Consider the following 107,646-nt stretch of genomic DNA (forward strand, 5'->3'; position numbering starts at 1 on the left):
GTATGCACGCGAAGAATTGCACCGCGCAAGAATCCCGCAGTCAAAGCCGAATGACCTCGAACGGGCGCGACGCTTTTTGGTTTCTTCCATGATGGCTATCAACGGGGTTTTTGGAGAGGAACGCGGCGGATTTTCGTATTCTGATTCTTACGCCCGCGATGGACGCGAGGCGCGGGTAAATCGCTGGTATAATTTGCCGGAGAGAATTTCCAAAGCTGCCGAGCGGTTGCGCAACGTCCGCGTGGAGAACAAGGACGCCAAAGAGTTGCTAAAACAATATCTCAACCGCCCAGCGACACTGGTTTATTTAGACCCGCCGTATCTGGCGGACCGAACGAACGGCTACAATCACGATGAAAATAATCCTGAATTTCACCGCGCGCTTCTGAAGCTGGCGACTCGCGCCCGTTGCATGATTTTTATCAGCGGATACGCGAACGATTTATACGAGAGCTTCCTGACTCGGAAAGCCGGTTGGAGTCGCAGAACCATTGAAGCGACGACCAGAGATTCATCCGGGCAAATTCACAAACGAACTGAAGTCATCTGGATGAACAAACATTTTCAGAAGGCGCAAATGTCCAGCCAGATTCCGATTGTTCTCACCAGGAAGGAATCAAAACAGAAGAAGTTGAATCCTTCACGAACGAGAGCATGAAAGTAGATGTTGTGTCCTTCAGTTTATCCAACGCGGCATTTTTATGGCGTAGTGAGCCAAAAGTAAGTGTTAACCGATGGAGGGCGAACGTGGTAATTCCTTTAGCCGCTTTCAGTTTGCTTATGCCGCGGGAAACTCGTAAGCTTTTTCAGAACAATTGAAATCTTAACCCGAAAAACTATGGCCGACAAAAACAGCAAACAGCCCGAAACCGTCCCCGGCAAATGGTATGTCGATCAGACCTGCGTCCCGTGCAGCGTCTGTCTGGAAGAGGCACCGACGCTGCTCAAGTTCAACGACGACCAGACGCACGTTTTTTTCATGAAGCAGCCGACCAGCCCGGAAGAGGAAGCCGCCGCGCAAAAGGCCTTGGAGATTTGCCCAACGGGCTCCATTGGAAACGACGGGGAGTAAATTGTTCGACATTGGCTGATTCATTTTCTGTCTGCTCGTGAAACAGACTGTTACTTCCTCGGTTTTGATCGTCGAAACGCTGCTCTTGGCGCTTCTGTCCGGCGGTTGCGCTTTCAGTCGCGCTTGGAACGCGGCGGCAACCACAGCCACTCCCACCGCCGACATTCAAGGGCGCTGGCGGGGCACGTGGGCCAGTGAGGTGAGCGCTCACACCGGCAAGCTGCGTTGCATCATTACCAAGCAGGATGATGGGAAATACCAGGCGCGTTATCACGCCAACTACCGCAAGATTTTGAGCTTCAGCTACACGGTCACGCTGGATGCAACCTACACCAACGGCATTTACAAATTCAGCGGCGACGCCGACCTCGGCTGGGCGGGCGGCGTTTATCATTACGCGGGACAGGCCAACACCACCAACTTTTACTCCACCTACCAGTCAAGGAACGACCACGGCATTTTTCAAATGCGCCGGCCGGAATAACCACGGCTTGATTGCACACCCCGGTTTGCCAAAAGTAATATCCGGTTAGAAAGACGCCCACCACCCCAGTGCCTGACCGGTTTTGGGATTGTTCCCCAAGGAGGGACGCTGGCACACAAGTCGCCGCAGCCGGGCGAGAACGTCTGCGCCTGTCCAGCGTGTGATCTTTCGGGTAAAGGGGCTTTGGTTCACTCCATCGCGACCGGCCGGCGGGAGGCCTTTTTGTCGGCGTGATGCGATTTGTCGGCGAGCAACCGGTTTTTCGCGCGGCGCGAGCGTTTGCGTTTCTGGCGGCGGATCTTTTCGATGCGGAAACGCTCGGCAGCCACGAAGCCGCGTTGCAGTGCTTCAATCTTGTCGAGCAACAGGCGACGGGCGATGAAGCGGTTGAGTCCCTGCTGGCGCGTGGCCTGACATTTGACCTGCACACAGGTCGGACGGTGGAGCAGCATCACGCAGGTGGAGGTCTTGTTGACGTTCTGCCCGCCGTGGCCGCCGGAGCGGACGAAGGTTTCTTCGATGTCGGCTTCGCGCACGCCCAACGCAACCATGCGTTGTGCAAGTTGGGCTTGCTTCTCCTGACTTACAGCGAACGCGCTCATGGCGCGACCGTAGCAGGTGGAGTGTCTTGGTTGCAACGTGAATGGCGATTAATCGAAGGAGCGCGGACAGTTTCGTCCGCGCGAAAACATTTGTGTGACTGGAACTCGCGGACAAGGCTGGCCGCGCTCCCCAAAAATCCTCGCGCGCCGAATTACTTGCTCTCCGGCTTAGGCTCGTCGGTCTTGGTGTCGTCCTTCTTCGGCTCTTCCTTCTTTTCAACCATCAGCGCCGAGCGATCTTTCAACAACGGTTCGACCGTCCAACTGGAAACCTGATAAGTCCATTTCTCGAATTGCTTTTCCTGCTTCAATTTGTCTTCCAGCTTCTTTTGGTTGTCTTTGAATTCCTTGTCGAGTTTTTCCTTGGCTTCCGGTTTTTCATCCTTGCCGGGCGTTCGTTCCTTGGGGAGGTTGGCGTTCACGGTCATGGCCAGGTGATAATTCTCGTCGCCCGGCTTTTTGCCAACCTTGAGCGTATAGGTGAAGTTGTTGAACGTGTCGACGGTCACCACGAATGGTTTGTCCATGCCGAGGTCTTCAGGCTTGGCGCCGGGCAGGGCGACGTCGTTGAAACTCGGCGAATAAAGCGGGCTGGGCACGGCGGAAACCTTGGAGGAATCGAGCTTTTCGTCCGGCTTCGCGTCGGCCAGTTTCCATTCGTTGGTTTCGGACTCCCGCGAGATGGTCCAGGAATTGGTGGCATTGGTTGAAACGAGTGAAATGGACCCGATCTTCTCCACTTTGAAGAAATCCTTGTTCAACCATTGCTCCGGCTTGGCTTCGACATTCGAAAGCGGTTCGCGGACCAGCGCGACGCTTTGCGGGTTGTTGGCAAGCATCACGAAGCGGCCATCCGGCCAGCCCCCGCCGCCAAATCCCGAGGTGTCCGAGCTTTCCTTCATCGACTTCTTGCCCAGCAACAACGCGTTGAGCGTTTTGTCATCCTTGTCCTTAAACTCCACGAGTGTGCCGGTGTTGGTGCCCTGGCCAGGCGGGACCAGCTCCAACCGCGCGAGTTGGGCCACCGCAGCCTTGACGGGCCGCGTCACTTTCAGTTCCCAGATTTTCTTGAGCAGATCGCTGATGTCGTTGAAATTGGCGGGGTAGTCGCCCCGTTCGCGCACCGTCCACTGATCGTTTTTCTTGACCAGGTTCAACTCGGCATTCGGCTGCTTGATGACAACGTGGGCCACATCGTTCAATGGAAAATTCTGGATGACCTTCTGGCCCATGCGTTGATCGCCGGCTTCCCACGATTGCTTGTTTCGTTTCAGCAACAGCAGGCTGGCGCCGCCGATGACCACGAATAGAATGATGATCAGTTGAAGTTGTTTCCGGTTCATTTTGCCTTGGCGCGTTGTCGCTTGAAAAATGCCGAAGTCAGGCCCGCCAGGATCACCACAGCCGGCATGGCGCCGATGTTGAGCACCTTGGTCCAGAATTCCAGCGAGTCGATGTCGCGGCGCAAATTCTTCCGCACTTCCTTCAATTCCTTTTTGGTGTTGGCTTCCTCGTGTTTGAACTTCTCCAATTCCTGCTGTTGCTCCGGCGACAGAATGAAACGCTGGCCGCCCTCCTTCTTGCTTTGCAATTCATTGAGGCGCTTCTGCGTGTCGGCCAGTTTGGCTTCGATCTCCTTGAGCTTGCTTTGATACGCCTCCTGCGCGCTGGCCTGCATCTCGGCGACGACGGTGAAGGGGCGGTTTATGGCCGCGCGGCTGCGAACGCCAATGAGGTTGCTGTCACCGGTCATTTGCTCGACGAGGTTCTGCACAAAATTCAAATTGCCGTTGCGCGGAATGACGATGCGCTGTCCGAGGATGTCTTGCACCTGAACACTGAACTGGTCATAAAGCAGGTCGGTGTCGCCCACGAGGACAACGACATTTTCGCTCTTTGTTTCCTTCAACGTGTCCGCTGGTTTTGTCTCCGGCTTTTTCTCGGCTTCGGTTTTGTCGTCTTTTTTCTCTTCATCTTTTGGCGGGCCATCGGGAAAAGCAGTCTTGAATTTTCCCTTGAGCCGGATCGCCAGTGGATAGGCGGTGCCGGACGGCTTGAATTCTTTGGCGATGGTTTCACCTGAGAATGAAGCGGTCATGCCATCGACGAGTTGCGATTGCGTCGTCGTTTTCAAGAGCACCGTCTCCGTCAATCCCGCCATCGGCGTGCCACTGAACGTGCCGGCGAAGGGCAGCAACAGGTTGTCGATCTGACTGGTCACGACATCGTCGGCGTTGATGCCCTGCGAGTTCATGAACAAGAACGCCGGCATCAGTTGCGGCGCGCCGCCGCGCTGCATGCTCAATTCGCGGGCGTAATTCATGTCCGCCACCACCTTGCTCGTATCAAACTGAATCCCCCACGCTTTCAAAAGTTTGTCCAGCGACGACGGCCCGCCCGGCATGTTCGCCATCATCGGATTGGAAGGATTCGCCGGGCGATCCACCAGCGACATCGCATCCAGAAACGCGATGAGCTTGCCGCCGCGCATGATAAACTGATCGATGGCGTACTGTGCTTTGTCGGAAATGCTTTTGGGATGAACGACCACCAGCAACTTGACCTCGTCAGGAATCTTTTCGCCGTCCATCGACACTTGTTTAATATCAAAATCGCTCTGCAGTTCGGAGATGAACACCCACGGCTGCTGACCCTGCTGCCCCATGCGCATCATCATCGGGTTCATGGGCTGACCGAACACCGGCAGCGAAGCCATGACGCCGACGACGGGTTTCTCCGTGGTGATCACTCGTGAAATGGCGCGGGCGATGTCGTATTCCATCAACTTTTCGCGCTCTGGCGCAAAGAAGGGAATGGCCACTTTTTGGTCGAGGTAACTGACGGCCAGGCCGAGATAAACTGATTCACCGGTCGGCAGCATTTGACCCTCCACGCCGTCGAGCCGGGCCGAATCCTCGGCGTCGGAATCCGGTTCCGGATTGAGTTTCTTGATCTCGATTTTGCCCTTGCCGTTTTGCTGGAATTCGCTGAGCAAATCCTCCACGCGTTGGGCATAAGTTTTCAGATTTTCCGGCATCTCCTTGGCACCTTGGGTGACGTAGAGACGGACTTCCACCGGGCCGTCGAGCCGATTCAGAATCGCCTTCGTGCCCGGTGACAACGTGTAAACCTTGTCGTGGGTCAGGTCGATGCGCTGCTTGAATGCGCTGGCGACATAATTAAATGCCACCACAACCACAAGCATGATTCCGACACCGGCAACCGAATATAAAAGTGTTTCGACTTGTTTCTTTTTCATCAGCCTTCGAGAAATTGTTTCAATGTCCGGAGCGCAAATTGCGCAGAATCACGCCGGTGGCAAAGAGCGAGAACCCGATGATCGACAAGAAGAAGAGTAGGTCTCGCGAATCCAGCACCCCGCGTTGAAACCCTTCAAAATGCGGAATGACGCTCAACGCCGCCACCGTTTCGACCAGCCGGGCGGGCGCCCAACGCACGAGCAAATCCGTCACCGGCGGCCAGCCCGCCAGGATGAGGAATAAACAAATCACCACCGAGAGAATGAAGCTGATGACCTGGTTGCGCGTCATCGCCGAGGTCATGGAACTCACGGCCAGGTACGAGCCTGCCAAAAGCAGACTGCCGACGTAACCGCAAAAGATGACGCCGTTGTCGGCGTGGCCGAGATAATTGACCGTGATGATCACCGGAAAGGTCAGCACCATCGCCAGCGTCAGAAACAGCCATGAGGCAAGGAACTTTCCGACAATCGCCTGCCATGCCGTCACGGGCATCGTCAACAGAAGTTCCATCGTGCCTTGCCGCCGTTCCTCCGACCACAAACGCATTCCCACGGCTGGCACGAGGAAGAGACTCAGCCACGGTTGCCACATAAAAAATGAAATCAGCGACGCTTCGCGCCGCTCAAAAAATCCACCCAGCATGAACGTGAAAAAACCGGCCAGCAGCAGAAAGATGACGATGAAAACGTAAGCCACCGGCGAGGCGAAGTAGCCGGCCAGTTCGCGCTTGGCGATGGTTTTGATGTTGCTACACGCGTTCATGGCTGCGCCTCCTTCGCGGTTTCCGGCAGCGTGATGCTGCGGAACACTTCATCCAATCGTCCCTCTTCGGTGTGCAATTCTTCGATCCTCCAATTCTCCCGCGCGGCCAGGTCGCCGATGCTGCGCGCCAGTTCGCCATTGCGGCTATCCTTCCGCGGCAATACTCGCGCCGAGACCCCCGAAGCATCTTCCTTGAGGACAGTCGTTTTTCGAGCGCCAGAAATTTGGGCAAGTTTTTGACTCAGTGTCGGTCCATTCAGCCCGCTAACACGCAAGGTCACCGCGCCGGCTGACTCCGCGCGTTGCATCAGTTCCGTCGGTGTGCCGTTGGCAACGATTTTTCCGCGATCGATAATGATGACCCGCGAGCAAACCGCTTCGACTTCCTCCAAAATGTGCGTGGAAAAAACAATCGCCTTCTTCTCGCCCATCCGCCGGATGATGTTCCGTACCTCCTGCTTTTGATTAGGGTCCAAGCCATCGGTTGGCTCGTCCATGATCAAAACATCCGGGTCGTGAATGATCGATTGAGCGAAACAAGTGCGATGACGGTAACCTTTGGAAAGCGTATCGACGCTCTGGTGCAGCACCGAATCCAGGAAACACATTTCCACGACCCGATCAACCGCCTTACCTTTTTCTCCGCCGCGCAGACCGCGGATTTCAGCACAAAAACCCAAGAATCCGTGCACCGTCATGTCTGTATAGGCCGGGGCATTCTCGGGGAGATAGCCGATAAGGCGCTTGGCCGGTATCGGATTCTCCACCATGTTAAAATTACCCACGGTGATCGAGCCCGCCGAAGGCGGAATGAACCCGGTGACCATTCTCATGGTGGTGGATTTTCCCGCGCCGTTCGGCCCTAGAAAGCCGAGCACTTCGCCGCGTTCCACCGAAAACGAAACGCCATCCACTGCCTTTTTGAGTCCGAACGACTTCGCCAAATCCTGAACTTTAATCATGCTGCTTGCCCAATTCTGCTTTGAAATGAGGTGTCGAAATACTCATTTCCGGCGCAAATGTAAACTAATTTTTCACAATATTGTCTTTATCAGCGGTGTCCCTTACACTGCTCACAAGCTATCGACCACTTTGACAGTTTTAAGGCAAGATGTTCAAAAATAATCGCGCCGCCCAGCTCCGGATTCGCAACGACCGAGGTAACGCGGCCCACTCCGCGCAGCCGCCGACGCGAGGAGGTGGATTCCTGTCTGTCCGCCTCCCCACCCCGGCTACAAACAGACCGGCATGGACGAACCGATGATCGATTTGCAGAGCGACCATTACTTCATGGGCGAGGCGTTGCGTCAGGCGGCGCGCGCGTACGAAGCGGAGGAAGTTCCCGTTGGCGCGGTGGTCGTGCGGGAGGGACGCATCATCGCCCGGGCCTTCAACCAGGTAGAGTTGTTGAAAGACGCGACCGCCCACGCGGAGATGCTGGTTTTGACGCAGGCTGAACAATCCTTGGGTGACTGGCGGTTGACCGATTGCACACTTTACGTCACCAAAGAACCTTGCCCCATGTGCGCCGGAGCCATCGTTCACGTCCGCCTGGCGCGCGTGGTCTTCGGCGCGAGTGATCCCAAAGGCGGTGCGGCGGGTGGGGTGTTGAACCTGTTGCAATACCCTTCGCTGAACCATCAATGCGCTATCACCTCAGGGGTGCGCGAAGCCGAATGCCGTTCGCTTCTGCAAACATTTTTCGCCGAGCAACGAGAAAAGCAGAAAGCCCCAAACCCCTCATCTGGAGCGGGACTCAACTGACCGCCAGCAACGAGACTTTCTCATTCTTCTCGTTGCGGGCGATGCCTTGAGCGCGCGGGTCGAGAGTCGGTTTCCCGTCCACGTAAAACTGGTAATGATGGTGTCCATGACTCATCGGGATCTGGACCAGCCAGGCCCCGTCTGGCTGGCGCTTCATCGGATGGGCAGTGGTATCCCACTCGTTAAAATCACCGACCAACGATACGTGCCTGGCTTCCGGAGCGACACAGATGAAATTGATTGGCTTGGCCATTTTCTTCGCCGAATAGCGATGCAACGACCCGACGGAGTACGTGTTTGAACGATGCATTTTACAACATTTTCCTTTTCTTAAGCTAACTCAACTTGCGAAAACCTTACGTTATTTTTTTCGCGCCCGCAGAAAAAAGCAAAAGGCCCAGGTACAAGCAAGCGCAAAGGATGCAAAAGTTGAATTCCCACGAGTCGGTCACATTTGCTTTCTGACAAAACCGGCCCCGGATGAAATTGGGTTGGACAAACTTCACGGCGGCCGACTAATTTCGCCGCGCATGGTGAAGATCGTGACAACGCCGGAGTGGGACACGCTCCTGAGTGCCCACCACCTCAACACCGTGGCCGGCGTTTATGCGTTGAACGACGACGCGCAGGTCATCAAGCGCAGCGACAGCAGCGAAGTGCGGCGGGCAGCGTTGCCGCACGGCACCCAGGTTCACACCCTCATCATCAAAAAGTATTGGGTCACGAAAACCTCGCAACTTTGGAGCGGCTTCTGGCGCGGCACTTTTCTGGGCCGTTCGAAGGTGCGGCGGGAGTTTGAAAATCTTGAGCGACTGCGCGTCTGGGGATTGGACGCGCCCGCGCCGGTGGCTTACGGAGAAGAGCGCCGCGCCCGGTGGCTGCGGCGCGCGTTTCTTATCAGCGAATGTGTCGCCGAGCCGCTCCCGCTGGACTTGTTCATCCGGGACCATCTGCCTTCCTTGCCGGATGCGGAGCGGGGAAGGATGCGTCGTGAATTGATCCAACGGCTGGCTGACTATACCAAGCGGCTACACACCCACCACTTTGTGCACCACGATTATTTCTGGCGAAACATCATTCTGTCGGGTAAACGCCTCACGCGCTTTTTCCTGATCGACGCGCACAAAGGCCGCGTCTGGCCATCGTGGGCAGCGCAGGCCAGTCGCGCCAAAGACCTCGCCACGTTGGACACCCCGGCGACGCACTTTTTCCGGCGGACGGAACGGTTGCGCTTCTTTCTCCGGTACGTTGGGCACGATTCATTGACGAAGGAGGACAAGAAACTGCTTCGCCGCGCCTTAAGAATCGCGTCCCCGCTGCGGGAGCGTCAATACCGCCGCGTTGAACGGGCGCAACGTCTCACCGCACGAGAACGCGGATGAACAGGCTCGCTTTGCCGGAAAGGCTCAACGACCCTCAAAACGTAAAGGACTGGCCGAGCACTTTTCCGGCAACGGCATCAAGCACCGCCGCGCTGCCGCCGGTGAGCAAGCCGAGTTTGGAACCCGTGGCGTCATCCGCGCCGTTGACGGTGCCCTTGAGTTTGATCTTGGACATGTCGGTGGTGCCTGAGTAGCTGCCGTTCAAATCAAACGGGAGCATTCTGCCATTGGAAAGCGTTATGGACGCCGTGCCGTCAAGCTTGGTGCCGGTGGGCATGATGTCGAGTGCGAGCGTCCAGCTCCCATCCATTCCGGCAGGCACGGGGAACGCAATATCCTCATCAATGGGGGCGCTGCCAAGTCCGGAAGCACTGGCCTTGCCCTTGGCGTGGCCAACAAGCATCTTGGTGCTCGCATCAATCACCAGTGCATACTTGATGCTGGCGGAATAAGAGCGCGGCGCGCCTTCAATAGTGCCTGTCCCCCTTACGCTGACGGTAGCCGAGACGACGCCGACACCGTTTAACGTCTTCACTGAGCCTTTCACCGTATAAGTACCGGTCACCATGTCCGTGCCAATCGTGACGGTGGTCGATCCCGTACCGGACAGCTTTCCTTTTGCGTCTTGCGCAATGTTGATGTCAAACTCCAGATCAATCGAACCGCTGCCACCGGTGTCAATGTCTTGCCGCACATGATAGGGTCCGGCGATATCCCACAACTTCGGAGTGGTGAAGGTCGGGTAGGAATACATGCCCGAAGGGCCGGCAGCAACGCCGCACCAGACCGATGCAAGACTGAAGCAAATCGCGACAAGCAGAACCGGATGTCTTGGGTAGATAGATGTTTTCATAGTAACTTCCACTGGTTGGTTTTTGTTTTTTGACTCACTTAAGCATGACCGCGGAGATAAGATTGTCAATTCAATAGACCCGTTTACCAACAAACGTCCAGTATTTGCCAAGAAACGTGGGGCCACACTCCGCTGCCCCACTAGATTGAGCGCAGCTATGCGACCACTATCCTTGAAGGAATGAGGGAACAGATGCTCGCATTTGTGTTATTGCCACCAGCCATCAGGAAACGTTGGGTGAGTACGGGACTGGTTTCCTGAAGGATGGCGCAAGTTTCAAACACATGGCTCGGACTGTTTGCGACTGAGATGCAACCGTATGGAAAGCGCCGCGTTGGTAAGCGTGGGCAACTGCATGAGTGAGGACTCTCCGAACTCCGATGGCTCCTCACCATTTCGTTTCATCGGCCTGGATGCCGGTGCGGAGACGCTCAAACTAGTCGAGCTCCATCAAACCCCGCAGGGCTTCAAAGTCGTGCGCCGCCGCGTTATCGAGCACGGTAAGAGACCGGGGCCTGTCCTCGTGGAAGAATTGAAATCCTGGGACTGGCCGTCGGTCAAAGGCGCGGCGGTTAGCGGACGATTCGCGCAGCAGTTCCGCCTGCCACAAGTGCCGGTCAAGCAGGCGCAATTGCGTGGCTTCCGATTCAATCGCGGCGATTGTCCCGCAACCATCATTTCCATCGGCAGCCACGGCTTTTCAGTCCTGGAATTGCGCGAAAACGGCCTCATTATGTTTCGCGAAAACAGCCGTTGCTCGCAAGGCACGGGGAATTTTCTCCGCCAGCTCATCGAGCGCTTTTCGCTGACCGTGGAAGAGGCCAGCCGGCTTTGCGCGGACGTTGCCAACCCCGCGCCGCTTTCCGGTCGCTGCCCGGTGATTCTGAAAACGGACATGACGCACCTTGCCAACAAGGGTGAGGACCGCGCGCGGATCCTTGCGGGATTGTTCGACGCGGTATGCGAAAACGTGCTCGTGCTCGTGAAGCCTGGTGTCAGCCCGGCGGACGTGCTGCTCATCGGTGGCGTGAGCCGCGCGCCGCGGGTCCGTCGCGTCTTTGGTGATTCTCTTGCCCGGAACGGCATGAACCTCCTGACGCTGGAGGGTGACGAGGCACTTTGCCTTGAAGCGCTGGGAAGCGCGCTCGTGGCAACGGAGTCATCCACGCCTCTGGCATCGCTCGACCAATTGCTCTTGCCGCCGCGCGAAATGAAGCTCGAACCGTTGGCCGGACTCGGCGAATCGCTCAGTTCTGTCCGACGCATGGCTGCCCGGCCTTGGGCGTGTGTAACCGGTGACACGCAGCGCGTGATTCTAGGATTCGACATCGGCTCAACCGGCTCGAAAGTGGTGGCCATGGACGCAGACTCAAGCGAGACCCTTTGGGAAGCCTATCGCCAGACACTTGGCGATCCCGTGGGCGCGGCGCAAGGGTTGATGCACAGTTATGTCGCCGGGCCGGTTGGCCACAAGCATCCCATCGCGTTTGGCGTTACCGGAAGCGGACGCGAAATTGCCGGGTCGCTGCTCACCTCGTGTTACGGCAAGAACACCGTGTTCGTCCTCAACGAAATCGTGGCGCATGCAACGGGCGCGCTGCATTTCGATCCGCGAGTGGACACAATCTTTGAGATTGGTGGACAGGATGCGAAATACATCCGGCTCAACGCGGGACGGATCGTGGACTGTGCGATGAACGAAGCGTGCAGCGCGGGCACGGGTTCATTCATCGAGGAACAGGGCCGGAAATTTGCCGGCATGAGTGAGGTGCGCGAACTCGGCCGCGCCGGAGTGGAAGCTGCCCGCGGCGTGTCTCTGGGCCAGCATTGCTCCGTGTTCATGGCCGAGGTGATCGACGAAGCAGTGGGCGCGGGCATCGAACAATCGGCCATCATTTCGGGTCTGTACGATTCGATCATCAAGAACTACCTCAACCGCGTGAAGGGCAACCGCTCCGTGGGCCAGGTGATTTTCTGCCAGGGCATGCCGTTCGCGGCGGACGCGCTGGCGGCTGCAGTTGCACGGCAGACCGGGAGCGAAGTCATCATCCCGCCGAACCCGGGAACCGTTGGTGCGTTGGGCATTGCGTTGCTGGCGGCGCGGGAATTGCCGCTGGCAAAACTTGCGCCGCTGACTCCCGAACGGTTCCTTGGTGCGAGCGTCGAGGCGAAGACAACATTTGTTTGTGGCGCAAGCCGCGGCTGTGGCGGCGCCGGGAACAAGTGCCGCATCGATAATCTTTGCACCGTGGTCGCCGGCGAGCGGCAGCGTTTTACATGGGGCGGCGGCTGTTCGTTGCACGACCAAGGCACGCGAAAGAGGAAACTGCCCGATCTCGCGCCCGATCCGTTCCGCGAACGTGAGGAACTTCTGCGCAAACTCACTGCGCCGTTCGCCGAATCGCGCGGGCAACAGCGGATCGCGCTGACGGATGAATTCATGTTGAAGGGATTATTCCCGTTCTTCTCCGCGTTTCTCCATGCGGCGGGGTTTGATTTGCTGATCTTTCACGACGGCGATCACACCGCGCTCAAACGCGGCATCCAATCGGGCAATGTGCCGTTCTGCGCGCCGATGCAGTTGTTCAACGGTGTCACGGAGCGCATGGCGGCGACTGGCGCGGACCTGCTGTTTGTGCCGATGCTGCGCAGCGTTCCCCGGGCGGACGGACAGCGCTTTTCAGTGGTATGCCCGGTGGTGCAATCCTCGCCGGACATTGTGCGGTGGGGCGTGAATCACACTAAACCCGCGCCCCGTATCATCTCGCCGGTCGTCAATCTTGCGCAAGGCAACTTTGAATCGGAACCGTTTCTCGAAAGCTGTCGGCGGATGGGACAAGAACTGGGGTTGCGGGGGCATGAGTGGAAAGGGGCTTGGCTGGCTGGCGTCCAATTACAAAAGCAGTTCGACGAGGAATGTGGAGCGATCGGACGTCGCACTCTGGAGTTTTGCCAGGCGCACGATATTGTGCCGGTGGTCGTGTTGGGTCGCGCCTATACGATTTACAACAAGGTGCTCAACTCGAACGTGCCCGCGATTCTCCGCGAACAGGGCGCCATCGGCGTTCCGGTGGATTGCTATCCGCTCGAAGCCGATACGCCGGTGTTTACGGACATGTATTGGGGTTACGGCCAAAACATTCTGCGCGCGGCGCATCAGGTGCGGCGCACGCCGGGCGTGTATTCACTTTATTGTAGCAATTATTCCTGCGGGCCGGACAGCTTCAACCTGCACTTCGCCGCCTATATCATGGAGGGAAAGCCGTTTGCGATCATCGAAACGGATGGACATTCGGGTGACGCCGGCACGAAAACGCGCGTGGAAGCGTTTCTGCACTGCGTGGACGAAGGTCGGCGTAGCCCGGGCATGGGGACGCGCCTGAACGATTTCACCCGGATGCAATTCAGCGGGGCGCAGTTGAAGCATCTCCGCGCACGAACCGGTGATGCCGAAAACACACTCGTGCCTTACTTTGGAATCTCCTCGGAAATTGCGGCTGCCGTGCTTCGTGGGCTCGGTCTCAAAGCTGAGCCGCTGCCGGCGCCCGACAATACCGCGTTGCTCCTTGGCCGCCGCTACACCTCCGGCAAGGAATGCCTGCCCATGGCGCTGACCCTGGGCTCCTTGTTGAAACGGATTGAACAAGGTGGCGCGGAGGAAAAGTTCATCTACCTGATGCCCAGCGCGAACGGCCCGTGCCGATTCGGTATCTACAATCTCCTGAACCGAATTGTGTTCGAGCGGCTGGGTTTGCAGGATCGCGTCCGCATTTGGTCGCCGAACGACGCCGGCTACTTCGATGATTTCCCACCCGGGACGGAGATGCTTCTCCTCGCGGGTATCACCGCAAGCGACTTGCTTTACCAAGCGTTGCTTGACACGCGACCTACTGAGCGCGTGCCGGGCGCAACCGAAAAGATTTTTGCGCAATACAAGGCGCAGTTGTGCCAGGTTCTTGAAGGCGCGGCGCGGTCTGATCTTGCGCTGGCGCCGGCACTCTGGGAGGTGGTGAGCGGAAACTTATTTGGCCTCCGACGATTGTTAAGGAACGCCGCCGCTGAATTCGTTGCAGTGCGCGGGCCGGGCGAAAAGCCGCTCATCGAACTGGCCGGTGAGATTTACCTTCGCTCCGTCGAATACAGCAATGACTTCCTCATCGACAAGCTTGAGGCGCGCGGTTTGCGGGTGTGGCTTTCGCCCAAAGCGGAGTGGTTGGATTACTGCGGGCACGTCGCGCGACGGCAGGAAGGGCGGAATCGTTTCGCCGACCGCTTCAGTCACCTCGTGCAAAAACGCATTGAAGCAACCCTCTTCGCGGCGTTGGGTCCGCGTCTCGCCTGGCCCAAGCCTCCGACCACTGAGGACGTGTTGCATGCCGTGCGTCCGTACATCAACGACGCACTGGAAGGCGAAGCCGTGCTGACCGTCGGCGCGCCGCTTTGCGAGTGGCGACACCGGCACATCGATGCCGTGGTGAGCGTTGGCCCGCTGGAGTGCATGCCCACGAAGATTGCCGAAGCCCAGTTCCACCACGTGGCGGAACACGAAGGATTGTTGAGCCTGACGCTCTCATTCAACGGCGACCCGATCAATACCGAGCCACTGGACAACTTCGCCTTCGAGGTCCACGCCCGCTTTCAGCAACGCAAAGTCCTTCAACCTTGCCAGGTGTGATCGTCGGTTTACCCGGCGATGCCCCTGCACCGGGAGCGGTCCGCCAGATTGTTGCTGGATTCCCGCACAAGGGAATGTGACCTCAAGAATCCGGTGGACAGAAACCACCCCGCCCCAAATAATCGGCCCGGCTTCACGAGAAGCTTCCGGCCCGATGATCCAACATCACACGATTCCGCTCGACGACGGCAAGGTGCTGGCGTTCGAGTCCTTCGTGCCGGTGCTGCGGGCCAACGGACTCGACACGTTTGAAAGAGTCATGGCGGAGCAATCCGGAGCGGTCGTCCGCGCCGTGCCGGGACGCTCCACCGTGCAGCTTCAACTCGCCGAGGGTCACGGACCCCCACTCGTCTGTTATCTAAAACGTTACGAAACCGGCTACCTCTCGCGCTGGAAGTTTTTCTGGCGCGCCATCCACTGGCCCGGCGCCGACGATGAAGCCGCGCGCGAATGTCAAAAAATCCTGTTACTCCGCCAGCACGGGTTTCTTACGGCCGCGCCCGTGGCCCTGGGACAACGCCGATGTTGTGGTGTAGTGACCGCCAGTTTCTTGTTGCAACAGGAAATTGTCGGCGGCGCGCCGGCTGATGAATTTATCTTGCAACGGCTGCGCGGCGCTCCGCCGCGACGCAAGTGGCAATTGCTGGAGCGCATCGGCAAACTGGCCGCGGCATTTCATGGCGCGGGCTTCATTCACAAGGACCTTTATCTGAAACATATTTTCGTCGTGGAGCGCGGTGACACGATGGACTTGTTCTTGATCGATTTGCAGCGCGTGGTTGGTCCGCGACGGCATCGTTGGCGTTGGTATTTGAAAGACCTTGGCGCGCTGGCTCACTCAGCGTTGTTCCAAACCCGGCTTTCCCGGACTAACCTGCTGCGGCTTTACATTGCTTACACCGGCGTAAAGAAACTGCGGCGCGAAGATCGGGAAATGATTTCAAAAATTTTGCGGCGAGTGCGCCAGTTTCAGAAACGCCTGCCGAAATATCGTCGCATCTGGAATGCGCCGCCGCCATCGCTGCTCAGTTAGAACTCGAAGCCGCGATGGAATGCCCCACTTGTCCTTTATTAGCGCTCGCCAAGGAGCACGGGCAATAATTTTTCAAAGGATCCATCGCCGCCAGTTGTCGAATCAGGTAAAAGGGCGCCGGATGGCCGCGACGAACGATGAGAAGGACTGGATTTTGCGAAGCCAGAACGGCGATCACGAAGCTTTTGAAGCATTGGTTAGAAGTTATCAGCGCATGATACACGCGCTCACATTTCGTATGACCGGTTCGATGGCGGACGCCGAAGATCTGGCGCAAGAGACTTTTTGCCAGGCCTACTCGCAGCTCGCCTCCTATCGGGCCGAAGCGAGATTTTCCTCATGGCTGTATCGAATTGCGGTAAATCGTTGTTTGAACTGGAAAAAACGCCAGGCACGACGCGCGCAGTTGCATGAGGACTGGAGCAGCCGCCAGGAAACCGTGATCAACCCAAAAACGGTCCTGGCACAGCGGGTGCAAGAGGCGCTGCTGACGCTGAATGTGAAGCAACGCGCTGCGATCGTGCTTACGATTTACGACGGGATGAGTCATGCGGAAGCGGCACGTGTTTTGGGCTGCTCGGAAACCACGGTTTCGTGGCGGGTTTTTGCGGCGCGTAATAAATTGAAACGCTGGTTGAAGACGAATGCTCATGAATAACTCGGATCTCGAACGCGTGCTGAAAAGTGCGGAGGTGTCCGCGCGCTCCGATGAATATTGGGAGCAGTTTCCCAAGAGGGTGACGGCCAACACCCATTGGCAATCTCAAACGGCCGGAAAATTTACGACGGAGAAACCGCGCAGGCTTACTCTTGCGACTTCGTTGAAGAGACTCGCTTTGGCAAGCGCCTGCGTTGCTGTTGGACTCGTCATCGGTTTTTGGAGAGGACAGGCTCCGGATGAAACCGTTTTGTCTTTAACTCAGGCCAAAAAATACTTTCGTGAAATAGAAATTCTGTTTCCGAATCAACTTCAGGCCATTGTTTTCGACGAACAAGGCGCGCGATTGATTCTAGGAGAAAAGGCGGATGTGCCCAACTCTCCACCTGTCTATCTCAGGATTTGCGGGCCGCATGGCTGTCAAACTTTCGTAACGTTCAGCGGCCAGCAGATTCGCGTCAACAGAGATGAATTCGACGTTTTGCTTGACGCGAAGGGAAATGTGATGCTGGTGGGCAGACGATTTGTCTGGTCGAGCGCATCGCTCGGAAGCAAAACCAGTCCATATCGAATCGAAGCCCGAACTCTGGAGACTCCGTCGTGAGTATTTCTTGGTCATATTATCTCTGGTTGGCAGTAGTGACAGGTCGTGTGTTTGGCGCATGCACCCAATTGCACGTTTTGCCGGACGCCGGCCCCCAGTGCGTCTTCGGAAACGCAACTCAAACCATCACCGTATTCTTTCACAATGCTGGCCAGGAACAATTCGAGGCCGACCTTACGATACGGCGGCTTCAGACGACTTCCGCCACGCTGACACGCTTGAGCGAAATTCCGTGGAAAACACTCCAAGTATTGCCGGGCCAAACGATTGTCGAGTCGGCGGAGATTTCTTTCCCCAATGTGCGGGCGGAAACCCGATTTCTGATTCAATGGCTTGATGGCACAAACCGGGTACTCGGCACAACCGAGGTGTTCGTGTACCCGACAAATCTGCTCGGCCAGCTCAAGTTGTTGGCGGGTGAGGAGCGGCTCGGCGTTTTCGATCCGGCCAATCAGTTCAAGCCGTTGCTCAAACAATTCCGCGTTCCGCACCAGGACTTGGTAGAAGACGGCACCGATAAATTCCACGGCAAACTCGCCATCTTCGGCCCGTTCGACTCAAAGCTACAGATGCGCGTAAACCTCGCGGATGACATCCGAGCACTGGCGAAACGCGGCGTGATGGTTGTATGGTTGCAACCGCCGCCGGCGAAGCATGCCCCGCTACAACCGTCCTTCTATACCGTGCGCATCGGCAATGGCGCCATCGTCGTGGCGCAAGCAGTTTTGGTTTTGCGCCTAGGTGAAAGCCCGCAAGCCCAATTGAATTTGATTCATCTCGCGGAAGCAGCGATTCATCCCGCGCCGCTGGATTTGCCCCAAGTTGAAACTTCACACTGACCTCGAAACATGAAAACTATCCGAGCTATTCTTCTCACTGCACTGCTCGTATCTGCTGCCCTTGCACGTGCTGCCGAGCCGCAAGTTCTCACCGTCGCCGTCTTCGACTTCGAGTCGAAGGACGAAGTTGTGCGCGACCTTGGCCCCAAAGTCGCCGCACTCATCAACGCGAACCTGTCGGCCGAATCGCAAATTATCACTGTGGAACGGGCGGAGTTGGAGAAGGTGTTGGGCGAACAGGAACTGGGTCTGTCCGGAACCGTCAGTGCCGAGAGCGCAGCGAAAGTCGGCCATTTGACCGGCGCCAAAGTGCTCGTCACCGGGCGCGTGTTCAAGGCGGACAAGGAATTGATTGTCGTTGCCAAGGTCATCGGCACGGAAACCAGCCGCGTTTATGGCGAGTTGGTCAAAGGTGCGGCGAGCGCATCGATGACTGACCTGTCGGCGGAACTGGCGAAGAAAATTGCAGCGACGGTTTCTGCGAAGGGCGACACGCTCGTGGCCAAGGTCGAAACGCGTGAGGAACGCATCGCCAAAATCAAGAAGGCGTTGAAGTCCGACAAGCGGCCTGCAGTTTCGGTGAAAATCGCCGAGCAGCATCATGCCGGGCAGGTTCGGCAGATCATTGATCCGGCCGCCGAGACGGAATTCGGGAAGATACTTCAAGAGTGTGGCTTCAACCTCGTGGACGACAAATCGCCGCAGAAAGCGGACATCGAAATAATCGGCGAGGCGTTCAGCGCATTCGGTCTGCGCAAAGGGAATTTGATTTCGTGCAAAGCCCGCGTTGAGATCAAGGCCCGAAGAAGAACGGGCGAAATCCTGGTGGTGGACCGCCAAACCTCCGTGGCCGTGGACGTGACGGAGCAAACCGCGGCGAAGACCGCGCTGCAAAACGCAGCAATAGAGGTGGCAGAGCGTGTTGTTCCAAATCTGACGCGCTAGGCAACGAATAGTTCCAATCCTATTTCGATATGAACAAACGATTCTTACTTTTCGCGACTGCGTTGTTGGCTATCGGCGGTCTGGCGGCGTGGATGATCCTCAGATACGCAAACTCGGACACGAAGTTTTCCGCGATCTCTGATGATGAAATGACACGGCACATGGCGAAAATGCTTGGACCTGCTCCAGGGGCGCAGCCAGCCCCGGCTGTGCTGGATATGAAACGTCCGGTTCGCTTGGCGATTGGCAGCCTCGGCTTTGCTGACGAAGAGACGAACCGGAAGACCGCTGATCTGACGCTGGCAGAACTGACCGGAGCAAAGGGGCTGGAACTGGTCGAGAGACAATCCCTCGATAGGGCGCTGCAGGAAATGAATCTGAGTCTGTCGGGTCTCATCCGCGCGCGGGATGCTGTTCGCGTCGGGAAACTCGTCCGCGCCGATTGGTTTCTGCTGGGCAGCAGCTTCAACTTCAACGGAACCAACTCAATTGTTGTGCGGGCCGTGGATGCGCGCACGGGTATACTCCGCGAGGGGGGTGTTTTCGCTAGTGGGCAGTCCCCGATGCGTCTGGCATCCGATCTGGCGGGTTTCATACGTCGGTGTCGCCAGAATGCCGCTGAGGCGAAATCCCCGGTGTATCTGGCTGTGGGAAGTTTTGACGACCTAAGTGTAAACAATCGCCAGGCGACATTTCCGACGCAATTACGCTCTTACCTCACTGCTGCCTACCAGAAGACCAGCATCACGCTGCTGGAGCGTGAGTTCGCTAGCACCTTGCTTCAGGAGGTGCGACTCGACCTGGCGGGGTTGACCGATGTGGCGGACACAAATGCCCCAGCGATGCAGTCTGCCTATTGGATGGTGGATGGATATTACCAATCGTACGAGACTTCTCAATTCGAGGTAGAGTTGGTTCTCAATGTGCGGCGCATGTTCGGGCGAAATCAACAAATCGCTTTGCGGAACAAGCCGGGCGAGCTTTTGTTTCAGCAGGTCAGAGCGTTCATCGATGGCGTGATGAAACGGGACCAGGCGGCATTGTCGCCGACCCGCGTGACCGAGCTGCGCGCACAGTTGGCCGTTGGCCGGGATATTCTCATGTCTGTCAAATTGAGCAATCGGGGGCAATTCTCTGACTGGATTGGATATACCGGCAACTTGTCGGCCAGTGATCTGGCTCGCAACCGTCGGAACATTGAGGAGGCAATCCGGGCATTTGAAACCGTGATGCTCCTCGACCCGAGAAATCGCGAAGCCAAAATGGGTCTCGCCGGTTGCTATAAATCGGCGTTTATCAACCGTGTGGATGAAGCACGTGATCTATACCGGGAGATCATTGAAGGCTCAGTGAGTGACAAATGGACTCGAGATGCGGAGGAAGAGTTGGTGTGGGGATTCAGGCGCTTCTACAGCCCCGAAGAGAAGCGTCGCTGGTTTGAATCTGCTGCCCAACGCGCTTCCAACGTGGCCTCTCTGGAATTCTACCAAAATCAGCTTAAGGCCGCGAACGAAGAGGTTATCCTTGAAAAGCGTGGCACATCGGAAGCAGAAAGGGTGGCCGAGGAACGTTTGTTTCGGGACATGCAGGCTTGGGAAAAACAGGTGCGGGGGCACATGTTTGGCGTGGACTTCTACAACACGGGTTTGGGGAAGTACGTCGAAGCTTTTGGAACTAACCACGCGGCTGCCGCCAAACGACTGGTGGAACTACTGCCGAAACTTCAGGCGGCATCATCCAATCTGGCCCCACATATCCTGGCGGGCGTCGTCACGTTTCAGTTGGATACCAACGCGCCGATCATCTCGGAATTTGAACGATCGCTCGACAGGGATTCAGAAAATCCGCGAGAGATGTTTGAGTCCCGTTACTATATTCAACTGCTCGCCAGCCCGGTCTATCGCTGGGCTGCGGAGAAAAAGCTTTATTCTATTGCGGCGAAAACAAAGGCCCTCTTGATACATGCGGCGGGCAAAAACCCCGGCCTCTCGGTCGGTAACGAGGACAAGATGGGGTTGGCCTTCAGCTATCTCGGTGCGCAAGAGTGGCAGAAGGCATTGGAAGTTTTTCAAGGCTACTCCAACCGGCCAGTTCTGATGGGAAACGGCGGTCTTTGGGGCAAAGCTTTTACTCCCGTACTCACTCGTAAAGAGGTCGCGTATTGCCAGAAAAAATTGGGACTGCCGGTCGCGTCTGACCCGCGTGAGTTTGAGATGGGTGACGCCTGTTTCTGTCTGCACGAGCCTTCCGTGTTCGCGACTACACCGGATGGGCTGTGGATCTGCATCGGTGATCAATTGATGCAGCTCGATTTTGACCTAAAGACCAATTTCACCATCCGCCTGCCGATCGAAGGTTCGACGGCGATCACCCGGCTGTGCCCCGGCTCAACCAACATCTGGATTGGAACAGCGGGTGAAGGGTTGATCGAGATAGATAAAGCCACTCGCCAGTGCCGCCGGCTGACCGTGAAGGATGGCTTGATGATGGATTACATCACGGAACTTCACCTCGCCAAAGACACGCTGTGGATTGGTTACGGTCATGGACCCAGTGGCGGACTCGGACGCCTCGATGTATCCACGCGACGAATCGTTTCCTATACGCGTTCGCTTCTGGACAAGCCGAATCTTCAAGGGCGCTCTGACAATGGCCACCTGATCGGATCACGCGAGCTACCACCGGGCAAATTGGTTTTCGGAATCACGACCAGCCCGAATGGGGAGATATGGGTGCTGGGGCACGGCGCAGGCTTGCGGCGGTACAAACCGCAGGATGAAACTTGGGAAACGATTGAGAAAGTGGGTGGTGGTTGCCTGGTGGCAGACTCAGAGCGAATATTTCTCGGCCAGGATCGATCGCAACTAGATTACGATGGGCGGCTAAACGCCACTTGTGAATTGGGTGTGCATGTCATGGACTTAATGAATGGTCAGTTGCGGAAGTTTGGGGAGGTAGAGGGTTTGCCGTGCTCGGCAGTAACCACCATGACGCTGGATGGCCAGAATTTGTGGATTGGTGGCACTGGTTTCATCGCTTGCGTGGATGCTGGCGAAGGGAAAGTTCGCAATCTAGCGTATGTCAACACTCGGGGCGCTGTACTCAACGGCGTGCAACAGATTCAAATCGGCGGTGGCTACGTCTGGGCCAATTTCGACAAACATCTTCATCGCGCCTCGTTGAAAGATGTACGATGAAGAAGGAGCAACGGGCCGGCAGAACAGTGAACTGTCAAACTGGGGACGCGGTTGGAGCGCGTGCTCCGGAAGCTGGTCAAATGAACGTTTCAACCATGCACTGTGATCTTCGCCAACGCCATCGTCCATTTTTCAATTGAATTTCTTTCGGACACGTCAATCCGGCTTCTTCAGTTCCGGCAGACGGCGCGGAGCGTAGTAGGGTTTCCCGTTGAGCTTTTGTACTTCCTTGGAAAAGCTGGTGCCGTAATCGCGTTGCGCGTCCGAGAGTGTCCAGGCTTGCCGTTTGTAATTCCAACTTTCCGGATTCAATCGCTGCGCTTCTTTGTAATGCCGGATGGAGGCCGCGGTCTGGCCCGTGCGATAAAGGTGCTCGGCCAGACCGAACTCTGCCGCCGCCAGCGCCCATTCGGGTGGCGGCGGTGTCAGGCGCGCTCTTAATTCCGGTTCACTCAACACGAACGCGCTTTGTTCGCCCTTGGCCACCCAATCGCGAATCGCGTCGAGGTAGGGCGCGGCGTCCAATCCGTGCAGCGCCTGATAACGATTGTCGGCGTAGGCGACCTCATTGGGGCGAACGATCCGACCCTGTTCGTTGATCCAGACGGCGGTGGGCACATTCACCATGTTGTAGAGCCGGGTGACGACGTGCTGCGTGTCGATGAGAACCGTGTAATCCAGTTTCGCCTTCTCAATCCACGGCCCCGCATCCTTCGCGCCTCCGGTGTCCTGCGCGACGGAAACAATCTCGAAATTCCGATCCTTCAACTCCTGGTAAAATATCTGCCAAACTGGCAGATCGAAGCGGCACCCTCACCACGATGCCCAGGTGATGAGCAGCACCTTCTTGCCGCGAAAATCCGAGAGTGAGTGCGCCTTGCCTTTCAAGTCCGGCAGCGTGAAGTCGGGTGCCATGAGCGAGGTCAGATAGCCGTTCTGTTCGGCGGCGCGCGGACCGAAATACCAAATCGCGGCTTCTGCGTCGTAAGCCGCGGGCTGGTGCAAAAGCCGGGCAAACTCGTTCAGATTGAACCAGGTGACCGCCGCGTTTGTTGTCAGGAACGACTGTTTCCGGTCCGCTGGAATGGGAAAACAAAGTTCATCGCGGCACACTCCCTCCGGCTTGAGTTCGAACCGGCTGGCGCGCTTGAGGTCGGCGAGTTTCACCCAGAGGTCAGCAGCGTTGGTGGCAGGGAAAGACGTGGGTGGCGCAACGATCTCGGTTGCAATTCCCTCATAAATGACCACGCGAGAACCGTCGTTGGCAGCCGAAGCATTCATTGCCATCACACCGAACAATGCCGCCCGGAAACAGAGCGTTCGCATGGCGGCATCAACTCATCTATCAGAATGGATTTCAAGCCGATAACAGCGTTAGCTCAATTTTACTTTTCCCCCGGGTGGTATGTCCTCGTCGCCTGAGCCACGACGTCTTTCCAGTAGAACGGAGATTCCTTGAACTTGCGTTGCGAGAGCAGTTGCGCCTGGTCGAAGAAGTGTGGCGACGCCGGGTCGCTGCTGGCGCCGTACTGCAGAAGAGTTTTGGCGCGCACCGTCTTCTTCCCGAATTCGAACACACCCATAAAACTGTTGCCCACCACCGCGTACTGCTTGCTACGGTCAACGTGCCCCGGGATTGGCGGGGTGTAATACTGCGTGAACGCGACTCCCAAGGTGCCGGGAATGCCAGCCGTAGGCACACTCGGCAATTTGTCGCTGAACGGAACCTTGGCGAGGTCTGCCACGTTGGCTTGTCGTTGCAGTCGGTGGATGTCGCCCCAGGCAATTTTCCAATTGCCGTAAATGTGTTGCAGCTTTTCCGCCGCCGTCACGAGCGCTTGAAACTGCGCTTTGGGGTTGTTGATCATTTCCGGTTTCAGGCTCTCTTTCGTGGCAAAACCTGGCCCGACCAGTTCCTCATACCATTGAACGCAGAGGCTTGCCTGCGTGGACTTCACGCCGCCGCGGCAATCCCAGTTCAACAGATGAGTGAAATACGGTTCGGCTTTGCGGGCAAGTTCCGGGTCGGTCTGCTTCAACTCTTCAAACTGAATTTTGTATTTTGGCAACTCCGTCAGCGCCCAGTAAATGGTCGTGTCCAGACACAGCGTCTCCCATTTTTCGAAGGTGATGTCGTGGACATTGCGCAAGAGGTAACGCGCCATTCTCGCCCGGCGCTTATCGTCGTTCTGCTCCTTCTTCTGGATCATGTAGGCAGGATAATTTCCGGGGAACGGATTGCCATCGTCCGTGGTGGTGAACGGAGTCTGGTTGCAGTTCTGAACAAAACCCGAGATCGGATTTAACACGCGCGGCAATTCGTTGAAGGCGTGATAACCCTGCCATTCGGTGCGCGGATTGGCGCCATCCAGTGGTTTCTCGGCTTCGAAGGCCGGGTCGCGCTTGGGCACGATACCGTTGTAAAGATACAGGATGTTTCCATCGCGGTCGGCATACACGACATTGTAAATGTGCTGCTCCAGGCGGGACATGGCATTGAGAAACTCGGACAAGTTTTTCGCCTTGAGCATCTGGAGCGATTGGCGCGGGTAGAAGGCTTCGCGAAATTTGGCGATGTTCACCGCGATTTGTCTGGTGTCGTTGATCTTTTCGGCAATCGGGCCGTGGTGTGTTTTCCGAAAGGTCACCTCACGCTCGGTCATGCCATTGGTCGTTTTGACTTTGATGGTGTCATGCCATTCGGTCGCGGTGCGATAACCATCGCCATACTTGTAATTCAGCGGGTGGCCGGGATCGTCAAACGTTTCCTGCCAGGCATCGCCGGTGTTGGGCTTGTTCACCGTGAAAGTCCACCCCATGTTTTCATTGTGTCCAATGGTGGTAAGCGGACTGCCGAAAAAAGTGGCCCCGGAAAAATTCAGACCCTCGCCGCTGTGAAGGTGCGCTTCGTAAAACTGACCAAAGCCGTAATACGGCTGGTGCGGATTGGAAAAAAGCATCGTGGAATGGTTCTTCGTCCGGCCGGGAGCGATGGCGTAAGCGTTGCTCCCGATGAATTCTGCTTCGGTTGCATCGCTGTTCTTGGCGAAGTCGGATTTGGCAGTGTGCGTTCCCTGGTAAATGGTTTGCAACAGGACGTTCCGACCAAAGGCCATCAAATACCACGGCTCAAAGCGTTCCAGCAGGCGCAATTTCACGCCGGGATTTTTCTCGATGTAATAGTTGATGCCCGCGACGAACGCGGCACACACGGCGCGGTCCTTGGGTGGAAGTTTCTCGAAATCTTCCCGCGCCAGACGCGGCACCTCGAACAGTCGATTCAACCAATCGCCGGAATAGGCCGCCTCCCCGTTCAATTCGCTGGCCCGTCCCAATCCGGCAACATACGACTCTTCAAGCTGCCACAAATAATCCTCCGCCTGACAATACGCGAAACCGAAGATCACGGATTCATCCGTCGGCCCGTCGATGTGCGGCATTCCGTATTGATCGCGATAAATGGTGACGCTGCGGGCGAAGGCCGCCGCGTCGATGCTGGGCGACGCTGACTCGCTCGCGTGAACCGGATTCAGGAGTCCGGCCACCACGGCAAACCAGACCGTCAAGAGCCATTGAGTGCGAAATGTTCTGCCAACCGATTGCCTGGCGCCGTAATGAGCGTGCTTGGATTTCATTTTTTTTGTTTGGCAGCGGCGAATCACTATCACAAAACTCAGCCTGCCTTCAAGGACGGTCGGTTGATGGGTTGGGGTGTTTCGGTTTGCGGCAGGATTCACCGGTGATGCGGGCGTTCCTCGCGCAACCAACAGCATCGACTAAGCCACGGTGCCCTTCGGCTTGACCGCGATGACGCCGTTGATTTTCCAGCCCGCGTCTTCCTTTCGCAAAAAATATTGGTAGTGCACGACGTTGCCGGATTCACCTTCCACCTCCACGTTCACAACCGCTTCCTCGCCGTTGTCGCGCACCACGCCGAACTCCGCCGACTTGAACCGCGCGATGACCGGATAGCCGCCCTTGACCATCCGCTCAAACGCCGCCAGTGGATACTGCGTCTTGACGCCGGCGGCGGCGAAAGTATATGCCGTCACGTAATCATCGTCGCGGAAGGCGGCGAGTTGGGACTTGATGATCTGGGTCAATTCCCGGCGCCGCGAGTCCGCGCTGATCTGCAACGACGGTGCTTCGGCCGGTGGTTTTCCGCGCGCTTCCGAGTAGGTCAGTTCGTCGTCTGGATTCACGACGACATGAAACCAGCGGTACAAAAAGAACAGGCCGACACAGGCGATCAAGAGTGCCGCCAGGCGGATCGTGGTGTTCAGGCGTGGTTTCATTCCAAAGTGCGTTTGGCTTTGAGATGGAAGTTGATGATAAACATGCGTTGCGTTGCTTGATCGCTGGCGGGAAAGGGTTGGCCAATGGCTTTGACCCGGTCAAGCACGGCCGCGATTGAGGTGTCCAACGCGAAAACTCCCGATAGTCTGAGAACCTGGTAGGAGGAGACAGCGCCATTGCGCGAAACGGTGACCGATACCCTGACGGCCACACTGTCATCCGCGAGTCCGTCTGGGGGGAGCCAGGCATTTTCATAAACGGCTTCCACCAAGTTCTGGTAATCAACAACAGGTCTTCCTTCGGGAATTATTGGCGAGCTCCGGCCTTGGGTGGAAGATTGTTTGCGAATGGTTTCCAAAACCTCGTTCACTTGTGCCGCACGATTAGCCATCCCTTCGGAGCTTTCTCCGTCTTGGATTGATTTTCGGTATTCAGAGCGACTGCGGATCAAGGGATTCGAAATATCAACTTTCGGCCACCGGTTAGCCGTCCGTGCTGACGGCTTTCTTGCAGTTTGACCAGGTGGCTGCGGTGATTCTGAACTCTCTGAATGGGGGGTGTCAGCATTGTGCAAAGTTCTTTCGACCCGCTGGTTTGGCAAGACTGTTATTGTCGTTTCGGGTGGTTTGTTTTTTGACGCTCCGCCCGGTTCATACTTGACCACCAGGAACGCCGGGCCGACGAACAACAGCGCCAGCAAAAGGATATGCCCCGTCACCGAGGCGACAACGCTCTTTTTTTGAAGTCGGCTCATGGTCTGGTTTTACCAGGATTGGGCGGACGACGACACGTTATCAAGCGGTAAATCCAAAAGCAAGGCATCGGCGCAGGCAGGTTTCCCGAGCTGCAATCTGGCGGCCATCCGCATGGCCGGCCAGCAAAGAATAGCCGCGCTGGTTCGCAGGGATCACCGCCAGCGGACACCCAGTTTAGGCAGATTGCCGGCGCCTTGAATTCGTTGCGCGCTTCCTTTGTGGCGCCAGTAATGGCTGGAAGCAACTGCGCGATGCCCGCGGCGAATTTGCCGAACAGAAAGAGGAAGAGGAATAAGAAGGCGCATAATCCCAGCGCAACCAGCAGTTTGATTGAGCGGCTGACGTTGACGAATGTCATGCGTTCGCAGTCGCCCATGACAATCTCCGACCCGGACTTTCTCGAGACGCTGCAACGGTTTCACGGTGCGGTGCTGAATTGAGGGCCGATCAACGCGCTACAATCACGGTTTATCGTTGGATCCTCGGCTTGATGAAATCAATAGCGCCTATACCTCAAGGCGCAGCGCCCCAGGGCCGCAACCAAAGATACGCCGCCTTCAGGTTGCAGACGGTGGTGTTTCCCAAGGCGGTCCAACATTGAGGTTGCCCCATCCATTCGCCTTAGCGCCGGAACAATCTGAAGCTTGAACGCCAACTTTGTTTGTTTGCACGGCTATTTCAAAATTGTTTCAGGAACTGCACCATCTTCTCATAAGTCCTGGCGGCAATCTCCGCATCGTTCCGCCCAAAACCGTGGCCGCCGTCGGGGATGGTGATGAACTCGTGCTTCACGCCCTTGGCGGTGAGTTCCTTGTCCATCATCACGGAAAGTTCGTAGGGCACGTCCGTGTCTTTGGTGCCATGAATCAGCAAGGTGGGCGGGTAATCCCTGGTGACGTTGCGCACAGGACAAAACGGGTCAAACGCCTTGGATTGTGTGACGGGGTCGAGGCCGGCTACGATTTTTGGCCAAAGGCCGTTCTGGCGGCAATAGAGGTAAAGATTCCCGCCGGGCTTCCACGCATCTTCCTTTGATACGAGTGGTTTCGTGCGGTAGAACGCGTCCGGTTCGCCGTACCATTTGCCGGTGATGTCGCCGTAACCCCAGAACGAAACGAGCGCCTTGGGCCGGGGCTTGACGCGATAACCCGCGACCTGAGTCAGATAACCTCCCGCCGATTGTCCCATCACCACAATCTCCTTCGGGTCGATATGAAACAGCGCAGATCCTTTCTCATGCACCCAGTTGCAAGCGTCTTCCAGGTCTTCGAGGATCGCCGGCAACTTCACTTGCGGCGCGAGACGATAGTCGATGGAGACGACAGCATAACCGGCCTTGAGCAACACGTCGAAGAGCGAGCCGGGTCTTGTGGATGCCCCACGACCGCCCATCATCAACGCGCCGCCGTGAATGAAAATCACGACTGGTTTCACCTTCTCGTCGGCAGAACGATATACATCGGCCTGAAGCGAGTTGGTTGAGTTGGCGAAGGATTTGTACGTGTAGGTCTTCTTGATTATGCTCACCTCGTCAGCAAGTGCGGTGAGCGGCAAGGTAGTCGCGCCAAGGAGGCAGCCAATCCACAACAGATTGCGCGAGAATCGGGCGGCGCTTGAGGTCGATTGTTTCACCAGGCGACAGGCAATTGAATTTTGTTGAACAATATCTGGACGCTTTGTCATGTGCTAAGGAGCAAAGTGGTTTATCTGTTCCGGCTCGCCAAAAGCGCCCTTCTGGCCAAAGGCAACCACACGGACGATCAAATCGTGAAGGCCATCGAGTCTGATAGTGCCGCCATTCTGTCCGCTTAAACGCGAGACGCCACTGATGGGCGAGTCACCTCTGGCCTTCGGATGAATGGTGCCGACCAGACGCCCATTGTCCATGTGCCGCAGTCCGTTCGGGATTCGAAACAACACCCAGTTCCATTTCTGGTTTTTGGCTGCCGCGGGGATCGAGCCGCCATCCACCGCAATCGGCTCCGGCAATGTGCCCGTTAAAAAGTTGAAGTAGCGCGGATCGCCCTTGGCGTCGAGGAATGCGCCATCGCCATAAACCTGCATCAAGATGTCGATGACGTGTTCGCTGGCCCAGGTCGGATACAATTCATCCGCCGTGTTGAATTTAATGCCCGCAACTTTCACGGCGGCGTGACCGGCGATGGTGATCGGCTCCGTGGGATGGTCGCCACCCGTCAGGATTTTCAGAGAGGCGACCCAATTCGTGCTCACCGGTTTCAACGCGTCGTCGGTGCTGATGAAATGGACTTTCTTGCCGGCGTTGGCGGTGGGCGGCCATTGCTCCGGATTAAACGGTCCGGTTTGTCCACACAGCTTACCAGTGATCACCAGCAATAGCAGAAAACTGAATGATAACCCCAGCCGATGAAGCCGCGCGCGAGAAGACTGAAGGCTCATGCTCAGAGGGATTTTCATAGCGCGAAAATTATTGGACGGAATCCTTACGGGCAAACAAAAAAGGTCACGGTCCGAGCGTTCTGACGGTGTCCACGTGCGTGATGCGCCAGGTGCCGTCGATTTTCTTGAGCTGGATCTTCAACTCCTGCACGCCGAAATCGCGCTGACCAGATTGGGTGACTTTGGCGGTCAGTTCGGCGGTGGCGGATTGCCTCTCCGCATCCAGACCCACATTGATGTCGAGGAACTCGACGCGCAAGCCGCTGATCTGGGAACGGACTGCCAGGGCGATCTGCAGGATTTCGTCGCGTCCGTGGATTGAGCGTCCGCCCTCAGCGGGTACCTGGACATTGATTTCAGCGTCCGTGCTGAAAAGGCCGGCCAATTTGTTGGCGCTGGCGAGGCGGCTGAGCGGTTTTTCGTTCGCCGGGAACGAAGTGACTTCGGCGAGGTCCGCGAGCAGAAGGCGGACTCTTTTTTCCTCGCTGGGGAAGAATTTCTGATAGCCGAGAAAACCGAGCCATCCGGCAAGGATGATCAGGACAACATAAAAAATCTTTTTTACCACAATATCTTTCCCGCAATTCTGTGTGCCTTGACGACCCCGTGGGCATGAGTGAACTGGTCGGTGGCGCGATTGTCGCCGATGGCCAGGTATTCGTCGTCGGCCAGATGGCGGGGCGGCTCTTCCCACGGTTCTCTTTTCACGACATACGGTTCGTCCAGCGGCCGGCTGTTTATCATTACCATACCCCGCTCGATGGAATAAGTTTCGCCGGGCAAACCGATGATGCGTTTCAAGTACACGATGTGCATGCCGGTGGTCTTGATGGCGACAACATCGCCGCGTTTGGGTTTGCTCCAGACGTAGGCCAGCCGGTTGATGAAGTTGATTCTGCCGTCGCGATAAGTCGGCTCCATGCTGATGCCCTCGATGCGTGCCGGCACGAGCACAAACCCGAAGATGACCACCGAACCCACGATCACGATGATCAGACGAACCAGCGTGCGTTTCGGGCGCCGGCCAATGACGATCCGCATCCACCAGGGTGGCGATTCCGAGGTTGGTTTCTCCGCGTGCATGATTGTTACGGTTCCCCGCAGTGCTCGTGCAAGTCTGTTTACGAGATAGCGGAGCAACAGGCAATCGGAAAGGCGAATCAGACGAGAGACATCGCTCTCGAGAAGGCAAATCAAAACTCAATGAATTCTTTAGATTATCCTGCCTGCTTCAAATCACCACGCCCGCTTGTGGGGCGACGGCTAATGTGTAGCGGCCCTTCAGCCTCCTCAATCGAACCGGTGCTCCGAACGCCCGGGAAAGTTGTCGGGAGCTTAAAACCATCGGCCTCTTACCTACGGCCAGCAGACGGCCATTCTTCAGAATGAGGACATGGAAAAAGACCGGCATGATTTCTTCCACGTGATGGGTCACTTGCACCAGCGCCGGCGCCGCTTTCCGGCGACCCAGGCGCTGGAGAAATTGCAGGAAGTGTTCGCGGGCGACGGGGTCGAGACCGGCGCACGGTTCATCGAGAATCAAGAGCCGCGGATTGGCCATGAGCGCGCGACCGATGAGCACGCGTTGTCGTTCGCCCTGCGAGAGATAAAGCCAGGGACGTTCGGCAAGGTGCGCGCACTCGATTTGTTTCAAAATGCGCATCCCGCGCACGCGGTCGGCGGCCGTGACGCGCCCCCACAGATCTATCATGGCGTATTTGCCGCTGACGACGGTTTCCAGCGCTGGCTCGGCAGCCGCCATCATTTGGCGAATGCTTGAACTGACGAGGCCGATTTGCTTTCGCAACTCGCGCCAGTCTGTGTGCCCATAACGGTGGCCAAGGACTTCAATTTCTCCAGCGGTCGGCATCAGATAGCCCGCCAGCGCGCTCAATAATGAAGTCTTGCCAGAACCATTTGCGCCGAGGATGACCCAGTGCTGACCGCGTTCGACTCGCCAGGAGAGATCGTCCAGGATCAGCGTGTCGCCGCGTTGGATGCGCAAGCGAGCGACGGCCAACGTCGGTGGTTGACGGTTTCGTTTCATGAAGGAGAAATTGTCCAAGGCGCTACATGACGCCACCAATTTTCATGGCGCCGACCACGACCGCGCCGCTCTCGACGACCAGCCCGCGCGCTGCTATGTCGCCGAAGAATCGCGCCGTGGATTTGAGCAACACCGTGCCTTCAGCCATAAGTTTGCCCACGAGTTCGCCGCCGATCTCCGCGCCGCCACACTTGATTTCCGGCCAGCGAAAATAGTTGCCTTCGGGAATGATCAATCGTCCGGTGGTGAAACTGCCTTTGATGTTCGCCGTGGAATAAATGGTCAGCGAATTGACGGCATTGAGCTTGCCGAGGAATTTGCCCTTGATGATGGCGGTGCCGACCATCGCCTCGGTGTTGAAGAGATAGCCTTTCTCCTCGATGACGAACCGGCCGTGCGTGCGGAAATTCTTGGACTCGGCGTGGGCGATGGTGTAGTCGCGCAAATCGACGTGCGCACTGCAACGCTTGCACATGGTGGATTCGGCGGTGGCCGGCGCTTCCAGCGTGGTGCCGCATTGGAAACAGATGACCTGCTTTTGTTCGATGACGGGCAGGCGTGTCTTGGCGGCCGGTTTGGCTTTGGTCACCGGTGCGCGGACTTCCTGGACCAGGAAATGCGCGTGGCACTTTTTGCAGATGGTGGAATAGGCGCTGGCGGGCTCCAGTTGCAGGTTACCGCACTGGGGGCAGGCCACGCGGACCTTGTCCTGTTTCTTCGCCGGCATTCAATGTCCACCCCGTGGGTGAATTCCCGGCGGCTTAACGCGCACCCAGTTTGTGAAGCTCAGGGGACTTGGGCGCTTCGGCTGCACGCGGGGCGGCTGCCGGCGTGGGCACGGCCTTGTTGGGGTTCACCTCGGTCTTGCCGACATACGTCACCCCTTCCTCAATGGTCAGCTTGGAGGCGCGAATGTCCCCGAACAATTCCGTCTTGGCTTTGATTTCAATTTTGTCCTTGGCGGTGATGTTGCCGGTGACTTTGCCGCGCACCGTGACAGTGTTGACGTTGATGTTGCCGTTGATGACGGCATTTTCGCCGAGGCTCAGCGTGCCGTCGGAGTGGATTTCACCGTCCAGTTTGCCGTCGAAATTCATTTCACCGGTAAATTTGAGGTTGCCCTTGATCTCCACGTCGGAGGCCAGCACGTTTTTTGAAGAATTGCCTGTTGTATTCATGTTGTTGTCCATTTTTTGATTGATGATTTGTTTGTGGTACTCCAACGGCAACGCGACTGTCAACGGGTTTGTGCCAGGAATTCCCTTGGTGCGGCGTTCGCGCTTTTTTCAAAGTTTGCGGATCGCCTCCCAGAGTGGCTGCAGATCGGGATCGTTGAGGGCCATCTCTTTGATTCTCTCTTTCCTGCCAATTCTCAGGGCGCGCTTGAGCCAGGTCAGCGCCTCCTCAAACTGGTTCAACTGACAGGCGTAGCAGGCGAGGTTGTATGGAATGATCATCTCTTTAGGGAACTTTTCATGGGCCGGGAGTAACGCCTCCCACGCCGCATGCAGTCCGCCGTCTGGCGCGCGACGCAAGGCGTAAGCTTGATGTACCCAGCCGGAAGAGCGCTTTGGCGCACGGCGGACCAGCAGGCGGGCAGCTTCCAAAGCCGCCCCCCAGCTTTTTTCTTCGGCGCAAATCAGCCAGCGAACTTCCAGCACGTCCGGATGGTTCTGTTGCGCCATCGTTATCTTCCCAAGCTCCGTCCGGGCTTCGACGTTATTGCCCAGTTCCAACCAGCCAATCGCGGCCCTCAAATAATGGATGTCGGGTGGTTCAAGTGATTGCATCACGCAAATGTTAATGTGCTGGCTCGCTTCGTGGAATAGCAATCGCAGCGGCCGGAGTTCGCCAGGCATTTATTCCACGAGGCAAGCGGCTGACAACGACGGTGCACAGTCCTCGGGAAGTTGGCCGTTGGCTTTTTGCCATGTTCCGAGCTAACCTTGCTCCCGTATGAAAACTTCAATCCTCGTTCTGCTGGCTTTGGCATGGACGCTGGCCGCCAAAGCGCAACTGCACACTGAACCCGTGGAATACAAACAGGGCAACACCAAGTTGGAAGGCTGGCTCGCCTACGACTCGTCGGTCAAGGGCAAGCGTCCCGGCGTGCTCATCGTTCATCAATGGAAAGGACTCACCGACTATGAAAAGAAACGCGCGGAGATGCTGGCGAAACTCGGCTACAACGTTTTTGCGTTGGATATTTACGGCAAAGGAGTGCGCCCAACAAATCCCAAAGACGCCGGCGCCGAGGCCGGCAAATACAAAAGCGACCGCGCTCTGTTGCGGGCGCGTGCCCAAGCCGGGTTGGCCATTCTGAAGCAACACGAACTAACCGATTCGAAACGCGTTGCCGCCATCGGGTATTGTTTTGGTGGCACGACGGTGATCGAACTGGCACGCAGCGGCGCTGACATCGCGGGCGTGGTGAGTTTTCACGGTGGACTGGATTCGCCGAAGCCGGAGGATGGCAAGAACATCAGATGCAAAGTGCTCGCGCTGCACGGCGCGGATGATCCATTTGTTCCGGCCAAAGACCTCGACGCGTTTGAAGCTGAAATGAAGCAGTCAGGCGTTGATTACCAGTTGGTAAAATACAAAGGCGCCGTCCATAGCTTCACGGACTGGAACGCCGGCAGCGACAATTCCAAGGGAGCGGCCTACAACAAGCGGGCCGACGAACAATCGTGGGAAGCGATGAAGCAGTTCTTTGCGAAGATTTTCAAATAGCTCAAGCACCCAATTACCCAAGCACCTAAGCACCCAAACACCCAACTTGGGTCGTTGGGTATTTGGGTGTTTTCACCATGCGCATCACAGGCGGCCAAGCCGGCGGACGGATATTGAAAGTGCCCAAGGGATTCGACGTGCGCCCCACGCCGGACCTCGTCAAACAAGCTGTTTTCAACAGCCTCGGCGGGCGCGTCGTTGGCGCGTACGTGCTGGAACTGTTTGCGGGCACTGGCGCGTTGAGTCTGGAATGTCTCAGTCGCGGCGCGGCACGGGCCGTTTGCGTGGAAAAGGCCCATCGTCACGCGCAGGCCATCCGACAAAATCTGCAAACCGCATCGCTGTCCGCGGAGAAGCTGGATGTGCGCGTTCAGGATGTGTTTGTCGCCATCGCGCAATTGACCGCCGCCGAGCGCCGGTTTGATCTGATCCTTGCCGACCCGCCTTACGGCGAAAAAAACGTTGGCCGCCGGTCCACTTCATTTGCGCAACGGCTGCTGGATGACACAAACCTTCCCAGACTGCTCGCTACCGGCGGGCTATTCGTGCTTGGCCACACCAAACGCGATACGTTGAGCATTCCCGATGATTGGCACGAAGTGAAAGCACTGAAGCACGGTGACAGCCTGATGCGTTTTTTTCATTTACCGGAGCTGCATGAAAAGCCGAAAACTGAAATGGTGAAAATCTGAAATGTCAGGGTTTCAACTTTCAGAATTTCTGCTTTTTCCCAAGTGTGCATCCAAACGCACAGTTCCCAAACTCGCCAGCTTTGACTAACTTCCGGCGCGATTCAGATGGCATTGGACAAATCTGAAATTCTGAAAGCTGAAAAGCTGAAATTGATTTCTGTTTTCTCCTTTCTGAGTTTGGCTTTGTGGTTTTAGCTTTTCCCGGCTTGGGAATAGCATTGCAATCAGCCATCGGTTTCGTAAAATCCGTGGCATAATCGACCGACATGCGACAAGTCATTACCATCGCGAGCAACGCGTTCATGGAACTGGTTCGGCAACCGGTGTTCCTGTTATTAATGACCAGTTCGGCGGTATTCGAGATATTTTTGTCCACGCCCTACTATTTTGCGTTCGGGGACGAGCCGAAACTGGTCAAGAACAGTGTGCTGGCGGTCATGTTGCTGGCGGGTCTGCTGGGGGCGGTGTTGAGCGCTTCTGCCTCGCTGGCGCGTGAAATTCGGACGGGAACGGCCCTCGCCGTGCTGTCCAAACCCATTGGCCGCGCACAATTCTTACTGGCCAAATACCTCGGCCTCGCGGTGGCGCTGACGTTGCTGACCTACGTGAATCTGGTCGCGGCGCTGCTGACCAGTCGGATGGCGTTTGACGCTTACGGCTCGACGGACTTGTTCGCGTTGGGGATTTTTGCCGGCGCGCTGGTGGTGGCTTATTCGCTTGGCGGTTTCAGTAATTTTTTTCTGCGCCGGCCATTTGTCGCGGATGCGGTCTTCAGTGTTGTGGCCATGGTCACCGTAGCGTTTGTAATCATCAATTTCTTTAACAAGGAGGGGCATTCGCAGGCATTTGCCACTGGGGTCGATTGGCGGTTGGTGCCGGCGGCCTTGTTGATCTTGTTCGCGCTGTGGATACTGGCGGGGCTGGCGCTGGCCTGCTCGACGCGGCTGGACATGATTCCCACGCTGGCGATTTGTTCGGGGCTGTTCTTGCTGGGTTTAATGTCAGACTATCTTTTTGGACGCAAGGCGGAGGCCGGCTCGTGGTGGGCTTCCGTGCTTTACACGCTCACGCCGAATTGGCAACTTTTCTGGCTCGCCGATGTGCTTGCCACGGGCAAGAGCGCGTTCCACTGGAACTACGTGGCCATGGCATTTGCCTATGTGGTTGGTTATGTGGGCGCAGCGCTGGCGGTGGCGACAATGTTATTTGAGGATCGGGAATTGAGTTGAGGGTGACATGGATCAAAAAATTCAAAAGAAAGGGCTGATCAATTTTCTGCTGCTGTTGGTGGCGGCGTTGTCCAGTTTCGCGGTCGGCCGTTACGGACATTTGCTCGCCGGACAGGTCAGCGTAATCTTCTTGGGACTGGGCGTGCTCGTGGCCGCGGTGAGTTGGTTCCAGATGCGGTTGGAAGAAAGCGAACGGCTGGAGAAGCTGGAGTTTGACGAACTCGCGAAGTCCGCCTCTCGTTCGGCGCTGTTCAACGCTGCGGACGCTGAAGTCTTTCCGGCGCAACGGGCGCGTCAACAGTTCGAACGGATTGTCGTGCCGGGGTTCACGGTGATTTTGTTCCTGGCCCAGGCTGGTGGCGCGTACTGGGCCTGGCGCTGGTTGGAAAAAATCACTGTGCTGCCGCTCAAACAGCCGCTGGTCGCACTGGGATTGTACGCCTTCTTTTTCCTCTTCCTCTTTCTGTTCGGCAAATTCTCGGCTGGCATTGCGCGTTTGGAAGGTCAGCGGCTGTTGCGGCCGGGTGCGGGGCATTTGTTGTTGAACGCTTACTTGTGTTTCGTCGTCGCGGGCAGCATCGCCGCCGTGGAAGCCGGATTTCCGAAAGTTGATTTGTATGTCGCGCGGGTGCTGTGTGGCCTGTTGACGTTGATCGCCGTGGAGACGGCGATTAACCTGGTCCTGGAAATCTATCGCCCGCGGGTCAAGGGGAAGGTCGAGCGCCCACTTTACGAAAGTCGCTTGGTTGGCTTGCTCAGTCAGCCGGAGGGATTGATCACCACGGCGGCGCAGGCGCTGGATTATCAATTCGGCTTCAAAGTTTCGGAGACGTGGTTTTACAAGACGCTGGCGGAAAAACTGCCGGCCTTTGTGCTCGGACTCGTCGGCGTGCTGCTGTTCTCCACCTGCATCATTTTTCTGGAACCAGGCGAACAAGGTTTGCTCGAGCGATTCGGAAAACCGGTCACCAACCGGCCGGTGCTGAATTCAGGTCCGCATCTGAAATTTCCCTGGCCGATTGACAGCGTCTATCGCTTTCGCACGCGTGAAATCCATAGTCTGAATGTCGGCTTCGTGCCCGATCCACAACGGGAGAAGGAGCGGACGGTTTTGTGGACGGTGCCGCATTACAAAACCGAATTCAATCTCCTGGTCGCCAGCCGCGAGCCGCTTGCGGGCACGTCCACCAATCAAGCTGCCGGTGAACGCGCCGTGCCGGTCAATCTCCTCACCGTCAGCATTCCCGTGCAATACCAGATCGCCGACGTGCGCGCCTGGGCTTACAACCACGAAGACCCCACCAATTTGCTGGAGGAACTGGCCACGCGCGAAGTCGTCCTGTACCTCGTCGGCGTGGACTTGATTGACATCATGTCCACCGGACGGGAGAAGGCTGCGGCGGAATTGCGCGACCGCATCCAGGCCCGCGCCGAAGAACTGAAACTGGGCGTGAATATTTTGCTCGTGGGATTGCAGGACGTTCATCCGCCCGTGAAAGTGGCGGACGCTTATCAGGCGGTGGTGGGCGCGCTGCAACAAGTTCAAACGAACATTCTGGCTGCGGAGGGTTACCGGGCTAAAACTCTCCCGCTGGCCCGGGCCGAGGCGCAGAAAATGGTTCGCGAAGCTGAAGCGGACGCGTTACGCCGGACGATCGGCGCTACTGCGCAGGCCGCGCAGTTCACCAACCAGATGGCGGCTTATGCGGCCTCGCCCGACGTTTACCCGCAGCGGCTTTATCTACAAACACTGGCCAGGGCCAGCGGCACCACCCGCAAATACATCATCGCCCCTACCAACACGACCGAAGTCATCCAACTCGATTTACAAGACAAGTTGCGGCCGGATCTGCTGGACGTGACCGTGCCGCCGGCCGGCAAATGATATGAAGACAAACGGAGTATTGGAGTGTTGGAGCAGTGGAGTGTTGAAACTCCGCCGCTCCAGTCTGTCCACTGCTCCATTACTCCATCACTCCATTACTCCATTCCTCCCATGAAACGAAATTATCTGAACCTGACCATCGGCTTGATTCTCCTGCTGGTATTCGTCGCGCTGCTGTTTTGCTTCCAGGTGCGGCAGACGGAAATCGCGCTCGTCACCACGTTCGGCAAACCCACCCGAACCATCACTGAACCGAGGGCATTTCCATATTTCAAATGGCCCTGGCCAATTCAAAAAGTTCAGAAGTTCGACAAGCGCATCCAGAACTTCGAGGAAAAATTCGAGGAGACGCTCACCAAGGACAGTTACAACATTACCATCACCGTTTATGCCGGCTGGAGCATCAGCGACCCGACCATTTTCCGCGAGCGTTTCAACGATTCGGTTGCCCGGGCCGAGAGCGAACTGACCACACTCTTGCGCAGCGCCAAGAGCGCCGTGGTCGGCCAGCATCCGTTCTCGCATTTCATTTCCACCGACGAAAAGGAACTTAAGTTTAGGGAGATCGAGAGCGAAATGCTAGACAGGGTCAAAGGCGTTGCCAAAGACAACTACGGCATCGACATTCGTTTTCTCGGCATCAAACAACTCGGTTTGCCGGAGAGCATCACGCAAAAAGTTTTCGACCGCATGAAGGAAGAACGCCAACGCTTCGTGCAGAAACTTCAGGCCGAAGGCGACGCGAAGGCGAGCGACATCCGCAGCGCCGCCAACCGTGAACGCGCCGAGATCATCACCAAGGCCGAGGCCGAGGTTACGGAACTGCGCGGGAAAGCGGAAGCCGAAGCGGCCAAATCGCTGGCCGTGTTCAAGGAAAATCCGGAACTCGCGGTTTTTCTGCTCAAGATCAACGCGCTCGAACAAAGTCTGAAAGAACGTTCCACGCTGGTTTTGGACCAGCGCACCCCGCCGTTTGATTTGTTGGATTCCGGCGCGCAGGGCGCCACGAAACCACCCGGCAAGAAATAATTTTTCGATGAGCGACGAACGCAATCATCTTCACGACGATCCGGCTCATAAACCTGAGCGCGGTCAACCGTCCGCATCGACGGAGCCGCCCGTCACGGCGGAAGACGCCGGTTCGCAGGCACTGGCGGACGCGTTGCGCAGCAGCTTCTTCTTTGTCAAAGCAATCATGGTCGTGCTGGTGGTCATCTTTTTCGGGTCGGGCGTCTTCTCCGTACCGCCACAGGAAAAGGCGATCATCCTGCGTTTCGGCAAACCGGTCGGGACGACGGAGGAACAGTTGCTGGGACCGGGATTGCACTGGGCGTTTCCCAAGCCGATTGACGAAGTTGTCAAGATTCCCATCGGCCAGATTCAAACTGTTACTTCCACTGTGGGCTGGTACGCCACCACGCCGGAAGCGGAACTGGCCGGCACCGAAGCTCCCGCCGGCCCATCGCTGAATCCCGCCATCGATGGCTACACGTTGACCGCCGATGGCAACATCATTCATGTGCGCGCCACGTTAGGGTATCGGATCAAAGACCCGCTGGCTTACGCATTCGATTTCTTTAGCCTCTCGAATGTCGTGCAGAACGTTTTGAACAACGCGCTGCTTTACGTCTCGGCGCGCACGACCGTGGACTCGGCGCTGTTAAACAACGCCGGATTCAAGGAGAAGATCCTGGCGCGCGTCACGGAACAAATCGCCGCGCTGAAACTCGGCATCACGCTCCAACCTGGCGAAGTCAAGGTCATCCCGCCGCGTTATGTGAAACCAGCCTTCGACGAAGTTTTGGCTGCCAACGTGAACTACAACACCGTGGTGAACAAGGCGCAAGGCGAGGCCGGCGCCGTGCTCAGCAAGGCGCGCGGTGAGGCCAACGCGATCCTCAACACCGGGCAATCCGACCGCACGCGCCTGTTGCAATCGGTCGCCGCCGATGCCAAGGCGTTCACCGAGCAACTGCCCCAGTACGAAAAAAATCCCGAACTGTTTCGCCAGCGTATTCTGACCGAAACGTGGCAGAAGATTTTAGTGGCTTCAAAGGACAAGTTCTTTCTGCCCGAACGCGCCGATGGAAAACCGCGCGAATTGCGGTTATTGTTAAACCGTGAGCCGGCCAAAGAAAAAACCGAAACCCCGGCCAAACCCTGACGTCGTATGCAAGTCACTTCATTATTGAGCCAGCAAGAACACACGCATGACGCCGAATGCGCCTCGTGCGATCACGACCACGAGCACGCTCCCGTCCGTCTGCAATGGACACTCGTCGGGCTGATCTTTGTCATTAATGCCTTTGTCGTGGACTGGCTGTTTGAACAGGGCCACATCGTCGCCAGCGCCAGCGGCATGATCGGCGCCCTCGTGCTTGGTTATCCCATCGTCGTTACTGGCATCAAAGATCTTCGTCGCGGTATTCTCAGCATCAACGAACTCGTTTCCATCGCCGTGCTCGCCGCCTTTGCTTCCGGCGATTACAAGACCGCCGGCGTCGTCGCATTCTTCATGTTGATGGGCGAAATCATCGAAACCCGCACCGCTGAAGGCGCGCGCGCGTCCATCGAATCGCTCATCAAACTCACACCCACCAAGGCGCGCCGCATCAAGGGCAGCCACGAAGAAGAAGTCGCCGCGAGCGAATTGGTGGTGGGCGACGTCATCCGCATCCGGCCCGGCGACAATGTCGCGGCGGACGGCGTGATTGTGAACGGTCAAGGCTCGTTTAACCAGGCCACCATCACCGGTGAATCACTGCCCGTGGATAAAAAACCGGGCGACGACGTTTTTGCCGGCACGCAAAACCTGACCGGCGTTCTGGAAATCCGCGTCACGCGCGCCGGACAGGACACCACCCTGGGTCGTGTGCGCGAACTGATTCTGGCAGCGGAAAAAACCAAGCTGCCGATCATGAAGATCGTGGACCAATACATGAGCTTCTACACGCCGCTCGTGCTGGTCATCGGCGCGCTGGTATGGGCCTTCACCAATGATTTGAACCGCGTCATCGCCGTGCTCGTCGTCTCCTGCCCGTGCGCGTTCATTCTGGCGACTCCTACTGCGATGGTCGCTGCGTTGTCGGCTGCAGCGCGTCTCGGCATTTTGATCAAGAACGTCAGCGACATCGAGGCAGCCGCCAAGATCAATGCTTTCGTCATCGACAAGACCGGCACCCTCACCACCGGCAAGCTCGCCGTCAGCCGGCTGGCCCCGCTCGGCGATACTCCACCCGCCGAATTGCTGCGACTCGCGGCCACGGCGGAAAAGTACAGCAACCATCCCACCGCCAAGGCGCTGGCGGAATTGGCGCAAGAAGCCGGTGTGCCGCTCGTCGAGCCGAAGAATTTTTCCGAAACCGCCGGTCGGGGCATCAAAGCGGATGTCGATGGCGCCAACGTCATCGTTGGCCGCGCTCAATGGCTCAAGGACAACGGCGTGACCGAGGACTTCATGAAGTCGGTCGATCTGAACGAGACGGAAGGGTTCAGCCTGATTTTCGTCGCGCGCAACGGCAAGTGCGTCGGTTGGATTGGCCTGCAAGATCAGACCCGAAGCGAAGCCCGCGAAGCGCTGGTCGAACTCAAGGAAAGCGGCGTGCGGCGCATCGCCATGATTTCCGGCGACCGCCAGCCAGTAGCTGCCCGCGTGGCGCGCGAAATCGGTTGCGAAGAAGTGGTGGGCGATTGTCTCCCGCAGAACAAAGTGGAATTCGTCCGCGCGACGAAGGCCAAGGGTTATCGCGTCGCCGTCGTCGGCGATGGCGTGAACGACGCTCCGGCGCTGGCGGCGGGCGACATCGGCATCGCGATGGGCGCCGCCGGCAGTGAAGTGGCGATTCATAGCGCCACGATTGCGCTCATGAACAATGACCTTCGACGGCTGCCATTTTTGATCAAGCTGTCGCGCAGCACTCGAGCGGTCATCAACCAGAACTTTTTGTTCGGCGTGTTCTTTATCATCGGCGGTTTGACGCTGACCGCCTTTGGCTACATCGGACCGATTATCGCCGCTATCCTGCACAATGCCGGGTCGCTGATCGTCATTTTCAACAGCGCCCGCCTCGTGCGCAAAGGCGAGGAACTGGAACATTACCAACCAGCGCCGACCGAGCCGACTGACCGAGGCAACAAACATGAAGCCGCCGGCCAGTTGACGCCAAAGATGGCGTGAGCAATGAAAACAAAACGTTTTCTCATTTTTGCCACCCCCATAACTGTAGCTGCAATCATCAGTGGTTATCTGTTTGTAATTCTAAAGCCGCAAACCGGTCATTTGGACGGGAAGAAAATTACTGCTGCGGTTCAGGCCTACAGCGGCAAAATGAAATTGCAAAATCAAAATGTGCCGCCTTCGGTTTCTTTGCAGGAACTCATCACCAAAGGATTTTTGAAACACGAAGACGTTAGCGCCTTCGACGGAATGGAAGTGACAGTTTACTTGGCAGTGGATGAGACAAACCCTCAAGCAGTTCTAATGCGCGCGCGATTATCAGACGGCGGCCAAATAGGTGCTCTAGCCGATGGCAGCATTCACCAAGTTTCCAAATAACCGTTCAAGACCGCTGCGAATATTTATGCCCGTCGCCGAATTAAATCATCAATCGCAAATCGGAAATCAAAAATCCACTGAGGTCGTCGTCTCTGTTCGCGGTCTGACCAAAATCTTCAAGGATTTCTGGAATCGGCCCAAGGCGCGCGCGGTCGATAATGTTGATTTTGAAGTCCGGCGTGGCGAGGTCTTCGGTCTGCTCGGACCAAACGGCTCCGGCAAGTCCACGACCGTAAAGATGCTGCTAGGTTTGCTTTATCCGACCAAAGGGCACATCGAAGTTTTTGGCCATTCGCCGCGGCACGTCGCCACCAAGGCGCGCATCGGTTATCTCCCCGAGGAATCGTATCTCTACCGCTACCTCAACTCGCGCGAGACGCTTGATTTTTTTGGAAATCTCTTTTCCCTTTCGGGACGCGAGCGCGATCAACGCGCAGAGCAGTTGCTGGACATGGTGGGCTTGAGCCAGACGCGTACGCGAGCCGTGGGCGAGTTCTCCAAAGGCATGCAACGCCGCATCGGCCTGGCGCAGGCGCTCATCAACGATCCCGACCTCGTGATTCTCGACGAACCGACGTCCGGCCTCGACCCCATTGGCTGTCGCGAAGTGAAGGATTTGATCGTGGCGCTGGCGCGCCGCGGTAAAACGGTGATCCTGAGCAGTCATTTGCTGTCGGACGTGGAGGACGTGTGCGACCGCGTAGTGATTTATTATGGCGGAAGAATCCAGGCGATGGGCACGTTGAAGGAGTTGCTCGCCACGCCCGACGCCATCCGAATCACGACACCGGTGCTGCCGCGCGAGACGATGGAACGTGTGTTGGAGGTCATCCGTAAGGACGTGGGTGAACAAAAAGTCAAAATCGATAACCCGACACAAAATCTGGAGAGCTACTTTCTCGATGTGGTGCAGAAAGCCCGGCGGGCGATGGAAGAAACGTCCGGCGCCACCTCCGGTCATCGCGTCGCGGCGTATCTGCGCGGCGAAACGGAAGCCAAACCTTCCACCGACAAAATCCTGGAACGCCTCACGTTGCCGCAAACCGTGCCGTCTCCGTCGCAAGAGCAATCTCCGAAACTTCCGGCACAGGCGGAAGTAGATGAAGCGAAACTCGCAGCGTTGACTCAATCTGCAGAACCAGTCAAAGCCAGTGCTGAAACTGCGAAACAGACGAGTGATGACGAGTTACGCAAGGCAAATGAGAAGTTGGCGGGATTATTGGGCGAACGAAAGAAGTAGTCGAAATGTCGGCCAAAACTGTCAGCCTCCTGTTAACACTGGCGCTTATTGGATGCGTAACGCCACAGAAGAAGTCTGGCTCTCCCGTCACGATTCAAGTCGATAGAAGAATTAACAAAGATGCGATGCCGTATTGGTTAGGCTATTTAACGGCACGAGCTGGGTACATCGGAAAACACAAGGCCGAATACGTTGGCGAAACCGGAGTAATTGTGCCGCACTTTGAAGAAGAAGTCGATGCTCGAACTAAGGCAGCTCAAGTTTACGATGAACTGCAATCGAAAGTTAACGCAAAGCCAAACTCATATTTTGCAGAGCTCGCCAAGGTGAACAATGCTGGCTTTATGCGAGAATATGTCTGGACTTACTTGCGACAGACGGCTTGGACGGATAACCAAGAGCCGTCCAGACTAAAAGCGTTCGAGACTTGGGCGAAAGAGAATATCCCCAATCATCAACCTATAACTTACGGCAAGGTTACTTTCCAATGATGCAACAAATCTTTGCCATCGCCGTCCTGACTTGGAAGGCCGCGTTCCGTTTCAAGCTGTTCATTGTGTTGGCGGTGTTGTTGTTGGCGGCGGTGGTGGGTTTGCCGATTCTGATCAAGGATGACGGCACGGCGCGCGGGTTCACACAAATTCTGCTCACGTACACATTGACGGCCATCACCGCCTTCCTTGGATTATCGACGCTCTGGCTGGCGTGCGGCACGCTCGCCCGGGACATCGAGGAGTGTCAGATTCAGATGGTCGTCGTCAAACCGATTGCGCGCTGGCAAATCTGGCTGGGCAAATGGCTCGGCATCATGTCGCTCAACGCGTCGCTGCTGGCTTTGGCGGGCGGCAGCGTTTACGGGCTTCTGCAATGGCGCGCGACCCGGTTGCCGCCGGATCAGCAGGCCGTATTGCGAAACGAAGTGCTCGTGGCGCGAGCGTCGGTCAAGGAGGAAAGTCTGGACAAATACATCGAAACGCAAACCGACCAGTTGCTGCAGGAGCGGTTGAAAAAGAATCCGCTGTCGAGCGCAGACGTGCTGGAGGTCCGAAAGCAAATTCGCGAGCAGGTCAAGGCGCAGTTTCAAGTTGTGCCACCCGGCGGTTATCGTCCGTGGCAGATCAATCTGGGGCTGGCCAAGAATTATTTGCGGGATCAACCGCTTTACCTGCGCGTGAAGTTCAATGCCGCGGACAAGAGTCCATCCGGCACGTTCACGGCGCTCTGGCAGGCGGGCGTGCCAGAAAGCCAGCACTTGTGGCGCGACCAGATGAGCCTGGCGCCGGAGACATTTCATGAATTCCAGATCCCGCCGAATCTTTTCGATGAGAAGGGCGTGCTGACAATTTTTTTCCTGAATCCAAACGATACGGCCCTATTGTTTCCGCTCGATGACGGAATGGAGGTGCTTTATCGCCAGGGCGGCTTTGGCCTCAACTACGTTCGCGGGTTGGGAATCATTCTCTGTTGGATGGCGTTGCTGGCCACGTTGGGGCTGGCCTCGGCGACCTTTCTTTCCTTTCCGGTGGCCGCATTTTTATCGTTGGGAATCCTGACGCTGGTATTTTCGAGCGGTACGATCTCCGGCGCTGTTTCGGAAGGCACATTGATGGGTTATGATTCAGAGGCCGGCGCGCCGGCGCATACCGCAGTGGACGTGGTGGCCATCCCGGTTTTTCGGGCGTTGCTCAAGTTGATTAATCTGGCCAAGGATTTTTCGCCCATCGATTCGTTGAGCACCGGGCGCTGCATCACCTGGGGACAACTCGGCCAGGCTGGCGCACAAATTATCTTGTTGCTGTGTGGACTGTTGGGACTGATCGGGATTTTCATATTCAACCGGCGCGAACTGGCCACCGCGCAAGGAACGCAATGAAAAATCCAAATACCCAAATACCCAAATACCCAATTCTGCCGACTGGCATTTTTTTGGGTATTTGGGTTTTTGGGTGCTTGGGTATTTGGCACTTCCGCAAATGAAACACGCCAAACTTTACAAAGCGATGTTAAGCGCCCTCGCCATCGTGCTTTTGATCGGCGTGTCGCAAGCTCAGCGCGTGCTGAACCGCGAGCGCGATCAACTCGGCCTCACGCGTGTTACGCCGTTGGAAAACGCGCCCCCGGTTCTGGCATTCACGACTGTGGCCCTCGGCGGGTTTCGTGGATTGATCTCCAACGCGCTTTGGATTCGCGCCAACGATCTGCAGGACGACGGCAAGTACTTTGAGATGGTTCAACTGGCCGACTGGATCACCAAGCTCGAACCGCACTTCACTCAGGTCTGGCTCGTGCAAGCCTGGAACATGGCTTACAACATCTCGGTAAAATTCAAGGACGCGCCCGACCGCTGGCGCTGGGTCAAGAGCGGCCTCGAGTTGCTGCGCGATGACGGCCTGCGTTACAATCCGAACGAGACGCTCATCTACCGCGAACTGGCGTGGTTCTTTCAACACAAGATGGGCGCGAACCTCGACGACGCCCACATGTATTACAAGCAGCAGTGGGCCAATGAAATGTCGAGCATCCTCGGCACAAACGAAACCAAGGTGAACTGGGACGCGCTGATCCATCCGACAACGGAAGGGGAGTTGCAACGGACGATGCTGTTGACGAACAAATACAAGATGGACCCCAAGTTCATGAAGGAAGTCAACGATCATTACGGACCGCTGGAATGGCGCTTGCCCGAGGCGCACGCCATCTATTGGGCGGCGTTGGGACTGGAAAAGGCCAAACTTAACGAGCGGAAGATCAATCCGGAAGAGTTGATCACGTTGCGCCGCGTCATTTATCAATCCATGCAGTTGAGCTTTCAACGCGGGCGGCTGGTGGCGAACAGATTTCAGAAACGATTCGAGTTCGGTCCCAATCTCGACATCATCCCCAAAGTCAGCGCCGCCTACGAACAGCAGATGGCCGAGGACGAAAAGGACCGCGACCACATCGGCCGGGGACACAAGAATTTTTTGAAGGACGCGGTCTATTTTCTCTACGCCAACAACCGGGAAAAGGACGCCGCTTACTGGTTCAAATACCTGCGCCAGAAATATCCCGATGCCCTTCCGGCAAAACAGACGCTCGATGAATACGCCGTGAGCCGGGTGCAGGAGGAAGTGGGCGACAAATCGCCCGACCGCACCGAAGCGATGCTGGAGGGCATGTTGGCCAGTGCGTTTTATAGTTGGGCCATCGATGAAGATGACCGCGCCGAAGCTCTGGATCGGATGGTGAAGCAGTACTGGACGCGCTTCCAATCCGAGATCAAAGGTTCGGAAGGTAGAGTTGGGCTGCGACCACTTAGCGAAATAAAAAAGATCGTTCTGGATCGCCTGCTTGATCCTGAAAACGGCTTTCCGTTTGAGATGCGGGCCGTGTTGCGCACCAAGCTACGCATGCCGGCTGAAAGCGCGCCTGCTCCGGCTACAACCAACGCACCGCCGGCTGCCGCAGCGAAACCGTAAGAGCGGGCATCCGTTGCATCCAATGATTGCCTTGCGTCTCTCCTCTCGCGTAAGCTTTCGGGTCTGTGACGAAGGTTAATACCACCCAACGCCCGGTGCGTATCGGTCTGATTTCGCTCGGTTGCGCGAAAAATCTGGTCGATGCCGAGATCATGCTCGGCGCACTCATCCAGAGCGGCGTGGAAATCACCAACGACGCGGCCACCGCCGACGTGGTCATCGTCAACACCTGCTCGTTCATCGACAGCGCGCAGGAGGAGAGCGTCGATACCATCCTGGAATCAACGGAACTGCGTGAGGCGAAGAATCGTGGCCAGGGACTGATCGTTTCCGGCTGTCTGCCACAGCGTTTCCGCGAAGAACTGCCGAAGTTGCTGCCCGAAGTGGATGCGTTCATGGGCATTGATCAGGTAGCCCAGGTCGGGAACATTGTTCAACAGGCGCTGGTGCACCGCGCCGGGCGAATTCAAAATGGAAAATTAAAAATTAAAAACCCCAAATCGGAAATCGCGGCTCGGCTTGCCGAACTGGCTAAGTCGAGTGTACCTGCGGAACACGAAAACGAACAATCCCTTCGCCGCAGCGAAAAGCTTGGCAAGACCAAAACCGTCGTCACACCAGTCACGCCTCACGACTCACGCAACACGCAGCACGCCCCGCTGGTCGATGTCAACACACGCCCCACCTACATCCCCGACTTTGCCACGCCGCGTTTTCGTCTCACGCCGCGCCATTTCGCCTACGTGAAAATTGCCGAAGGCTGCAATCATCCGTGCAGCTTCTGCATCATTCCCCGGATGCGCGGCAGCCATCGCAGCCGGCAGCAGAGCGACATCGTGCGGGAAGCGCGGGCGTTGATCGCCGACGGCGTGAAGGAGTTGAACTTGATTTCGCAGGACTCAACCTATTACGGACTCGATCTGAGAGCGGGCCACAGTCGCGCAATTTCGTCGCCGGAGAAATTCAAAGCTGCCGCAAAATCTTTACCGGTCAATGCCACCACGCTCTGCACCTTGTTGCGCGAACTCAATTCGCTCGAGGGCGATTTCTGGATCCGCCTGCTCTACACGCACCCGGCGCATTGGACAGATGAATTGATTCAAACCATTGCCGAATGTCCAAAGGTGGCGCGCTACGTCGATATTCCGCTGCAACACATTCACGAAAACATGCTCGAACGGATGCGCCGTGAGACCAGCGAACAATACATCCGCGACCTCATCCAGAGAATCCGCTCCGGCATTCCCGGCATTACCTTGCGCACAACATTCATCGTCGGCTTTCCTGGCGAAACGGAAAAATATTTCCAAACGCTGCTCGACTTCATCCACGAAACGAAGTTTGAACGCCTCGGCGTGTTCACTTACTCGAAGGAGGAAGGCACGCGCGCCGGCAACATGCAGGGTCAGATTCCTGATAAGATCAAAAAACAACGACGCGCCCGGGCGATGGCCGAGCAACACCAGGTCGCGGTGCAAGTCTCCGAATCGTTCGTTGGTCGCACCCTTAAAGTACTGGTGGAAAGCGAAGCCAGCGCAAAAGCACTGGGCCGCGCCAACGTATTTTCCTGGGAGCATGGGTTGATCCGTGACCAGGAAACTCTGAACCCTCAACCCTCAACCCTCAAGTATTTGATCGCCCGTGGCGAGGCCGACGCGCCGGACATCGATGGTCGCGTTTGTGTGCGAGGCAGATTGCCGATTGGCGAATTTGCGCAAGTGAGGATCATCGGTCACACGGATTACGATTTGATTGCTGAGCCGGCGAGGGGACAATGACCCAAATACCCAAATATCCAAATACTCAAGGGCTGAGAGCCTTCCACCTCGCGTCTTGGGTATTTGGATATTTGGGTATTTAGGTTTTTGCGTCTTTGCATTAAAACAAAACCATGAACCTGCCAAACAAACTGACACTTTCCCGCTTCATGCTGACGGTCGCGTTCCTGGTGGTCCTGCTTTCGCAGTCGCGTTACCACCCAACTCTGGCCCTGGTCCTTTTCATTGCCGCCAGTTTGACGGATTATTTCGACGGCCGGATCGCACGGCGCGACCAGCTCATCACGAACTTCGGCGTGTTGATGGACCCGCTGGCGGACAAGATACTGGTCTGCTCCGCGTTTATCGCGTTCGTCGATCGCGGCTGGATGCCGGTGTGGATGGTAGTGGTCATCGTGGCGCGCGAGCTGGCGATCACCGGCTTGCGGTTGCTGGCGGCGTCGAAACAGGTGGTGCTGGCAGCGGAAGGCTATGGCAAACACAAAACCATTTCACAAATCGTGGCGATCATTTCGATTCTCGTCCTCCAGAGTTATCCTGAATGGGGCGACTGGTCGAAGGCGATTTTAGATTGGTGGGTGCCGTATTTCACGGCTGTGTCAAAATGGGTGGCGGTCGTGCTGACTTTCACTTCTGGCGCACTTTATCTTTGGAACAATCGAAGGTTGTATTTGGACGATCTATGAGTTGGTAGCATGGGAGCCGACACTTTTTCAAACATGATGTTTGCGAATTGGTTTGGGGGATGGGAGATAGTGTTGATTCTGGCCGTCATCCTTATTCTACTTGGTACCAAAAAGCTGTCTGACATGGGGAAGGGCTTCAACCAAGGTTTTAATGAGTTGTTGAAAGCGACCAGAGATGTGGCAGACGAATTGGGGGACAAAGAGCAGCGAGTAACCGGCGTTGTTTATGAGGCAATAACGCCCGACAGTCGGACGGCAGACTTTACCTTTCGTACCCAAACTGAAAATGATTCGTCCGTTATCCTTTTCATTGCACAAGGGTTTGGCGTGGGGCGAATACCGTTTGCGCCCGGCACGTTCGGTTCGCTAGTTGGCCTGCTCTGGTTCCTGGCTTTGCTCTCGACGGGAAATGTATTGTTGTTCCTGACTGGTTCGATTGCGGGAGTTGCGGTGTCCGTCTGGCTTTGCGACAAGGCCGAAAGCATTTTGAGGCAACGTGATCCACGCTCTGTGGTGCTGGACGAAATTGTTGCGGTGCCATTCTGTTTCGCCAGTTGGGTCGCCGTGTTATTTTTCAAAAACGGCCACCTGCCCGCTCCCGAATATTTCTTCTCCAGCGACACATGGCTGCTAACGGCTGGAGTTTTCGCAGCCTTCCGCTTTTTTGACGTCTTGAAGCCATGGCCGGTGCGGCAAAGCCAGTCGTTGCCCGGCGGCTGGGGCGTGACGATGGATGATCTGCTGGCGGCGGCTAATGTTAACGTAACCGTGCTTTTGGTTTACTGCGCTAAAATGTCTTTTGCTCTCTAGCGGCGCGGCGGCGCCGGCGGCAGCGGGAGGAGTTCGCCGGAAACGTTTTGCGTTGGTTGATACAGCCCCGGAGTCAGGCCGGCGAGCGGGTCGGCGTTTCGGTAATGTCGCCACCACAGAGCGATCACGATCAGGCTGATCAACGCCAGGGCGACGCCGAGTGCGATCAGTGCGGTGCGCCGGTTTACCTTGGAAAACTGGAGCATGATAAAATCCACAGCGGTGCGCGGTTGATCGGAGAGCGGTGGCGGCTCACTGAATTGTTCGGTCTGACTCAACTCTTCGTCCAGTGCGGCCATGATCTGCGGCACGTCCAGTTTGAGCACAGCGGCGTAGCTGCGGACAAACCCGCGAATATAGACCGTGGCGGAAAACACTTGGAAATTCCCTTCTTCCAGCGCCCGGACGTGGTCGGTCCGAATTTTGGTAATCTCGGCCACCTGGTACACAGTGAGGTTCTGGGCCTCCCGGCCTTCGCGGAGTTGTTCGGCTACCGTCGGCATGACGGCCTTAAATAGCGATTTTGTTCATCACTTGGCAATCACAGAAAAGCGGAGCAAACTTTTCCGCTCCGAAATTTCAAGGAATGCGTTTTAAAATTTGTATTTGATGAACAGGGAACCGAAACGGTCCTCCTGGATTTGTTTCACGAATTCTGGGGTGCGGTGAACGAAAGTGTAGCCCAACTCCCACCGGCGCAGCGCAAATGCAAACCCGCTTTTCCATTCGCCCACAAATGCCTCTTTGGCGACGTGATGGCCGTCGCGCAGAAGGTTGCCGTCAAGAAAAACCGTGTAAAGCACCGCCCGCCCTTCCACGCCCGTGAACAAATAAAATCCCCATCGTCCGCCGGTGCGGGAAGGCGACCAACCGCCTTCAGTTGTGATCAGCGAATCGATGGTTTGCGCGCCGAAATCGTCCGGCAGGTTCCAGCCCAGTCGGACGGTTGCCCCGAGTCGGAAGGAAGTATCGACGTTGCCAAGACTGGCCCCCGCGTGTGGAATGAAATCGACGTAGCGCACGTTTTCTTGCGCAGGTGAGAAGCGCCAGGAGCGCTGGTATTTCAACGCCAGTCCCGGCTCGTCCTTGAGTTGATGGGCCCAACCCGCCGGTTTGGCGGAGTTGTCGAGTTCGTGAAACAACGCCTGGGACACTTCCGCGAGTGACGCCCGACCAATGGCGCCGAAATCCAGTTGAAAGCTTTCCAGCATCGGTTGATTGCCAAAAGCCAAGCCACGCCGCTGAAGAATGAAACCGCTGTAAAGCCACCCGGCGTACGGGCGGTCGTTTGACACCAAGGTTTTCACCCCGATGTCGAGTGGGGTATAGATGCTCTGGCCCAGTTCATAGCCAAATTTCTCGGTGCGGAGCGAGAAACCCCACGCGGGAATTTTTGCGGAAAGGCCGGCGGCCCAGCGCGGCAGGACACCATCCTCCTGCAGATAGGCGACCTTGAATCCTTGTGTGTAATGCCCGTCGGTGTGAAACATGAAGTCGTTCTCTTCAATGAACGTACACACCGGCCCCTGATCAAAGGATTGAGGAAAAGCTGGCGTGGGTTGACCCAGAACCGAGGCCAACATTATTCCGGCGGCAATCCACTGACACCCGCGCACAGTTTGATTCACACCCAGGTTTTTGAACAGTTTAACCGCGGAGAGGGTCACGCCCCTGCCCGCTCATTTCCAGCATCGACTGATTGATTGCTAAACAGTCCGCAGCGTAATTTCATCATCACCCTGCATCGCTGAAAAGGCCAGGTAAGGAAAAAAAACCAGGTTCAGCACGGGCAGAAACACGAGGAGCACGAGCCACGCGCTTTTTCCCAGCGCCTCACAAAGCTTTGCGCACAAATAGATGAAGACGAAAACGCCCGGCAGCACAAATAGATATAACAGGAAGAGCCACGGCGAAATGCCGGCGGCGCGGTGCAGCGGAATCAACTGCAGAAAAGGCAGCCAGATCAACGGCCCCGGCTCGGTCTTTACCTTGAGGCAGATTCTCCTCATGCAGAATGAGTAAAAAAGGTGAAGCACCAACCACACGGCCAAGACCACGAGCAACAACGTGCCCAAATTGACACCACTAGCCTTGAGTTTGTCCTCGTATGAACTGCTGGTGCTGCGAAGGAATTCGGTGGCTTTGGTCTGTCGTATTTTGGCGGTTAATGACTCCAATTGGCTGGCCAAGGGACTGGGCTTATCCGGTTCCGCCGGCGCGTAGCCCAGTTTTTTCAATTCTTCGGGGTTCAGGTCTTTGAGCTTGAAACTGCTCAAGCCGCCGGCATGGCTGATGAACACCGCTGTTCTCGTCTTATTGAGGATCGTGACATTGGAATAGGTTTGCGAGCCGATCTTGAGTATTTCGAAGGTTTCATCCGCGCCCAGGGAATTCCCCACCCACATGGTCAGCAGGGTCAGAATCAGTAATGGGAGACGTCGAATGATCATTAAATGGAGCTTTGGCCGTTCACGCGTTGTCACCTTTTAAACCCAGCACCGCATCCGCGCACAAGTCAATAAAAGGAAACCGCACGGATTGCAATTCCTAAACCGCGGACAATTCACCTCATTGTTCTCCTCCATCCGCCCCGCCGCCGTCGAGGTCGATGAGAATGTCCCGCGGCTCGGCGCCCTTGCTGGGACCGACGACACCACGATTTTCCAGTTCGTCCATGATGCGGGCCGCGCGCGTGTAGCCGAGGCGCAGGCGGCGTTGCATCAAGGAAACGCTGGCTTTCTGTTCGCTGCGAATCACTTCGATGCATTGCTGCATGAGTTCCTCGTCTTCGTCAATTCCGCTTTCATTGTCAAAGTTGCCCGCGGGTTTGGAGAGTTGTCGGTGTATCTCCATTTCGTAGCTCGGTTTGCCCTGCTTGGCGATGAAGTCCACAATGGTTTGAATTTCGTGATCCGTGATGAGCGCGCCCTGGGCGCGAATCAGTTTGGCCGAACCGGGCGGCAGATAAAGCATGTCGCCTTTGCCGAGCAATTTGTCGGCGCCCATCGCGTCGAGAATCGTGCGCGAATCCACTTTGGCGGCGACTTGGAACGCGATGCGCGCGGGAATGTTCGCCTTGATGACGCCCGTGATGACATCGACACTGGGCCGTTGCGTGGCGACGATGCAATGGATGCCGGCCGCGCGCGCCATCTGCGTGATGCGGGCGATGGCCATCTCAACGTCGGCGGGCGCCACCAACATCAGGTCGGCCAACTCGTCGATGATGACCACGATGTAACTGAGCTTGTCGGGAATGACGATGTCCTCCTCGCGCGGCACCACGATTTCCTCGTCCACCTCGACGGCAAATCCGTCCGAGCCGGCTTCGACCTTTTCCTTTTTAGCCATGAGCGGAAGTTCGGGTTCGGTTTGTCGTATCGGCTTGTGCTTGGGCCGCTCGTTGAACGATTTGATGTTCCGCACCCCGACGCGCGCAAAAATCTGGTAGCGCTTTTCCATTTCGTTGACGACCCAGCGCAAGGCGAGGATGACTTTCTTCGGATCGGTCACGACCGGCACGACGAGGTGCGGCAAGGTGTTGTAATGTTGCAGCTCGACCACCTTGGGATCGATCATCACAAAACGAAGCTGATCGGGCGAAAAACGAAAAAGCAACGAGGCAATGATGGCATTGATGCAAACCGATTTGCCGGAGCCGGTGCTGCCGGCGATCATCAGGTGCGGCATTTCACCGAGGTCGGCCACGATTGGGTGACCGTAAACGTCCTTGCCCAGCGCCAGCGGAATTCGGGCCTTCGTACTCCGCCACTCCTCGGACTCCAACAAGTCGCGCATGATGACCTTGGTCTTGATCAGGTTCGGAACTTCCACCCCCACCGAACTTTTGCCGGGCACTGGTGCAAGGATGTGAATGCGTTCGGCTTTGAGCGCGGCAGCGATGTTGTTGCTGAGTGCGGTGATTTTTTCGAGCTTCACACCGGGCGCGGGATGCAACTCGTAGCGAGTGATGGTCGGGCCTTTGGTGATGTCGCCCAGCGAAACCTCGATTTCAAACTGCGCGAGCGTCTGTTGCATCAGCCTCGCATTGGCCATCAATTCTTCCTTCGACTCGGTTGGCTTGATGGTGGCGTCGGGATACTGAAGAAAATCAATCGACGGCAACTGGTAGTTGCCGATCAATGGGGTGGCGGCGACAGCGATTGGCTTCGGTTTCTTCGGCGCAGGTTTCGGCTTTGTAACCGGCGGTGCGGGAGCAGCCGAAACAGGATCGATGTGGATCGCGGGTTCTGATTTGGCATCGCCCGCTGGCTTATCCGCTTCTTCTGGTTTTGATTTGCCGATCGGTTCCAGCTCCTTGCCCAAGACATCCGCGGTGGTTGCGGCGGCGACTTCGCGGGCGGGAATGATTTCGACTTCGTCGGGTGGCGCTGGTTCTTTCGGCAGTTCTGCCGCCTTCTTGGAGCGGGGTGTGGCGGTGGCGGTTCTGGCCTGCGGCACACTCAGATCCCGAACGGTCGGTTCGGGCACGGGGCGGAGATCGGCGCCGAGGCCGGCCTTTTCCACCTGCTCGTGCAGTTTGCGTGCCTGCTTTTCGAGTTCACGGGCGCGGCGTTCGAGCGCTTTTTCTTCCGCGGTCATGCCCTCCACGGTTTCCGTTTTGGGCGACCACAAACCGCGCAGCCAGTCGCCGAGGCCGAAATTGGTCAGGAACAACAAGCTGATGAAATAGAGCGTCGCGTAAATGATGGCGGCGCCGACCTTGCCGAGCATCCAGAAGGCATATTCGTAGGTGAAGTAACCGAGCCAGCCACCCACGCTCTGCGTCGCCAATTTCTCCTTGGCTGCGCCCAGCCATCCGCCCGACTCCATCATGTGCAGGAGGCCCGTGAGGGACATCAAGAGCATCGTCGCCCACAGGATTGACCACCGTGATCGCTCCCGCAGATACCCCAGGAAGTTGAACAAATACGCCACGCCGAAAGCGGTCAACAGCAGCGGCACCGCATAAGCCCCGACCCCGAGCACGACGAAGAAGGCGAATGCCAGATGGGCGCCAATGGTACCGATCCAGTTGTGCGTGGGATGATTCGGTGGATTGCGAATGAACGAGAGATCGTAACGGTCGAAGGAAAGCTGGGCCACCATGAGCAACAACGCACCGGCGATCAGCACCACGCCAATGATGTCGTTAAACCCACGCGCCGATGTCGAGTCGGTCGATTCCTTTCGAGCCATGGGTGCACGTTAACAGTTTGAGATTCAAAGTTCAAAGTTGAAATACGCCACGTCGCCCGATTGACTTGCCCCGGCGCTTTGTTAGCGTTGCGGCAGCGTCATGTCGAAAAAATCTTTTGCCCGTCTCGCGCGCATTGTAACTGGCGCTTTTGGCGCAGCAGGCGACGAGACGTTTTCTCTGGAAGCCGGCCTGTCGCGGTTCGAGAAGTTCGTCCACTTCTGGGTGCTGGTGGTGGGCAGCTTTCGGCGCAACCGCTGTCCGGTCCGCGCCTCCGCGCTTTCCTTCACCACGCTGCTCGCGCTCATCCCCATGCTCGCCGTGGCCATGAGCGTCACCACCATGTTTCTCAAGTCCGAGGGACAGGGGCAGATTGAGTCATTCATCGAGAAGTTCGTGGAACAGATGATCCCGACGCCGATGGCTGAAACGAGCGGCTCGCCTGACGCCGCGGAGTCTCCAGACACGAACGCGCCGCCAGCAGTTCCACCCGGCAACGACTTGGTAACGACGGCTGTCGGTGAAAGCAAGCCGACGGAGAGCGCTGGCCAGACGAATGCCCCGGCGTCGCCGATTCGTGACGAGCGTGTGGTGGCCGTGCAAAAAAAAGCGGCGGGTAAAATCCATGAATTCATCCAAAACGCGTACAGCGGCCGGATTGGCGTGGTGGGGGTGGTGTTCCTGTTGTGGACGGCGATCGTGATGTTGACGCGCGTGGAAGAAACGTTCAACGACATCTGGGGCGTGACGCAAGGGCGAAACTGGCTTTCCCGCGTTGTGCTGTATTGGGCGACGATCACGCTCGGGCCGCTGCTGCTGGTTGGGGCGCTGGGATTGGCCACGGGATCGCATTTTCAGAAGACGCGCGCTTTCATCACCGATGTGCCATTTGTCGAACCGGTGTTCTCCCAACTGCTGCCGGTGATCGTGATCACGATCACTTTTGCGCTCTTCTACAAATTGATGCCCAACACCAGGGTGCAGTTCGGCGCGGCGCTGGTGGGCGGCGCGCTCGCGGGAACGGCGTGGCACCTGTTCAACGTGTTCAGTCTCTATGTCGGGTCGCGCGCCGTGAACGCCAGCAAAATCTACGGCAGTCTCGCGCTCGTGCCCTTGCTCATGCTCGGACTTTACACCGTGTGGGTGATCGTGCTGTTCGGCGCGCAAGTGGCCTACGCGTACCAGAATCGCGAATCATATTTGCAGGAAAAGCTCGCCGAGAATGTGAATCAACGCGGGCGCGAGTTCGTGGCGTTACGGCTGATGACGTGCATCGGCCAGCGGTTTAATCGCGGCCAGCCGCCGCCCACGGTGCGGGAAATGTCCCGCGAGCTCGGCATCCCGAGCAAGCTTGTGCAGCAGGTTTTGCAGACGTTGCTCGCCGCGCGGCTCGTGGTGGAAGTCTCCGGAACGGAGGGCGGTTATTCCCCGGCGCGCCCACTCGAAGCGATCAACGGCCATCACATCCTGCTCGCCATGCGCGCCACACAGGGGCAGGAATTGGTCACGCGTGATGAACCGGTGCGCCTGGAGGTTTATGGCGAGTTCGCCCGCATCCAGGCGGCGGAAAAGGCGGCGGCGTCATCGGTCACGATGCTGGCACTGGTCAACCGCGCGCAGGCGCGTTTGGAGATCGCGTCGCCAACCGTACCGGAAAAGGAAATCAATGCGACGACCGGCGTGGTCGAGGTGACGGAATTGCCCAACGAACCGGCTTTGGCCACAGTGCCCGAAGTTACGCCGACGGAAGACGGAATTAAACCCGCTTCACCCCAGCTACGCGCAACGACCGGCCCCATGGCCGAGGTCTCCACCGACGACAACCAAACCTTTCCTTTATGATTATTGGCGTCCCCAAGGAGATTAAGGAGTACGAGTATCGCGTGGCGCTGTTGCCATCGGCCGCCTATCAACTGATCAAGCGCGGCCATTCGGTGGTGGTGGAGCGCGGGGCGGGCGCCGGCGCGGGTTTTCCGGACGCCGAATACGAACAGGCCGGCGCGAAGTTGGTGGCCGCGCACACCGCGGTGTTCGAACAGGCCGAGCTCATTGTGAAGGTGAAGGAGCCCTTGCCCGGCGAATACTCTTTGCTGCGAGCGGGTCAGTTGCTGTTCACGTATCTTCACCTCGCCGCGAGCAAACCACTCACCCAGGCTCTCCTCGAATCCGGTGTCATCGCGTTGGCGTACGAGACCGTGGAAGTTAATCGCCGCCTGCCGCTGCTCGAACCGATGAGCGAAATTGCCGGGCGGATGAGTGTGCTGGTGGGTGGCTACTTTCTGGCCAGACACATCGGCGGCAGCGGCGTGTTGCTGGGTGGCGTGCCGGGTGTGTTGCCGGGAAAGGTGGTGGTGCTGGGTGGTGGCACCTCGGGCATCAACGCGGCACGCATGGCCCAGGGGCTTGGCGCGGACGTAACGATTCTCGAAGTGGACTGGGAGCGGATGCGTTTTCTGGACATCACACTGCACACGGCCCACACACTTTACTCGAACGAAGCGCATATGATGGAGCTTCTGCCAGAAGTGGACCTGCTCATCGGTGCGGTGCTGGTGCCCGGTGCCCGAGCGCCGAAATTGATCAACAGGGAAATGTTGCGCCGGATGGGACCCGGCAGCGTGCTGGTGGACATCGCGATCGACCAGGGCGGTTGCGCCGAAACTTCCCGTCCCACCACCCACCATGATCCCGTATTTGTGGAGGAGGGTGTGATTCATTATTGCGTGGCGAACATGCCGGGCGCTTATGCGCGCACCGCAACGCAGGCGCTGACCAATGTGACCTATCGCTATATCGAGATGTTAGCCGATCACGGCCTTGCGGAAACGTGCCAGCGACTACCGGCCTTTATTAGCGGCATCAATGTGATGGCGGGAAAAGTCACACACAAGGCCGTCGCCGAAGCGCACGGAATGCCGTATTCACCACCCGAGTTCGAGTGACCAGAAGACGGAAGTCCACATCGCACGATCGCCTCGGTGACCACACAAAAACTGATCGGTATTTCGTCGTTAATCTTCGTTCGGCAACTGAGTTCTCTCATTCGGTTGAAATCCGCTCGCTGCCAAATGCATTGAATATCAAGTTTGCGGGAGGAAGTGTTGTTGAACGTACGAGGTCAACCTCGAATCGATCAACAATCACGCTTCATTGGCGGGCAGATATCGATCCTGATCCAGCGTTTTATCGCCTCGTAAATAGACATTGTTTGTCCATTCGAAAGACACAACTCACGAGAGTGCGGAAACATTGCGAGTCCTATTCTTCTCATTTAAGCATCGGCTACTTCGCGAAAGGCCGTCGGCATCTTTGCTGGGATGCCCCCTGTTTGTCAGAAGCCAAGCGTCAACGCAATTGGCAAGTCACTTGCTATTCACAATAAAAAACAGTGAACGTATGAAGATTGAACAGGAGGTTTGCTCCAAGGCTTATGGTCGGCTCGGCGGGTTCTCGCTCGTCGAAACCGTCGTTGGGATGGGGATTATGGGTGTAGCTGCTCTGGCGCTCCTCTCGGGATTTACAGGTGGTTTTTTCACGATGCAAATGGCCCGTGAAAATCAGCGCGCCACCCAGATTATTCTGGAAAAGACTGAAACCATCCGACTTTACAATTGGGATCAGGTTAATTCCAACGGCTTCATCCCCTCCACGTTTACCGCGACTTATGACCCGCAGGGCACCAACAGTTCGGTTGGGACGATTTACAACGGTACCCTGATCATCACGAATGTGGGCATTAACGCGTCATACAGCAACGACATGAAACGGGTGATCGTCACACTCAATTGGCAGACCGGAAACGTGAACCGTAGCCGGACCTACACAACCTTTATTGGCCGCAATGGAATTCAAAATTACATCTACTGAATTTCGTGCCCCTTCCAGCGTGACCGGCATGCTGTTGGTTGAGATGCTGGTGGCGCTCGCAATCGGGTCACTGCTGGTGCTCGTCCTTTGCGCACTTTCTTACTACAGCACCTATAGCTTTGTTTCGCTCGCCAACTATGTCGATTTGGACCGTTTCAATCGCAATGCCATGGACACCATGACCAAGGAAATGCGCCAAACCAAGCGAGTTACTAGTTTTGCGACCAACAGCATCACGTTCGAGGATTACGATGGACGTGCCCTGACCTACACTTACAACCCCGGAGCAAAGACGTTGACCAGACTCAAGGACGGTGCGACCACCCAGGTGATGACTTATTGCGATTCCCTCTATTTCACAATCAACCAGCGAAATCCTGTGGGTGGCTCCTACGATGTTTACCCGGTAGCGACCGCTGGCACCGCCAAGGTCGTCAACGTCACCTGGAGATGTTCCCACACCATTCTCGGCCGAGTAGCCAATACAGAAAACGTTCAAACCGCGCGAATCGTCATCCGCAAACAAGGCACATGAAAACACGACTCATCCAAACACCAACGCTCCGAGGCAACACGTTGCTCGTCACGTTGTTCATCACCTCGATCATCGGCATTGTTTTGGCCAGTTACCTCACGCTGGTTCGAAATCAAAACTCTCTCACCATGCGTTCGCAAGCGTGGAATTCCGCCATCACCGTGATTGAAGCGGGCATTGAGGAGGGTCTGACTCATCTCAATGCGCACGGCACGACCAACCTTCTGTGCGATGGTTGGACGCTGAGTGGCGGTTTGTACTCCATGACGCGCACGATCGGCGATAGTTACTACGTCGTAACCATTTCCTCTGATTTCAATCCCGCCATTGTTTCTTACGGTTACGTACCGTTGCCTTCGTACGCAATGGTGAATCAGAATTCATTTTTTGCGACTGCCGGCGTCAACTACGATTCCGCACCCTACGTCAACCGCGCGGTTCGCGTGACCACCCGGCGCAACGGCACTTTCACCAAGGCGATGGTGGCCAAGCAGACCATCGACATGAACGGGAACAACATCGAGACCGATAGCTTTGACTCAACTAATCCAACGTATAGCACAGGTGGCCAGTACGACGTTACGAAGCGGAAAGACAATGGAGATGTCGCCAGCAATGACACCATCGTCAACTCCATCAACGTCGCCAATGCCAATATCCGAGGTCACGTCTCCACCGGGCCACATGGCACCGTCAACGTCGGTCCGAATGGGGTTGTGGGCAACGCCAATTGGGTCAACGCTGGCAATCACGGCATCCAGCCGGGGTACTTTACTGACGATATGAATGTGACTTTTAATGATGTTTCTGCGCCGTTCAACGGTGGGGCGGCCTCGCCCAGCGGGGGAAATTACAACGGCGACTCCTACACCTACATCCTCGGCACCGATAATTACCAGATGTCGAGTCTCAGCATGAGTGGGAGTAAGAACATGATTGTGACTGGAAACGCAGTTTTGTATGTAACTGGCAATGCAAGCCTGAGTGGCAATGCCTACATAAAAATAGCGCCAGGCGCCACCTTGAAGATGTATGTCGCGGGAAGTGCGTCTCTTAACGGGAATGGAATCATAAACCAGAGCCAGTACGCCACGAACTTCATGTATTATGGGTTGCCCTCCAATACTACTCTTTCGCTCACTGGCAACGGGACTTTTAAAGGCGTGATCTATGCGCCCAGTGCGGAGTTCAGCTTAAACGGTGGCGGTTCAGGCACTGACGATTTTATTGGCGCCAGCGTGACAAAAACCGTGACTATGAACGGCCACTTCAAATTCCACTATGACGAAGCCCTCATTGGTTTCGGTGGTGGCGGAAAATACATCGTCACCTCCTGGAACGAGATCTGACAGCAATGCTGATTGAATTCCTGAAGATCCCGTCAGTGGGCAGCATTTGCCCTGGCAAGAACCCGGGGATCGTCTGACGACCACGCGTGGGCCGACACATTTGGAACGGCACAAGGCCTCGCGAGATTAACTCTTTCTAACGCGCCCAGCTTGGGAAGAAGCAGGCTTGCAGTCGCAAGCCTGCACCTGCACGCAACTTGAACATAAACAGCGCCGGTGGCACTGGTGTCCGGGCTGCGGACGAATATCGGAAACATTCTCCTCGTACCAATCGGCCCGGCGGAGTTTCAGGCCCCCCCAACCTGCCGGCGCTTTCGAGGAACCATTGTGCTCGTGGCCGTGGCGAGAATTTCGAGGCGAGATGGGAGGAGAGAGGCGATGGCAGTTAGCCAACCAGCCGCGCCAGATTCTTGCCGGTTTCATCAATCCAACCATTCTCCGGCAGCGCGTAGGGACGGAACATTTCGAGGTGGCCTTCCTGCTCGTTAAAGAAGATCGCGCGATGGAGGCCGAGGTTGTTCGCCTTCGGCGAGTCGATGAGCACCGCCGAATCATTGGCGCTCATCTGGAAGAGAACCCGCATTTCGAATTCGCTCAGAGCTTTCCGGCTGAGGAAGCGGTTTACATTGTTGACAGTGTCGCTGGTGCAGATGACGTGAAAGCCCAGACTCGTTCCTTCGCAAATGAGTTTGTTGAAAATGATGCCGGGATTCGGACCACCACCTGCATCGTCGGTCGAAATGCCGAAGTCCTCTTCATGGCGCAGCTTCTTGAACCGTTGCAGGTCGTGGATGAACAGGTAGATCGCCGGCGCTTTGGCGGCGTATTCGGGATCGCCGCGCTTTTCCATTTCCTGCGCGAGACCGGTCATGATCTCATCAACCTCCGCGTTACCAGCGAAAGAGATTTCGTGCGGGATGGCGTGAACAACTTTATCAAGGAAGCGCCGATGCGGCGAATCCGGCGGGTCACTGTCGAAGAGAATGAAACGGGCGCTCCCGCGCGGATGTTGCGCCGCCAGCGAAACGAGTGAGACGGCCAGCAGAGCGAGCGCAGCTTCGTCGCGTTGGCCGACGATGAGGAGGTTGTTCCCGCTTTGCCGTTTGAACGTCGCTTCGGTCGGGCCTTTGATGGAGTTGGGCGCGCCGAGCCAGGCGCGCGGCGCAGCCACCGGTTTGATGGACTCGCCTTCCAACAAGCGGCGGAGCGCGTCGTTCTCCTCAACATGCGCAGGCGCGTTCCCTTCGAAGACGATGGGAGCCGGGTGCGCCTTCGCATCCCGATCGGCGCGATGGCGCACCTTGTCCAGATAAGTCTCGCGCACCTCGTCTGGCAACCAGACGATTTGGAAGGGGCTGTTGCCTTCGAGAGTGCCGGCGGTGTCGTTGTAGATGGCTTCGCCGGGACGTGAGAGGAGGCGCGGCGCGCCGTTGTTCTCGTCCATGATGAGGTAGGCGTCGGCTTCATTACACTGGAGCGCAATGCGGACGACCATTTGACCGAGGGTGGCGCGCGCGAGCGTGTAAGCGCCGCCGAGCGTCTGCGATCCGAGCAGCACGTGGATGCCGAACGCGCGGCCTTGCCGGACGATCCGGTCGAGCAGCAGCGCCGCCGTTTGCGAAACGCGATCATCCTCGACGAAGAATTCCTGGAATTCGTCGATGAGGAGGAGCGTCCGGGGAATCGGCTCGGTGCCGCCCGCTTTCTTGTAGCCCGCGATGTCTTGAACGCTGAGTTTCCGAAACAAATCCCCACGGCGTTTTAATTCTTCGTCCACCCGCTGAAGCACGCTCAATCCAAACTCACGGTCGCTCTCGATGGCGACGACCCGCGCGTGCGGAAGACGGCTCGTTGCGTAGCACTTGAACTCGACGCCCTTCTTGAAGTCCACCAGATAAAACTCGACCTGATCGGGACTGCACCACAACGCGAGGTTGGTGATCATCACGTGGAACAACGTGGATTTGCCTGACCCGGTCTTGCCGGCGATGAGCGCGTGCTGTCGCGTGCCCTTGCCGAGGGCGAGGTATTGCAATTTGGTCGCCCCGGTGCGGCCAATCGGAACGCGGATTTCGGTCGTTGTGTCCTCACTCCAGAGTTGAGATTCGGGTGGAGCGACTTCGGCAAACGGCATTTCCACGCGGTTGGAATCGATGCTCGCGCGGCCAACTTTGTGAAGGAACTCCGTTGCCAACACCGCGCTGGGTGGCAAATCAAGACGCAAAGTCGTTCCATCGAGTGGCTGACCGGCCAACGTGAACTCATTACCTTTCGCCTGAATGCACACACTGCTCTTGCGGAGTTCCTCCGGCACAAACTCCGTCGGCGCGAGCTTCCGTTGGTCCCAATGGATCAAGGTATAAACACCGCAGCGCGGACCGCTGACCGCGATGCTGAGGAGACGTTTGGCCGCCACCTCGCTGAAGTTCGTCGGAAAATCCGCGACGACGAGGAAATGAAATTTCTCCGCGATGCGGCCCGCCTGCTCGTTGTATTCCGCGATGGTTGCGTATTCGTTGCGGAGATACATCTGCGTGACCTTCTCGATGTGCTCGTTCAGGTTCGCGAGTTGTTGCTCAATCTGGTCGGTCTTGGTCCAGATGCGGCCATTGATGAGACGGTCCTCGTAATCCGCGAGATGCATGATGCCCGCGAAGTTCTGGCCGAGTTCCAAGGGGTCGAGGATGGAAAAGTTCACGCGACCCGGTGGCGCGACCGAAAGGAGGCGCAGGATAATGTTGTTGAGCGCTGTAATCACTTGTTCACGGCCTGAGTTCTTGGTCTCGAACAGCAGCGAACCTTGCTCTGGAAACGTGAGCAGCAATGGGAGATTGAAATTTGTCGGGCCGGGAATCGTGAGATGCTTGTTTCGCGGAAAGGTCTCGGTGAGCTTGGTCACGTCCACGTCCAACCTGCCGAATTTCACCGCGTGAGCGAACTCCGACGGCGGATTCCAATCCTTCCACGAAGCCGAACTCCACTCCGGGAAAAGCTTTTCGGAGATGGACTGTGCCGCGCTGATGGCCTCGAAGATGGGTTGAAGCTTTCCCTTCCATTCAGCTTCCAACGTCTGCCAATGGATTTCGTATTTCGCTCCGAGCTGTTGCTCCTGCTCCTTCTGGCGGCTCTCGAATTCACGCTTCCGGGTTTCGGCGGCCTGCTTCACAGCGGCGACACGGCCCGGTTGCTCGCGTTCCAAAAGCGCGAGCCTGGCGGCGCGAAGTTCCTCGTTCTTGTCCAAAGCGCGTTTCGCTTTCGTGTCGATTTTGATGGTCGCCTCCGCCCGCAACTCCGCGGCACGCCTCACGTTTTGTTTCCAATCGGCCTGAAGCGACTGCGTCCGGTCATCGGCTTCCGTTTTGATTCGCTCCATTTCCTGCTGAAGCCCAGTCACGGATTTTTGTTCACAGGCGTCAAACAGTGCTCGCGCCTGAGCGAAAGCCGTGGCGATGGCAGTGGCGCCCGGCGCAATCAGCCGCCGGCTGATGAAGTAAAGAAAAAGAATGACGACCAGACCGGCAGCCGCGCCGAAAGCCGCCGCGCGATCACTGATGGAATCGATTCCGAAATGCTTGAGGGCAGGCACCAGCGCCGTGCCGATCAACAGCATCAGCAGAACGAGAAACCACAGAGGGGAAAAACGAAACAAGAACTGCAGCGGCGACCTTCGAAGCTCTCTCAGCTTGTCCCTGGTTTCGCTGGCGCGCGCGCGAAAGAGTTCCAAGAGCCGATTGTGGTCTTGAGCAAGATCGACCTCCGGCGTTCTCGATAGCATCCGGCGAAATTTACCGTATCCGCGAACGGCACTTCGTACGCGCCGTTCAAGGACGACCAAAGACTCGCGCTCAGCGGCGAGTTCATTCGTGAACGCTTCGAACGCCGCTTCGGTTTCCTGCAAGCTCGGTTCCAGGCCGCGGTCGGTTTGCAGGAGATCGCGTTGGACCTCGAACGTCCGCCTTCCCTGCTCGCTCTCAATCTGCTCCAGCCGGCGTTGCTTTGTCGCCTTGTGGATCTGGCTGATCCAGGATTTTCGCTGGTCGAAGCGGGATTGGATTCTCTGCGTCTCGGCTTGGAAGAACTCATCGGCTTTGGCAAGTTCCGCTGCGGACACCGCCTGGCGCTCCTCGGCGGTTTGCTTGAGACGCTGACGGAGTCTCGCGCTCTCAGTGGAAAACTCACGATTGAGTTTCTCCTCCCGGTCAGCGAAATCGCGGATCGTCGTCTTCAAACTGTTCAACTGTTCGAGCGTCTTCGCTACGCTGGCATGGCTACTCACAGTCACTCCTGACCTTGTTCATGGTTTTCTCGAGTTCCTGAATGCTGCTGACGGTCCTGTTCACGCCCGACAGCAGTTCATCCATGAATCTCTGCTCAAACTCCTGACTCTTCGCGTCGCGCCAGGAATATTTTGTCTGCGCCCATTTGCTCAACAACTCCTTGGTGAGCGCCTCGAGCCTACCTTTGTTGGCGGCCATGCTCATGATTTGCGTGCCTCGGTCTCTGGCGTGACTGTGGCGCCCGTTGTGCCCGATTCTTGGGGCACAGTTTTCGCGGACAACGTTTCGGGCGGCGACAAATCCGCATAATCACCCAGCGTCCGGATCGCCTGAGTCAGATAGACGACCGCCTTGCCCATGTGGACGGCCAGCACATCGCGCAGTTTATCCACGTCTTTGGCCAGCGGCTGCACGCGATTGTCGTAATGCCGGTTCCATTTTTTCACGAGATCCAATTTTGCCTGCGCCTCGTTGAGCGCGCGTTTGGCCTTGAGGACGGCCATGTTCTCGGCTTGGGTTGCTTCCCGCAAACTGGACATTCTGGCGCTGAACAACTCGTGTTGCTTCTCCTGAAGTTTTCGGGTGCGACGTTGCGTTTCATGCTGCCAATGTCCAAGCCGGTCATCCTCAATCCAGAGTCGCGTGCGCTGGACATCGCCGCTGATTTCATCGAGGACGCGCATCGCGTTCGCCAGATAAACGATGAGGCTGCTACGGAAGGACTCCAGCGCTTCGATGGAAGTGACTTTGGCTTTTTCCGGCATGGCATCAACGCTGTTTCAGGTAATCCTCGATGCGTTGGGCTTTGCGCAACAGGTAGGGCGTGTGTTGATTGGAAACCTCCACGAACTTCTTCAGCGCCTTGATCGTGTTCTTGAATTCGTCGGAGAACTTGGCGTGCTCCTGGTCCTGCCAGGTGTCACCCAACGCGGCGAACCGCGCCTGCAGCGAAGCGATGCGGTTTTGCACGTCGAGGTTGAAGCGCTTCAGTTCCTCGGCGAATCGCCGCACTTCCTCCGGGTCCATGATTGCCTGTGCCATATTGCCTTTGGTTTATGCGTTGTTCTGAATCAACCTACCAAACGGAAATGCCTCTATCAAACTCCAATCACCAGACCCCTCACAATGCACAATGGGTGTCGAACAGGGAAAGCCGGAATTGTTTGCTTGTTTCACCTGCCCTTGCAGCTAAAGTCGCTTCAACTAGAAACGGATTATGAGTCCACAGGGCGTCATGCGGTTAATCGGCGTCGCTATCCTGATTTTTTGCATCGTCATTATGGCAGCCTCAGGCACGTACGTCGTGCATCCAGGTTATCGTGGCGTGCAGGTGACAATGGGGAAGGTTTCACCCGCCTTCAAACCCGACGGCTTCGGACTCAAGTCGCCGTTCATCACCACGATTCATCCAATTTCCATCCGCCAACAGACCGCCGAGGACAAGGCGGAATGTTATTCGTCCGACCTGCAGCAGATTCAGATCGAACTGCGCGTGCTGTTTCGCATTCCCGAAAGCTCCGTGGTGAAGTTGTTCCAGGAGTATTACGGCGAGCCGTTCGACAGTCTCGTCGCGCCGCGGGTGCATGAGGCGGTCAAGGAGGTAACCGCGTTGGAGAGCGCGGAGCAAATCGTAAAGAACCGCGAGCAAATCAAAACGCGCGCGCTCGAGCTTGCCCGAAAGAAGGTCGGCACGCTGCTGGTCATCGAGGACATCGTCATCCAAAACATCGCACTCACGAAGGAACTCGAACAAGCGATCGAAGCCAAGATGGTACAGGAACAGGACGCCTCGAAGTCGAAGTATCTCCAGCAGCGCGCGCAGATCGAAGCCGATACCTCCGTCATCAAGGCCAAAGGCGAAGCCGAGTCCATCCGCATCCGCGGCCAGGCGTTGAAGGAGAATCCAACTTACATCGATTTGCAGATCGTGGACAAATGGGACGGCCTCACTCCGTTGATCATCGGCGGCAGCGATAATTTCGTGCTCCCGTTGCAGGACCTCGAACGCCTCCGCGAATTAAAGCGCAATGCCAACACCCCGAAATCCGCGCCCGCCGCCGGGCGGCGCCCGAACCCCCGCTAACGCCATGAACCCCTCGTTCCTGCCTAAGATTATCGGCGCCGGGGTGCTGGTGTTCGTGCTAATCATTGCGAGTGCCACCACCACTTATGTCGTCCAACCGGGGACGCGCGGCATCAAGGTCACGCTCGGCAAGGCGGCGGACCAGTTCCTGCCAGAAGGGTTTGGGTTCAAAGCGCCGTTCATCACGATGATCGTGCCGGTGAACGTCCGGCAAAAGACGCAGTCCGTTCGCGCCGAATGTTTTTCGTCCGACTTGCAACAGGTCATCCTTGATTTACGCGTGCTTTATCGCGTGCCGGAGGCGTCGGTCGTGCAGATTTACAAGCAATTTGCCGGGGACCCGTTCGACAGCCTTATCGCGCCGCGTGTGCAGGAGGCGCTCAAGGAAGTTACTGCGCTGCTGACGGCCGAGGAAATCGTCAAGAGCCGCGAGGAAATCAAACAGAAGGCGCTCGCGGCAGCGAAACAGAAAATCGGCGTCATGCTGACGGTGGAGGATATCGTCATCCGCAACATTGAGCTTTCCAAGGAACTGGAACACGCCATTGAGGCGAAGATGGTGGCCGAACAACAGGCCGCGCAGGCGCGCTTCACGCAATTGCAGACGCAAGTGGAAGCCGAGACCGCGGTCATCAGCGCGCGCGGCGAAGGGGAAGCGATCAAGGTGCGCGGCGAAGCGCTCAAGTTAAACCCGGCCTTCCTGCGACTGAAGATTGTCGAGCGCTGGGACGGCAAATCACCACTGGTTGTCCCTGCGGACGTGAACAACACCGGGGCCGCGCTGTTGCTGCCGCTTGGCCCGGCGGAAAAACCGTCCCCACCATGAACCCACGAACGCGAGCGGCTTTGCAGATTGGCTTATTGCTTGCGGTGGTGGTCGCGTTGGTGTTGCTGTTTCCGCGGGCGTATTCGTTTGTCGAGATGGCCGCGCGCGAGTTGCGTTATTTCTGGTGGCTCATTCTGCTGGTGGCGCTGGCGATTTGGCTCATTTGGGGAATTGGCCGCAAGCCCAAACAATGATTAAGTTGGAGGAGAGCAGTTCCCGCTGTGGATGTCCTTTGCAGCCAGAGGTTGACTAAAGCCGCAATGGCGCGGCGTTTGGCGAGAGAAAATTCCGCAAGGCGAACAGTTCCCAGGCGAACGGCACATAACCGCCATAACCGAGCAGCGGCATTTGAAAGATGTGCAGATAATTTACGCCGGGCGTGTGATAAATCCATTTCGGGTAGGAGAAATAATTCCACATTTCCCAGAAGAAACCGCATATAAGCGCGCCCACCGACAGCGCGATGACGGGTCGCCAATCGCCGTCTTGGAGCCGCGTGAAGAGATGCCGGCGACCCAGCGCGATGTTGAGCGGTTCGAGGATCAGGAACACCGCGCCCCATACCAGCGGATAAAAATATTTCGGCCAAACCAGCGTCAACGCGAGCATGGCCAGACCCGCCAGAAAAAGTCCGAAAGTGAACGCGCGCGTGGGCACGAGACGTGGGCCGTTGACGAACCGCTGCGTCCAACGAAAAGTCCGCACCAGTTCCGCGGTTTCAAACACCGCGGGCATCACGGTCGAAAACGAGATGGTGCACAATATGAAATACTCGAAGCCGTTGAAAACCGCGCGGCCGAGGTATTCCCAGTTTCGGGTGCGCTGGTTGATCCATTCAAACAACCACCATGCCGGCGCCGAGGTGACGAACAACCAGATGAAATCGCGTCGCGAACGAGTGAGGATCGACGTGCCACTGCGCAAGAGGACCAATGCATCGACCACCAGAATGTAGCCGAGCCAGAGCGGGAAAAAGAAAAACGAACTGCGCATGGTGTCGTCTGGCAGCAGCCAGTTCAACGGCCAGAACACCACGATCAGGATCAACCCTGTGCAACCATGTGGCACCCTTGCGACTCCTGCCACATTCTTCAAAGCGTTCACGCCCGATTCATACCACAGGATTCAAGCGTGTGACAAATGGGAGAGATTCCGCGAGCAATGCAACTGCCCGCATCGCGCCCATGCACCATGCAGGACAAGTTTATGTTGCATATGCAACATGAACTTGTCCAAGCACCCAGGGGATTAAGTTGCATCGCCGTGACGTTGCGACGACGAACAATGGGTTCCTCAACTGGATGGCTTCGGCTCGGGCTTGGGCTTGGTCTTCGTGCCTTTGAATGGATTGGGGCGCTCCGGAAAGAACTTCGCACAAATCTCTTCGAACGTGCGGTCGAGCACGCCGTCTTCCGAACTGAACATGTTGTCGCCGTACTGGCCGGCTTTCAGCACCCACTCCCCTTTCTTCAGGTCGTAGAATTCGATGTGAAACACGCGAAATCGAAACCACACATCCCAGATGCTGGCATAGACGTAGCGACACAGGAGCGCTGGTTGTTTCAAGTCCGCCTCTTCGACGATCCCGCCGCGCACCAATGCGAGCGAGGCTTTGGCCTCCTCGAACCCGCTCTTTTGGTTTTCCGCGGCGGCTGGCAGCGTGATGTTCGCAGTAGCAAGAAACTCGTGGATGGGGCCGGCTTTGATGGCGAAGTTGACGTTTTGCGGGAGGTTGCCGCCCGTGCGCGCAAGGACGTTCATCGGGTTTAGGGTGGCGGCGACGATCCCAATCGCTTCTCCGCGCTCGTTCAAAAGCGGCGCGCCGCTGCTGCCGGGTTGGACTTCTGCCGAGACCTGGAGTTGCTTGGGATTGTCCTCCATGCCGACCGTCGAACTGATCAGCCCTTTGTTCAGGCGCGGAGCGGTGCCCAGGACTTCGGCCAGCGGAAATCCCATCGTGTAGGCGTCCTGGCCCATGTGATAGTTCGTGTCAGAGGCGAAGGGCAATGGACGAAACGGGTCGTGTGCGCCGTCCACCGTGATTAACGCAAGGTCAAGATTCGTATCCATCGTCACGACTCGACCAACGTAACGTTTGCTTTGGATCCACACGGTGGCGTTGGTCTGACCTTCCAGCACATGCGCGCAAGTCAGCAGTTGGCCTTCGGGTGTGAGGACGAAACCGCTGCCCTGTGATTCCAACGGCGGGCCGTCTTTCTTCATTTCCACGACCTCAAATCCCGACTGTTTGAGCCGCGACAAAATGCGCGGGTGGACTGAGCGCGGATCGTTTTCAATGGGAGCCAGATATACCTTGCGATACGTCTCCAGCTTTCCCGATGAACGGAGCGTCGCCTTGGGCGCGAAGCAACCGGTCAAGGCAAGCGTGATCAGAGGCAGGAACAACCCACTGCACCACCAGCTCCCCCGCAAAAAGCGCACGCTATTCATCTCCGTTGATTAACTTGGATTCGGTTGACTGATACAAGTGAAAACGCTCTTGTATTTTAAATGCAAAGTTTACTCAGCCAAACAAATCCAACTGCGGCGGCGGGGCGAGTTGCCTGAGCTTGTCGCGGTCTTGCTGGCGGCGTGGGGATTGGCGCACTGTGCCTTCCGGCGTCAGTTCGGACTCCTCGAGATTCACCAAGATTTGTTTCGCACGTTCCAACACGTCTTTCGGTACGCCGGCTAGGCGCGCGACGTGGATGCCGTAGCTCTTGTCCGTGCCGCCTTCGACGATCTTGCGCAGGAACACAATCGAATCGCGCCACTCGCGCACGGCCACGTTGAAGTTTTTCAGCCGCGGCAGACGCTGGGCGAGTTCGGTCAGCTCGTGATAATGCGTCGCGAAGAGCGTCTTCGCACCGACGGCGTTGTGCAGATGCTCGACAATGCTCCAGGCGAGGCTCAGCCCATCGAACGTGCTCGTGCCGCGCCCGATTTCGTCGAGCACGATGAGACTGCGCGGTGTGGCGTTGTTTAAGATGTTCGCCGTCTCGGTCATTTCGACCATGAAGGTGCTTTGCCCGCGCGCGAGGTCGTCGCTCGCGCCAATGCGGGTGAAGATTCGATCCACGAGATCAATCCGCGCTTCCGCCGCCGGCACAAAACTTCCCGTGTGCGCGAGCAACGTGATCAGCGCGACCTGCCGGATATAAGTGGATTTGCCCGCCATGTTCGGCCCGGTGATGAGCGCGATTTGGGGGTAAGGAGTCCCGCCTTTAGGCGGCATCGTGTGACCTACCTCGCCCGCCGAACCGCCTAAAGGCGGAACTCCAAACGCTGTGGCGTTCGCCACCACACCCAATGTCGTATCATTCGGGACGAAGCGCTCCTCCACCAATTGCTGCTCCAAGACCGGATGCCGTCCGTCGAGGATTTGCAACACACCTTCACCGCCAACCTGCGGACGGCAATAGCTATGCAGCCGTGCGGTTTCGGCGAACGACGCCAGCACGTCGAGTTGTGCGAGTGCGGCGGCGCTCTGCTGGATGCGCGCCATCTGCGCCAGTACTTCCTCGCGCACGCGTTGGAAGAGTTCGTATTCCAGCTTCACGCTGCGCTCCTCCGCGCCGAGGATTTTGCCCTCCATCTCCTTCAACTCGGGCGTGATGTAGCGCTCGCCGTTTGCGACGGTCTGCTTGCGGTGGTAATGCGCCGGAACTTTGTCGAGGTTTGCCTTGGTGACTTCAATGTAGTAACCGAAGACGGAATTGAAGCGCACTTTGAGCGACGAAATTCCCGTGGCCGTGATCTCATCCGCCTGCAGCTTGGCGATCCAATCCTTGCCGCCGCGTTGGGCGTTCCGTAATTCGTCGAGATTCGTGTCGAAGCCGTCGCGAATCATACCGCCTTCCTTCACCGCCAGCGGCGGCTCGTCCACGATGGCGTGCCCAATCAACTCCACGAGGTCGGGCGCTTCGGTCAGTTGAGCGTTCAATTCTTCAACCAAGTTGGCGGGGTGAGCGTCCTTCAATTCGTCCGTAGCAGCCGACGTAAGGAGGCTCTGACTTTCATCCTTCAGAGTGAGCCTCCTTACGTCGGCTGCTACGAGATCATTGAGGATTCGCTTCACCGCCGGAATCTGCTCCAGCGCCATGCGTAACGCCACGAGATCACGGGCGTTGCCACTGCCAGAACTGAGCCGGCCAACGGTGCGCTCCAGATCACGAACGCTCGTGAGCTGCGCGCGGCAAGCGTCCAGCCCCGGGGTGTTTTCGATGAACGTCTGCACGGCTTCCTGCCGGCGGCGGATCGGTTCAACGGCGGCGAGCGGTTGCGAAAGCCAACTACGCAACAACCGCGCGCCCATCGGCGTGAGCGTCTTGTTCAGCGCGCCATAAAGCGATGAGTTACGCGGAGCGTCATGATGGAGCGGTTCGAGAATTTCCAGATGCCGCAACGTGGTGTAATCGAGTGCAAGAAAATCGCTGCGATGATAAAACGAAAGCCGCGTGAGATGCTTCACGTCGCGACGCAAATTCTGCGCGAGGTAATGCAACGCCCCGCCCGCCGCGCCAATGGCGGCGGTGCGATCCTTCAGCCCGAAGCCGTCGAGCGACGCGACCTTGAAATGCTCGCGCACCGTGTAAAGCGCAGTCTCGGGCGCGAACGTCCAGTCGTCGTAGTCGCTCACGATCCAGCCAAAGTTGGATTTGGAAGTGACGAACCCCTCACCCGGCTTCGCCACCCTCTCCCCATCCGATGGGGAGAGGGACGGGGTGAGGGACTGCGCATTTCGTCCTCGCAACAAATCACCTACCGCGCTTGCCTCACCTGGATAAATAATTTCCGCCGGGCGCAGCCGTTCCAGTTCCGCGAGCAGCGCGGCGTCGGATTCCAGTTCCGTCGTCAGGAAATCGCCGGTGGTTAAATCCACCAGCGCGAGGCCGAAGATTTTTCCGTTCGGATACACGGCGGCAAGAAAGTTGTTGCGTTCAGCGGCAAGCAGCCGCTCGTCGAAATGCGTTCCCGGACTGAGGATTTGGGTGACTTCGCGTTTGACGAGCTTGCCGGGTTTCGCGTCCTCGGTTTGATCGCAAATGGCGACCTTCCGTCCGGCTTTGAGGATGCGCGCGATGTAACCGTTGGCCGCGTGAAACGGCAGACCGCACATCGGGACGCCGTTGCGCGCAGTGAGCGAGAGGTTGAGCAACTGCGAGCCGTCCTTGGCGTCCTCGAAAAACATTTCGTAGAAATCGCCGAGGCGGAACAAGAGCAGCGCGTCCTTGGGCAGTTCGCTCTTGATGCGGCGATACTGCGCCATCATGGGAGTGAGTTGTGCTTCGGCGGACATCGGCAGGAACGTTAGTCGCGAATCGTTTTCAGGTCGAAAGGAAATTTCTCGCTACGTCAAGCTGGCGGGAGCATTTTTGCGCCAACGCCGTCCAACGGGAAGGACATTATGAAATTGCTGACATCTGTTGCTCTTGGCCTGTTGCTCTGGCTTAAAACATTCGCCGCGCCACCGCCGGAATACGAATCGCTCAAGACCAACGCGGAGAAGCTCTACGCCGACGGTTCTTTCGCCAAGGCACATGATCTTTACGCCACCGTCAACTTCACGAATCTCCCGCCCGCCGAATCGCGCTGGGTGAGCTTTCGTCTGGCCGACACGCAATGGCGTTCGCAAGCCACGACCCAAACCGCTGACACTACCAAGCTCGACCAAGCGCGGCAGGAGTTGGAGAAACTCGTGCGCGACGTGCAGCGCACGGAAGACAAAGACCGCGTATGGGTGGAGGTGCAGGAGTCACTCGGCGACTTTTGGTGGACGCGGCGCAATCAACAGAATTGGGGCGCGGCGTGGCCGTATTACCAGCAGGCGCTGGATTGGTGGGCGGGCACAGTGGACATCGAACTGGCGCGGGAGCGTTACTTGAGAATCATCTGGCGCATCGCGTCGCCGCCCGGTCGTGAGCGCTACTACCAATACGGCAATTATGGCAACTACCTCCCGATGCCTGTACTGGAAAACGTCCTCAAAATTTCGCAGACCGACAACGACCAGGCCCACACGCATTACCTCATCGCCATGACCATCCGCAACCAAGGCGGCGACTGGGAGCAGCGCGCCCGCGTGCCGGAGCATTTCGAGGCCGCGCTCAAGATCGGCAAGACGACCGACTGGTATGACGACGCGCTCTACAATTACGCCGAGTGGATGATGAACCAGGGGCGGGTCATTCCGCTCAAGGACGGCAACTGGTCTTCGCAGCCGGATTACGTCAAGGCGCTGGAACTGTTTCGCCGGTTAGTGGGGGAGTTCGCCAAAGGCGAAACGCGCTTCTGGGAACAGGCGCAGGCGCAAATCAAGAGCATCACCGATCCGCAACTTGGCCTGAGCGTCGGTAACATCTTCCTGCCGGACTCGGAAATTCAATACTACCTGAATTGGCGCAACGTGAAGCGTATCGACCTCGCGCTCTATCCAGTGGAATTGAATCGCGACGTGCAGCTTTCGGGACAGGACGAGCGCCGCAGTGACTGGTTGCATTCCATCGACCTCACCAAAGTGGAAAAAATCAAGTCGTGGTCATTCGATGCTCGTAGCCGCGGACGTCAGTCCGCGCAAACTAAAGAATCGGAAAGTCAGCGCCGACTGACGTCGGCGGCTACGACCGAAGACGACTACACGCCCGGCAGCGGCACGCGCCGCTACGACGCCAAGCTGCGTCCCGGCGCTTACGTCATCGAAGCGAAGGCGGGCAACCTGAGCGCGCGCGACCTCATCCTCGTCACCGACGCCGCGCTCGTGCTGAAAACTTCCGGCAAACAGGCGCTCGTTTATTTGTGCAACGCGCTCAACAGCGCACCCATCGCCAACGGCAAGGTGAAGCTCTGGGAGCGCTGGCACGACGGCAGGACGTGGCAGGCCAAACAAACCGAAAAGCCGTTGAACAATGAAGGCATCGCGGTCTTCGACTTGTCGCGTCCGGCGAACAATAATCTGGAACTATTTGCCAGCGCCATCAGCCACGACCGCCAGGCGTTCAGCACGGGTAACAGCTATTGGAATCGTGGCGAGTCCGAGCCGTGGAAGATTTACGCCTTTACCGACCGGCCCGCGTATCGCCCGAAGGAAACCGTGCAGTGGAAGTTCATTGCCCGGCGTTACAACGGCTCGGTTTATTCCACGCCCAGCGACGCGACCATCGAATTTGAAATCACCGACCCGCGTGGTGTCAAAGTGAAGGCCGACAAGGCGAAGCTCAACACTTTCGGCAGCGCGTGGGGTACGCTCGAACTCACCGAGCAAATGCCGCTGGCTGAGTATCGCGTGCAGTTTTGGGATGACGGCCGCAAACACGGCATCGGCAACGCGACGCTGTTCCGTCTTGAAGAATACAAACTGCCGGAGTTCAAGGTGTCCGTGAAGACGCCCGAAGAAAATGGGCAGCGCAAGGCGTTTCGTCTCGGCGAAAAAGTCGAGGTGACGATCCAGGCGGACTATTATTTCGGCGGCGCGGTGGCGAACGCAAACGTTGAAGTGCTCGTTCACCAAAATCCATTTTGGCAGACGTGGCATCCGCGCCGCGACTACGAGTGGTTTTACGCAGACATGGACGAAGGTGGAGGTCGTGGCCGCTTCAGTCGCAACTTCGGCGGCGGCCAGATCATCAAGCGCGAAACACTCAAGACCGACGCCACCGGCAAGGCCACGCTCACCTTCGACACGCCGCGCGACCAGGGCGATCTGGATTATCGCATCGAGGCGCGCGTCACAGACGCCTCGCGGCGCGAGATACTCGGCAGCGGCAACGTGCGCGTCACCCGCCAGCGTTATTACGTTTATGCGCAGCCGGAGCACAATCTCTATAAACCGCAGGATAAGGCGCGCGTGGAGCTCAAGGCGCTCGATGCAAACGAGCAGCCGGTGCAGGCCGAGGGCACGGTCAAGGTCACGCGCGATTACTGGTGGGAAATCTGGCTCGACCCGGCGGGCAAGGAAGTGAAGGGCGACGAGTTGAAGGCGCTGCAAAGTAAAGGCGCGTTCCCGCCTCCGTCGAAGCCGGGCGATTCGCCGTGGCGCGTGAAGTTCCGCGGTTATCAGCACGACGACATTCTCACGCAACCGCTTAAGACCGACACAAACGGCGTGGCGGAACTCAGCTTCACGCCGGAGCGCGAGGGCTACTATCGCGTTGCGTGGTTGAGTGAGGACGTTGTTCCGAATCGTCCGCCGCAGCCGATTCGAGCGGAGACAACCGTCTGGGTTGCGAACAACGCCACCACCGAGTTGGGTTATCGCCACGGCGGCGTGCAGATCATCGCGGACAAGGAGACGTTCCGCGTTGGCCACCGCGCGCCGGTGATGCTCGTCACGCCCACGAACGACCGTTACGTGCTCTTCAGCGTCGAGGGCGAGGACCTTTACAGCTATCAACTCGTGCATGTCACCGGCACGGTGAAGCTCGTCGAACTGGACATCGCCGAGAAGCATGTGCCCAATATTTTCCTGAGCGCCGCGCTCGTGAACGAACGGCAGATTTTCATCGACACGAAGCAAATCGTCGTGCCGCCGACGAAACACTTCCTCACTGTTGATGTGAAGCCCGACCGCGCGCAATATCAGCCGCGTGAGGACGGGACATTCACGGTGACGACGCGCGACCATGAGGGCAAGCCCGTGCCGGCGGAAGTCGCGTTCAGCCTCGTGGATGAGTCGGTGTTCTACATCCAGAGCGACTACGCGAGTGATCCGCGCCAATTTTTCTTTGGCACGAAGCGTGGTCACCAAATTCAGACCCAGAGCACCATGAACCACAAGACTTACGCCAAGCTCATCGAGTGGGAGAACGAGCAGTTGATCGACGAGCAGGACAAGGAGCGGATGGAGCAGCAGAAAAGGCAGGCGGGCTTCCGCGAGGAAGGGCAGTTCCAAAACTTCGATGAGCGAAGGAAGGATGCTTACCAAGTCGATCGAAACGTCTTCGGATTGGCGGTGAACGCGCCGGCCCCCGGTGCAGCAACGGGGTCAGGTGGAGCGCGTGTTGCGACCAAAGCTTTCATGGCAGATGCTTCAACGCTTAGTGTAACCCGCGAACTCGAGGCTAAGGAAATGCCCGCACAACTAACACCGCCAGGTCAAGAACCCGCCGTGACTGTTCGCTCGGATTTCCGTTCGACGATTCTCTGGCAGCCGGATGTCGCTACGGATCAGAACGGCCAGGCGACGGTGAAGGTCAAATATCCCGACTCGCTGACGGGTTGGAAGGCCACCGCGCGCGTCGCGTCGTCAGGAAATCAATTCGGCATCGCCGATGCCACCACGCGCACCAAGCAACCGCTCATCGTCCGTCTGCAAGCGCCGCGTTTCTTTGTGGTCGGTGATTTCGTCGTCATTTCCGCGGTGATTAACAACAACACGGATCAGCCGATGAAGGTGCAGTTGAACCTGGATGCTGCCGGTGTGGACGTCACGGGTTTATTCGAGAACGGGCAGCCGGTAAAAGGCGAGCTTGGACCACGCGAAGTTCCCGCCAACAGCGAGGCGCGGCAAGACTGGTATGTTCATGTCAGCAGGCCAGGGCCGGTGAAACTGAAGGTTACCGGACGCGGTGGCAAATATGCCGACGCGATGGAGAAAACCTACTTCGCCTACGAGCACGGCATCGAAAAATTCGTTTCCAAATCCGGCAAGGTGCGCGGGAACGACATCACCGTGAAGCTCGATTTGCCGAAGGAACGCAAACCAGCCTCCACTTCGCTCGTTGTGCAAGTCACGCCGAGCATGGCCGTGACGATGCTCGACGCGTTGCCGTATTTGATTGATTACCCCTACGGCTGCACCGAACAAACGATGAGTCGCTTCCTGCCCGCCGCCATCACCGCCAAGACGCTCCGCGACCTCGGCCTGCAACCCGAAGACGTGATGAGCCGCGTCTTCGGCGGCATCGAGACCAACTCCGCCGCTGCCACGCAGCCGAAAGGCAAAAAGGATTTGCAGAAGCTCGACGACATGGTGAAGGCCGGCCTGGAACGGCTCTACGACTTCCAACACGCCGACGGTGGCTGGGGTTGGTGGAAACAAGGCGACAGCGATCACTGGATGACGGCTTACGTCGTATGGGGACTTACGCTCGCGAAAGACTCCGGCATCAAACTCAAGGACGGCGTCCTCGAACGCGGTGTCAGCTTCCTCGACAAGACGCTGGTCGAAGAAGAGGAGAACTACGACATGCAAGCTTGGATGCTCCACGCGGTCGCGGTGAACCACGCATCAGGGAAGAAAACGCAGCCATCGCAATTTCAGACCAAAGCCTTCGACAACCTTTGGACGAACCGTGAAAAACTAAACGCCTACACGCGCGCCTTGTTCGCCCTCGCCGCGCATCATTTCGGCAAGGCCGGCCAAGCCAAGACGCTCATTGCCAATCTGGAGAACGGCGTGAAGCGTGATGAGCGGCCTGATTTGTCCGTGCTGGTTGACGGCAAACCCTCATCTCTCAACTCTCAACTCTCAACAGTCCTGGGCACAGCGCACTGGGGTGAAGACGGGAATTACTGGCGTTGGTCGGATGGCGGCGTGGAGGCAACGGCGTTTGCATTGCGCGCCCTGCTGACGATTGACCCACAGAACAAACTCGTCGAACCCGTCACGAACTGGCTCATCAAGAACCGTCGCGGCGCGCAGTGGAGCAACACCCGCGACACCGCCATCGTCGTGCTGGCGATGAACGATTACCTGCGCGTGAGCGGCGAACTGGAAGGCGAACTGGAATACGAGTTGATCGTGAACAGTAAATCCATCGCAAAGAAGAAAATCAGCGGTGCGGACGTGTTTAATGCGCCGAGCCGGTTCACGATTGATCCGAAGCTCGTCAAGGACGCAAACGAGATTCGCATCAAACGCAAAGGCAGCGACACTCCCGTCTATTTCGCGGTCGAGGGCAAATTCTTCAGCCTGGAAGAACCGATCACGGCCGCAGGCAACGAGATTTTCGTGAAGCGCGAGTATTACAAGCTCGTCGGCCGCCCGACGCTGCTCAAGGGCTACATCTATGACAAAGTCCCGCTGGCGGACGGCGAGAGCGTGAAGAGCGGCGAGCGTGTCGAGACGGTGCTGACCATCGAGGCGAAGAACAACTACGAGTATCTTGTTTTTGAAGACCTCAAGCCGGCGGGCATCGAAGCGGTTGAAATTCGCAGCGGCGAATCGTTGTATGCGCGTGAACTAAAAAGCGGCGCGGTGGATCGCAAGCATGGACCAGCCAGTTCTTCGGCGCAGTCTCCGGTCCAAACCGTAAAAAACGGCGACACACTTTCTCAAATCGCCCGGCGCAGCGGCACGTCCGTGAGCGCAATACAAAAGGCCAATCGTCTGGCAACCGACCGCATCCGCCCCGGCCAGAAACTAATCGTTCCTCCGAAGGGCGCGACGGAATCGAGCGACGACTACACCGACCGCTCGCGTTGGGTTTATCAAGAGTTGCGGGACCGCAAAGTCGCCTTGTTCCTCGACAAGCTGCCGGAAGGCGTCTGGGAAATCCGGTACGATTTCCGCGCCGAAGTGCCGGGAAATTTCCACGCGCTGCCCGTCCTCGGCCACGCGATGTATGTGCCGGAGATTCGGTGCAACGGGGCAGAGTTGCGGATCACCGTGGAAGACGCGAAGCCGTGAGACTGAACCAGCCCCAAGTGAAGATGTTCTCACGCAGGGCAGAGGGGAAAAGGGGAAAATGGGAAAAGGCGAAAGGGAGAAATCGCTGCACGAGTTCGGATCTCCTCTGCTCCTTTTCTCCTTTTCGGTCGGGAAGCAGTGAGAGTCTCCTTACGTCGTCTCCTACGAACCGAGGTAAACAGTTGCCCCCAGGTTCAACCTGCGGCAAAGTATTCAAGCATGTCTATGGCAAGGTCACAGGAAGTCAGTGTTCGCCCGAGCGTGGATCCGTTGGTGTGGGCGTTCGGCATTTCTTTGGCGATTCACCTTCTGTTGTTCGGCACGTTCAAACTGGGGCAACGTTATGATTTGTGGAACAAGAGTATCCTGCCCGCCTGGTTGAAAAAATCGTTGGCCGCGGTCAAGGCCGCGGAAAAAAAACCACCCATCAACCGGGAGCCGCCGCTGTTATTCATTGACGTAAATCCCACCCAGGCTGCCACGGAAGCGCCCAAGGTCGCCAAGTATTATTCCGCATTAAACTCGAAGGCGGCCAATCCCGATTCACAAATTGATTCCAACATTCCTAAAATTTCCGGCAAACAAACCCAGGTGCCCAAAACCGAGGACGTCCCGCGCACCAAACAATTTCCATTGCAACCAACGCCAAAACCGGAATCGGCCGAACCTCGTCCAAAAACCGGTCCGGCGCCCGGCGATCTGGCGTTGGGAAAACCCGCGCCCAAACCCGACCACACCGAGTCACCGGCAACGGAGCGCGAACGGCCGCGCACCCTGGCCGCGGCACACGCGTTGGCGGGTGAAAAAATGAAACAGGAAGGCGGCGTCAGACGGCGGGTGGAAATTTCGTCGGTGGACGCCAAGGCCACGGCGTTCGGCGCGTATGATGCGATGTTCATCGCCGCGGTCCAGAGCCGCTGGTATGGCCTGCTGGACAGCCGGGATTTTGCGCGCGACCGCACGGGCAAGGTGGTTTTGGAATTTCGCTTGAATTACGACGGACGCATCACCGAAATGAAGGAGGTGGACAATGACGTGGGCGAGTTGCTGGGCCTGTTGTGTCAGAAGGCCGTGCTCGATCCGGCACCGTTCGAGAAATGGCCGAGCGACCTGAGACGGCTGGTGGGGGCGGATTACCGTGAAGTCCGGTTTACTTTTTACTATAATTAGGAGACGAATTTTTCTTTTGGTTAAACAACGGACCGTTTTGGTGGTCTATACTATTCAATCATGGAAACATTTTTTTATGCGATGCTGGTGCTGACTTCCTTGGTCGGCGTGACTTTTATTGTGGAACGCGGCTTTGCCCTGCGGTGGCGCAGAGTCGTTCCGCCGGCGATTGAAGCGGCGGTGGAAGGCTGTCAATCGCCGGAAGACATGCACATGCTGCGCTACACCTGTGAACAAAATGCCTCGCCCTTGAGCCGGTTGCTGCTGCTGGCCGCCGACCATTTGCACTGGCCCAAGGCGGAATGTGAGGACGCCGTCCAGACGCGCGCCCGGCATGAGATGGTGCGCTTGGAGCGCGGACTGGTCGTGCTGGAAATTGTCGTGGGTATTGCGCCGCTATTGGGCCTGGTCGGCACGATCTATGGCATGATCACGCTCTTCAGCGGGCTGGGTCAGTCGGGACTGGGCGACAACGCGGCGCTGGCCAAGGGGATCGCCCTCATTCTGAACACGACGCTCGCGGGCCTGCTCATCGCCATTCCCGCGCTCATCGCCTGGAGTTATTACAGCAAGAAAGTGGAAATGCTCGCGGTGGAAATGGAAACGTTGTGCGATGAATTTCTCCGCCGGCAATATCGCCAGCAAATCAAACCCTGACCATGCGCTTCTTCATTCGCAAACGTCACAAGCCGCCCACGGTCATCATCGTGGCGTTGATCGACGTCCTGATCGTGCTGCTGATTTTCTTGATGGTGACAACCACGTTCAAGCAACGACCGGCGCTGAAACTGGCGCTGCCGGAATCCAGCCAGGCCACCAAGACCGGCGCGAATGAAGCGCCGCCGCTGGTGATCGCGATTAACGACAAAGGAAGCTTGGGCCTCGGCGTGGAATCAAGACCGGTTACCATGGACCGATTGAGAGCCGAGTTGCTGGCTGAAGTTGAAAAAAATCCGCAACTCAAGCTTGCCATCAGCGCGGACAAGAATGCGCCGTTCGGTCAGATCGTGAAAGTGATGGATGCCGCCAAGGAAGCGCAGATCAAGAGCGTCAACGCATTTACCAAGGAAGCGGGCAAACCCTAGTCTGCGTCACTTCACCAACTCTTCCGCGATCTGGACGGCGTTGAGGGCGGCGCCTTTGAGGAGTTGATCGCCGCTGACCCAGAACGCCAGGCCGTTGTCCAGTGCGCAATCGAGCCGAAACAGTCAACCAAGCATTTTCATTTCTCCGCAACATGCAATCGTTGCGACCATTCGCGCTCTGCCGGATCAACACGCTCAACACTTTCAGCCAATCTTTGGTAACCGGTTGCAAAATCAAAACGAGTAGTTCAATGTAGTTCACTAATGAACAAACATCTGCTACCGGCTGCGGTTGCTCTTTTCGTGCTGTTCGGCGCTGTTTCCGTCGTTTCTTCTCAGACCTGGATGCAGAACGGCGCGCCGGTTAAGAATTGGGTTACAGTTGCTTCTTCTGCTGATGGAATGAAGTTGATCGCTTCCGATTTCAACACGGTTTATACCTCGACAAACTCGGGAGCGAACTGGTTCTCGAACACAACCCCGGTTTATGCCATGGCCGTGGCCTCTTCAGCAGATGGCAACTACTTGGCCGCAGCAGGCGGTTGGATTTACACTTCAACAAATGGTGGAGTGAACTGGGTTCAGACCAGCAGCCCCTTCCAGAATTGGCAATGTATTGCCTGTTCAGCTGATGGCAGCAAACTGGCGGCCGGTACATTTAGTAAGGGGATTTACACCTCTCTCGATCATGGCGCGACTTGGACATCGAATAGCTTGCCCAACGCCTACTGGAAAGCCATAGCCTCGTCAGCGGACGGGGTGAAGCTAGTCGCAGCGGCGTATGAAGACGAAAACAACCAGCCCGGTACCATTTACGTCTCGACGAATGCGGGAGCAACGTGGATGCAAGCCAGCGTGCCGAGTAATCGATGGTCAGCCGTCACTTCTTCTGCGGATGGACAAAAGCTGATGGCGCTTGGTTTTGATGCGGGGATTCACGTCTCAACAAATGGCGGCGTTAGCTGGACATTGACATCCGCAATCCAAGGCGGACTTTGGAACTATGCAGCTTCTTCGGCGGACGGAAACAAACTCGTCGCCACACATGGCGGCAGCATTTATACATCCCTAGATTCTGGGACAACCTGGATGTTAAATAATGCCCCGTATCTAGATTGGATTGCGGTTGCTTCATCAGCGGACGGAACCAGACTGCAGGCAGCAGTGTACCGCGGCGGGATTTACACTTTGCCAATCGCTCCATTGCCCTCGTTGAACATCGCAGCTGGTGATGGAAACGCGGTGCTCTCATGGCTCGTGCCTTCCACAAATTTCGCCTTGCAGCAGAAGCCGGATTTGAGCACGACGAACTGGGTCGAAGTCACAAATACTCCAATGCTCAACCTCAGCAACCTACAGAACGAAGTTATACTGTCCTTATCAAACGACAGCCGCTTTTTTAGGCTCGCAACTCCGTGAGGCGACCTGACGGCGCCCATGCGTCGCTTTGCCGAATCACTTCACCAACTCTTCAGCGATTTGGACCGCGTTGAGCGCGGCCCCTTTCAGCAGTTGATCGCCGCTGACCCAGAAGGCAAGGCCATTGTCCAGCGCGCAGTCGAGACGGAGACGGCCCACCGCGCAGTTGTACTTCTCTGCGACGTGCAATGGTTGCGGATACTCGTTCTTCGCCGGGTCGTCCACGAGATCGATGCCGGGCGCTCGTTCGAGCAACTCGCGCGCGGCGGGAACGGTCACCGGTTTTTCAAACTCGGCGCTCACGGCCACCGAGTGGGCGCGATAGACCGGCACACGCACGCAAGTCACGCTGGCGCGAAAGGTAGGGTGATGCATGATCTTGCGCCCTTCGTTTTCCATTTTCATTTCTTCCTTCGTGTAACCGGATGGCAGGAAGGAATCGACGTGCGGCAGAACGTTGAACGCGATCTGGTGAGGATACACCTCTTTCGTAACCGGTTGTTTCTTCACCACCTGCTCGACCTGGCGTTCCAGTTCCTCAATCGCTTTGGCGCCGGTGCCGGACACGGCCTGGTAACTCGAAGCAAAAATCCGCTTCACACCGAACGCCCGGTGCAACGGGTAAAGCGCCATGAGTGTGACGGCGGTCGTGCAGTTCGGGTTGGCAATGATGCCCTTGTGCTCCTTCACATCGGCCGCGTTGATTTCGGGAATAACCAGCGGCACCTGGTTGTCCATGCGGAAGGCGCTGGAGTTGTCGATCACCACGCAACCATTCTTCGCCGCGATGGGGGCAAATTCCTTCGAGATGCCGCCGCCGGCGCTGAATAACGCGATGTCGATGCCGGCGAAGGAATCCTTGGTGAGTTCCTTGACGGTGATGTCGTGGCCGCGGAATTTGAGTTTCTTGCCGACGGAACGGGCCGACGCGAGCAACGTCAATTTCCCGACCGGAAAATTGCGTTTCTCCAGCGTCTTGATCATCTCGATGCCGACGGCGCCCGTCGCGCCGACGACCGCCACATGTGGACTCCGATTCATAAAAGGCTGGCCAATATAGCGACTGCGTCCGCCGTGTCAAACCAGTGGAGAGAAAATTAAACGCTATCGACAACGGCTGCGCGGCTATCCTATAACCGCGCGCAACGAACGCTGCCATTTATGCCGATTCTTTTGCTTTTCTTTTGCTCGGGCGCGACCGCGCTGATCTACGAGGTGGTCTGGTCCAAGTATCTGGCGCTGATGTTTGGCAGCACGATCCAGGCACAAACGGTCGTGCTGGCGGTGTTCATGGGCGGACTGGCGCTGGGTAACCGGCTTTTTGGCAATCGCGCCGATCGCGCGAGGCAACCACTCGCATGGTACGGATACATTGAGGTAACCATCGGCCTCTACGCTTTTTTCTTCACATCGATTTACGGTCTGGCCGATGGCATTTACGTCAAGCTGGGTTCGCCGATTGTGGAACACAGCGGGCTGTTGCTGGTGTTGAAAGGCGTTTTGAGCGTTGCCTTGTTGCTCGGTCCAACGACATTGATGGGCGGCACCCTGCCGTTGCTGGCTGCCTGGTTGCAGAAACAATCAACCGACGCCGGCCGCCGTTCGGCGCGGTTTTATTCCACCAATAGCCTGGGCGCAGTCTGTGGCGCCGGGCTGGCCGGATTTTTCCTCGTCCGCGCGATGGGGTTGCCGGTGACGTTGCAGATGACGGCGTTCGCGAATGTGCTCGTCGGATTTGCCGCGATTGGTTTGGCGCGACGACAAGGTAAATTGACGACCGACGCCGCCCGCGCATCAGCCGGCTCCGACACGGCGCCGTCACAATGTGCCGCGGCGGCTTTCCGATGGGGTTGTGTGATGGTCACTTTCACGGGAGCGGTGTCAATGGGGCTGGAGGTGCTGGCCACGCGGTGCTTGTCGCTGATTTTTGGCGCGTCGCTGCAATCGTTTGCGATCGTACTGATGGCGTTCATCCTTGGCATCGGACTGGGCAGCGCGGTGATTGCGTCGCCGCGCAGGCGACACATGGAAAAAGAAAAGACGTGCATCGCGCTGCTGTTGCTGGCGTCCGGGCTGGTGGGGTTGCTGGTGTTCAAAATGGAGGGCGTGGTCGAGGTTTATCGGCTGGCGAAAACCGGCTTGGCGGCCAGTGCCATGGGTTTCCGGTTGCACGAGATTCTCGCGGCGGCGATTTCGATGCTCGTGCTGGGCGTGCCGGCGGCTTTGCTCGGTTCGGTGCTGCCGCTTTCCATTCGCGCCGCTTCGGAAAACACCTCGGTGCTGGGCGACCGCGTGGGGCGTTTGCTGACCTGGAACACGCTGGGCGCGGTCGCCGGCGTGTTGTTGACTGGCTTTGTGTTGATGCCGCGAATCGGATTGCGAGGCTCGTTCGGCGTGTTGGCAATTGTGTTGAGCGTGACGGCGTTGCTGGTGGCGCGAATCCGCCGCCAGTGGCGCACGTTGGCCGTTGGCGCGGTGATCACGGGGCTGTTGCTTTTGGATTGCGCCTTTGGCGGTGAAGGGTGGCGGCACGTGATGAGTTCGGGCGCGTTCCGCAAACGCGAGCTGGCGGTAGATCCCCGCGAAATGGAGTTCCGGCGCAAGAATGTGGAAATTCTTTTTTACGAAGACGCCGCCGATGCGACGGTGTCGGTCGAAAAACTCAAGAACTCGAAGGACATTGCGCTACGCATCAATGGCAAACCGGATGCCTCGACGGAAGGCGATCTCTCGACGCAATATCTGCTGGCGCATCTGCCGATGCTGGCGCGCCCGGACAGCAAGGATGTTTTTGTGCTGGGCTTTGGCAGCGGTATCACGGGTGGCGCGTTGTTGGGTCATCCCATCGAGCACTTGAACATTGCGGAGAATTGCCGGCCCGTCCTGCGCGCGGGCAAATTGTTTGAGCCATGGAATCACGGTGTATTGACCGACCCCCGCACGCGGATCTGGCCAGAAGATGCGCGGACGGTGTTGAAGCTCAATCCGCAGAAGTATGACGTCATCATCAGTGAGCCATCCAACCCGTGGGTCGCCGGCATCGGCAGCGTGTTTAGTCGCGAGTTTTACGAACTGGCCTCCACGCGGCTCAAGGAAGGCGGCATCATGGCGCAATGGTTCCACGTTTACGAAATGAACGATGGCATCGTGGGTCTGGTGTTGCGCACGTTTGGCAGTGTTTTTCCCTACGTGGAAATCTGGGACACAAATCTGGGTGACATTGTTTTTCTTGGCTCCCATCAGCCGTGGGAAACGAATCCCGATTCATTTCGCAAAGTTTTTGCGCGGGAACTCCCGCGTGAGGACTTGGAACAGATCGGCCTCAAGACACCGGAAACAATCTGGGCGCGGCAAATTGCGTCACAACGTACCGGGTTCGCGATTCCCGGTCGAGGGCCGACGCAGTCGGACGCCTTCCCCGTCCTCGAATACGAGGCGCCCAAGGCATTTTACATCGGCGGCCAGTCACGCCTACTGGCCAACTTTGACGAGCGGACCTGGCAATTGCCTTTTGCCGCGCTCGAGAAACAATCCGTCTTGGGCACGCTGCCGGATGATGTGTTGAAACCCATTTTTGCCAGGCACAACACCTGCAACAACGATTTGGAGAATTACCTGATCAAACGGTTTGGCGCGGCAACCGGAGACAACTCTCCTGAAATATTGGACAGCGCTTTCATTCCGTGCATCTTTCGTCCGGCCAACCGACTCCTCCGACCGACCCATTTGCCCAAAGGAGTGAATGAAGAGGGAAACCGCTTTTTACAGGCCCGGGCTTCGCTGTTGTCGAATCGCGAGCAATGGCCGGAAGGGATTCGGCTCGTGGAAGCAATTCTCCGCGCGCCGCCGAGTAACGCTGCCCAACCCGCGCTGGAATGGCCGCTGGCGCTTTACGCGGCGATGGCGGCCAAGGCCAGTTTGAGTTTGGGCAATGTCCCGCAAGCGCGTGAACTTCTGCTGCTCGGCCTCAAACAGGACCCGCAACTCGACCAACTGCAATATCTGGCGCGCATCATGGTGCGGGAAAAATTGCTGCGGCCCGAGGACATCCCTGTCAGCTTCTAATCTTTGTGATGCCGTTGGAGGCGGACGGACAGCCAGCTCGATCAAATAAAACTCGAATTCTTCCGTCCAACCTTTCACATTTAAAAAATGGCAGACATTGAGCGCACGATCCAGGTGAGTTACCAACTGCGCGTGCATTTTACCCGTCGCGTGTTTGGCCCCGCGAATACGTTGCTCAAGATGGTGCTGGCGAACGGCGAAGATCAAGGACCGCGCAAGGTGCTCGTCGTGCTCGACGAAACCCTCGCCCTTGCGCAGCCCAATCTGGTCCGTGACATTGAGAACTATTTCGGCGCGTTTCCGAACGAACTCAAGCTCGTCTGCCCGCCGCTGGTCATCGAAGGCGGCGAGCGCGCCAAGAATTCGTACTTTCACGTTTCCGAAATTCAATCCCACATCGAACGCTTTCATATCGACCGCCACTCGTATGTCATTGGCGTGGGCGGCGGCGCGTTGTTGGATTTCGTCGGATTGGCCGCTGCCACCGCCCATCGTGGTGTGCGCCACGTGCGGATTCCCACGACCACGCTCAGCCAGGATGATTCCGGGGTGGGTGTGAAGAACGGGATCAACGCCTTTGGGAAAAAGAATTTTATCGGCACATTTGCGCCGCCGTTCGCCGTCATCAACGATTTTGAACTGCTGGCCTCGCTCTCGCCGCGTGACAAACGGGCGGGCTACGTGGAAGCCGTCAAAGTGGCGCTGATCCGCGATGCGAAGTTCTTTGACGAGATCGAACAGAACGCGGAAAAACTGCGCGACTTCGATCCGGCGGCAATGGAGCGCCTCATCCACCGTTGCGCCGAATTGCACGTGAACCACATTGCCACTTCGGGTGATCCATTTGAATTCGGGTCGGCCCGCCCACTGGATTTCGGTCACTGGTCGGCGCATAAGTTGGAGCAGATCTCTGAATACAAGATTCGCCATGGCGAAGCGGTGGCCATCGGTATTGCGCTGGATGTCATTTATTCGCGCAAGATGGGATTCCTTGAGGAGCGCTCCGCGACGCGGATTCTCGAGTTGCTGGAGACGCTCGGCTTTGCGTTGTTCGCCGACGAACTGCTGCACACGGTTTCCGGTGGCGGCCCGATCGTGCTCAATGGTCTGGAGGAATTCCGCGAACATCTGGGCGGCGAACTCACCATCACCCTGTTGAACGCAATCGGGCAAGGCTTCGAAACTCACGAGATGAATCTGCCACGGGTTGTCGAAGCCATTCGGGAATTGGAAGCGCGCCAAAAGCAAAAAGGGCGGAAGGTTAGTACGTGAAGGAGTAAGGCGGCACTTCTCTGGCGCTGCTGCGCTCTTGAGACAATCTACAATGCCTGCTTTCACTCAGGTTTCACTTGTGGCTAAATGAATCCGATGAAACGAACGGCAGTCATCAATGTTGTCGGACTCACTGAATCCCTCCTCGGCCCGAACACACCCCGCCTCAATGAATTCCTAAAGCGCGGCGCCGCCGCCAAAATCGTTCCCGCTTTTCCCGCCGTCACCTGTACTGCGCAATCCACGTACCTGACCGGCACTCCGCCAACGCTGCACGGCATCGTCGGCAACGGCTGGTACGACCGCGAGCTGGCCGAGGTTCAATTTTGGAAACAATCCAACCACCTGGTTCGCGGTCGGAAAATTTGGGAGGAGTTGCGCGAACTGCATCCGGGCTTCACCTGCGCAAAACTATTCTGGTGGTACAACATGTATTCCAGCGCGGATTATTCCATCACCCCGCGCCCGATGTATCCTGCCGATGGGCGCAAGTTTTTCGACATCTACACTTGGCCCTATTCAATACGCACCGAAGTCAAAAAGGACCTCGGCGAATTCCCGTTCCCGTGTTTTTGGGGCCCGGCAGCGGGCGTGACCTCACCGCAAGGCTCCGCCGATGCCGCGTCGCGCTGGATTGCCGAATCCGCCAAGTGGATTGAAACCAAATACGCGCCGACGTTGAGTCTAATCTACCTCCCACATCTCGACTACAATCTGCAACGGTTTGGTCCATTCAATCCCCTCACCCGGCCTTCGGCCACCCTCTCCCCATCCGATGGGGAGAGGGATGGGGTGAGGGGACGCAGTGAAATCAACCCCGCCATCGTCCCCGATCTAAGAGCCATCGACGGCATCGTCGGCGACTTGATCGAGTTTTTCGAAAAGCGTTTGGTGCAGGTGATTCTGCTTTCCGAATACGGCATCACGAATGTGAACCGGCTGATCCACTTGAATCGTCTGTTCCGCGAGAAAGGCTGGCTCACCATCAAGAACGAGTTGGGGCTTGAAGTGCTTGACTGCGGCGCGAGTAGGCTCTTCGCCGTCGCCGACCACCAGATTGCGCACGTTTATTTGAATGATCGTTCGCTGGAAACCAAAGTGCGGGCGCTGCTTGAGAAGACTTCTGGCATGGACCTGGTTTTGGGGCGCCTTGAGCAGGCAAAGATGAGGATCGATCATCCGCGCGCAGGCGACTTGATCGCCGTCGCGAAGGAAGACGCCTGGTTCACATATTACTACTGGCTCGATGACAACCTCGCGCCGGACTTCGCCCGCTGCGTCGATATTCACCGCAAGCCGGGCTACGATCCCGTGGAGCTTTTCCTCGACCCCAAAATTCCTGCGGTGAAATTGAAAATCCTTTGGCGTCTGCTGCAAAAGAAACTCGGCTTCCGCATGTTGATGGATGTGATTCCGCTCGATGCGACGCTCGTCAAAGGCTCGCACGGATGCCGTCCCACCGGCGCTGCGGACTTTCCGCTCATCATCACCAGCCGGCCGGAACTTTTGCACGCGCCGCAGATCAATCCGACGGACGTTTATCACATCATCAAGCGCCATGTGGAGAGATAGAATCGCTATGCGCCACTCTCATTGCTCCGAACATCGCGGAGCGTTTGGAGTGCGCCGACTTGTCGGCGCTTTCGACAGCGCTGACACGTCACCGCACTCCGGACGCTATCGCGCAGGTGTGTCGCCAGCCCGGATCCTGGGTCCGCATCGCGAGTTTTGGCTCGGCCATTTGAGAACCCTGGCAAGATTCGTTGGCCTGAAGGCGTGTCTTCTCCTGAGTTTGCTCGCACTGCAATCGAGTTTTGCTTCCGCCGAAAACTGGCCGGGCTGGCGCGGGCCGCGCGGCGACGGCACTAGTCTGGAAAGGAACGTTCCCCTTCATTGGAGCGCGACGAGCAATCTTGTTTGGAAAACAGAACTTCCCGGTGTCGGTCACGCCTCGCCGATTGTCTGGGACGACAAAATCTTCACCGTCTCCGCGCTGGCTGACGAACAGGCGCGTATGCTTTTCTGCCTTGATCGCAAGACTGGAAAAATTCTCTGGCAACAAACTGTTGTCACGTCGCCGATGGAAGGTAAACATCCGCTCAACAGCCACGCCTCCAGCACGCCGGCCACGGATGGCAAACTCGTCTATGTCGCGTTTCTCGATCAGAAGGAAATGCTCGTTGCGGCTTACGATTTCAATGGCCAACAGCAGTGGCTCGTCCGACCTGGAGAATTCGCGAGCAAACACGGCTTTTGCAGTTCGCCGGTCTTGTTCAAGGACAAAGTCATCGTCAATGGTGATCACGATGGCGATTCCTACATCGTCGCGTTGTCGCGCGCCGACGGCCACACGCTATGGAAAACGCCGCGCTTGAATCACACGCGCAGTTACGGCGCGCCGATCATCCGTGAACTGAGCGGGCGCACACAGATGGTTTTGTCCGGTGACATTTGCGTAACCAGTTACGATCCCAACAACGGCAGACTGCATTGGATCATCGATGGTCCCACCGAGCAATTCGTCGCTTCACTGGTCTATAGCGACAAGACCGGCTTGCTCTACATGACCGGTGGCTTTCCCGACCATCACATTCTCGCGATCAAACCGGACGGACTTGGCAACGTGACCAAGACGCACATCGCATGGCGCACGAACAAAGGCGCGGCCTACGTCCCGTCGCCCATCATCGAAGGCGATTATTTTCTGGTCGTTTCGGATTCTGGCGTCGCGCACTGTTTTGAGGCGGCCACGGGAAAATTACTTTGGCAGGAACGGCTGGGCGAGCATCACGCGTCGCTCGTTTCGGCCAGTGGACTCGTCTATTTCCTGAACGACAACGGCGTGATGCACGTCGTCAAGCCAGGTCCGGAGTTTCAACTGATCGCCAGGAACGAGATTGGCGAAAGATGTTTCGCTTCGCCTGCCATCAGCCAGGGACAAATCTTTCTGCGCGGTGACCGCCATCTTTTCTGCCTCGGTGAAATGAAGATGCAGGAATGAGTGATTCGCCATTGCATTCTATGCCGCTCCTCGAAATCAAAAATCTCGCGCTTGATTTCCGCGCGGGTGACGAACATCTGCGCGCCGTGGACGGTGTTTCGTTGAGCATCGAGGCGGGCGAAACTGTCTGTCTCGTCGGCGAAAGCGGCTGCGGCAAGAGCGTCACCGCGTTGTCCATCGCGCGGCTCGTGCCCACGCCGCCGGCGCGATACGTCGGAGGTGAGATTCTGTTGAACGGGCGCGACGTTTTGAAAATGTCGAAGGCCGAACTGTGTGACATTCGCGGGGGCGTGGTGAGTTACGTGTTCCAGGAACCGGGCGCGTCGTTGAATCCCGTGTTCCGCGTCGGCGCGCAGATCAAAGAAGCGCTCAAGTTACACGGCCCCCTCACCCGGCCTTCGGCCACCCTCTCCCCCGGTGGGGGAGAGGGACGCGATGAGGGGGCACGCTCACTGAAGCGCGCGGCGAGTGACTTCGACGCTGAAGTGATTCGTCTGTTGAAACTCGTCGGCATTCCCGCGCCGGAATCGCGAATCAAGGATTACCCGTTTCAAATGTCTGGCGGCATGCAACAACGCGTGATGATCGCCATGGCGCTGGCCAGCGAACCGAAATTGCTCGTGGCCGACGAGCCGACCACCGCGCTCGACGTGACCATCCAGGCGCAGATTCTGGATTTGCTGCGCGACCTCAAGCAGCGCCTCGGCATGGCGATTCTGCTCATCACGCACAACCTCGGCATCGTGGGCGACATGGCCGACCGCGTGGCGGTGATGTATGCCGGGCAGATCGTCGAACTCGCGCGCGCGCGCGAATTGCTGCGCCGCCCGCTGCATCCCTACACCCGCGCGCTGATGGCGAGCGTGCCAAAACTCTCCGGCGGCGCGGAACGGCTCACGGCGATTCCCGGCAGTGTCCCGCGCATCGGTAATTTCCCGCCGGGCTGCCGCTTCGCGCCGCGCTGTCCGATTGCGAAGGAAGAATGTTCAAAAGCAATTCCTGAACTCATCGAAGTCGAGCCGCAGTGGTGGGTGCGGTGTCCGTTTTGGAAAAATGAAATCAACCATGATCCCGCCGCGACGGGCGCGAGCACGGCAGGTCAACACGGATGAAGGCGTCTTCCTAAAGACTGCGTTGCGCGTCTCAAACTGAAGGCCTAAAAGCCCGAGACATGAATAGCCCAAGCCAAACGAGACAAACTCCGCGCGCCTTGGCAGTTAGGCAACTGCGTCACGTTTCCGCTCGCCCAAATCTGCGGCTCATGCACGCCGGGCACATGCAGTTGGCGTCTCTCGTTTGCTTGTGTGAGAGACCGTGCATCACGTTTTCGTGGGTGTCAAAACGCGAGGCGATGATATCGAAATACGAAGTGTCCCCTGACTGATAGCGCCGGAACACAGCGTAGGCAACATGATCGGCCAGTTGTACACACCGCGAAGCCTTGGAATTTACGAACAGCGGCGTCTCCGCCAAGTTGCGAATTACACCCCACTGCGTTCCGAGGCTGCGGAAATTACGGGCCATGCCTTGCAACGTGGTTTCGTGCGAACTCTCGTCCAGAATGATCATCCCTCGCTGGCGGTCGCCTTCGGCGTGCAGCCGGGAAAGATAACGGTCGAAGCGACTGCATAAATCCTCGAACGCGAGTTGCAGCGGATCGCGGCCGGGATAGGACGCCTTATGCACAACGCAGGCGAAAGCTTTGGCGGAATTGTAACTGGTGGCCAGAACGCCCAGCACAGCCTTCAATACGCCCTTTGCCTCTTCCTTGCCCAATTTGTCCCACGGCGCAACTCGCCGCGAAAAAATTTCCGAGGCGTGAAATTCCACGTCTTGCGGATTGGTGGCAGAGAAGCCAGAGGCAATCTTGTCCAGTTCGCTAGTGAGGAAGGAGGCTTGTGCCTCGAAAACGGATATTCCACCCAAGACCAGGTAATCCTCGGATTTGTTTGCCGCTGAACCAGCGTCGTCCAAGTAAAGGAGGTGCATTAAAAGAAATGCAGCCGGGTGGACTTGCGTCCAGCGAACCGCGTAACCGCAGCTCTCCCAACCGCAGAGAAAACGTATACAAACATCAACTTGCTGTCAACACGGCATTCCGACCAAATCCAACCGGCGAGTCGCCTGTGCTACCCGGTGCCTTGGGCTATTCATCTTGCGAACTTTCAGCCTTTTTGAATTGGCGCTTTGCGGCTATAAGAATTGCGCTCCTGACGAGCTTTATCTTGAATTTTCCCGAATCAATGAGCGCATTGCTCGAAGTCCAAAACCTGAAAGTCCATTTCCCGGTGAAGCACGGCGTGTTCAGCCGCGTGCGCGCGCACGTGAAGGCGGTGGACGACGTGAGCTTCAGCGTCGCGCCGGGCGAAACGCTCGGGCTGGTGGGGGAGAGCGGTTGCGGCAAGACGACGTTGGGCCGCGCCATCGTGCGACTGGTCGAGCCGACGGCGGGGAGCGTTTTGTTCGAGGGTGAAGACCTCGCGCGGATGAGCGGGGCGACGTTGCGCGCGCGGCGGCGCAAGTTGCAGATGATTTTTCAAGACCCGTACGGCTCGCTGAATCCGCGCATGACCATCGAGGATGTTATTGGCGAGGCGTTGGACATTCATGGGCTGGCGCATTCAGAAAGCAGAAAGCAGAAAGCAGAAAGCAGAAATAGTCAGAGCCTCCTCACGTCGGCTGCTACGAGGCCGGAAAAGAAATCGGCTCGACGGGCGCGCGTGGCGGAGTTGCTGGCGGCGGTGGGGCTGGACGTGGCTTACGCGCAGCGGTATCCGCACGAGTTCAGCGGCGGGCAACGGCAGCGCATCGGCATCGCGCGCGCATTGGCGGTCGAGCCGAAACTCATTGTGTGCGACGAGCCGGTGAGCGCGTTGGACGTTTCGGTCCAGGCGCAGATCATCAATCTGCTCCAGGATTTGCAGCAAGAGCGCGGCATCGCCTATCTGTTCATCGCGCATGATCTCGCGGTGGTGGAACACATCAGCCAGCGCGTGATGGTGATGTATCTGGGCAAAGTGGTGGAACTGGCGGAGGCGAAAACATTGCTACGCGCGCCAAAACATCCCTACACGCAAGCACTGATTTCCGCCGTGCCGGAGGTTGATCCGGACACGAAACGGAAGCGCATCGTGCTCGCGGGCGATGTGCCTTCGCCGATCCATCCGCCGCCGGGCTGCCCGTTCCATCCGCGGTGTCCGATTGCGGAAGCGAGGTGCCAGACGGAAGTGCCGGGATTGCGCGAAGTGACGGCCGGACATTGGGTGTCGTGCCATTTAGCGAAGTGAATTGGAGTTCAAGGTTTAGCTTGTCATCACGACAACAAGCTAAAGCTTGAACTCCAACAGGGCGGACAAGTTGAAGTCTCCCAACGAGACTCCACTGAATATTGTTTGCGCGCGTTGCGTCCTAATCTTCGCGCCCGGCTTGTAACCAAAGGGGTTCAACGAGCGTCATTAACAACGCATGAAGGCAAAGACACCATTGATGTACTCTCGACAGAACCAACCGACCGGCGGTTTTACCTTGATTGAACTGTTGGTGGTCATCGCGATCATCGGCATCCTGGCGGGGATGTTGTTGCCGGCGTTGAGCCGGGCGAAAGAGGCGGCGAAACGAATTTCTTGTGTGAACAACCTGCGCCAGTTGGATCTTTCTTTGAAGATGTACGTGGATGAATACGAAGGGCATTTCCCACCGCGCGTTTTCAGCAATCGCTGGCCAAGCCTGCTGCGGGAAGGGTATCGCGATTTGAGAATTCTAAAATGTGCCAGCGACGCTCCGAATCCGGCGACGCAAACCAACACTGTTTACGAGGCTGATCGCGCGCCGCGCAGTTACATCATCAACGGCTGGAACGATTATTTTTCCGCGTCCACCGAGCCGAACGTCTGGCAGCAGTACATGAGCGGGAGTTCCACGTTGACTGTGCCGGAGACCGCCATCGCCGAGCCGAGCCGGACCATTGTGTTCGGGGAAAAGGACCACGATTCACCGCACTATTACATGGATTACCAACAGTATGACGACCTGCTGCAACTGGATCAAAGCCGTCATTCCACCGGGCACAAGGACGGGCGCGGCAACGGCGGCGGTGGATCGAACTACGCCTTTGCGGACGGCAGCACCAGCTTCATCAAATTCGGAAAAGCCCTCACCCCGGTCAATCTTTGGGCCATTGTCCCGGCCGTCCGCAACATCGGGATTTCTGCTCCCTAAGGCGGGGCCAGCCACTGTGCGGAATCGTGCTCAAGATCCCGCTATGGGGCCGGTTGAGTCTTCTCGGTACTCTGGAAGTCATGCTCGCCTTTGAGGCTTCCAGCTTCCACCAACAACCGATACGGCACCTCCGGCTGCAGGAGTTCAGGACGCGCGCCTTTCACCGCGGGTTTCATGCCGCGGATCGGCACGCCGTAAATGATTGATTTGACCGGCACGGAGTTGGAATCAGAAATCAAGTGCCACAGCGGATGCGCATACTTGTTGGTCTTCAATTCATCCAACGCGACGACCTTGACGGACGTCAGCTTGTATTTTGCGGTGAAGAAAAACGCCACCGTGTTGGCCGTTGAATCGTCCATCGGATTGCGCGCCCCTTTGCGTCCAGCCGTCGGTGAACTTGGCCGGATGTCATGCGCAATCTCGATGGTCGCCGGCGCAAACCAATCCGAAAAATTAAAATAGACATAGCCCGCCGTGAGCAGGATGGCGAGGGAGATCAACAGAACACTTCGCTTGTTCATAAAATGAATTCGGCTGCATCAGTTGACGCGCCGGCAGGGGAATTATTCAAGATCGAATAGACGAGCACCAAACGGAAATTGAAAGGTGGGGTGGCCAACGGGATTCGAACCCGCAACAACAAGCTCCACAAGCTTGGACTCTACCATTGAGCTATAGCCACCAGCCGCGGCTAACCTAATTTTTGCCCTCCCGCCCGTCAAGTGTTGTGATTCGCCATCCGCTGGTCCGTCAGGCGGCAGCGGGAGTTGCTCGACGCAGTGCGATGCCACCGGCCGCCCATCTGTTTGCTTTACGACAAAGGTTTTTGATCTAACATCCGCCGCATGGTGACGCTGGAATCAAGCAAGCTCTTTTGCAACCTCACTGCGGAGGAGTTGCAATCACTGCGGCAGACCGCCCAGGAGCGGAGTTTCGCCGCCGGCCAGGATATTTTCAAGGAAGGTGAGAGTGGCGACGGGGTTTACAGCGTCAAGGAGGGCCTGGTGCAGATCACCGCGCTCGTCGGCCCGGGTGTGCGACGCGTCTTCTCCCAGGTCGGGCCGGGCGAAGTTTTTGGCGAGATGGCCGTGTTGGAGAATAAACCCCGGTCCGCCACCGTGACGGCGGTGAAGAACACGGCCGTTTACTTCATCCCTCGCGATGCCATGTTGAACCTGCTCGAACAATCGCCCACGCTCTCGCTCGGTCTGGTGCGCGAGATCAGCCACCGCCTCCGCGAATTCAACGGTCAATACATTCGTGAAGTGTTGCAATCGGAACGCCTGGCGCTGGTCGGTCGTTTTGCCCGCTCGATTGTGCACGATGTGAAAAACCCGCTCAACATCATCGGCCTCACCGCCGAATTGGCGGGACGGGAATCCGCTTCTGTCGAGGCCCGGCAGCGGGCCAGGTCGTGCATCGTCAAACAGGTGGAACGCATCAGCAATTTGATCAACGAAATCCTGGAGTTTACCCAGGGTGCGCACGGCGCGATGGTTTTGGGGGCCACCGATTACGCCGTGTTCGTGCAGCAACTGATCGAGGATATCAGCGCGGAAGTGGATTTGAAATCGGTGACGCTCGAGCTGGCGAACCCGCCGCCTTCGGTCAAGCTGCTGCTTAATCCTCAACGGCTGGCGCGCGTCTTTTACAATCTCATGAGCAATGCGACGGATGCCATGCCGGACGGCGGGAAGGTCGTGCTGCGCTTTGATGTCAACGACAAGGAAGTCGTCACCGAAATCGAAGACACCGGGCCGGGCATCGCGCCGGAAATTGCCGGCAACCTGTTTGAAGCCTTTGCCACGTATGGCAAGTCTCACGGAACGGGTCTCGGGCTTTCCATCAGCAAGAAGATTATTGAAGATCATCATGGCCAGATTTCTGCCCGCAACCAGCCGGGACACGGCGCGATTTTTTCCTTCACGCTGCCACGGCAACGTTAAGCGTCGCACACGATGGTTGCGGATGATTCCGACCCGGCAACTTATTTAATTGGCCAGGCTCTTTCATTGTGAACCGCATCCGCTTGCTATCCGAACAGGTCGCCAACCAGATCGCCGCCGGCGAAGTGGTGGAACGGCCCGCGAGTGTCGTCAAGGAACTCGTCGAAAACTCCCTGGACGCTCAAGCCACGCGCATCACGGTGGAAATCCAGGCAGGCGGACGCAGTTTGATTCGGGTGACGGATGATGGCGCGGGCATGAGCCGCGATGACGCGCTGCTGTGCCTCGAACGCCACGCCACGAGCAAGATTCAGAAAGCGGAAGACCTCGCCGCCATCGCCACGATGGGCTTCCGCGGCGAAGCGTTGCCGAGCATCGCCAGCGTCAGCCGCTTCACGCTGACCACCCGCGAACGCGAAGTTGGAGTCCAACCTTCAGGTTGCTTCGGCAGCACGGACAGCCTGAAGGCTGAACTCCAACCAATTGAAGGCACACAGGTCATCGTGAACGGCGGAAAAATTGTCGAGGTGAAAGCCGCCGGCAGTGCACCGGGAACCAGCGTGGAAGTGCGGCAGCTCTTTTTCAATCTGCCGGCTCGCCGGAAATTTCTAAGAAGCGAGGAGACTGAATCCGCGCACATCCAGCATTATCTCACGCTGGCCGCACTGGCTTATCCGGAAGTGGCATTCACGTTTCAGAAAGACGGCCGGCTGGTCTGGCAATTGCCCGCCCTCAAATCCGGCCAGGAAGTCAGCGAGCGTTTGCCCGTCTTGCGCGAGCGATTGCGCGCCATTCACGGCGGCGATCAAAAAATGCTGGCGGTCGATTTTTCAACGGAAGTCGCCGAACCAGTTGAATCTACCGGATCGGACGAACCCTCAACTCTCAACTCTCAACTCTCAACTCTCCGCGTCCGGGGTTTCATTGGCGCGCCGGGCGTCTCGCGTTCAACGCGCGAAGACCAGCATCTGTTCGTGAACCGTCGGCCGGTGGAAAATCGCGGACTGAACTTTGCCTTACTCGAGGGCTATCACACTGCGCTGATGAAAGGGCGTTACCCGGTTTGCTGTTTGTTTCTGGAAATCGATCCCGCCGCCGTGGATGTGAACATTCATCCGTCCAAACGTGAGGTAAAATTCCACCAAGAAGCCGTCGTGCGGCGACTCGTCGCGCAAGCGGTGCGCGAAACACTGCTGCGTTTTCATTCGGGAACGACCGCGGAAGACGACACCCGAAGCCGAGAGTCGAAAGTTGAAGGCCGGACGCCGGAGCGTGTCACAGCGGTTGGACGGACACTTGAAGTCAAACCGACGCCGGAATTTTCCGCGCCGCAATTGCCGAACTTCCCGTTGCCAGCCAAACCGGTTCCTGAATGGCCGGCGCGCCCGGTCGAAACGCGCCCGTTGCCGATGGGTTTTTCCTCCGTTCGCCCGACGCCGGCACCTTCAACCCCTGCGCCCACTCAATTACCCGATCACCCAATCACTCAATCACCAGTTTCCGTTCCTTTATTGAACGTCCCGCTTCGTCTCGTCGGCGTCATCGGGAAACTTTACGTGGTGCTGGAATCCGACCGCGGACTGGTGCTGCTCGACCAGCACGCGGCGCACGAGCGGATTTTGTTCGAGCAAATGCTGACGCGGCTGGAGCAGCAGGGCAACGCGTCGTCGCAACGTTTGTTGTTGCCGGAGACGGTCGAGTTGTCCGTGCGCGACGCGCAATTTCTGCGGGAACAATTGACGACCCTCACGCGGCTGGGGGTTGGTTTGAGCGAGTTTGGCGAACGCACGTTCTTGCTCGATGCGCTGCCGCCCTTTGTCAAAGCCCCCGATGCGCGCCGCTTTGTTCTCGAACTCGTGGACGAACTCAAGGCCGCCGGACAGGAAGTCAATTCGCTGCGGCTCGGCGAACATACCGTGGCCAAAACCGTCTGCCGTCATGCTGTCAAAGCCAACGATCCGCTGCGCGGTCGTGAATTGGAAAATCTTGTGGAAGACCTGCGCCGCTGCGCCATGCCTTACACCTGCCCTCACGGAAGGCCAACGTTGATCGAAATGAACTATCGCGAGCTGGAGAAAAAGTTTGGAAGGACGCAGTAATGACTATTGCAATCATTGTCGGCGCAGGTTGCGGGTTCATTTCAGCCCGAAAAGCACGCTCGACAGAATTTTACGTCCACATTACTGTTTCGCCGTGAACCGAGATAGGCTGCAAATTTGCAGTTAACTTTACTGTACGATGAGACTTTCCATTTACATAGGCTTACTGATGCTGGCAACCTCATGCAGTACTTCAAACCCATCCGCTAAGAACTCCAGAGACCCTGAAGTCGGCTCGGAAGAAAAGCCCGTTTGGTTTTGGTTCGCTGGGGATGGCCCTCAGATGTCTCTTCAAGTGCGTCTCGATCAGAAAATAATCTACGAAACCAAGTTCCCCATCCGCCACGCGAAGCGTTCGAGCGCATACAGCAAAGGGCAAGAAAAAGCGATTCATTATTCGTTCACTTCAGCGAGGGCAATAGTGTGGCAGGGCTACAAGGACGCCGACGAAACTACTGCTGCGAACCAAAAAATATTGGGAGATATTTGGCTGGCAGGGGCTGACCCAGATTGCCTAATTCTCGGCATCGCTTTCGGAGGGCAAGATTCAAACTACATGAACACCCTTCACATTGCGCATCCAAACCAGCGCGATGAATCAACGATTGCGTCAGGCTTAGTGATTTTCACTGCGCCGATAGAGGGGAAGAAAACAAAGGCGTCCAAAATACCTAGATAGGCTGCGAAACCACCACGACTCGGGAAGTCGCCGGAAATTTAACTTGGATTTGATGCGGGAGCTTCCTCGGTTTTCGCCGGCACATCCTCAATCTTCGCGTTGTTCTGGAGAAACTCCATGACCTTTTCGTTGGCGACCTGGTCGTAGATTTCGACCAGGCCGTTGCGCTTCTGCAAATCTTTCAGAAATTTCTCCGGCGTGATTTGATACATCCGGGCCAGGTGCTGGACGCGCGCCGCCACTTCCGTCTGCGAGACTTTGATGTCTTCCTTTTCCGCGATCCGCTGGATCAGATAGGCCGCTTTCACCCGGTCTTTGGCGCTGTGGCTGGCCACGGAATAAATCTGCTCCTTCTGTTGCTCGATCAATTCCCGCGCCACGCCGCGCTGCTGGTTCTCGCGGACGATGTCATAGACAACGTTGCGCGTCTCCTGCGTCAGCACCGACTCCGGCAAATCGAAATTCACCCGGTCGAGCAGCGCCCGCACGAGTTGATTGCGGATGCTCTTGTTCTGTTTGAACGTCAGTTCGTTTTGCAAATCGGTGCGGACACCGTCGCGCAGTTTTTCAAGACTCTCCGCGCCGTAGGCCTTGGCAAAGGCTTCGTCGAGCGCCGGCAAAAGCTTCTCCTTCACTTCCACCACTTCGACTTCATAAACACCCTTTTGCCCGGCCAATTCCTTCGTCACGAAATCAGCGGCGAAATCGACGTTGACGGTGCGTTTCTCGCCGGCAGTGGCGCCGATGAGTTGCATGGCAAAACCGGTGATGAACGAATTCGGTTCGACGTTGATCCAGAAATTCTTTGCCTCGTTTAAACCCTTGGCCGTGGGCGCCGTCTCAGTGATCGGTTTGCCGTTGCACGCGCCGGTGTAATTGACCACCACCACATCGCCGGTTTGAACCGGACGGGCGACGGTCTGGAAATTGGTCTGTTGCTCGCGCAAAAGATTCAACGCGCGTTCGATGTCTGCTTCCGTCACTGACGCCACTTCGCGTTTGACGGGCAGCCCTTTGTATTCGGGCAGTTGAATCTCCGGCGCGGTTTCTATCGTCGCCGCGAACTGCAACGCTTGACCGCGGCCGAACTGAATCTCCTCGATGTCGGGATAGCCGACCACATCCAGCTTTTGTTGCTCGACCGCCTTGCGATAAGCGTCGGGGATCAGCTTCTTTTTGACTTCGTCGTGGATGTCCTTGTCGTATTTCTTGAGCACCATGTCGCGCGGCGCCTTGCCCGGTCGAAACCCCGGCAGCGACACCTGCCGTTGGAAGTCCTTCATCATCGACTCGAAGGCTTCGTCCACTTCCTTCGCCTCGATTTCCACGCGCAACAGCTTTTTGCACGGCGCAAGATTTTCCATCGTCACATTCACAAATTAAACCTTTCGATTGAGCGCTGAAAACCGCGTGCCCAAACGTCTGCTGGGTTTTCGCGTTCAGCGAGTCGGGGAGCGTAGGTTAAGCCCTTGCTTTACGTCAAGCTTGTCATCTGATTTTACGGGCAGGAATGAGAATGACCCCTCAATCGAAGGAAGTCAGCGTGTGCGTCCCTCCTCACCCAACCTTCTCCCCCAGGAGAATCAGGGTGAGAATTCCCCGAAGAATCTCGCTCCTTCAACCAGAACCGCGACTCCGAGTCGGGGCCGGCCGTAGCAGCCGACGTGAGTCGGCTCTGACTCTCATCGAAGTCAGACGGAGCGGACTGACGTCCGCTGCTACGAGGTTCATGGAAAGGGCGAGTGTTCGCGACTGACTAACTTCGTTTTTCCAACTGCAACCTCATCAACTCGATGGCGGCGGGCCGTAGTGCGCGGCATGAGAAATGTAGGCGGCGACATCGTGGAGCATGGCTTCGATGGTTGAGGCTAGCGGCGCGACCGTGACGAGGCCCGAGAACACCGCGCGATCGCCAATCGAGTCTTCAATCAAGAATGCGGGTCGCTGATTGACTTGAAACGAATGAAACTCTGCCGTGCTGGCGCGGACGCGGGCTTCGATCTCCTTCGACTTCGCCTTGGCGAGCAAGGCCGCAGAGTCGAGGTCGGCGGCTTTTGCGGCAGGCGCCACAGCTTCTTCCCAGCGCCCCACCTTGCGTCCTTCCCGCAATGCTGCATGAGCGATGGCAAGACGCACATGATCGTCGGTCACACCAAAATCCTTCGCCGCTTCGGCGACGGCGTTCGGCGCAAGATATTCCTTCATCCCCGACTCATACCAACCTGCGCTCAGCATGAACGGCGAGCGCATGATTGTGCCACTGCGGCGAAAATACCATTCCTCCTCCTCCCGCGTGGCCGGAATGCTGGATGCATCCAGCAAAGCAGTTTTCCAAGCGAACTCGACTTTGCCAGTGTAACGCTGCTTCAACTCCGCCCACGCCGGCTCGGCCCAATAGCACCAGGAAGAAATGACATCAAGGTAACAGATAATTTTAACATTCATCAGCCCTTTGTAGCCAGCGCGGGGCGACGGTCAAATTCTAAAAATTGGGCCGTGCACTTGATTTTCGCTGGGATCAGACACGCTAAAGCGTGAACTCTAACACTGCGCGAGGCCGGTTGCGTTGGAGTTCAACCTTTAGGTTGGCCCTGACGGCATGAGAGGAATCAAGTGCATGGCCCAATTCTAAAATTAAAAATGCACCACGAGTTCACGCGATATTGCCTCATTGGCGAAGCGAATCCAGAGCAACTCGTCAGTGCTGGAGTACTCGAAGTCCTTCACCACCTGGCCAGCCAGTTTGATTTCGCGTGGCCGCTTCGCCGAGTGTATGAGGACAACCGCCGGCGTGTTGCCGACACCTTCAACGGTGAGTGTGAGTGAGTTCGCATTGAGTTTTGCGGGCAAGGCCTTGCAGGCTGACGCCAGCACTCGCGGCTTATGTCCGCGGACGGTGGTCAGATCGAGAAGAAAAAGACGGGAAGCCTCGGACAGGGTGACGGCATCGCGGACCTGGAGCGCGGGATCGAAAAGATTCACGAACTTGCCGTGCACTTCTTTTGGCTCGCCTGCAACTGATTCGTCCAGGCCCGCGGCGATGAGATACGGCCCGCGTCGGAGCAAGAGATAATTCGTCTCGCGCCACTTCAGACCGACACGCAGCGCCGCTTGTTTTACGCTGGCCGCCAAGCGTGTATCGCCTTCCGCGCTGGTGGCGAGCATCGCCGGGTTCTCCCGCATCCAGAACACGGCGCCTTGGCCGACTTTTGCGCCCACCCCGGACTGCGCTTCGTCGAGTTTGCGTCCGGTCAGACCGAGTTGTGCGAAGAGACGCTCACGCGGTGTCGCATGACTGCGTCCGTCGCTGTTCCACCATTCGCAGACGTGGTTGTAGGGATCGTCGTCACCGTCAATCACGACCAGCGCCCCGCCACGCTTCACCCATCCGGCCAGCGGCAAGTGAACTTCCGGCGTCAGCGGTTTTTGGCCGTGGTAACTCAGCAGCAGCACGCGAAAACCGTGGAGGTAGCGCGGCACCGTGACGTTCTCCAACTGGACCGGTGTGATCGGCATCCCGCGCTTGAGGAGCGGCAGGGCGAGGCCGTAAACATGGCTCAGGTGCGCGTCGCCCGGCGTGGGTTCGCCGCGCTGAAACATCAACGAATCACTTACGAGCACGCCGATTCCCCCGGTGCCGCAGTCCCACTCCACGCGCGACTGCTTCATTTCGTTGAGGGAGTTCATCACGATTTGCAGCTCCGTTGCGTAAGCAGGCGGAATCGGTTCGCGCTCGGCCGGCTTGCCTTTCTTCGGATAACTCCCACCGAAGACGCGCTCCGGCCACGGTGCGACTTCGTAACGCCAGACTTCCGGCTGGAAAAGTGACGCGACCAAGGTCGATTCCCAGTTCACGCGGTAATCCTCCCAATCGTGGTTGGGATCGTCCTCGACCGGGTCGTTCAAATACCAGACCGTGCGGCCCGTGGCGCGAACGAGATTCTGCATGGCACCGTATTCGAGGAACGCAGTTTCGAACGTGCGCTCGCGCAATCTGCCACGGAACAAGTTCGGTGTGCGTGACGTGCCGGTCCAGACTTGCGCGATGTAGCCGTCGCAGCCTTCGAGGCGGGCGAGGCTGGACTCCGGACTGACGATCCGCCAATGCGCGTAATTGAGCAGGCTGTGAGTGGGGACGTAGCAACGAACGTGGCGACCGGTGCGTTTGTTGAATGCCTGCACGTGATCGAACACCTGCTGCAACGCGCGGCGATAGAGAAAATATTTCAGCTTGGACGCGCGCCATTGAGCGTCCACCGAACTGTGCGGCGGTTGCCAATCCTCGCCGTAGTAACTGCGCCACTCGCGCTTGAAGCCTTCAGAATAACCACCACGCACCCAGAATTCCGGCTCTTCAAGATGAATCGCCTCGGCACCGGCATCGAGCGCCCGTTGGACGCCGACCGAGAGAAATTTCCCGAAGTTGGTGCCCGGGCACATGTAGTAAACGTCGCCGCCGTGACTGATCTTGTTGCCGTTGCGCTCCGTTTGCGCTTCGTCCTCGTGATTCACGCCGTCGAAGCGACCGTAGAGGTAGTCCTGATAATTGCCCCATGAGACGCCGGTCATCACGTGGATGCGGTAACCGCGGTCACGCCAGGTTTGGATGCGTTGCGGCAGACCGGGATCCACGCCGTAAACAATCGCGACGTCCGAGCGCAGGTTGCCCACCGTGCTCCACGGCTGGCCGGTTTGGAAGCAGGTGCGTTCAAGCGCCTGCTGCGGGTTGTCAGGGTCTGCGGACAGTTTGTCCGTGGCGAACAGACGAGCAGTGACGAGCAGGAGTACAGCCACACCGCAAGCGAGGCAATGCATGAGGCATAGATGTGCGAAGCAGGGTCGGCATTCAAGCGTTTTGTCTGACACCTGCGGCGTCCGAAAAATCAAGTTATGCAGAGAAAACGCTTGCAAAGCGGCTTCGCTTTTGCAACAAACACCCAACCCAGACTTAACCGAACGCAAGCATTGACGGTAAGATTTCAGGTCAAGGCGAGCCTGAAGATGCGTGCGAGAGTAGTCACAGAAGTAATTGCAGTTTTATGAAAACAATCCCCCAGGTTTTGCCAACGACAATACTTTCACGTCTCGACGAAGCTGCTGCGCTTCCGAACACCAAGACTCGCGCCAGCGACTCCAAAACCAACGTGCACAGTCATACGGCACACCGGACGAGAAGTGTCGTCGGCACGCTTTGGTTGCTGGTCGCGGCCCTTCTTCTCACGTCCGCGGACATTCGAGCGCAAGGTGTGCTCACCAACGGCTGGATGCACACAGGCACCATTGCTCCGGTGGGTGATTCCGACTCCTGGACTTTCTCCGCCAATGCCGGGGACAGAATCGTTATCCGGGTTGGGGAAATCACGCAGACGAACAGTTTCACCCCGCGCATCCGGCTCATCAACCCCGCCTCAGTGACAAACACCGCGTCGGGCGCGGTCGCGGCGGAGATCGCCGTTACGGCCACGAACACCGGCACGTTCACAGTGATCGTTGACGATGCTTTTGGCACAACGGCCACTGGCACTTATCGGCTGACTCTGGCCAAGTCGCCTGGCGCAGTTTTTGTTGCGCCCGGTGACGAAGGCGGGCCAATGACCAATGGGGTAATGCACACGGGCACGATTGACGTGGGCGATCTGGACGTGTGGACGTTCACGGCGAATTCAGGCGATGCGATCATCGTGCGGATGGGGGAGATCACGGACACCAGCGCCAATTTCACTCCCTGGGTGCGGCTGTTTGGGCCGAACGGCACGCTGCTGGATTCCGGCTTCGGATCCTCGGCGGGAGAAGTCGCGGTTACGGCAACCAACAGCGGGACATTTACTGTGGTCGTGGGCGACGCCAACGGGTTGTTGAGCGGCACGGGCACTTACCTTTTGACTTTGGCCAAGACCGGCGATCCGGTGGTGGTATCGGCAGGGGATGATGGTGGGCCGATGACCAACGGAGTGCTGCATACCGGAACGGTTTTGACGGGTGACTTGGACATTTGGACATTTTCAGCCACCAACGGAGACAACATCGTTGTGAGGATTGGAGAGATCTCTGACACCAACACGTTCACGCCTTGGTGTCGTGGTGCGAGCAAAGTTGGAGAGGGCTGTGCGAGCAAAGCTGGAATGATGAGGGCGCCGCTGCTGTTTTACTTGAGGGGTGCGTTGCTGAGGCGCAAAGTGTCCTCGCTTCAGCGGAGGATAGGGCTCTGCGGGGA

General features: G+C 57.3%; 90 protein-coding genes and 1 tRNA gene. 52 read left to right on the forward strand and 39 right to left on the reverse strand.

Annotation, left to right across the window (positions count from 1 at the left end; genetic code table 11):
* Window positions 1–88 precede the first annotated feature (88 nt).
* The 3 genes from HY298_26515 (at window position 89) to HY298_26525 (ending at window position 1,556) form a co-directional block, all read left to right on the forward strand.
* Complete coding sequence (locus HY298_26515) at window positions 89–658, forward strand: DNA adenine methylase (protein ID MBI3853794.1); 570 nt, start codon at window positions 89–91, stop codon at window positions 656–658.
* 180 nt (window positions 659–838) lie between these two features.
* Complete coding sequence (locus HY298_26520) at window positions 839–1,072, forward strand: ferredoxin (GenBank protein ID MBI3853795.1); 234 nt, start codon at window positions 839–841, stop codon at window positions 1,070–1,072.
* A gap of 37 nt (window positions 1,073–1,109) precedes the next feature.
* Window positions 1,110–1,556: a hypothetical protein gene (locus tag HY298_26525; GenBank protein MBI3853796.1), complete on the forward strand. Its 447-nt coding sequence runs from the start codon at window positions 1,110–1,112 to the stop codon at window positions 1,554–1,556.
* A 188-nt stretch (window positions 1,557–1,744) separates the two neighbouring features.
* Here HY298_26525 and HY298_26530 read toward each other — a convergent pair whose 3' ends face one another.
* The 5 genes from HY298_26530 to HY298_26550 form a co-directional block, all read right to left on the reverse strand.
* Window positions 1,745–2,158, reverse strand: a complete 414-nt coding sequence (locus HY298_26530; GenBank protein MBI3853797.1) for a peptide chain release factor-like protein — start codon at window positions 2,156–2,158, stop codon at window positions 1,745–1,747.
* Window positions 2,159–2,310: 152 nt separating this feature from the next.
* Window positions 2,311–3,501, reverse strand: coding sequence for a DUF4340 domain-containing protein (locus tag HY298_26535; protein ID MBI3853798.1), 1,191 nt, complete (start codon window positions 3,499–3,501; stop codon window positions 2,311–2,313).
* Complete coding sequence (locus tag HY298_26540; protein MBI3853799.1) at window positions 3,498–5,417, reverse strand: Gldg family protein; 1,920 nt, start codon at window positions 5,415–5,417, stop codon at window positions 3,498–3,500. Before HY298_26540 ends, HY298_26535 begins: the two co-directional genes overlap by 4 nt.
* A 19-nt stretch (window positions 5,418–5,436) precedes the next feature.
* Window positions 5,437–6,183, reverse strand: a complete 747-nt coding sequence (locus HY298_26545) for an ABC transporter permease subunit (GenBank protein MBI3853800.1) — start codon at window positions 6,181–6,183, stop codon at window positions 5,437–5,439.
* Window positions 6,180–7,145, reverse strand: a complete 966-nt coding sequence (locus HY298_26550) for an ATP-binding cassette domain-containing protein (GenBank protein MBI3853801.1) — start codon at window positions 7,143–7,145, stop codon at window positions 6,180–6,182. The genes HY298_26545 and HY298_26550 overlap by 4 nt, the downstream gene beginning before the upstream one ends.
* Before the next feature lie 298 nt (window positions 7,146–7,443).
* On the opposite strand from HY298_26550, the gene tadA reads away from it, so the two are divergent.
* Window positions 7,444–7,947 (forward strand): tRNA adenosine(34) deaminase TadA, encoded by a 504-nt coding sequence (tadA, locus tag HY298_26555; GenBank protein MBI3853802.1) that lies wholly within the window; start codon window positions 7,444–7,446, stop codon window positions 7,945–7,947.
* On the opposite strand, the gene HY298_26560 is transcribed toward tadA, so the two are convergent.
* Window positions 7,940–8,257, reverse strand: coding sequence for an isoamylase early set domain-containing protein (locus HY298_26560; GenBank protein ID MBI3853803.1), 318 nt, complete (start codon window positions 8,255–8,257; stop codon window positions 7,940–7,942). The two genes, tadA and HY298_26560, sit on opposite strands and share 8 nt — an antisense overlap.
* 220 nt (window positions 8,258–8,477) lie before the next feature.
* Here HY298_26560 and HY298_26565 point away from each other — a divergent pair, with 220 nt between their 5' ends.
* Complete coding sequence (locus tag HY298_26565) at window positions 8,478–9,329, forward strand: hypothetical protein (GenBank protein ID MBI3853804.1); 852 nt, start codon at window positions 8,478–8,480, stop codon at window positions 9,327–9,329.
* Between the two features lie 34 nt (window positions 9,330–9,363).
* On the opposite strand, the gene HY298_26570 is transcribed toward HY298_26565, so the two are convergent.
* A complete protein-coding gene (locus HY298_26570; protein MBI3853805.1) occupies window positions 9,364–10,182 on the reverse strand; it encodes a hypothetical protein in 819 nt (272 codons plus the stop codon).
* A gap of 355 nt (window positions 10,183–10,537) precedes the next feature.
* On the opposite strand from HY298_26570, the gene HY298_26575 reads away from it, so the two are divergent.
* The 7 genes from HY298_26575 to HY298_26605 all read left to right on the forward strand — a co-directional run bounded on the left by HY298_26575 (window position 10,538) and on the right by HY298_26605 (window position 22,133).
* Entirely contained in the window at window positions 10,538–14,857 is a 4,320-nt protein-coding gene (locus tag HY298_26575; GenBank protein ID MBI3853806.1) for a CoA activase, read from the forward strand.
* A 154-nt stretch (window positions 14,858–15,011) separates the two neighbouring features.
* A complete protein-coding gene (locus HY298_26580) occupies window positions 15,012–15,890 on the forward strand; it encodes a hypothetical protein (GenBank protein MBI3853807.1) in 879 nt (292 codons plus the stop codon).
* Window positions 15,891–15,909: 19 nt separating this feature from the next.
* Window positions 15,910–16,548 carry an RNA polymerase sigma factor gene (locus HY298_26585; protein MBI3853808.1) on the forward strand — a complete coding sequence of 213 codons (639 nt, stop codon included), beginning with the start codon at window positions 15,910–15,912 and terminating at the stop codon, window positions 16,546–16,548.
* The gene (locus tag HY298_26590) at window positions 16,541–17,152 is read left to right on the forward strand and encodes a hypothetical protein (GenBank protein ID MBI3853809.1); all 612 of its coding nucleotides are present in this window, start codon (window positions 16,541–16,543) and stop codon (window positions 17,150–17,152) included. Before HY298_26585 ends, HY298_26590 begins: the two co-directional genes overlap by 8 nt.
* A complete protein-coding gene (locus tag HY298_26595; GenBank protein MBI3853810.1) occupies window positions 17,149–17,991 on the forward strand; it encodes a hypothetical protein in 843 nt (280 codons plus the stop codon). Before HY298_26590 ends, HY298_26595 begins: the two co-directional genes overlap by 4 nt.
* A 9-nt stretch (window positions 17,992–18,000) precedes the next feature.
* Window positions 18,001–18,936, forward strand: a complete 936-nt coding sequence (locus HY298_26600) for a curli assembly protein CsgG (GenBank protein MBI3853811.1) — start codon at window positions 18,001–18,003, stop codon at window positions 18,934–18,936.
* Between the two features lie 29 nt (window positions 18,937–18,965).
* On the forward strand, window positions 18,966–22,133 hold the full coding sequence (locus HY298_26605) for a hypothetical protein (GenBank protein MBI3853812.1): 3,168 nt from the start codon (window positions 18,966–18,968) through the stop codon (window positions 22,131–22,133).
* A 156-nt stretch (window positions 22,134–22,289) separates the two neighbouring features.
* Here the strand turns inward: HY298_26605 and HY298_26610 are convergent, their stop codons facing one another.
* The 5 genes from HY298_26610 to HY298_26630 all read right to left on the reverse strand — a co-directional run bounded on the left by HY298_26610 (window position 22,290) and on the right by HY298_26630 (window position 27,183).
* Window positions 22,290–22,901 carry a TlpA family protein disulfide reductase gene (locus tag HY298_26610; GenBank protein MBI3853813.1) on the reverse strand — a complete coding sequence of 204 codons (612 nt, stop codon included), beginning with the start codon at window positions 22,899–22,901 and terminating at the stop codon, window positions 22,290–22,292.
* A gap of 45 nt (window positions 22,902–22,946) precedes the next feature.
* A complete protein-coding gene (locus tag HY298_26615) occupies window positions 22,947–23,048 on the reverse strand; it encodes a redoxin domain-containing protein (protein ID MBI3853814.1) in 102 nt (33 codons plus the stop codon).
* A gap of 470 nt (window positions 23,049–23,518) precedes the next feature.
* Complete coding sequence (locus tag HY298_26620) at window positions 23,519–25,768, reverse strand: penicillin acylase family protein (protein MBI3853815.1); 2,250 nt, start codon at window positions 25,766–25,768, stop codon at window positions 23,519–23,521.
* Window positions 25,769–25,909: 141 nt separating this feature from the next.
* The gene (locus HY298_26625) at window positions 25,910–26,428 is read right to left on the reverse strand and encodes a DUF4864 domain-containing protein (protein ID MBI3853816.1); all 519 of its coding nucleotides are present in this window, start codon (window positions 26,426–26,428) and stop codon (window positions 25,910–25,912) included.
* Window positions 26,425–27,183 carry a TonB C-terminal domain-containing protein gene (locus HY298_26630; GenBank protein MBI3853817.1) on the reverse strand — a complete coding sequence of 253 codons (759 nt, stop codon included), beginning with the start codon at window positions 27,181–27,183 and terminating at the stop codon, window positions 26,425–26,427. The genes HY298_26625 and HY298_26630 overlap by 4 nt, the downstream gene beginning before the upstream one ends.
* A 252-nt stretch (window positions 27,184–27,435) precedes the next feature.
* On the opposite strand from HY298_26630, the gene HY298_26635 reads away from it, so the two are divergent.
* Window positions 27,436–27,624, forward strand: coding sequence for a hypothetical protein (locus tag HY298_26635; protein ID MBI3853818.1), 189 nt, complete (start codon window positions 27,436–27,438; stop codon window positions 27,622–27,624).
* A 238-nt stretch (window positions 27,625–27,862) separates the two neighbouring features.
* Here HY298_26635 and HY298_26640 read toward each other — a convergent pair whose 3' ends face one another.
* The 8 genes from HY298_26640 to HY298_26675 form a co-directional block, all read right to left on the reverse strand.
* Window positions 27,863–28,816, reverse strand: coding sequence for an alpha/beta hydrolase (locus HY298_26640; GenBank protein MBI3853819.1), 954 nt, complete (start codon window positions 28,814–28,816; stop codon window positions 27,863–27,865).
* Between the two features lie 54 nt (window positions 28,817–28,870).
* Window positions 28,871–29,620, reverse strand: coding sequence for a hypothetical protein (locus HY298_26645; GenBank protein MBI3853820.1), 750 nt, complete (start codon window positions 29,618–29,620; stop codon window positions 28,871–28,873).
* Window positions 29,621–29,666: 46 nt separating this feature from the next.
* Window positions 29,667–30,170, reverse strand: a complete 504-nt coding sequence (locus HY298_26650) for a hypothetical protein (protein MBI3853821.1) — start codon at window positions 30,168–30,170, stop codon at window positions 29,667–29,669.
* Window positions 30,164–30,685 carry a signal peptidase I gene (lepB, locus tag HY298_26655; GenBank protein ID MBI3853822.1) on the reverse strand — a complete coding sequence of 174 codons (522 nt, stop codon included), beginning with the start codon at window positions 30,683–30,685 and terminating at the stop codon, window positions 30,164–30,166. The genes HY298_26650 and lepB overlap by 7 nt, the downstream gene beginning before the upstream one ends.
* Before the next feature lie 148 nt (window positions 30,686–30,833).
* Complete coding sequence (locus HY298_26660) at window positions 30,834–31,649, reverse strand: ABC transporter ATP-binding protein (GenBank protein MBI3853823.1); 816 nt, start codon at window positions 31,647–31,649, stop codon at window positions 30,834–30,836.
* Window positions 31,650–31,671: 22 nt separating this feature from the next.
* A complete protein-coding gene (locus HY298_26665) occupies window positions 31,672–32,376 on the reverse strand; it encodes a polymer-forming cytoskeletal protein (protein MBI3853824.1) in 705 nt (234 codons plus the stop codon).
* Window positions 32,377–32,410: 34 nt separating this feature from the next.
* Window positions 32,411–32,827 (reverse strand): polymer-forming cytoskeletal protein, encoded by a 417-nt coding sequence (locus HY298_26670; GenBank protein MBI3853825.1) that lies wholly within the window; start codon window positions 32,825–32,827, stop codon window positions 32,411–32,413.
* A gap of 108 nt (window positions 32,828–32,935) precedes the next feature.
* Window positions 32,936–33,439, reverse strand: a complete 504-nt coding sequence (locus HY298_26675) for a tetratricopeptide repeat protein (GenBank protein MBI3853826.1) — start codon at window positions 33,437–33,439, stop codon at window positions 32,936–32,938.
* Between the two features lie 166 nt (window positions 33,440–33,605).
* Here HY298_26675 and HY298_26680 point away from each other — a divergent pair, with 166 nt between their 5' ends.
* Together HY298_26680 and rsmD are read left to right on the forward strand one after the other, a co-directional pair.
* Complete coding sequence (locus HY298_26680) at window positions 33,606–34,382, forward strand: dienelactone hydrolase family protein (protein MBI3853827.1); 777 nt, start codon at window positions 33,606–33,608, stop codon at window positions 34,380–34,382.
* A gap of 77 nt (window positions 34,383–34,459) precedes the next feature.
* Window positions 34,460–35,074 (forward strand): 16S rRNA (guanine(966)-N(2))-methyltransferase RsmD, encoded by a 615-nt coding sequence (gene rsmD, locus HY298_26685; protein ID MBI3853828.1) that lies wholly within the window; start codon window positions 34,460–34,462, stop codon window positions 35,072–35,074.
* 19 nt (window positions 35,075–35,093) lie between these two features.
* Here rsmD and HY298_26690 read toward each other — a convergent pair whose 3' ends face one another.
* Window positions 35,094–35,342, reverse strand: a complete 249-nt coding sequence (locus HY298_26690) for a hypothetical protein (protein MBI3853829.1) — start codon at window positions 35,340–35,342, stop codon at window positions 35,094–35,096.
* On the opposite strand from HY298_26690, the gene HY298_26695 reads away from it, so the two are divergent.
* The 13 genes from HY298_26695 (at window position 35,341) to HY298_26755 (ending at window position 50,715) form a co-directional block, all read left to right on the forward strand.
* Entirely contained in the window at window positions 35,341–36,303 is a 963-nt protein-coding gene (locus tag HY298_26695) for a hypothetical protein (protein MBI3853830.1), read from the forward strand. The two genes, HY298_26690 and HY298_26695, sit on opposite strands and share 2 nt — an antisense overlap.
* Before the next feature lie 7 nt (window positions 36,304–36,310).
* Complete coding sequence (locus HY298_26700) at window positions 36,311–38,188, forward strand: protease modulator HflK (protein ID MBI3853831.1); 1,878 nt, start codon at window positions 36,311–36,313, stop codon at window positions 38,186–38,188.
* Window positions 38,189–38,299: 111 nt separating this feature from the next.
* Window positions 38,300–39,217: a protease modulator HflC gene (locus HY298_26705; protein MBI3853832.1), complete on the forward strand. Its 918-nt coding sequence runs from the start codon at window positions 38,300–38,302 to the stop codon at window positions 39,215–39,217.
* A 7-nt stretch (window positions 39,218–39,224) separates the two neighbouring features.
* Entirely contained in the window at window positions 39,225–40,352 is a 1,128-nt protein-coding gene (locus tag HY298_26710; GenBank protein ID MBI3853833.1) for a protease modulator HflK, read from the forward strand.
* A 6-nt stretch (window positions 40,353–40,358) separates the two neighbouring features.
* The gene (locus HY298_26715) at window positions 40,359–42,365 is read left to right on the forward strand and encodes a cation-translocating P-type ATPase (GenBank protein MBI3853834.1); all 2,007 of its coding nucleotides are present in this window, start codon (window positions 40,359–40,361) and stop codon (window positions 42,363–42,365) included.
* A gap of 3 nt (window positions 42,366–42,368) precedes the next feature.
* The gene (locus tag HY298_26720) at window positions 42,369–42,743 is read left to right on the forward strand and encodes a hypothetical protein (GenBank protein MBI3853835.1); all 375 of its coding nucleotides are present in this window, start codon (window positions 42,369–42,371) and stop codon (window positions 42,741–42,743) included.
* A gap of 25 nt (window positions 42,744–42,768) precedes the next feature.
* Window positions 42,769–43,983, forward strand: coding sequence for an ABC transporter ATP-binding protein (locus tag HY298_26725; GenBank protein ID MBI3853836.1), 1,215 nt, complete (start codon window positions 42,769–42,771; stop codon window positions 43,981–43,983).
* Window positions 43,984–43,988: 5 nt separating this feature from the next.
* Window positions 43,989–44,474 (forward strand): hypothetical protein, encoded by a 486-nt coding sequence (locus tag HY298_26730; GenBank protein ID MBI3853837.1) that lies wholly within the window; start codon window positions 43,989–43,991, stop codon window positions 44,472–44,474.
* Window positions 44,471–45,856: an ABC transporter permease gene (locus HY298_26735; protein MBI3853838.1), complete on the forward strand. Its 1,386-nt coding sequence runs from the start codon at window positions 44,471–44,473 to the stop codon at window positions 45,854–45,856. Before HY298_26730 ends, HY298_26735 begins: the two co-directional genes overlap by 4 nt.
* Window positions 45,857–45,956: 100 nt before the next feature.
* Entirely contained in the window at window positions 45,957–47,441 is a 1,485-nt protein-coding gene (locus HY298_26740) for a hypothetical protein (protein MBI3853839.1), read from the forward strand.
* Between the two features lie 65 nt (window positions 47,442–47,506).
* Window positions 47,507–49,219 (forward strand): 30S ribosomal protein S12 methylthiotransferase RimO, encoded by a 1,713-nt coding sequence (gene rimO / locus HY298_26745; protein ID MBI3853840.1) that lies wholly within the window; start codon window positions 47,507–47,509, stop codon window positions 49,217–49,219.
* Between the two features lie 113 nt (window positions 49,220–49,332).
* On the forward strand, window positions 49,333–49,905 hold the full coding sequence (pgsA, locus tag HY298_26750; protein ID MBI3853841.1) for a CDP-diacylglycerol--glycerol-3-phosphate 3-phosphatidyltransferase: 573 nt from the start codon (window positions 49,333–49,335) through the stop codon (window positions 49,903–49,905).
* A 123-nt stretch (window positions 49,906–50,028) separates the two neighbouring features.
* Complete coding sequence (locus tag HY298_26755) at window positions 50,029–50,715, forward strand: phosphatidylglycerophosphatase A (protein MBI3853842.1); 687 nt, start codon at window positions 50,029–50,031, stop codon at window positions 50,713–50,715.
* On the opposite strand, the gene HY298_26760 is transcribed toward HY298_26755, so the two are convergent.
* The 4 genes from HY298_26760 to HY298_26775 all read right to left on the reverse strand — a co-directional run bounded on the left by HY298_26760 (window position 50,712) and on the right by HY298_26775 (window position 55,914).
* A complete protein-coding gene (locus HY298_26760; GenBank protein ID MBI3853843.1) occupies window positions 50,712–51,218 on the reverse strand; it encodes a helix-turn-helix domain-containing protein in 507 nt (168 codons plus the stop codon). The genes HY298_26755 and HY298_26760 overlap by 4 nt on opposite strands.
* Before the next feature lie 90 nt (window positions 51,219–51,308).
* Window positions 51,309–52,205, reverse strand: a complete 897-nt coding sequence (locus tag HY298_26765; GenBank protein ID MBI3853844.1) for a lipid A deacylase LpxR family protein — start codon at window positions 52,203–52,205, stop codon at window positions 51,309–51,311.
* 216 nt (window positions 52,206–52,421) lie between these two features.
* The gene (locus HY298_26770; protein MBI3853845.1) at window positions 52,422–53,165 is read right to left on the reverse strand and encodes a hypothetical protein; all 744 of its coding nucleotides are present in this window, start codon (window positions 53,163–53,165) and stop codon (window positions 52,422–52,424) included.
* A gap of 118 nt (window positions 53,166–53,283) precedes the next feature.
* A complete protein-coding gene (locus HY298_26775) occupies window positions 53,284–55,914 on the reverse strand; it encodes a DNA translocase FtsK (GenBank protein MBI3853846.1) in 2,631 nt (876 codons plus the stop codon).
* Between the two features lie 100 nt (window positions 55,915–56,014).
* On the opposite strand from HY298_26775, the gene HY298_26780 reads away from it, so the two are divergent.
* From HY298_26780 to HY298_26800, 5 genes are all read left to right on the forward strand, one after another.
* On the forward strand, window positions 56,015–57,754 hold the full coding sequence (locus HY298_26780) for a YihY family inner membrane protein (protein ID MBI3853847.1): 1,740 nt from the start codon (window positions 56,015–56,017) through the stop codon (window positions 57,752–57,754).
* A complete protein-coding gene (gene ald / locus HY298_26785; GenBank protein MBI3853848.1) occupies window positions 57,751–58,854 on the forward strand; it encodes an alanine dehydrogenase in 1,104 nt (367 codons plus the stop codon). The genes HY298_26780 and ald overlap by 4 nt, the downstream gene beginning before the upstream one ends.
* Window positions 58,855–59,308: 454 nt before the next feature.
* Complete coding sequence (locus tag HY298_26790) at window positions 59,309–59,779, forward strand: hypothetical protein (protein ID MBI3853849.1); 471 nt, start codon at window positions 59,309–59,311, stop codon at window positions 59,777–59,779.
* Entirely contained in the window at window positions 59,754–60,314 is a 561-nt protein-coding gene (locus HY298_26795) for a hypothetical protein (GenBank protein ID MBI3853850.1), read from the forward strand. Before HY298_26790 ends, HY298_26795 begins: the two co-directional genes overlap by 26 nt.
* Complete coding sequence (locus HY298_26800; GenBank protein MBI3853851.1) at window positions 60,311–61,663, forward strand: hypothetical protein; 1,353 nt, start codon at window positions 60,311–60,313, stop codon at window positions 61,661–61,663. Before HY298_26795 ends, HY298_26800 begins: the two co-directional genes overlap by 4 nt.
* 385 nt (window positions 61,664–62,048) lie before the next feature.
* Here HY298_26800 and HY298_26805 read toward each other — a convergent pair whose 3' ends face one another.
* The 4 genes from HY298_26805 to HY298_26820 are packed head-to-tail and all read right to left on the reverse strand — an operon-like array spanning window position 62,049 to window position 66,981.
* A complete protein-coding gene (locus HY298_26805) occupies window positions 62,049–65,939 on the reverse strand; it encodes an ATP-binding protein (protein MBI3853852.1) in 3,891 nt (1,296 codons plus the stop codon).
* Entirely contained in the window at window positions 65,932–66,144 is a 213-nt protein-coding gene (locus tag HY298_26810) for a hypothetical protein (GenBank protein ID MBI3853853.1), read from the reverse strand. The genes HY298_26805 and HY298_26810 overlap by 8 nt, the downstream gene beginning before the upstream one ends.
* A complete protein-coding gene (locus HY298_26815; protein MBI3853854.1) occupies window positions 66,141–66,704 on the reverse strand; it encodes a hypothetical protein in 564 nt (187 codons plus the stop codon). The genes HY298_26810 and HY298_26815 overlap by 4 nt, the downstream gene beginning before the upstream one ends.
* Before the next feature lie 4 nt (window positions 66,705–66,708).
* Window positions 66,709–66,981, reverse strand: coding sequence for a WXG100 family type VII secretion target (locus HY298_26820; GenBank protein MBI3853855.1), 273 nt, complete (start codon window positions 66,979–66,981; stop codon window positions 66,709–66,711).
* A 175-nt stretch (window positions 66,982–67,156) separates the two neighbouring features.
* Here HY298_26820 and HY298_26825 point away from each other — a divergent pair, with 175 nt between their 5' ends.
* From HY298_26825 to HY298_26835, 3 genes are read left to right on the forward strand one after another with little or no spacing between them, the layout of a single operon-like run.
* A complete protein-coding gene (locus HY298_26825; protein MBI3853856.1) occupies window positions 67,157–68,023 on the forward strand; it encodes a prohibitin family protein in 867 nt (288 codons plus the stop codon).
* A gap of 4 nt (window positions 68,024–68,027) precedes the next feature.
* The gene (locus tag HY298_26830; GenBank protein ID MBI3853857.1) at window positions 68,028–68,849 is read left to right on the forward strand and encodes a prohibitin family protein; all 822 of its coding nucleotides are present in this window, start codon (window positions 68,028–68,030) and stop codon (window positions 68,847–68,849) included.
* Window positions 68,846–69,043: a hypothetical protein gene (locus HY298_26835; GenBank protein MBI3853858.1), complete on the forward strand. Its 198-nt coding sequence runs from the start codon at window positions 68,846–68,848 to the stop codon at window positions 69,041–69,043. Before HY298_26830 ends, HY298_26835 begins: the two co-directional genes overlap by 4 nt.
* 55 nt (window positions 69,044–69,098) lie before the next feature.
* Here the strand turns inward: HY298_26835 and HY298_26840 are convergent, their stop codons facing one another.
* The 3 genes from HY298_26840 to mutS all read right to left on the reverse strand — a co-directional run bounded on the left by HY298_26840 (window position 69,099) and on the right by mutS (window position 74,148).
* Window positions 69,099–69,953 carry a hypothetical protein gene (locus HY298_26840; GenBank protein MBI3853859.1) on the reverse strand — a complete coding sequence of 285 codons (855 nt, stop codon included), beginning with the start codon at window positions 69,951–69,953 and terminating at the stop codon, window positions 69,099–69,101.
* Between the two features lie 189 nt (window positions 69,954–70,142).
* Window positions 70,143–71,300: a trypsin-like peptidase domain-containing protein gene (locus tag HY298_26845; GenBank protein ID MBI3853860.1), complete on the reverse strand. Its 1,158-nt coding sequence runs from the start codon at window positions 71,298–71,300 to the stop codon at window positions 70,143–70,145.
* Window positions 71,301–71,373: 73 nt separating this feature from the next.
* On the reverse strand, window positions 71,374–74,148 hold the full coding sequence (gene mutS, locus HY298_26850) for a DNA mismatch repair protein MutS (GenBank protein MBI3853861.1): 2,775 nt from the start codon (window positions 74,146–74,148) through the stop codon (window positions 71,374–71,376).
* Window positions 74,149–74,256: 108 nt separating this feature from the next.
* Between mutS and HY298_26855 the strand changes: the two genes are divergently transcribed.
* The 5 genes from HY298_26855 to HY298_26875 all read left to right on the forward strand — a co-directional run bounded on the left by HY298_26855 (window position 74,257) and on the right by HY298_26875 (window position 84,149).
* A complete protein-coding gene (locus HY298_26855; GenBank protein MBI3853862.1) occupies window positions 74,257–80,475 on the forward strand; it encodes a LysM peptidoglycan-binding domain-containing protein in 6,219 nt (2,072 codons plus the stop codon).
* A gap of 225 nt (window positions 80,476–80,700) precedes the next feature.
* On the forward strand, window positions 80,701–81,645 hold the full coding sequence (locus HY298_26860) for a hypothetical protein (protein ID MBI3853863.1): 945 nt from the start codon (window positions 80,701–80,703) through the stop codon (window positions 81,643–81,645).
* 60 nt (window positions 81,646–81,705) lie between these two features.
* Window positions 81,706–82,302 (forward strand): MotA/TolQ/ExbB proton channel family protein, encoded by a 597-nt coding sequence (locus HY298_26865; GenBank protein ID MBI3853864.1) that lies wholly within the window; start codon window positions 81,706–81,708, stop codon window positions 82,300–82,302.
* 2 nt (window positions 82,303–82,304) lie between these two features.
* On the forward strand, window positions 82,305–82,730 hold the full coding sequence (locus HY298_26870) for a biopolymer transporter ExbD (GenBank protein ID MBI3853865.1): 426 nt from the start codon (window positions 82,305–82,307) through the stop codon (window positions 82,728–82,730).
* A gap of 264 nt (window positions 82,731–82,994) precedes the next feature.
* On the forward strand, window positions 82,995–84,149 hold the full coding sequence (locus HY298_26875) for a hypothetical protein (GenBank protein ID MBI3853866.1): 1,155 nt from the start codon (window positions 82,995–82,997) through the stop codon (window positions 84,147–84,149).
* Window positions 84,150–84,185: 36 nt separating this feature from the next.
* Here HY298_26875 and HY298_26880 read toward each other — a convergent pair whose 3' ends face one another.
* Window positions 84,186–85,190 (reverse strand): aspartate-semialdehyde dehydrogenase, encoded by a 1,005-nt coding sequence (locus tag HY298_26880; GenBank protein MBI3853867.1) that lies wholly within the window; start codon window positions 85,188–85,190, stop codon window positions 84,186–84,188.
* A gap of 120 nt (window positions 85,191–85,310) precedes the next feature.
* On the opposite strand from HY298_26880, the gene HY298_26885 reads away from it, so the two are divergent.
* The 5 genes from HY298_26885 to HY298_26905 all read left to right on the forward strand — a co-directional run bounded on the left by HY298_26885 (window position 85,311) and on the right by HY298_26905 (window position 93,599).
* The gene (locus tag HY298_26885) at window positions 85,311–88,214 is read left to right on the forward strand and encodes a fused MFS/spermidine synthase (GenBank protein ID MBI3853868.1); all 2,904 of its coding nucleotides are present in this window, start codon (window positions 85,311–85,313) and stop codon (window positions 88,212–88,214) included.
* Window positions 88,215–88,301: 87 nt separating this feature from the next.
* On the forward strand, window positions 88,302–89,486 hold the full coding sequence (locus HY298_26890; protein MBI3853869.1) for a 3-dehydroquinate synthase: 1,185 nt from the start codon (window positions 88,302–88,304) through the stop codon (window positions 89,484–89,486).
* A 96-nt stretch (window positions 89,487–89,582) separates the two neighbouring features.
* Complete coding sequence (locus tag HY298_26895; GenBank protein MBI3853870.1) at window positions 89,583–91,058, forward strand: alkaline phosphatase family protein; 1,476 nt, start codon at window positions 89,583–89,585, stop codon at window positions 91,056–91,058.
* Window positions 91,059–91,065: 7 nt separating this feature from the next.
* Window positions 91,066–92,487, forward strand: coding sequence for a PQQ-binding-like beta-propeller repeat protein (locus HY298_26900; GenBank protein MBI3853871.1), 1,422 nt, complete (start codon window positions 91,066–91,068; stop codon window positions 92,485–92,487).
* A 20-nt stretch (window positions 92,488–92,507) separates the two neighbouring features.
* Window positions 92,508–93,599: an ABC transporter ATP-binding protein gene (locus HY298_26905; GenBank protein ID MBI3853872.1), complete on the forward strand. Its 1,092-nt coding sequence runs from the start codon at window positions 92,508–92,510 to the stop codon at window positions 93,597–93,599.
* 118 nt (window positions 93,600–93,717) lie between these two features.
* On the opposite strand, the gene HY298_26910 is transcribed toward HY298_26905, so the two are convergent.
* On the reverse strand, window positions 93,718–94,476 hold the full coding sequence (locus HY298_26910) for a DUF3800 domain-containing protein (GenBank protein ID MBI3853873.1): 759 nt from the start codon (window positions 94,474–94,476) through the stop codon (window positions 93,718–93,720).
* A gap of 254 nt (window positions 94,477–94,730) precedes the next feature.
* Between HY298_26910 and HY298_26915 the strand changes: the two genes are divergently transcribed.
* Together HY298_26915 and HY298_26920 are read left to right on the forward strand one after the other, a co-directional pair.
* Window positions 94,731–95,774: a dipeptide ABC transporter ATP-binding protein gene (locus HY298_26915; GenBank protein ID MBI3853874.1), complete on the forward strand. Its 1,044-nt coding sequence runs from the start codon at window positions 94,731–94,733 to the stop codon at window positions 95,772–95,774.
* Between the two features lie 178 nt (window positions 95,775–95,952).
* Window positions 95,953–96,705 carry a type II secretion system protein gene (locus HY298_26920; GenBank protein MBI3853875.1) on the forward strand — a complete coding sequence of 251 codons (753 nt, stop codon included), beginning with the start codon at window positions 95,953–95,955 and terminating at the stop codon, window positions 96,703–96,705.
* Window positions 96,706–96,746: 41 nt separating this feature from the next.
* Here the strand turns inward: HY298_26920 and HY298_26925 are convergent, their stop codons facing one another.
* On the reverse strand, window positions 96,747–97,229 hold the full coding sequence (locus HY298_26925; protein ID MBI3853876.1) for a hypothetical protein: 483 nt from the start codon (window positions 97,227–97,229) through the stop codon (window positions 96,747–96,749).
* An 86-nt stretch (window positions 97,230–97,315) separates the two neighbouring features.
* Window positions 97,316–97,390 (reverse strand) — tRNA-His (locus tag HY298_26930).
* Between the two features lie 163 nt (window positions 97,391–97,553).
* Here HY298_26930 and HY298_26935 point away from each other — a divergent pair.
* The 3 genes from HY298_26935 (at window position 97,554) to HY298_26945 (ending at window position 101,432) form a co-directional block, all read left to right on the forward strand.
* On the forward strand, window positions 97,554–98,654 hold the full coding sequence (locus HY298_26935) for a cyclic nucleotide-binding domain-containing protein (GenBank protein ID MBI3853877.1): 1,101 nt from the start codon (window positions 97,554–97,556) through the stop codon (window positions 98,652–98,654).
* A 68-nt stretch (window positions 98,655–98,722) separates the two neighbouring features.
* Entirely contained in the window at window positions 98,723–100,753 is a 2,031-nt protein-coding gene (gene mutL / locus HY298_26940) for a DNA mismatch repair endonuclease MutL (protein MBI3853878.1), read from the forward strand.
* 139 nt (window positions 100,754–100,892) lie between these two features.
* Window positions 100,893–101,432, forward strand: a complete 540-nt coding sequence (locus HY298_26945; protein ID MBI3853879.1) for a hypothetical protein — start codon at window positions 100,893–100,895, stop codon at window positions 101,430–101,432.
* 38 nt (window positions 101,433–101,470) lie between these two features.
* On the opposite strand, the gene tig is transcribed toward HY298_26945, so the two are convergent.
* From tig to HY298_26960, 3 genes are all read right to left on the reverse strand, one after another.
* The gene (gene tig / locus HY298_26950) at window positions 101,471–102,808 is read right to left on the reverse strand and encodes a trigger factor (GenBank protein MBI3853880.1); all 1,338 of its coding nucleotides are present in this window, start codon (window positions 102,806–102,808) and stop codon (window positions 101,471–101,473) included.
* Window positions 102,809–103,217: 409 nt separating this feature from the next.
* Window positions 103,218–103,877, reverse strand: a complete 660-nt coding sequence (locus tag HY298_26955; protein MBI3853881.1) for a DsbA family protein — start codon at window positions 103,875–103,877, stop codon at window positions 103,218–103,220.
* A 189-nt stretch (window positions 103,878–104,066) separates the two neighbouring features.
* Window positions 104,067–106,247: a hypothetical protein gene (locus HY298_26960; protein ID MBI3853882.1), complete on the reverse strand. Its 2,181-nt coding sequence runs from the start codon at window positions 106,245–106,247 to the stop codon at window positions 104,067–104,069.
* Window positions 106,248–106,471: 224 nt separating this feature from the next.
* On the opposite strand from HY298_26960, the gene HY298_26965 reads away from it, so the two are divergent.
* A partial coding sequence (locus HY298_26965) for a hypothetical protein (GenBank protein MBI3853883.1) occupies window positions 106,472–107,646 on the forward strand: 1,175 nt, incomplete at its 3' end.

The organism is Verrucomicrobiota bacterium, from assembly GCA_016200005.1.
Taxonomy (GTDB): Bacteria; Verrucomicrobiota; Verrucomicrobiia; order Limisphaerales; family PALSA-1396; genus PALSA-1396.

What these genes read in the sequence shown, in the direction of transcription:
- HY298_26680 (MBI3853827.1), top strand. Translation starts at nt 33,606, where the DNA reads ATGAAAACTTCAATCCTCGTTCTGCTGGCTTTGGCATGGACGCTGGCC.
- HY298_26920 (MBI3853875.1), top strand. Translation starts at nt 95,953, where the DNA reads ATGAAGGCAAAGACACCATTGATGTACTCTCGACAGAACCAACCGACC.
- HY298_26540 (MBI3853799.1), bottom strand. Translation starts at nt 5,417, where the DNA reads ATGAAAAAGAAACAAGTCGAAACACTTTTATATTCGGTTGCCGGTGTC.
- HY298_26800 (MBI3853851.1), top strand. Translation starts at nt 60,311, where the DNA reads ATGAAAACACGACTCATCCAAACACCAACGCTCCGAGGCAACACGTTG.
- HY298_26910 (MBI3853873.1), bottom strand. Translation starts at nt 94,476, where the DNA reads ATGCACCTCCTTTACTTGGACGACGCTGGTTCAGCGGCAAACAAATCC.
- HY298_26520 (MBI3853795.1), top strand. Translation starts at nt 839, where the DNA reads ATGGCCGACAAAAACAGCAAACAGCCCGAAACCGTCCCCGGCAAATGG.
- HY298_26705 (MBI3853832.1), top strand. Translation starts at nt 38,300, where the DNA reads ATGAAACGAAATTATCTGAACCTGACCATCGGCTTGATTCTCCTGCTG.
- HY298_26760 (MBI3853843.1), bottom strand. Translation starts at nt 51,218, where the DNA reads ATGCCGACGGTAGCCGAACAACTCCGCGAAGGCCGGGAGGCCCAGAAC.
- HY298_26620 (MBI3853815.1), bottom strand. Translation starts at nt 25,768, where the DNA reads ATGAAATCCAAGCACGCTCATTACGGCGCCAGGCAATCGGTTGGCAGA.
- HY298_26780 (MBI3853847.1), top strand. Translation starts at nt 56,015, where the DNA reads ATGTCGAAAAAATCTTTTGCCCGTCTCGCGCGCATTGTAACTGGCGCT.
- HY298_26730 (MBI3853837.1), top strand. Translation starts at nt 43,989, where the DNA reads ATGTCGGCCAAAACTGTCAGCCTCCTGTTAACACTGGCGCTTATTGGA.
- HY298_26530 (MBI3853797.1), bottom strand. Translation starts at nt 2,158, where the DNA reads ATGAGCGCGTTCGCTGTAAGTCAGGAGAAGCAAGCCCAACTTGCACAA.
- HY298_26515 (MBI3853794.1), top strand. Translation starts at nt 89, where the DNA reads ATGATGGCTATCAACGGGGTTTTTGGAGAGGAACGCGGCGGATTTTCG.
- HY298_26945 (MBI3853879.1), top strand. Translation starts at nt 100,893, where the DNA reads ATGAGACTTTCCATTTACATAGGCTTACTGATGCTGGCAACCTCATGC.
- HY298_26935 (MBI3853877.1), top strand. Translation starts at nt 97,554, where the DNA reads ATGGTGACGCTGGAATCAAGCAAGCTCTTTTGCAACCTCACTGCGGAG.
- HY298_26875 (MBI3853866.1), top strand. Translation starts at nt 82,995, where the DNA reads ATGAACAAACATCTGCTACCGGCTGCGGTTGCTCTTTTCGTGCTGTTC.
- HY298_26770 (MBI3853845.1), bottom strand. Translation starts at nt 53,165, where the DNA reads ATGATCATTCGACGTCTCCCATTACTGATTCTGACCCTGCTGACCATG.
- HY298_26825 (MBI3853856.1), top strand. Translation starts at nt 67,157, where the DNA reads ATGAGTCCACAGGGCGTCATGCGGTTAATCGGCGTCGCTATCCTGATT.
- HY298_26755 (MBI3853842.1), top strand. Translation starts at nt 50,029, where the DNA reads ATGGGGAAGGGCTTCAACCAAGGTTTTAATGAGTTGTTGAAAGCGACC.
- HY298_26585 (MBI3853808.1), top strand. Translation starts at nt 15,910, where the DNA reads ATGCCCCACTTGTCCTTTATTAGCGCTCGCCAAGGAGCACGGGCAATA.
- HY298_26915 (MBI3853874.1), top strand. Translation starts at nt 94,731, where the DNA reads ATGAGCGCATTGCTCGAAGTCCAAAACCTGAAAGTCCATTTCCCGGTG.
- HY298_26630 (MBI3853817.1), bottom strand. Translation starts at nt 27,183, where the DNA reads ATGAGCCGACTTCAAAAAAAGAGCGTTGTCGCCTCGGTGACGGGGCAT.
- HY298_26855 (MBI3853862.1), top strand. Translation starts at nt 74,257, where the DNA reads ATGAAATTGCTGACATCTGTTGCTCTTGGCCTGTTGCTCTGGCTTAAA.
- lepB (MBI3853822.1), bottom strand. Translation starts at nt 30,685, where the DNA reads ATGCACGCGGAGAAACCAACCTCGGAATCGCCACCCTGGTGGATGCGG.
- HY298_26545 (MBI3853800.1), bottom strand. Translation starts at nt 6,183, where the DNA reads ATGAACGCGTGTAGCAACATCAAAACCATCGCCAAGCGCGAACTGGCC.
- HY298_26885 (MBI3853868.1), top strand. Translation starts at nt 85,311, where the DNA reads ATGCCGATTCTTTTGCTTTTCTTTTGCTCGGGCGCGACCGCGCTGATC.
- HY298_26725 (MBI3853836.1), top strand. Translation starts at nt 42,769, where the DNA reads ATGCCCGTCGCCGAATTAAATCATCAATCGCAAATCGGAAATCAAAAA.
- HY298_26895 (MBI3853870.1), top strand. Translation starts at nt 89,583, where the DNA reads ATGAAACGAACGGCAGTCATCAATGTTGTCGGACTCACTGAATCCCTC.
- HY298_26635 (MBI3853818.1), top strand. Translation starts at nt 27,436, where the DNA reads ATGCCCGCGGCGAATTTGCCGAACAGAAAGAGGAAGAGGAATAAGAAG.
- HY298_26880 (MBI3853867.1), bottom strand. Translation starts at nt 85,190, where the DNA reads ATGAATCGGAGTCCACATGTGGCGGTCGTCGGCGCGACGGGCGCCGTC.
- HY298_26660 (MBI3853823.1), bottom strand. Translation starts at nt 31,649, where the DNA reads ATGAAACGAAACCGTCAACCACCGACGTTGGCCGTCGCTCGCTTGCGC.
- ald (MBI3853848.1), top strand. Translation starts at nt 57,751, where the DNA reads ATGATTATTGGCGTCCCCAAGGAGATTAAGGAGTACGAGTATCGCGTG.
- HY298_26830 (MBI3853857.1), top strand. Translation starts at nt 68,028, where the DNA reads ATGAACCCCTCGTTCCTGCCTAAGATTATCGGCGCCGGGGTGCTGGTG.
- HY298_26720 (MBI3853835.1), top strand. Translation starts at nt 42,369, where the DNA reads ATGAAAACAAAACGTTTTCTCATTTTTGCCACCCCCATAACTGTAGCT.
- HY298_26905 (MBI3853872.1), top strand. Translation starts at nt 92,508, where the DNA reads ATGCCGCTCCTCGAAATCAAAAATCTCGCGCTTGATTTCCGCGCGGGT.
- HY298_26765 (MBI3853844.1), bottom strand. Translation starts at nt 52,205, where the DNA reads ATGTTTCACACCGACGGGCATTACACACAAGGATTCAAGGTCGCCTAT.
- HY298_26795 (MBI3853850.1), top strand. Translation starts at nt 59,754, where the DNA reads ATGGAATTCAAAATTACATCTACTGAATTTCGTGCCCCTTCCAGCGTG.
- HY298_26710 (MBI3853833.1), top strand. Translation starts at nt 39,225, where the DNA reads ATGAGCGACGAACGCAATCATCTTCACGACGATCCGGCTCATAAACCT.
- HY298_26955 (MBI3853881.1), bottom strand. Translation starts at nt 103,877, where the DNA reads ATGAATGTTAAAATTATCTGTTACCTTGATGTCATTTCTTCCTGGTGC.
- HY298_26600 (MBI3853811.1), top strand. Translation starts at nt 18,001, where the DNA reads ATGAAAACTATCCGAGCTATTCTTCTCACTGCACTGCTCGTATCTGCT.
- HY298_26565 (MBI3853804.1), top strand. Translation starts at nt 8,478, where the DNA reads ATGGTGAAGATCGTGACAACGCCGGAGTGGGACACGCTCCTGAGTGCC.
- HY298_26790 (MBI3853849.1), top strand. Translation starts at nt 59,309, where the DNA reads ATGAAGATTGAACAGGAGGTTTGCTCCAAGGCTTATGGTCGGCTCGGC.
- HY298_26820 (MBI3853855.1), bottom strand. Translation starts at nt 66,981, where the DNA reads ATGGCACAGGCAATCATGGACCCGGAGGAAGTGCGGCGATTCGCCGAG.
- HY298_26690 (MBI3853829.1), bottom strand. Translation starts at nt 35,342, where the DNA reads ATGTCGGTCGATTATGCCACGGATTTTACGAAACCGATGGCTGATTGC.
- HY298_26925 (MBI3853876.1), bottom strand. Translation starts at nt 97,229, where the DNA reads ATGAACAAGCGAAGTGTTCTGTTGATCTCCCTCGCCATCCTGCTCACG.
- HY298_26715 (MBI3853834.1), top strand. Translation starts at nt 40,359, where the DNA reads ATGCAAGTCACTTCATTATTGAGCCAGCAAGAACACACGCATGACGCC.
- HY298_26560 (MBI3853803.1), bottom strand. Translation starts at nt 8,257, where the DNA reads ATGCATCGTTCAAACACGTACTCCGTCGGGTCGTTGCATCGCTATTCG.
- HY298_26845 (MBI3853860.1), bottom strand. Translation starts at nt 71,300, where the DNA reads ATGAATAGCGTGCGCTTTTTGCGGGGGAGCTGGTGGTGCAGTGGGTTG.
- HY298_26695 (MBI3853830.1), top strand. Translation starts at nt 35,341, where the DNA reads ATGCGACAAGTCATTACCATCGCGAGCAACGCGTTCATGGAACTGGTT.
- HY298_26870 (MBI3853865.1), top strand. Translation starts at nt 82,305, where the DNA reads ATGCGCTTCTTCATTCGCAAACGTCACAAGCCGCCCACGGTCATCATC.
- HY298_26775 (MBI3853846.1), bottom strand. Translation starts at nt 55,914, where the DNA reads ATGGCTCGAAAGGAATCGACCGACTCGACATCGGCGCGTGGGTTTAAC.
- HY298_26665 (MBI3853824.1), bottom strand. Translation starts at nt 32,376, where the DNA reads ATGCCGGCGAAGAAACAGGACAAGGTCCGCGTGGCCTGCCCCCAGTGC.
- HY298_26960 (MBI3853882.1), bottom strand. Translation starts at nt 106,247, where the DNA reads ATGCATTGCCTCGCTTGCGGTGTGGCTGTACTCCTGCTCGTCACTGCT.
- HY298_26810 (MBI3853853.1), bottom strand. Translation starts at nt 66,144, where the DNA reads ATGAGCATGGCCGCCAACAAAGGTAGGCTCGAGGCGCTCACCAAGGAG.
- HY298_26900 (MBI3853871.1), top strand. Translation starts at nt 91,066, where the DNA reads ATGCGCCACTCTCATTGCTCCGAACATCGCGGAGCGTTTGGAGTGCGC.
- HY298_26645 (MBI3853820.1), bottom strand. Translation starts at nt 29,620, where the DNA reads ATGAAAATCCCTCTGAGCATGAGCCTTCAGTCTTCTCGCGCGCGGCTT.
- HY298_26860 (MBI3853863.1), top strand. Translation starts at nt 80,701, where the DNA reads ATGGCAAGGTCACAGGAAGTCAGTGTTCGCCCGAGCGTGGATCCGTTG.
- HY298_26815 (MBI3853854.1), bottom strand. Translation starts at nt 66,704, where the DNA reads ATGCCGGAAAAAGCCAAAGTCACTTCCATCGAAGCGCTGGAGTCCTTC.
- HY298_26570 (MBI3853805.1), bottom strand. Translation starts at nt 10,182, where the DNA reads ATGAAAACATCTATCTACCCAAGACATCCGGTTCTGCTTGTCGCGATT.
- HY298_26580 (MBI3853807.1), top strand. Translation starts at nt 15,012, where the DNA reads ATGATCCAACATCACACGATTCCGCTCGACGACGGCAAGGTGCTGGCG.
- pgsA (MBI3853841.1), top strand. Translation starts at nt 49,333, where the DNA reads ATGAACCTGCCAAACAAACTGACACTTTCCCGCTTCATGCTGACGGTC.
- HY298_26675 (MBI3853826.1), bottom strand. Translation starts at nt 33,439, where the DNA reads ATGCAATCACTTGAACCACCCGACATCCATTATTTGAGGGCCGCGATT.
- HY298_26700 (MBI3853831.1), top strand. Translation starts at nt 36,311, where the DNA reads ATGGATCAAAAAATTCAAAAGAAAGGGCTGATCAATTTTCTGCTGCTG.
- HY298_26670 (MBI3853825.1), bottom strand. Translation starts at nt 32,827, where the DNA reads ATGAATACAACAGGCAATTCTTCAAAAAACGTGCTGGCCTCCGACGTG.
- HY298_26550 (MBI3853801.1), bottom strand. Translation starts at nt 7,145, where the DNA reads ATGATTAAAGTTCAGGATTTGGCGAAGTCGTTCGGACTCAAAAAGGCA.
- HY298_26605 (MBI3853812.1), top strand. Translation starts at nt 18,966, where the DNA reads ATGAACAAACGATTCTTACTTTTCGCGACTGCGTTGTTGGCTATCGGC.
- HY298_26590 (MBI3853809.1), top strand. Translation starts at nt 16,541, where the DNA reads ATGAATAACTCGGATCTCGAACGCGTGCTGAAAAGTGCGGAGGTGTCC.
- HY298_26835 (MBI3853858.1), top strand. Translation starts at nt 68,846, where the DNA reads ATGAACCCACGAACGCGAGCGGCTTTGCAGATTGGCTTATTGCTTGCG.
- HY298_26735 (MBI3853838.1), top strand. Translation starts at nt 44,471, where the DNA reads ATGATGCAACAAATCTTTGCCATCGCCGTCCTGACTTGGAAGGCCGCG.
- tadA (MBI3853802.1), top strand. Translation starts at nt 7,444, where the DNA reads ATGATCGATTTGCAGAGCGACCATTACTTCATGGGCGAGGCGTTGCGT.
- HY298_26575 (MBI3853806.1), top strand. Translation starts at nt 10,538, where the DNA reads ATGAGTGAGGACTCTCCGAACTCCGATGGCTCCTCACCATTTCGTTTC.
- rsmD (MBI3853828.1), top strand. Translation starts at nt 34,460, where the DNA reads ATGCGCATCACAGGCGGCCAAGCCGGCGGACGGATATTGAAAGTGCCC.
- HY298_26535 (MBI3853798.1), bottom strand. Translation starts at nt 3,501, where the DNA reads ATGAACCGGAAACAACTTCAACTGATCATCATTCTATTCGTGGTCATC.
- HY298_26740 (MBI3853839.1), top strand. Translation starts at nt 45,957, where the DNA reads ATGAAACACGCCAAACTTTACAAAGCGATGTTAAGCGCCCTCGCCATC.
- HY298_26890 (MBI3853869.1), top strand. Translation starts at nt 88,302, where the DNA reads ATGGCAGACATTGAGCGCACGATCCAGGTGAGTTACCAACTGCGCGTG.
- HY298_26865 (MBI3853864.1), top strand. Translation starts at nt 81,706, where the DNA reads ATGGAAACATTTTTTTATGCGATGCTGGTGCTGACTTCCTTGGTCGGC.
- mutS (MBI3853861.1), bottom strand. Translation starts at nt 74,148, where the DNA reads ATGTCCGCCGAAGCACAACTCACTCCCATGATGGCGCAGTATCGCCGC.
- HY298_26625 (MBI3853816.1), bottom strand. Translation starts at nt 26,428, where the DNA reads ATGAAACCACGCCTGAACACCACGATCCGCCTGGCGGCACTCTTGATC.
- HY298_26615 (MBI3853814.1), bottom strand. Translation starts at nt 23,048, where the DNA reads ATGGCACCCGACTTCACGCTGCCGGACTTGAAAGGCAAGGCGCACTCA.